The organism is Arthrobacter rhizophilus, assembly GCF_026241105.1.
GTDB lineage: Bacteria > Actinomycetota > Actinomycetes > Actinomycetales > Micrococcaceae > Arthrobacter.
Window position 1 is genome coordinate 1 of record NZ_JAPFFT010000004.1, and the last position, 114,811, is coordinate 114,811.

Consider the following 114,811-nt stretch of genomic DNA (forward strand, 5'->3'; position numbering starts at 1 on the left):
CAGAACAACCCGACCCGAAAACAGCGAGATCCCCGCCACGGCGGGGATCTCGCACGTCACGACGGACGTAACTTCGGCTTAGACGAACTGGTAAAGCAAGGCCGCCATGCCGAAGCCCACCACGGAGAGCACGGTTTCCAGCACGGTCCAGGTCTTCAAGGTGTCCTTGACGGACATGTTGAAGTACTTCGAGATGATCCAAAAGCCGCCGTCGTTCACGTGGCTGGCGATGATTGAGCCGGAAGAGATCGCCATGACGATCAGCGCCAATTGGGGCTGCGAATAGTGTCCGGCGGTGAGCGCGGGGGCCAGGATCCCGCCGGTGGTGACGATCGCCACAGTGGCTGAGCCCTGGGCAATGCGCATGCCGCAGGCGATCACGTAGGCGGACACGATGACCGGGAGCCCCGCCTTGGACAAAGTGTCAGCTACCGCGTTGCCTACTCCGGTTGCTGAGAGGACCGCGCCGAAGAATGCACCCGCTCCAACAACAAGCAAGATCATGCCCACCGGCTTCAGTGAAGCAGAGCTGAGTTCGGAGAGCTCCTTGGCACTCATGCCCCGGCGGATGCCCAACAACCACATGGACAGTCCCACGGCAACGGTCAGCGCGATGGCCGGGTTGCCAAAGAACACCAAGGTGTCGCGGAATCCGCCGGCGGGCAGGAAGACGTTGCCGAAGGTGGCACCGAGGATCAGGACCATCGGCAGGCCAATCGCGAGGGCAACAAGGCTCATGGGCGGCTCGTGGCCCACGGCTTCTTCGGCCTCCGGGATCACGCGGTCCTCCGGAACGGCGATCTGCACGCGCTTGCCGATCCACCGGCCCCAGAGGATGCCGGAGGCGAACCAAGCCGGGATGCCGCAGGCCAAGCCCATGATGATGATCCAGCCAAGTTCAACGTGGAACAGCCCGGCGGCGGCTACCGGACCCGGGTGCGGCGGCAGGAAAGCGTGAGTTACGGAGAGGCCGGCGAGGAGCGGCAGGGCGTACAAGATGAGGGACTTCCCGCCTCGCACCGCCGCGACGTACACGAGGGGCGCGAGCACGAAGATGCCGATGTCGAAGAAGACCGGGATACCCAGGACGAAGCCGGTGACACCCATCGCCACGGGGGTGCCCTTTTCACCGAAGAGCTTCACGAGCTTCCCCAGGAGGACCTCCGCGCCACCGGAACGTTCCAGGATGGCGCCGAGCACGGTACCCAGGCCGATGATCAGGGTGATGTGTCCGAGGATCCCGGCGAAGCCCTTCTCAATGAGGGCATCCCCGCTCTTGATGGGCGAGCCGACAAGGGCATCGATGCTCACTCCGCCCACCAGCGCCACGAGCACGCTGGTACCCACCAGGGCGATGAACGGTTCGACCTTGACTTTGATGATCAGAAACAGCAGGAGGGCAATGCCCAACCCTGCCAGGAGAAGCAGGCCGGCTGTATCGTGCCGCAGCCAGTTCAGGAATTCATTCATGGAGGTTACTTTCTGGGGATTCCTACGTGAGGGTGGCGGTGAAGGCGAGGGCCCTGGCGGAGATGTCTGCCCACTCACCCGAGGCCACGGCGGCAGGAGGGACAACGCTGGTTCCGCAGCAGACCGCTGCTGCACCGGCGTCGAGATAGCTCTTGGCGTTCGACGCATCGATCCCGCCGGACGGAAGCAGCCGAATGCCGGGGTAAGGTCCCTGGAGATCCTTCAAGTAGGCCGGGCCGAGCTGCCTGGCCGGGAAGATCTTGACCGCGGCGGAACCGAGATCGAGGGCCTGCGCAACTTCCGTGGGTGTCATGGCGCCCAAGCTGAAGGGAATACCGGCCGCCACAGCCACGGCGGCCACCTCCGGACGGAGGCCCGGGGTTACCAGGAACTGGGCGCCGGCGTCGATGGCTGCCTTAGCCTGCTCGGCCGTCATGACGGTTCCGATCCCGACGGCGGCGCCGTGCTGGGCGGCAGTCTCCGCCGCCCGTCGCACATGGCTTAGCACGTCCGGCGTCGTGAACGTCAGTTCGACGCTGCGGATGCCGCCGTCAGCCAGGGCGCGGCAGAGCTCGGCAGCGTCGGGGATAAATGGCGCCCGGACGACGGCGAGGGTGCGGTCGGCCTCAAGCTGCTGGACGAATTCTTCAGGAGTCATGCGATTCGATACCTTCTTCTGGAGCTATTCGGGTGCGTCCGTCGGGGCTGCGGCGCAGGGCGCGGCCGGCGCGGGCGCCGGTGGGCTTCCCGCCGTCGATCGCTACCGTCCCGTTGACGAACACGTATTGGATGCCGGTGGCGGCTTGGCGGGGATTTTCAAAAGTGGCTTCGTCACGGATGGTCTCCGGATCGAAGAGCACGACGTCGGCCGCGTAGCCTTCGCGGACCAGGCCGCGGCAGCCGAGCTTGAGCCGCCCGGCCGGGCGTCCGCTCAAGTGGTGGACCATGTCTTCCAGAGTCAGCAAGCCCAAGTCGCGGCTGTAGTGGCCCAGGTAGCGGGGAAAAGTTCCCCAGGCGCGGGGGTGCGGCTTCGCCCCGACCAAGAGGCCGTCGCTGCCGCCGGTGTGGGCGCGGTGGACCATGATGGCCTGCACGTTTTCTTCGTGGCCAACGTGCTGCAGGATGCCGGTGCCTAGGCGGTCCTCTTCGAGGATCTGCACGAACACGTTGAAGGGCTCTTGTTCCGTTTCGGCGGCGATCGCAGCGATCGTTTTGCCCACATGGCCGGCGAGCGCGGGATTCTGGACGCCGCTGATCTCGAGCGTGTGCCACTCCGCAACCACTCCGTGGCAGCCGTCGGAGCCGTAGATCTCCACGCTCTCGCGGATCTTCGCCCTGGTTTCCGGGTCGGCCAGCCGGGCCAGCGTGGCTTCGGTGCCGCCAGAGGATGCCCAGCTGGGCAGGATGGCCGAAAGGGTGGTGGCGCCGGGCAAGTAGGGGTAGGTGTCGAGCGTGATGTCGGTGCCGGCGTCGAGGGCTGAGTCGATCAGCTCCAGCAGTTCGCCCGCCCGGCCCTTGTTTTCGGCGAAGTTCATGGTGGCGTGGGACAGGTGCAGGGCGCAGCCAGTAGTCCGGCTCAGCTCAATCATCTCGGCGTAGGCTCCGAGCGCGCCCTTGCCGTAAGAGCGGTGGTGCGGGGCGTAGAACCCGCCCAGCTCCCCCACGGTGCGGCAAAGTCCTGCCAATTCCTCGGTGCGGGCGTACATGCCGGGCGTGTAGGTCAGTCCGGAGGACATCCCCACGGCGCCTTCCTCCATGGCGGTGCGGACCACGTCCTGCATCCGCTCCTGCTGCTCCGGCGTCGGGTCCCCTTCGGCGAAGCCCATCACTAGGGCCCGGACGGTTCCTTGCGGCACGAGGTAGGCGGCGTTCGTGGCGATCCGGCCTTTGTTGTCTGCGCGATCGAGGCGGTCAAGGTACTCGCCCACCGTTCGCCAGTTCCAGTCGAAATCCTGCGGATTGTCGTTCCAGCCGGCGATCTTCTCGCGGACTCCAGCGAGGGTGGCGTCGTCTACCGGGGCGTAGGACAGCCCGTCCTGGCCCAGCAGTTCAGTGGTGACGCCTTGGCTGAGCTTGGCGTGGTGGTCCTTGTTGACCAATAGCTGGAGATCCGAATGGGCATGCATGTCGATGAAGCCGGGGCTCAGGACGAGTCCCGTGGCATCGATGATGCGCTCGGCGCCTGTTCCGCTGGCGGTGAGGGATCCGGCGTCGGCGACGACGGCGATCACCTCGCCGTCCAGCAGGACGTCCGCCGGGCGACGGTCCGCTCCGGTTCCGTCCACCAGGACGGCGTTGCTGATGAGTGTCTTCATGGCGCGTGTCCTAGAAGAAGGTGTGGATGAGGTCGACGACGGTTTGGTCGCCGTCCGTGTCCGCCAGCACCGGGATGAGCGTCCACTTGTCGAAGGCGGTGCACGGATGCGAAAGGCCCAGGCGCACCACGTCGCCGGGCCGCACAGTGGTGCTGCCGGCGTCGAACGTCATGAAGCAGTGCTGATCGTTCACGGCGGTGATCTCGGCACCGTCGAGCGGCTGCATCGGCCCGCCGAGAGCGGGTCCGATCAGCTGCGGACGGGGCAGGCCTTCGTCCACGGGTAAGTCGCGTTTGCCGGCGTCGAGGATGGCCAGGCCGGGCTCGGGCTGGGACACGACGCGCGCCCAGCCGTGCATCCCGGCCTTGAACGGCTGTCCGCCGTCGCGGGAAAACGGCGAGATGCCGCGGTAGAAGCCGTCATCGTGGATGATGTACGCGCCGCTGCGGATCATGAGTTCCACGCGCGGGCCAGCCTCGGAGCCGGCCGTGACGCGCGGCGACAGGACGTCGACGACGTCGTCGAAGTAGGCGCTCCCACCCGCGGTGAGGATGACGGCGTCGGACCCGTAGAGACTCTCGCTGAGCAGCCGCTCGTGGAGCTCCCGCATCTGGCCCAAGTAGCCGCGGACGGCGGCGAGACTGCCGGCGTCGGCCGAGTGGGCCAGCGATCCTTCGTAGCCGCTGACGCCGACCAGCCGCAGGTGAGGTGAAGCGGCCACGGACCGGGCGACGTCGAGCGCCGCGTCCACGCCCCGCGCACCCGTGCGTCCGCCGATTCCGCCAAGCTCAACCAGGACATCCAGGACGGCGTGGCTTCCGGCGGCTTCCAGGGTGCGGTCGATGACATCCACGGTGACGGTGGAATCCACCCAGGACAGGATCGGCTGATCCGGGCTGGAGGTCGCGGCAACCCATTCGATGGCATGCGGATCGGTGAGGCTATTGGCCAACTGCAGCCGCCGCACGCCGAATTCGCGGGCAACGCGGAGCTGCGCGAAGTTCGCCACGGTGATCCCCCAGGCGCCGCGGTTGAGCTGTTCGGCCCACAACTGCGGCGACATGGTGGTCTTGCCGTGCGGAGCCAGCAGCACGCCGTGCTCAGCACACCATGAGGCCAAGCGATCGGCATTGCCGCGAAGCGCGCCGGCGTCGAGGGTGAGCAACGGCGTCTGGAGGTCCGCAAGGGTGGGGCCTGCCGAGAGGAACTCGCGGTGGCTGGTGCCGTTGGCCGTCGCGGGCACTGCTTTGTGCCGCCAATCGAGCCGGACATCTGCCAAACGGGCCACGGCGTCGCTTGCAATTGCCCCGGACTCTGTCCCGGCTCCGGCCTCTATCCCTGCTCCGGACGTGGAAGTGTTCACCAGTTAGATCCCTTCACGGTGCGCATTTTTCGCAAGCTCCATCGCGTTGCGTATTTTGCAACGCGGGTTGCAAAGCTGTTGATGATATGTCTAACATGGTGCAGGATGAGGAGTCAAGGCCGCGGCAAGTCCCGGCAGCCCCGATCCGGCCACGGAAATCCCTTCTTCATTGGGGGTGTCGAGTGCCGCTGGAAGCGGCAGAGGGAGTGCGGGAGTTTCATGCTTTCAGCTGTATGTGTGGGCGAAACGATGGCCATGCTCACCCCGGTGAAGGCCGTCCCACTGCACCAAGCCACCGAGCTGCACTGCGGCATCGGCGGCGCCGAATCGAACGTTGCCATGGGCCTGGCTGCCATGGGCCTCGACTCGCACTGGGTGGGCAGGGTTGGCCAGGACGGATTCGGTACGCGGATCCTGGACGAGCTCAGCAGCCACGGCGTAGGCGTCGCCGGCGTCGAAGTTGACCCGGGGCGGCCCACCGGCCTGTACGTCAAGGTCCCCGCCCAGGAATCAGCTCCCGACGGCGGCAGTTCAGTTTTGTACTACCGGCAAGGTTCCGCCGCTTCGGCCATGGGCCCGGGCACCCTGGTGAATCCCGCCGTCGAGCGCTTGTTGAACGCGGCCGCGCTCATCCATCTAAGCGGCATCACGGCCGCGCTCTCGGCGGAGTGCCTCGAGCTGATGGAAGCCATCCTCGCCGCACCGAGGCACGGCCGCGTCATCAGTTTCGACGTCAATTGGCGTGCCGCACTCTGGGCCGGGCGGGACCACTCGGTGCTGCGCCGACTGGCCAATCTTGCCGACATCGTGCTGGTGGGCAAGGACGAGGCCGAGCACGCCTTCGGCACCACGGACGAAACTGAACTTCGGCACCTCATGCCCGATCCCGCCGTCGTCGTTATCAAGAACGAAGCCATCAGCGCCATCGCCCTGGAACGGGACGGCTCTCGCTCGGAAGTGACCGCCTTGTCCGTGGACGTGCTCGAGCCGGTGGGCGCCGGTGATTCTTTTGCTGCCGGCTACCTGAGCGGCATGTTGTTCGGACTCGAGCAGAAGGCGAGCCTCCGCCGCGGCCACGTCGCTGCAGCCTGCACCCTCACCGTGCACGGCGATCGCGGCCCCCTTCCCGACTCCGCCCTGCTTTCGGCCATCCTCGATTCCACCGACGCCGAATGGGCTGCGATCCACGTTGCCAGGGGGCACTTCAGCAGCCGTAACCGGAGCGTTCAAGATCGGAGCACAGCGCCATGAGCCAGAGCCTGATTCGGGCCCTTGACCTGCTTGCGGAACTCGCGGCCAAACCGGCCACCCTCGACGAGCTCGCCTCCAAGGCGTCCGTCCACAAAACCACGGTGATGCGCCTCCTGCATGCCATGGAGGAAAAGCGCTTCGTGGTCCGCGATGAGGACCAACGATTCATGCTCGGCTCCAAGCTGTTTGAGCTGTCCTCGCTCGCCTTGGAGCAGCGGGACATCCGCAAAGTGGCGCACCCCTACCTGGCCGAGCTGAACGGAAAGACCGGGCACACCGTGCACCTTGCCGCGTTCGAAGGAAACGACGTGGTGTACATCGACAAGTTCGAATCCCACCATCCCGTGCGGATGTACTCCCGGATCGGCCTGACAGCGTCCTTGCATTCGGCCGCCGTCGCAAAAGTCCTTCTTGCCGACATGCCACGCAGCCGGCAGGAACGAATCGCCGCGGATCTGGACTACACAAGAATTACCGACACCACCCTGACCTCACCGAAGGCCCTGCTGGCCGAACTGGAGCAGGTCAGGATCCAGGGCTGGGCCCACGACAACGCCGAGCACGAAGCCTTCGTGCACTGCATCGCGACCCCCATTCGCGACGCAACTGGCGCCGTCGTGGCCGCAGCCTCTTGTTCGGTACCGGTGGTGATGCTCAGCTATGAAGGATTGCTTGAGCTGCTGCCCGACCTCAAAGCCAGCACCGAGGCCATCTCCCGCGACCTCGGCTGGATCAGCCATGAAAGGAACTCAGCATGAGTGAAAAGACTGTAGTACTGACCGAAAATGCTCCGGCCCCGGCGCATGTATTTTCCCAGGGCATCCAGAAGGGCGGCATGTTCCAGGTATCCGGGCAGGGCCCGATGGATCCGGCCACCAACCAGTACATCGGCGAGGGTGACGTCCGCGTGCAGACCCGCCGCACCTTGGAAAACGTCAAGGCGATCCTCGAGGCCGGCGGCTCCTCGGTGGAGGACGTCATCATGTTCCGCGTCTACCTCACCACGCGCGACGACTTCCCAGCCATGAACGATGTCTACGGCGAGTTCATCACCGAAAACGTCCCCAGCGGCCAACTTCCGAGCCGCACTACGGTGTTCGTCGACCTCCCGCACGAAGTCATGCTCGTGGAAATCGACGCGCTGGCGGTAACGGGCTAACTTCGGTTTACGACAGGCAAATGGACCAGGGACACCGGAATTCCGGGGTCGCTGGTCCATTTCCGTGTCGCCAGTCCGTTAGAGCGTCGCTACAGCTCCGGCTGGCGCGCCGTCACTAGTCCGTCCGCCGTGGCAACAACAATCCCGTAAACCGTTTCCACCGGAAGGCCATTCCGGGCCCAATACTCAATGCCGCCGATCATTTCGCGTACCGGGTACCCGAGCTCGGCGAAGGCCAGGGCCGCGAAGGTACTCCCGTTGCAGCCCGGGCCCCACGAATAAACCACTACTGAACTCCGTGCCGGGATCAGCGCGGCTGCTCGCATTGGGATCTCTGCGGTCGGCAGGTGAACGGCTCCGGGGATGTGCCCGTGGTCCCACGAAGACTGACGGCGCGTATCAACCAGCACAAAGCTGCCGGGAGCCGCGTCCGCGACGTCCATGATGTCAATCTCGAACCGCAGCTTGCTGCGGAAGTAGGCGGACGCCGCGCCGCCCGGCCCGGCACCGGCCGTGGCGTCGGCCGCACCCCCGGCGTCAGCTGCGCCGCCCGCCCCAACCCCGGCACCGGCGTCGTTCATTGGCTTTTCCATCCGCACCCCTAGGCCAGCTTCGCGAGTTTGGCGTTGGCCCGTCGCGATCCCAGCTTGGCCGAGATGCGGAGGCTGGTTTCGGCGGCCATGGGACCTACTTCACGGACGCGTTTGGCGGTCATCCGGGACGACAACGAGGAGACGCTGAGGGCGGCAACCACGTGGTCGTCGTGGCCGAAGATCGGTGCCGCGACGCACCGGACCTCGGGCTCGTTCTCGCGGTCATCAATTGCATAGCCCCGGCGACGGATTGCGGCGAATTCCGCCCGCAGCTGCTCGGGATCCGTAATGGTTCTGTCGGTGATCGGCACCAGCTCGCTGGCCAGGATCGACGCCACCACTTCCTCAGGACTGAACGCCAGCATGGCTTTGCCTACCGCGGTACAGTAGGCCGGCATGGTCGCGCCGACCCTCGATGCCATGCGAACCGTTGCCTCATCCTCCACCTTGTCGAGGTAGACCACGTCGTGACCGGACAGGACCACAAGGTGGCAGGTGCTTTCTGTGGCGCGCATCAGCACCCGGAGTTCGGCGTTGGCGACGCTGCGCAAATCCAACCGATCCAAATAGGCCTGCCCCAGGCGGAGGCAACCGTGACCCAATCGGAAGCGGCCGCTTTCCGCGTCGCGTTCCAGCAGGTTTTCCTCCATCAGGGGCGCGGCCAAGCGCAGCACTGTGCTCTTATTGATCCCGGAGAGCTTGGTCAGCTCCACCAGGGCAAGTCCGTCGGCGCTCACCGGATGCTCCGCCACCACCGCCAGCAAAGCAAGCGCCTTCCGCAACGAGGCCGAGGAGTTCCGGGCCTCCGTGCCTTCTGTACCCACGTGTGTCCTATCCAGCGGCGCTGCGCTGCTCGGCGTCGTAATCGCGTTTCCAGCCAACCACGCCGGGCCTCAACTGCCAGGGTTTGGGCCCTGACAGCGGCCGGAATTCCACTCCCATGGCTTCCAGCCGTTCCAGATGGGCCCCTCCGAGCCTGGTCAGGAAACCATCGTAGTCCCGGTCCTCGGGCCGGGACCAGAGCACCTCCGCGACGGCACTCAGCCGCGGAAACGCTGCGAAGTGGACCCGCCGCGGCGAATCCAGGTGTTCGGTCCAGATGTTGGCCTGCGCCCCGAGGAGCCTGCCGGAATACGCGTCATGCGCACCGGCTGGCAGCGGTTCGAATTCATAGACGTCCTTCAGCGTAATGACGAACCCTACCGGCACGGGCTCGTCGTCGCCGTCGGCCTGACGGTGGTCGAGGTACAGCTTGTGCTCTGGGCACATGACCACGTCGTAGCCACTCTCAAGCGCCTTGATGCCCCCTTCATAGCCACGCCAGGAGGCAACCAGCGCGCCGTCAGGGAGTTCGCCGTCACCTATTTCGTCCCAGACGGACGTCACGCGCCCATGCCCGGCAAGGTGCTTTGCCAGCTGCCCGACAAACCAACTGTGCAGCCCGGAAACGTCCGGCAAGCCGAGTTCGGCGGCTTTGGCTTGCGCCTGTGCACTGGATTGCCACTGGGTCGGCGGAACTTCGTCCCCGCCCAAGCTGATCCAGCGGGAGGGGAAAATCTCCACCACTTCGTCGAGCACATTGCGGTAGAACTCCAGCGAAGTGTCCGAGACTTCCAGCACGGTCTCGTTGATTCCCCAGCGGGTCCAAACCTCTGCATCCGCACCCGCGCCCAGTTCCGGGTAGGCGGCGATGGCAGCCTGGCTGTGTCCCGGAACATCGATCTCCGGAATGACGCTGATGTGCCTTTCCGCCGCGAACGCGACCACTTCGCGGAGATCGTCCTGGCTGTAGAAGCCACCATGCGGAAGACCGTCGAAAATCCCGGCCCGCCACGAGCCCAGCGAGGACTCCCGCCGCCACGCTCCGGTCTCGGTGAGCTTCGGGTAGCGGTTGATCTGGATCCGCCAGCCTTGGTCGTCCGTGAGGTGCAGGTGCAGGACATTGAGCTTGTGCATGGCCATCACCTCGATGAACCGCAGCAGATTGTCCTTGGGCATGAAATGCCGGGCCACGTCCAGCATCACGCCTCGGTAACCGAAGCGGGGCTGATCCTGGATGGACACCTTTGGAACCTGCCATGCGCCTCCAACTTCCGCAACGGGCGCTTGTCGCAAGGCTGCGGGTCCCAGCAACTGCAGGAGCGTCTGCGCGGCATAGAAGGCTCCTGCCGGGCCACCCGAGTGAATCACGACGGCGGCGCCCACCTCCAGGCGATAGGCCTCAGCGTCGAGCTCCGGGTCAAGCCGAAGGCTGATGCTCGCATGAGCCACGGCGGCCGGAAACAGGTCCCAGCCCGTGGCCGCGCCGAGGGTCCGGGCCAGCCAGCGACGCGCGCCGTAGAGCTCCGGATCGGTGGCCAAGGTGGCGGCTGAGTCCAGTTCCAGGAAACCGTCGCCGGACTCAACCGAGCACGGAACGGGAACCAGCAGATCTGCAGCGCTCATCCTTTCACCGCCCCGGCCAGGCCGGACACGAGCTTTCGCTGCACGGCGATGAAGAAGATCAGCACCGGAATGGTCATGATCACGGAACCGGCCATGATGGCACCCCAATCGTTCTGGTCGGGCTTGAAGAAGGTCAACAATGCCATGGGCAGCGTCTGGTTCTCCTGGGCGGAAATGATGAACGTCTTCGCGAACAGGAAGTCATTCCACGTTGAGATGAAGGAGAACACCGAGCACGCCACCACGCCCGGTGCCACCAGCGGGAAGAGCACCGAGCGAACAAATCGGAAGCCACTTGCCCCGTCCAGACGCGCTGCTTCCTCGAGATCCACCGGCACGGCTGCCACAAAGCCACGAAGCATCCAGATCGCGAACGGAATGCTGAACCCGACGTGCACCAACACCAGGGAGCCGAGCTGGTTCAAACCCACCAGCGGTATCGCCTCGCCCGCGTTGCGGAGCAGGAAGAACAGCGGAATCGTCAGCGCTTCCACTGGCACCATCTGGGACACCAGGACCACGATCAGCAGCTTGGTGCGCATTTTGAATTCGTAACGGGTCAGCGCCACGGACGCCAGGAAAGCCAGCACTGTCGAAATGATGACGACCACAACCGCCACAATCACGCTGTTGAGGAAGTACCTGCCGAAATTGTTCACGGAAAGCACCCGCATGAAGGAATCGAACGACGGTTCCATGGTGAACGGTGCCGCGTCGCCGGCGTCGAGTGCTGTCTTCGGCTTGAGGGCCGAAAGGACCATCCAGAACAGGGGGAACGCGACGAGGAGCGCGATGGCGAGGGCCGCAGCGTCGGCGCCCCAACGGCGTCGTCCGCCGTTGCGGAACTTTTGCGGAGCTTCCGCAGGCCGGTTCTTTCGGAGTGAAACTTCGACGGCGGTCACAGGGCTTCTCCCGTTCTCTTGAGGATGCGGAGGTACACCAGGGTGATGATCATCAGCAGGGCGGTCATGATGACACCGAGGGCCGAACCGAGGCCGTAAAGGCTGGCCGCGAATGCCTGCTGGTAGCCGTAAACGTTCAGCACGAGGTTCTGTCCGGCGATGCCGCCGCCGTTGGTCATGATGTAGATCTGCGAAAAGATCTTGAAGTTCCAGATAATCGACTGGATGGTCACCACGATCACGATTGGCCGCAGCATGGGAAGCATGATGCTGCGCGCGATCCGGGGCATGGAAGCACCGTCCAGCCGGGCCGCCTCAATCACTTCGGTGGAGATCGCCTGGATGCCGGCGTAGACCGTCACGAGCACGAACGGGAACGAGCACCACACCACTTCGCTGGCTACCAGCCCAAAGGCCGACCACTTGTCGTAGGTCCAGGAGTAGCCGTTGAACTGCGTCAAGCCCACGGAGACGAGCACCTTGTTGACGAGCCCCAGGGTGGGGTCGAAGAGGAAAAGCCACACGGCGCTGCCGGTGACGGCCGGGGTGGCCCAAGCGCCGAGCGAGACCACGAATAGCGCAGTCCGGACCCAGGGCCGCAGCCGCGTAGCCAATACCGCCAAGGATGTTCCCACCAGCAGAGTCAGGACAACGCAAGCGCCCGCGAACAGCACGGTGTTGCCCAAAACAGACCAGAACTCAGGATCGGCGACGAGCTTCTGGTAGTTCTCCAGGCCCGTGAACTGAAGTGGTGCCTTGCCACTGACTTGGGCTTGGCGGTAGTCGTACAACGAAACGTTGATCAGCTGGAAAATCGGGTATCCCAGCAGCGCGATCAGGACGATGAACGCCGGAGCCAGGTAGAGCCACGGTTCCAGGCCGCGCTTGCGTAGCGAACGACGGCGGGAACTGCCCGCCGTCGTCGGCTTGCGGTTCCGCGTTCCGCTGGTCTTCGCTTTCGCCGATGCGAGCGCCGTCATGCACTACCTCCCGGTGCGGATCCGGCTCGAGACAGGAGACGCATCATTTGGATCCGAAGACCTTGTTCATGGCCTTGGCAGCATCGGCACTGGCCGTGTTGACGTCCGCCTTGCCGGTAACGATCTTCTGGTACATGCCTGTGAAGATGCCTTGGGCGTCGATCGTGGACCAGGTTTCCGTCACTGGGACAAAGTTGGTGCCGGCGGCGAGGGTCTTGATGAAAGGCGCAACTTGCGGGTTGGAGTCCGCCACGGTCTTTTGCACATCGCTGAAGGTGGGCAGGTTGCCCATGGAATCGAACATCTTTTGCTGGTACTTCTTGCTGGCCAAAAGCTTCACAAAGTCGGCGGCCAAGGTGTGGTGCTTGCTGCTGTTGAAGACGCCGAGGTTGTTGCCGCCCGCGAAGGCCGGGGCGATCGATCCAGCGGTCTTTCCGGGGACCGGAACTACGGCGAATTTGTCCTTGACGGCACTGGCAGCCACTGCCTTGTAGTTGAAGTCGCCACCGATCGTCATGGCTGATTTTCCAGCGATGAACTGCTGGACGCTGGCGTTTCCGCCGAATTCGGCGCAAGTCTGCGGCGGGCAGATATCGTCCTTGAGGAGCCGGGCGTAGGCAGAGATGCCGTCCTTGGATTCCGTCGAGTCCAACCCGGAGACAAAGGTATCGCCCTTCTTCGTGGCAATACTGCCGCCGTTTGCCCAGAGGTAGGGCATGGCGGAGAACTGGGCAGCTCCACCGACGGAAATGCCGAGCGTGTCCGGGTTCGCCGCACGGACGGCGCGGGCCACGGTTTCGACGTCGGCGAGGGTCTTGGGAACCTCGAGGCCTGCCGCCTTCAGGAGGTCGGTGCGGTAGTAGAGGGCGCGGACACCCACGAACCAGGGCACGCCGTAGTTCTTGCCGCCAATGTCGGTGGTGGCCAGGATCTTGCCGTCAAGATCCTTGGACTCGTCCCAGCCCTTGATGTCGGCGGTCATATCGGACAATCCGCCCGATGCCACATAGTTGGCGAGGTCCGTGTTGCCGAATTCGGCGACGTCGGGAGCGCTGGAGGGATCGTTGAACGCGGCCTTGAATCGCTCCGCCCGGCTGTCGACCGGGATGTATTGGACATCAACCTTGGCGCCACTGTGGCTGGCTTCGAAATCGGATACGGCTGCTTTGACTACAGCGGACTTGGGATCCTGGTTGACTTCCGAGAAGAGCCACACGCGGATGGTGCCGGACTTGTCGTCCGAGGATGATGCGGCGTTGTTCGACGTGGGCGGGGCGCAGGCCGTCAGGGCGAGGGCGGCGAGGGCAAAGGCAGCCGCAGAGCTTGCGATTTTCAATGGATCCTCCATGAGAAAAGGGTTGGTTGCCCGGCGGTTCCCCCGCGTCGGGTATGGAAGGAAACTTTACAAACATACTTATGTGAGCGGAAGCACAAGCGTCAAAAGGTTTGCATTGCAAAACGAGAATTTGTAAAGCGACCTCCTTTCATGACCTGGCGCATACCCCTCGGGGGTACTTGATTTATACCCCCCTGGGGTATACCTTTGCAACATGAGCACGGTCGATGTGAACCCCACAGATTTGAAGTCCACAGATTTGAAGTCCGCAGAGTTGAAGTCCGCCGAGTTGAACCCGGTTGACTTGAACCCGGTTGACTTGAACATTGCGCAGCCCGGCATCGAGATCGAGGACGGGGCGCATTCCCAACACGGCTACTCCCCCAACAAAGACGCCTACCTTCGGCGCCTCAAGCGGATCGAGGGCCAAGTACGCGGTATCGCGCGCATGGTCGAAGAGGACAAATACTGCATCGACATCCTCACGCAGGTCTCGGCCGCCACTAAAGCCCTGCACGCCGTGAGCCTCGGGCTCGTGGAGGAACATATTGGGCACTGCGTAGTCGGAGCCGCATCCGAATCCGATCCCATGGTTCGCGCAGAGCAAATCGACATCAAGGTCAAGGAGGCCGCCGATGCCATCGGGCGCCTGCTGCGGTAATCCCGCAAGCACTCACCACACAATCCAATTCACCACCAAGGAGCACGCCATGGGTCACACAGCCACCATCCAAACGAACGTCAGCGTTTCCGGCATGACCTGCGGGCACTGCGTTTCAGCCGTTAGCGAGGAAATCGAGTCCTTGGCCGGCGTGGAGAGTGTCGAAATCGATCTGAATGCCGGCGGAATCTCCACGGTCACCATCACCTCCACCCAGGAGTTGTCGCCGTCTGAAATCGGCGAGGCCGTAGCCGAAGCCGGCTACCTGGTAGTCGCCAACGAGGCCTAGGGGCCAGCGTGAGCAACCAGGAGATCTTGCACCAGCCAGGTACACGCGTCATCGAACTCGATATAGAGGGCATGACGTGCGCATCCTGCGTGTCCCGCGTGGAGCGGAAACTGGGCAAGCTCGACGGTGTGGAAGCCTCCGTGAACCTCCCCCTCGAATCAGCCCAGGTAACAGTTCCGGCAAACGTTACGGACCAACAAATCGTGGACACCGTCAACGCCACGGGCTACAAAGCCTGGATCCGCGAATCGAGGGCAACGCCTCCGTACGCCCACGCCCAGCCTGAACACGCGGAACACCACGAACCCGCCATGCTCGGCCCGCTCGAGACCGACGCCGGGCACCTTGGTACAGCGGGCCAGTCTGAGCAGGATCACAGCGACGGTGCCGGTGGTATGCCGCAGCATGCGTCTAAGCTGGGCCCACGCCGGCAGGGTCCCCTGGCCGAGCTTGCGAGGTTAGGGGGCCGGTGGGGCGGCACGAGCGAGCATGCAGAGCATGGCGCCGGTGCCGGCGCGGCTGGCGACCACAAAGCGCAAGCGCAAGGCGAGCACGACTTGCGCGCCCACGAAGACCATATGCATCACGGTCCTGCGGGCCGCCAGCTGAAGCCAAGACTGATCGCCGCCGCCACACTGACGGTCCCGGTCTTCGCCATCTCGATGATTCCGGCATTGCAGTTCCCGCAATGGGGATGGGTTGCCGCCGTTCTGGCACTTCCGGTGGTGACCTGGGCTGCGTGGCCCTTCCACCGCGCCGCTGCCATCAACGCCCGCCACTTCGCCTCCACCATGGACACGCTTGTCTCCATCGGCGTCCTGGCCGCGTACCTCTTTTCGGCCTGGCAGCTTTTCGCCAACCCGATGATGACGGAACACCCCGGCATGGAATCCGCGGGGACGGGCGGTGGGCTGTACTTCGAAGTTGCCGCCGTCGTCACTACATTCCTGCTCCTTGGCCGCTACCTTGAGGCCAACGCCAAAGCTAAGGCCGGCGATGCCCTTAAAGCCCTCCTGAATCTGGGCGCCAAGGACGCAACGGTGCTGCGAGACGGCGTCGAGCACAAGATCCCGGCCGAGCAACTCGTGGCCGGGGACGTCTTCGTGGTCCGTCCGGGCGAGAAGATCGCCACCGACGGCGTGGTGACGGGCGGTGCATCCGCCGTCGACGCTTCGCTGATCACGGGCGAATCCGTGCCGGTGGAAGTCGGCCCGGGCAGTCAGGTTACTGGTGCCACCATCAACACTTCGGGACGCCTTCTGGTCCGCGCTACGAGGGTCGGGTCCGAGACAACGCTGGCGCAGATGGGGCGTCTGGTCAGCCAAGCACAGACGGGCAAGGCCCCCATTGCACGGCTCGCCGATCGCATTAGCGCCGTATTCGTTCCGGTGGTGCTCGTCATCGCCGTCGTGACTTTCGTCTTGTGGCTCGTCCTGAACGGAGACCTCAATGCCTCGTTCACGGCTGCCGTCGCGGTGCTCGTGATTGCCTGCCCGTGTGCGCTCGGGCTCGCGACACCAGTGGGCCTGTTGACCGGAACCGGTCGCGGTGCACAACTCGGCATCCTCATCAAAGGCCCGCAGGTTCTTGAAGATACCCGCACCGTGGACGCCATTCTGCTGGACAAAACCGGTACCGTTACTAGCGGCAAACTGGCCGTCGGACACACAGTGGCCCTGAATGGCCACTCCCCTGCCGACGTTCTGTCTATCGCGGGTGCTGTTGAGGCAGCTTCGGAGCACCCTATTGCCCAGGCCATCGCCGCTGCAGCCAAGTCTGCGGTGCCCGACGCCGGCAGGCTCCCCAGCGTGAAAGACTTCAGTTCCGCCCCGGGCGGGGGAGTTCGCGGGACAGTTCCGGCGAACGGAAGCGGAGCTGAGCGCATTGTTGTCGCCGGCAGGACCGGCTGGCTGGAACAAAACGGGATCTTCCCCGACGATACGCAGCGCCAGGCCCTGGCCGCTGAGGAAGCCGGTGGCGCCACCGCTATCTGGGTTGCCGTGGATGGGGAGCCTGCTGGAATCGTCACGCTCAGGGACACCGTCAAACCCGGTTCGGCCGCAGCGATAGCAAGGCTCAAGGAACTTGGAATCCGGCCCATGCTGCTGACTGGAGACAATGCCGCGGTCGCTACCCAAGTGGCTGCCGCCGTCGGGATCGCCACGGAAGATGTGTTCGCGGGCATCCTGCCGGAAGGCAAAGTGTACGCGGTAAGGAAACTACAAGCCCAGGGATCCACCGTGGCCATGGCCGGGGACGGAGTCAACGATGCGGCGGCCCTCGCGCAAGCCGACCTCGGGATTGCCATGGGTTCGGGCACGGATGTTGCAATCGAGGCTTCGGACCTGACCGTGATGGGGAGCGATCTCGGCCAACTCGTTCAAGCCATCGAGCTATCCCGGAAGACCCTCACCACCATCAAGACGAACCTGTTCTGGGCGTTCTTCTACAACGCCATAGGCATCCCGGTGGCGGCCCTCGGTTTGCTTAACCCGATGATCGCCGGCGCGGCCATGGCAGCAAGCTCGGTCCTAGTGGTCACGAACTCGCTGCGGCTCCGGTCGTTCGCAAAATAGCCCCAACGCACTCGACTAACTGCCAGGTGTTGTCGCCAACCGGCCGGTAAGCGACAACAACTGCCCCATCAGTTTGGGCCTAAGCCGTTCCGAAACGAACGGCAGCCCGGGCCCTGGCTTTGGCGGCCTCCTCGTCGCGGCTCCGCGCTGGCGCGTGGGTCACGAGGGAATCGAGCAGATGCTGGGTGATGTGCGCGATCTCGTGGACGGCCTCAGCGAAGGCCTCCTCGTTCACCTTGGACGGCTTGGTGCTGCCACTGATTTTGCGCACGTACTGAAGGGCTGCAGCTTCCACCTCCGCCGAGGTGGCTCGTGGCTCGAAATTATGAAGGGTGTGGATGTTGCGGCACATACCAACATGCTAGGCCCCGGCCCGGTCTTCCGGGGTCCCTGAAATGACATTCTGCCCCGGAGTAGCCCCCGCCTCACCAGCCCGCCTCTCCACCCGGGGCGTCCGAGCAGGATCAGGCTTCCCACTAACATGGTGAACACCGAAGGTCCGGACTCACAGCGCCCGGACCTTCTGCGATTGCAGCGATCCCCACAAACCGCCAGCGCGGTCACAACCAATCGCGAGCCCGCGCGGGGATCGGTCTAGAAGACCCTCTCGGAAGGAACCGGCTCGACGTCGTTGGCGTGGTCAAGCTCCCGGGCCACCTCATGCTTGCCGGGCTCCGCGGCATCACGTTGGTCAGCCCGCAGCTCGTCAACACGTACCAGGACCACTCCGCAGACGATGAGCGCACCACCCAAGAGCTGGATGGTTCCGGGCAGTTCGGAAAGCAGCAGCCACGCCCACACCACGGCGAACAGAACTTCAGTGAGCGAGACAAAGGACGCCACCTTGGATCCGAGACTGCGGGCCGCCATGATACCGGTGACGTAGGACAGCACGGTGGACAGGATGATCAGGCCGGCCACGGAAACCCACCACGGCGTGGTCCACGGCCCGAGTTGGGTGTCCGCGGTGGCGAAAGTCATGGATAGCATTCCGGTCCCACCGGCAATCCAAATCAGGATGGAGCCTGCCATGAGACCGCCGGAGGCCAGGACGATCGGCGGAAGCGTGTCGTTCTGCTTGGCTGTGATGAAAAAGTAAATGACCAGGCAGACGGCCGCGGCCATGCCCCACAGGACGCCGGCGAAGTCCACCTTCACGGAGCCGGTCAGGTCAAGCACCAGGACGAGTCCACCAAGGGAAAGCAGCGTTCCGGCAGCGGTGAGCGCGCGGGGACGACGTCGGCTCGCTGCCCACAGCCACAGCACGATCATGGTGGGGGCGAGGTACTCGAGCAGCAGCGCGACCCCGACGGACAGCCTGGACACTGCATTGAAATAGAAAAGCTGGCATCCCGCAACGCCAATCACACCGAACAAGAGAATGGTGAGCCAGTTGTCCTTGAGTTGGTGCCAACGGCCCCGGAGGGCGACGACGGCGGGGATCACCAAGATGAGCGCGGCACCGCTCAGCCGGATGGCAACAGCAGCACCGGGGGTCCACCCGGTTTCCAGCAGGGACTTGGCAAATGAGCCGGACAGGCCGAAGACCGCTGAGGAGAAGAGCGCGAGTCCCAGGCCCGATGCCATGAAACCTCCAGCAGCAGCCCGGGTTGTTGCAGCTGACACGGCAGCCTCCTGTCAGGAGTAAAATGGGTTACGCTGCTGACAATACTCCCGAGAGATGTAAGGAGTCAAAGTGCTTTTTGCACCTGACACTGAAGTGGCGCTGCGCAGCGTGGTCAATTTGATCAATACGTCCGCCAACGGCACCGAATCCCTCACGAGCGTCGCCGAGCTTAACGCCTTCCTGGACGCGGAAGAATTCACCGGGACAAGAGCCGGGACCGAGGCCGAGCTACTCAGCGTGAAGCGCCTGCGGAGCCAGCTCGCTTCCCTGTGGACCTCCGATGAGGATGCGGCCGCAAAGACCGTCAACCGGCTCCTTACCGACGCACGCGCGCTCCCCCAGCTGGTCAAACACGACCATTGGGATTGGCACCTACACGCCACCACTCCAGAAGCGCCCCTCGCTGAACGCATGGGGACGGAGGCTGCCATGGCACTCGTGGACGTAATCCGCAGCAAGGAAATGGACCGCTTACGGGTGTGCGGCGCGGACGATTGCGACGCGGTCGTGTTGGATTTGAGCCGCAACCGCTCCAAGCTCTATTGCGACACCGGAAATTGCGCCAACCGCACGCACGTGGCTGCCTATCGAGCCCGAAAAGCGTCAGGTACAGAGTGAGCCAACGGCGTCACGTCGGGCAACTTTTCGGAGCGGACGACGGCGGTCTGCCGCGTGTTTCCGGGGTTGCCATGGTGGCCGGGCGGCTAAAAGTTGCGTGGCGTGACGCGAACCTGACAGTAACCTAGCGCTGGTCGGCGTCGGGGTTTTCCGTCTCGCTGCCCGACTTGGAGGGCGCAGAAGCGTGGCCGTGGCCCGGCTTCCTGGAACTCAGATTAACGCCCGAGCCTTTGCCGAGATGCTCGGCGTTTTCCTTGTGGCTCATGGAAAGCATGGCTGCGATAACGAGGCTCACGATGAATGCGATGCCGGCGCCGGTAAAGGCGAGGTCAAAGCGCGGAGTGCGGGCACTGCCACCGGAGGCGAAAATCAGCACGGCGAAGAAGATCACGACGCCCCAGAACGCGGAGAACATCAGCGGTCCCTTAACCGAGGTCCGCGCCTTGCGCGGCTCTCCTGGTTTCTGGTCAGCCAAGGTCATTCCTCCAATGTGGCGTGGGTGCCGGCGCCGTGCGCGCCGTGAGAGTTCTACGCAGAGTAGAACGTACGATTACTAGTTTACGGCCTCGGCGGAGGGGGTTCGCCCATCGTGCCGCAGGCTCAGACCGGAAAGCACCCACAAGACACCCGAGATGATGGCGCCACCACCGGCAACCCCGAGCAGTGCGTGTGCGCCAAGGCTGATGAAGAACGGCAACGCCACGGCGGTCCCGATTCCTACCACCCCGGAAATCATCCAGTCGCGGGCGAGTACGTGCCGTCCGCGCTGACGGAATCCTTGGACCAGTTCAGACAACCCAAGCACCAGCAGTCCCACGAGCGCGGAAACCGCCGCCCCGGTATCGGATTGCGTGATCAGGGCGCCAACCCCGCCCAGTGCAACAACGACCGCTACGGCAGCAGGAAGGCTGGCGGCAAGGAACCCGGCGCCCGCCGTTGCCAGGAGATAGAGTCCGGCAGCCCAGGCCAGAACTTGCACGGACGGCGAGCCCCAGAAGACGGTCACGGCTCCGAACACCAGCGCAACACCGGCACGGAGAAGGACGGGCTTCCAGAGCCCGGCTGCTGTGGGCGTGGATGAAGTCGCTGAAGAGGCGGGGAGAGTCACCCGTCCAGTTTAGTGCGAACCGAGGACCATCCACTTGTCCGTGCGGGCCCGCAGCCCCAACGTGACTCCGCGGGCCAGCATGTAGCCCAGCGCAAACGCTGCCCACAGCCACACGAGCCCCGCCGCGCCGTCGGGCCTTGTCAGGTGGACTGCGGCCAGAAGGGGCAGATAAACCGCAAGGTTCACGACGCCGGCAATCGCCAGGTAGCGGGCGTCGCCTGCGCCGATCAGGACGCCGTCCAGGACGAAGACGTACCCGGCGAGAGGCTGCCCGACGGCGAGCACCCACAGTGCCGCGGTGAGCGCGGACTGAACGCCGGCGTCGGGAGTGAAGAGGAAACCCGCCCAGGGAGCCGCCACCGCGAGGAGCGCGCCGGTCACCACACCGAAGCCCACGCCCCAGCGGATCATGGTGCGCGTGAGTTCGCGAGCCCGAGCCGGATGGGAAGCTCCGAGTTCCTTCCCGATGAGGGCCTGCGCGGCAATCGCCAAGGCGTCCAGGGCGAAGGCAAGAAAGGAAAAGATGGTCATCGCGAGTTGGTGCGCGGCGAGGTTCACCGACCCCTGGGAAGTGACCACCAGGATCGTGGCCAGGATTGCTAAGCGCAGGCTGAGGGTGCGGAGCATAAGCCAAGAACCGACGGTGGTCATCGTGCGGATGCCCTGCCAGTCGGGACGGAGCGAAACGCCATGGCGACGGGCATTTCGGCCCACCATCACCAGATAGACGGCAGCCATGGCCCACTGTGCGATGCTGGTGCCGATGGCGGACCCCGCGACGGACCAATGTAACCCGTAGACCAGGACCACGTTGAGGGCGATGTTAAGGGCGAAGCCCGCCGTCGCGACCACCAAGGGGGTGCGGGTGTCCTGCAGTCCGCGCAAAACACCAGTGCCGGCGAAGATCAGGAGCATGGCCACGAGTCCCGGCATGGACCAGCGCAAATAGTCCACGGCGTATGCCCGGACCTCGCCGTTGGCCCCGAGTAGCCCGACCAGCGGTTCAGCCGCGAGGAAGCCCGCCACCGCCAGGACCGTGCCCAGCAGCAGGGCCAGCCAGACGCCGTCGCGCCCTGCGGCGAGGGCTTTGGTGAGCTTTCCGTCCCCGATGGCCCGCGCCACGGCCGGAGTTGTCGAATATGCCAAAAAGACCATAAGTCCGACGGCGGTGTGCAGCAGCGCGGAAGCCAGGCCTACGCCGGCGAGTTGCGGGACGCCGAGGTGCCCGACAATTGCAGAGTCGGCCAGCAGGAAGAGGGGTTCGGCAATGAGCGCACCAAGGGCGGGGACGGCCAGGCGCAGGATCTCGCGGGCGTTGGAGGGCGCGGTGGGACGGGTCACTGTTCGGGGCACTTTCCCAGCCTAGCGGGGCCTCGGAGGTCACAAGGGTGGAGCGTCGTCCGGGGTCGAGGGATGGTTTTCCCGTGGCTGGCGAAGTGAACCTCATAGTTCCGGAGGCGGTTCGGCCGCGTCACATTTGTTGACACCTCAAGCAAAGTTCGAAAGGCTTGAGTTGAAGCTTCAACAAACCGACTCCGGCCATGGGAGCTTCGCGACAGTCAACCGCTACCCGAAACCGGTGCAATCACATGAACCAGTCCACCCTGACCAACACAGCCCTTACCGTCCTGCGCGTCATCGTCGGCTTCATCTTCGCCGCGCATGGCTGGCAGAAATTCAATGAGTTCACCATCGCCGGGACCCAAGCCGCTTTCGGCAAGATGGGCGTTCCGGCCGCCGACGTTGTGGCCCCGATCGTTGCAACCATCGAGCTGGTCGGCGGCATCGCTCTTATCGCGGGCGTGCTGACCCGCGTCTTCGCCGCCCTCCTTGCGCTGGACATGCTCGGCGCCTTGTTCCTGGTCCACGCCCCGGCCGGCCTGTTTGCGGACAAGGGCGGCTACGAATTGGTGCTGGCACTCGCCGCCGGAGCGGCGGCCGTGGCCCTGACCGGCGCCGGGCGGATCTCCGTCGACGCCGCAGCGTTCGGCAGGAAGGGTTCCAAGCTGGGGATCCTCGCCTAAGGGCTGAATTCGGCACCAAGCGCTTCCGCGCTGGCGACACTTTAACGGGCTGGCGACACCGGAATTCGGGCGTCGCCAGCCAGATTGCGCGTCGCCAGTCCGTTTGGGCGCCGCCAGTCCGTCATACTGCGCATCGGCATCCGCGCCGTCGATACACTCACGTCATGAGCGAGCTCCCCTCCCACTCCGTCACGCTGCGATTCCTTGCTTCCCCCACCGACGTCGGACACAGCGGGTCCGTCGACGCCGGAACGGTTCTTGAGTGGGTGGACAAAGCCGCCTACGCGGCCGCCGTTGGTTGGGCGAAGTCCTACTGCGTCACGGCGTACGTGGGAAACATCCATTTCGCCGATCCCGTGAACAGCGGAGACATGGTGGAGGTGGAAGCCACCATCGTCTACACGGGACGCTCTTCAATGCACATCCGGACCATCGTTTCCTCCGGCGATCCCAAGGGCGGTCCTGCAACGATGCGCAGCCAGTGCTTGGTGATCTTCGTCGCCGTCGGCCCCGACGGCAGGCCGGTCCCGGTCCCCCAGTTCGAGCCGTCGACGCCGGGGGAGATTGAGCAGCGAAACAGCGCCCTCGCCAGGATCGCCGTGCGGGAACAGATTGTCGAAGCCATGAACGCACAGGAATATACCGACGCCGGTACGTCCGAGCGGGTTGTTCTGCGTTTCATGGCGGCCCCCACCGATGTGAACTGGGGAGGGAAGGTCCACGGCGGCATCGTCATGAAGTGGATCGACGAGGCCGCGTACGTCTGCGCTTCCCGCTATTGCGGCAAGGACACGGTAGCCGTGTTCTCCGGCGGCGTGCGCTTCTACCGCCCGCTCATGATCGGCGACGTGGTGGAGGTCGAAGCCCGTCTCGTCTACACAGGCCGCAAAGGCATGCACATTGCGGTGCACGTGCGTTCAGGGAACCCGAAGAGCCGCGAGATGAATCTGACCACGTACTGCCTCACAGTCATGGTTGCCCGGGATGAGACCGGCACGTCCGTTCCGATCCCACAGTGGGTACCGGAGACGGACGAGGACCGGCGACTTCATGCCCACGCCCGCGAGCTGCTGGAGATCCGCGGAGGGGCGCCGGGAAACCGGATGCCGGACCACCTGCTGAATGGCGGGTAGGTCCCGCAGGACCGGACTGCCGGTCGGAGCTCGCGACGTCGGCCGGAATTAGAACCCGCCGCCGGTCTCGCCCGCCATGTTCGCGAAGCGCGAGTAATGGCCCTGGAAGGCAACCACAATGTCCTTGGTGGGGCCGTTACGGTGCTTGGCGATGAGGATGTCGGCCTCTCCGGCGCGGGGGGATTCTTTGTCGTAGACGTCTTCGCGGTGAAGCAGGATGACCATGTCGGCGTCCTGCTCAATGGAGCCTGATTCACGAAGGTCCGAGACCATGGGCCGTTTGTCCTGGCGCTGTTCAGACCCACGGTTCAACTGGGAGAGCGCAATGACCGGAACCTGGAGCTCCTTGGCCAGCAGCTTGAGGGCTCGCGAGAATTCTGAGACTTCCTGCTGGCGTGACTCCACCTTCTTGCCGGAGCTCATGAGCTGGAGGTAGTCGAGGATCACCAGTTTGAGGTCATGCTGCTGCTTCAGGCGGCGGCACTTCGCCCTGATTTCCATGAGGGACATATTGGGGCTGTCGTCAATGAAAAGGGGTGCGTCGTTCATGCGGCCCATGGTGGTGGCGATCTTGGACCACTGTTCGTCCTTGATGGTGCCCTTGCGGAGGTCCTGAAGGCCAATGGTGGCCTCCGCGGACAGCAGTCGCATGGCGATTTCATTCCGTCCCATTTCCAGGGAGAACATGACGGTGGCGAGGTTGTGCTTGATGGCAGCGGAACGGGCGAAGTCCAGCGCGAACGTTGACTTACCGACGGCCGGGCGCGCGGCGATGACGATCATCTGGCCCGGGTGCAGACCATGGGTGAGCTCATCAAGTTCGTAGAACCCGGTGGGGACGCCCGTCATGCCTTCCCCGCGGTGGCCGGATGCCTCGATCTCGTCAACGGTGGATTCCATGACGTCCTTGAGCGCCACGTAGTCTTCCGCGGTGCGGCGTTCGGCCACGGCATAGATCTCGGCCTGGGCCTGGTTGACGAGGTCTTCCACCTCGCCGTCCTGGCCGTAGCCCATCTGGACGATCTTGGTGCCGGCGTTGACGAGGCGGCGCAAGACGGCCCGTTCAGCCACGATTTCGGCGTAGTAACCGGCGTTTGCCGCCGTGGGCACGGTCTGGATGAGCTCGTGCAGGTAGGCGGGGCCACCGATCCGGTTGATCTCACCGCGCTTGGTCAGCTCATCCGACACCGTGACAGCGTCTGCGGGTTCGCCGCGGCCGTAGAGGTCGATGATGGACTCATAGATGGTCTCGTGGGCCGGGCGGTAGAAGTCATGGCCGCGGACAAGTTCCACGACGTCGGCGATAGCGTCTTTGGAGAGCATCATGCCGCCAAGAACTGACTGCTCAGCGGGGATGTCCTGGGGAGGTTTGCGGCTGGCGTCCGATGTCCGGCCGCCCTCGATCGAATCCAAGTGCGTAACTGACAAGCCGTCCTCCATTGTGTACCGCGGCAGATAACTGTTCCCGGCGGTGCGGTAGGCCAATGCCCCGGTGTGGGTTGTTCCGACCGCCCGATTTCTGCCGGCTGGTCCAAACTGTTCCGTAGGGCACTGACAATTTTGGATTCCCCGATTTCCACAGCTTTTCCACAGACCGGCCGCGGGCACGCTGGTTACCGACGGCGCCATGGCGCCGCACACGAGAAATAGGGGTTTTCCAAGTACCTAAAGCAGGTACTCAGCCACGTTAGCCCTGCTTTTCCGAGGCACCAAGCCGGGCTTGTGGATAAAGTGTTGAAAACATGCCCCTACTTGTGCACAGTCTGTGCAGTACCCTGTGGAAAGAGAAATTCTTTTTCCGGAAAATGGCCCTTGAACTGGGGAAACGTTCTCCATGCCATGTGGATCAAAAGTATTTTGGTCCACCGCTCATCCACAGGCCAATTCGCCCAATCCACACTCCCGAGCCCACTCAACGGCCCCAAGAGGGATAAATATGCCAAAAATGTGATGCTCCCCACAATCACCTTCCGAATTTGACAGCAGGCTCTCAGAAGCTATGCCGAAACAGGAATGTGCTGTGGATAACTGCGTTCTGACATAAGCTCTAAGTATGGGTTTCACCGTTGGGGATGTACTGCTGGTCGCAATGCCCGTTGTCATCCTTGTGGCGGTGATCTGGGCCCTGACGGCGGCATTCAAGCCCCGCGACACTGGGTTGTCCGACGCCGAACGCTATCAGCGGGAGTTGGCTGCCCGTTCGGCAGCCCACCAGGCCGCCCAGGTGCAAGCGGCAACGGCGGCGAGGGCACGCATCGATGCGTCCACAAGGCCAAGCCAGAACGCACAGCAACAGTCCCAGCAGGACAGCCAGTCGCGCGCGGCGCTGAAGGCGCAAGTCGGGGCCAGCCCTGGGGTCGGCCAGGCGGGCTACAACGGCCCCATCCTGCCCAACGGGCAGTTGAATCCACAGTTTGCGCTGCAGTTGCAGGGCATGGTCCGCAGTGGACAGAAGATCCAGGCCATCAAGCTTCTCCGCCACGAAACGCACTCGGACTTGTTGACCGCCAAGAACTACATAGATCGGCTTTAGCGCATGGAATCCCTACTCGTTCCGGTCGTGATCCTAGTGGCCGTCGCAGTCGGCGTGCTCCTGATCAGCCGCGCGCTCTCCCGCAGCGCAGCAGAACGTCGCGGCAATGCGGCCGCAGGCAAGACGGCCGAGGACCCTGTGGAGCTGGCCCGCGAGGCCGCCGCAAAGCTCAGCGAGGATCAACACCGGCAGCTATATTCCCTGATCGCCCAAGGCCAGGCCATGGCGGCCATCAAGCTGTACCTCAGCGCCACTGGAGAAGGCCTGCGCGCCTCACGGGACGCCGTCGGCGCCCTTGCAGCGCACCCGCAGCCCTTCCGCAAGCCCGAACCCGCTCCGCAGGACCTCATGCCCGACGACGACGAGCCGGAGCGCTTCCCGTACCGCTACCGGGCGATCGCCAGCAAGGGGGACGTCACGCGTGAGGTGAGCAGCAACATGCTCAATGATGAGATCTACGGACGGATCCGCACCCTGGCCCGGAGCGGCGACGTCGAAGCCGCAGCGTTGGCCCTGACCAAGCATTCCGACATCAGCATGAAGCAGGCCCGCGAGTTCATCGAGCTGCTGGACGACTGATTCCTGTTGCGGGTAGCCCAGCCGCGCCTAGCGTCCGGCCGTGATCCCCGCGAGGAGCTGTTCGAAAGGCAAGGATTCCATCGCCTCCGCCTTGCGGTGCGGCTGTTCCCCATTCAGGAGCTGGGTAAGCTCGCCCGCCGCCCGGTCCACGCGGACTGATAGCGGGGACGCGCCGTCGTCGCTGTTTCCCCAATCCTGGGGGCCGGCGAAAACGGATGTCTGGGTCATCCTGGTGCGAAGGTAGGTGAAGAGCGGACGCATGGCGTAATCGAGGACCATTTGGTGCCGGTCGGTGCCGCCCGTGGCGCCGAGAAGGACTGCCTTGCCGTCGAGGGATTTCGGGTCCAGGACGTCAATGAAGGACTTGAACAGCCCACTGTAGGAGGCGCTGAAGATGGGCGTCACTGCGATGATGCCATCGGAGTCCTCGACGCCGGCGATCACCTCTGCCAGGCGCGGCGCGGCATAGCCCGTCACGAAGTTGTTGGCGATATCCACGGCCAGGTCCCGGAGTTCAATGACATCCACCCGCACCTCGTACCCGGCGTCGCCCAACTGGCGCTTGGCGGACGCGGCGAGCTGGTCTGCAAGGAGCCGGCTCGACGACGGGACACCAAGTCCGGCGGAAAGGACGGTTATGCGGCGGGTTTCCATGGCGATCTCCTGTTGCTCGGCGGTTCGATGGCTCAAACCAGAGTACATGCGTTTGCATCTATACTCCCAAACTGTGCCCCTACCCCTTTTATTCCCTCGCTACACCCCCACGGTTCCCTGGATGCAGGTAACGACACTGCCGCCTACCCAGACGTCGCCATCCGCCTCCTTGACGTGGATGCGGCCCGCCCGGCCCACACAGTGCCCTGCGGGGCGACGTACTCTTCTGGCGCCCGGCCGCTCCCCAGGACTTGCTCGGCAGATTCGAGCAGCACACCGATCCACTGCGGGCCGTTGACCAGCCATGAGGCATCCAGGAGCGCGGTTATCGGCGGCGACGACGACTGCGAGCTACCACCGGCGGTGCGCGCGCAACGCAAAAGACCCCCGCCTCCGGAAACCGGAAACGGGGGTCCTTCGAGCTACGTCAGGAATTACCGCTGCGTGATGCCCGCTCGAAGCTTCGCAAGTCCCCACCGACTCCCAGCCTTCGCAAGCTCAGGCCGGGACCCTCGTCGGTGTGGCCCCACAGCTTCCAGTGAACCCTGCATTACTTGCTTGCAACGACCTCAAGGTCGATCACAGCGGAAACGTCCTCGTGCAGGCGGACGTTGGCCTGGTACGAACCAACAGACTTGATGTGGTTCGGCAGTTCAACGTTGCGCTTGTCGATGGAGCCGAGGCCAGCGGCCTCAACTGCAGCAGCGACATCTGCCGGCTTGACGGTGCCGAAGAGACGACCGGTCTCGCCGGCCTTCACTACGAGCTTGACCTTCTTGGAAGAAAGCGCAGAAGCCTGGGCCTGTGCAGCTTCAACCGAAGCATGGGCACGAGCAGCGCGGGCAGCCTTGATGGACTCAACCTGCTTCTCGCCACCCTTGGTCCAGGTCAGAGCGAAGCCGCGGGGCAGCAGGTAGTTACGTGCGTAACCATCCTTGACCTCGACAACATCGCCAGCAGCACCGACACCGGTTACTTCGTGGGTCAGAATGAGCTTTGCCATGTTAGTTAATCCCTTCCTTAGCCGCGGCCAGCGCCGGAGTAAGGCAGCAGAGCAACTTCGCGGGCGTTCTTGATTGCCTGGGCGATTTTGCGCTGTTCCTGCACCGTGACGCCAGTGACGCGACGGGCGCGGATCTTTCCGCGGTCGGAGATGAACTTGCGCAGCAATGCTACGTCCTTGTAGTCGATGACAGTGATGTCAGCGGCCTTCAAGGGGTTGGACTTTGGTTTGGGCTTACGGAGTTCAGCCTTAGCCATCGTGGAGCTCCTTTTCTATGGAGCCCGTGGAATGGATCCACGGGATGGTGGTGCTCGACGGCCGTTGCCACCCGGGTGCCTCGCGGCACTTCCGGCAGGTTCCGGCGTCGAACTTTTGAATGTTTAGAAGGGAGGTTCGGAATCCGGGCCGTTGCCCCATCCACCCGCGTTGCTGACACCCGGGGTAGCCCAGGGGTCTTCCTGCGGTGCGGATTGGCCGCCGCCCCATGTTCCGCCGGAGTTGCCGCCCTGGCTTGCACCAGCGCCGCCACCCCCGAAGCCGCCGCTGTTGTTGCCGCCACCAAAGCCGCCCTGGCCACCCTGACCGCCGGAGCGCTGGGTGCGGTTGACCTTGGCGTTGGCGTAACGCAGGCTCGGGCCGATTTCATCGACTTCGAGCTCGATAACGGTGCGCTTCTCGCCTTCCTTGGTTTCGTAGGAACGGCTCTTCAGGCGGCCGGAAACGATCACGCGCATGCCCTTGGTCAGGGATTCGGCGACGTTTTCAGCTGCTTCACGCCATACCGATGCGCGGAGGAACAGGGTTTCCCCGTCCTTCCACTCATTGGACTGGCGATCGAAGGTCCGGGGAGTAGAAGCGATGGTGAAGTTCGCTACCGCCGAGCCTGACGGTGTGAACCGCAGTTCGGGGTCATTGGTGAGATTACCGATGACCGTAATAGTGGTTTCGCCTGCCATCTACTGCCTCCTTGTTCGTTCCTGCGGGGTAAAGAATGAAAGCCGGGAGCTGAAATTACTCAGCAACGACCTTCTGCTCTTCGGGGCGGGTGATCTTGGTGCGCATGATGGTCTCGTTGAGACTCAGCTGGCGGTCAAGTTCCTTGGCGGTTTCCGGCTTGGCGGTGAAGTTCACCACGGCGTAGATACCTTCGGACTTCTTCTTGATGTCGTAAGCGAGGCGACGACGGCCCCAGATGTCAACCTTTTCGATGGTTCCACCATCGGTGGTGATGACACTGAGGAACTTCTGAAGCGTCGGCTCTACCGTACGCTCTTCGACCTCGGGGTCGATGATTACCATCAATTCGTAAGGACGCATATGTGAACCCACCTCCTTTGGGCTAAGCGGTTACGGCATTTCCGTAACAGGAGGTTCATTTGCGATGAACCGTGCGCACGACCCGTTCCAGAAGCGGAAGCAGGGCGCAGCACAGACTTCAATATCTTAGTCCATTTCCCGTGTCTAAGCCTATTCGGCGTGTCGGCGGAGTGGAACGGACGGCTTCGCGTATGTGGATAACTCAAGAAGCGCGGATCAGCCGCCGGCCAGGGGCGGCAAGGCTCGGGCAGACTGAATCCATGACGATCCTCAAATCCACCGCCCTCTTTGTCCTCGCGGCCTTGGCCGAGATCGGCGGGGCTTGGCTCGTGTGGCAATCGGTCAGGGAGGCCAAGCCCTGGTGGTGGGCAGGCCTTGGGATCGTGGCCTTGGGCATCTACGGTTTCGTCGCGGCGTTCCAACCGGACGCGCACTTCGGGAGAGTCCTTGCCGCTTACGGCGGCGTGTTCATCGCCGGATCCTTGGCCTGGGGAATGCTCCTGGACGGCTTCCGGCCGGACCGCTGGGACATTATCGGAGCCGTGATTTGCCTCATGGGCGTCGCAATTATTATGTTCGCGCCGCGTCCGGGAAATTGACAGCACGCCCGCTAGCACCCGTGACATGATCTGACTATGAATGCTGCCGCAGCAAAGAACCAAGGGCCAAAGTCCACCCGGGCGAAGCGGTCCCAATTGCGATTTCTGCTGATGATCGTCACTGGCATCGCTGGCGCGGTTGCGACGGGAATATGGGGTCAATGGATCTACGCGCCCGCCGCTGGCTGGGCAGTGGCCGCGGCGGTCTACAACGTTTTCGTGTGGACAGTCATCACCCCGATGAAAGCCGATCAAACCGCAAGCCACGCCACTGAAGAAGACCCCCGGCGGACCACTTCCGACCTCCTCATCCTGTGTGCAGCCATCGGTTCGCTCGCCGCCGTCGTGCTGGTGATGATCGGCGCCAAGGACGCGCATGGATTCGACAAATTCATGCTCGCCCTGCTTGCCCTCGGCGGCGCAGTAGCGTCGTGGCTCCTGGTGCACACCCTCTTCACCTTGCGCTACGCGGAGGTGTACTACACGTCCGATCCGCCCCGCGGCATCGAATTCAACCAAAAGGAACCGCCGCAATACACGGATTTCGCCTACATGGCGTTCAGCCTCGGGATGACCTACCAGGTCTCGGACACATCGATCACCACCAGGCAGATGCGATCCGCCGCCTTACGGCACAGCTTGCTCGCCTATGTTTTCGGCGTCGGGATCCTGGCCACCACCATCAACCTCGTGGTGAGCCTCGCATCCTGAGCCTCGCCGCCTGAATGCTAGATCGCGGTGCGGAAGAACAACTCCGCCACTGCGGCCAGATGACGCGGGTCCTCAACACCGCACAGTTCGCGTGCCGAGTGCATCGACAAAAGGGGCACGCCGACGTCGACCGTCCGGATCCCCAGGCGGGTAGCCGTCAGCGGGCCGATAGTAGAGCCACACGGGACGTCGTTGTTGGAGACGAACTCCTGGTACGGGACGCCCGCCTCGCCGCAGAGCCGGGCCCAGAAGGCCGCGCCGGCGGCGTCCGTCGCGTAGCGCTGGTTGGCGTTGATCTTGAGGAGCGGTCCGCCGTTGAGGATGGGCCGGTTGGCGGGATCGTGCCGCTCGGAGTAGTTGGGGTGGACGGCGTGGCCAGCGTCCGCGGAAACACAGAACGACGCCGACAACGCCTGGCGCTGTTCGCTCACCGTGGCGCCGAGGCCGTCGGAGATCCGGGTGAGGATGTCTTCGAGGATCGGTCCGCAGGCACCGGAGCGCGAGGCGGAGCCGATTTCTTCGTGGTCGAAGGCCGCCAGGACGGCGATGGGGCCGCCGGCGGGCGCACCCGCGGCTGCGTGCGCGATGAGTGCTGCAAGTCCGGCATGGGTCGAAGACAGATTGTCGAGCCGTCCCGAAGCGAAGAATTCACCCTGGGCTCCAAACACCTCCGGCGCCTGCGTGTCCGCGACGACGATGTCGTAGCCGCCGATCTGGGCGGGATCCACCGAAGCCCCGGCCACGGAATCAGCCAGGATTGCCAAGACGTCCGCGGAGTTGGGATCGCCGAGCCCGAACACCGGATTCATGTGCTGCTGCTTATCCAGCGTGAGGCCGTCATTGACGGTCCGGTCCAGGTGGATGGCCAACTGCGGAAAGCGCAGGAGCGGTCCAGTTGCCGTGAGGTGCTGGGTACCGTCCAGCATGACGAGCCTCCCGGCCAGCCGGAGTTCACGGTCCAGCCAAGAGTTCAACAGAGGGCCGCCGTAGACCTCAACGCCAGCCTGGAGCCAGCCGAACTTGCCTGTTGTTGGCTTGGGCTTGAGCTTGAAGGAGGGAGAATCCGTGTGGGCCCCGAGGATGTTGAATGCCGTGGTGGGAGCCGCGCCTTCCAGTGTCACCCAGGCGATGAGGGCCCCATCCCGGATGACGTAGAAACGGCCAGCGCCGCCTTCCCATCGCTGAAGTTCATCGAGGGCCGTGAAACCGGCGTCGTCGAGCCGGCGCGCGGCCTCGTAGACAGCATGGAAGCTCGACGGCGATGCGCTCACATACGCGCCAAGGTCCTGGATGTGGTCAGCAGCGGAGTTCGAAGGCATGGCTCCGAGTCTAGCTGTGTCCCCGGCGACGCCGTCCCGGATCAGCGATGCGGTATTTCCCTGACGATGCGGTATCCCCTCCGCGTCGTCAGGGAATCACCGCGTCCTCAGGGTATCTCCGGGTCGTCAGGGTATCCCCGCGTCGCGAGGCGGCGCCGACAGTCCAAACAGTCCTAGTAGTCCGGGTTACTCGGGATCACGAGTCCTGTTTCGTACGCGTAGACCACCACTTGGACCCGGTCCCGCAGGTGCAGCTTGGTGAGGATCCGGCGAACGTGGGTCTTGACCGTGGCCTCGGACAGGAAGAACTTGTGGGCGATTTCCGCGTTGGATAGCCCTCCCGCGATGGCCTCCAGCATTTCAGTTTCGCGTGGCGTGAGTTCTTCGAGCAGGGGATCGCGGGGCTGGGCCGGCGCCTGCCCGGGCACCCGGCCCCCGCGGACGTAGGTCTCCAGCAGCCGCTGGGTGACCCTCGGAGCCACTACGGCGTCGCCGCTGGCTACGAGCCGGACGCCCTGGACCAACTCGGCGGGCGCAACATCTTTGAGCAGGAAAGCGGATGCTCCGGCCTGCAGCCCGGAGAAGGCATATTCATCGAGGTCGAAGGTAGTCAGGATGATAATCCTCGCGTTGGACGCCGAGGCCGTGATCCGCCGTGTGGCTTCGATTCCATCCATGGCAGGCATCCGGACGTCCATGAGGACCACGTCCGGCTCCAGTTCCTCCACTTTTCTCACCGCTTCGGCGCCGTCGGAGGCTTCGCCGACCACCTCGAGGTCCTCTTCGCCTTCCAGGATGAGCCGAAATCCCATGCGCAGCAGGGGCTGGTCGTCCACCAGCAGAACCTTGATGGGAGCGTTGTCAGTCATGATTTCCCCTTGTCTCCATTCCAATTCAGCTCCGCATGGACCCTCCACCCGCCGTTCATGCCAGGACCGGCATCTACGGTGCCAGCATAAATTCCCGCACGTTCACGCATCCCCGCGATGCCCTGGCCTGTTCCCAAGGCAACCTCTTCGGTCCCCGGGTCCCGGGCGCCCCGGCCGTCGTCGCGCACTTCAATGGTGACCGAGTCACCGTCCCGCACGATCTGCACATCCACCTGGCTCAACGAGCGGCCATACCGGAGCACGTTAGTGAGGGATTCCTGCACGATCCGGTAGACGGTGAGCTGGAAGGCCGGGTCTTCGGGAAGGGCAGGGCCCGTATGCGAATAGTGCAACGGCAGCCCTGCTGTCCGGAATCCATCGAGCAGCTTGCTCAGGTTGTGGCCACTGACCAGGGGCGCCAAAGGCGCCGGGCCGCCGGAGTCGTCCCGTAGCACGCCAAGGACTCGGCGCATGTCGGCCAACGCCGTCCTGCCGGTGCGCGAGAGCTCACCGAGCACCTCACCTGCGCGCTCCGGATCCTTCTTGACCACGACGGCGGCACCGTCCGAGAGACTGATCATGACCGTCAGGGAGTGGGCCACGACGTCGTGCATCTCGCGGGCGATCCGGTTGCGTTCGGTGACCGAACCCAAGCGGGCCGTGCGCGCCGCCCAGGCCCTGATTTCGTTCTCGTGCTCACGCCGCTGCCGCACCGAAATACCGATGCCGGTGGCGATCAAATTCGACAACACAATGCTGACCGCGGCGGTGATGTTGCTGATGAGGTGGAAGTTCTCCGGAAGGGCCTCGGCGTTGGACGGCGTAGCCGGGCTGATCCACATAAACAGGTACACCAAGGTCAGCGGCAGGCTCGCCGCGCCAAACACCGCCAACGTGAAGGTCCGGGTCCGCGCCACTGCCACCGCGTAGAGCGCAAACCACAGCCCTGCGGAGACGTTGGATCCCCAAGGGTTCAGTAGCGTCACGGCCACTTCGAGGACCGCCACGGCCGCGGTGACACTGAGGGGGTAGCGGCGCCGCAGGAACAAGATGGCCGCAATGGCAATGAGCAGCGCGGCGGCCAACCACTTGCCGTCCACGATGGAACCAATGAAGGTGGGCAGTGCCAAGAGCGAATAGCAAAGCACCACCACCGCGTCCATGACACGTGGGTGTTCGAAAAGGTAGCGGCGGATCCTGCCGCGGCGGCGCAGGGTGATTTCAGCAAAGGACGCATCGGCCACGTGGGCCGACGCGTCCTGTGCTGGCAACTGTTCACTCATGGCTTGAGCCTAGTGTGGCATTGCCTGGAGTGACTGTTCCTGGATTTCGGTTCAAGCGGTTCCAGATCAGACGTCGCGCCTCTTGAGCGCTATGAGGGCCGGAACCATGAACAGGATGACGTAGCCGAGGAACACGAGTCCGCCCGCCCACGGGTCCAGGATGCCGTCCGCGTGGCCGATCGACAAGAACCGGCCACCTGCTTCACTCGGCAGGTACTGGGGAACGTACTTCCAAAAATCGCCCGGCGCGAACGTGAGGAACTGGCCGGCGAACGGAAGCACGAACATGATGGCCACCAGGACGGTAATGCCACCGGCCGGGTTCTTGAGCAGAGTTCCGAGCGAGAGCCCGATCAGGGCAACTCCGGAGACGTACAGCCCTCCGGTGAGGACGCTGTACAGGACTCCATCCGTGCTCCAGCCAAGGTCAACCCCGAAGTTGGCGAACATGGGAGACGCCAACAGGAAAGTCACGACGCCGGCCACGATCGACAGGACATAGGAAACAACAATCAAGACGACGGCCTTGGCACCGAAAGTGGAGAGCCGGCCCGGGGCCGCGTTCATTGTTGAGCGGATCATGCCCGTGGCGTACTCGGAAGCAATGAAAAGTACGGCCAGGGATCCCATGATCAGGATGCCGATATTCAGGCCTGCGTTCGGAAGGTTGTAGAGATCGAAACCCTGCCCCGGAGGGAATGACTGAATGGCCTGCTTCGCCGTCATCGTGTGGCCCTGGCGGCCAACCGTGACCAACTGGTTGACGACGTTCCAGCGGACCAGGGCGGACAGGAGGCCGATGCCGACAATCGCCACGAAGGTCAAGACCAACAAAAGCTTGGTGCTCATGAGGGTCCGGAACTTGATGGATTCTGAGTTAAGCACCCGGAGGAAATTGACGCCGCCGGTCCCGGCTGACGGGATCGCATGCTTCTTGCTGATGGTCGTGGTGCTCATGACTGGATCCCTTCCATGGTGGCAGCGGAAGTGGCTCCGACGCCGGCGGGACTGGCGTCCAGCGGCCCGCCTGGGGCTCCCGGCCCGCCGGTAATGTGCGAGTGGTACTCCACCTCGTCCTTGGTGAGCTGGAAGTAGGCCTCTTCCAAGGAGGAGGTGAGCGGTGTGAGCTCGTAAACCAGGACCCGATTGTCCAAAGCGAGCTGTCCGATGCGGAGCGGCTCCACACCGTACACTTCCAAGGTCTCGCGCTCGTTCTGCTCAACCCGGACGCCGTCGCGGGCCAGCAACTCGGACAAGCGCGTGGTCTCCGAGGTACGTACCAAGGTGCGCTTGCGGGACTGGCTCTCGATCAGCGCATCCACCGAGGTGTCGGCGATGATCTTGCCGCGGCCAATCACGATCAGGTGATCAGCGGTCTGGGCCATCTCGGACATGAGGTGGCTGGAAATGAAGATCGTTTTGCCTTGGCTTGCCAGGTAGCGTGCAAGGTTCCTGACCCACTGGACGCCCTCGGGGTCCAGTCCGTTGACCGGTTCGTCGAGGATGAGCGTCTGGGGATCACCCAGGAGCGCGTTCGCGATGCCGAGCCGTTGGCCCATGCCGAGGGAGAATCCGCCGGCTTTCTTCTTGGCGACTGCGGTGAGGCCCGTCATTTCGATGACTTCCTCAACGCGGGAGTTCGGAATCCCGTGCGTCGCAGCCATGGCCCGCAAGTGGTTGTAGGCGCTGCGGCTCGTGTGCACCGCCTTGGCATCAAGCAAGGCCCCCACTTGGTGCAATGGCGCTTTGTGCTGGGAGTAGTGCCGACCGTTGACGGTGACGTCGCCCGACGTCGGACGGTCGAGACCCATGATCATGCGCATGGTGGTGGACTTGCCGGCGCCGTTCGGGCCAAGGAAGCCCGTGACTTTCCCGGGTTGTACGGTAAAGCTGATTCCGTCGACGGCTGTCTTTGCGCCGTAGACCTTCCTCAAGCCTGTTGCCTCAATCATGGAAGCGTTCCCTCCGCTTGCTGCAGCTATGTGTTGACTGTAAGTACAACGCTAGCCACCTGCGCAGCGGAATTCGCCGGTCTCAGGGATGATTCAGGGTCTGGCCAGGGTAGTCCCTATTGATGATGCCGGCCGGGTCCGGGGGAGCCTCCGGGTCCGGGACAGCTCTGCGAGAGCCCCGGCAAAGGCCTAGGAAAGCGGTGAATAGACCCGCAGCGCGCGACGCCGGACCGTGAACTTTGCGGTCCGCACACCAGGCAACGGCTCGCCGTCGACCGCTATCACGAGCGGTTCCCCGACCGCTTCGATGCTGATCTCTGAGGCCTCACTCAGATGCGTCACTTTCGACGTGGCCACAGTTCCCGTGAGGACTGCCCACAGCAGCCGCAGCCGCGCAAAGGGCTCGTCGGCCGTCACCATGCGGATGTCCAGCACGCCATCGTCCAGCACGGGCCGCGTCAGTGGCGCCAAATCCCGCGGGTAATAGCGGCCGCGGCCCAAGTAAAGGATCCACAACTTGTGGTGCACCCCGTTGATAAGGAGGGTGGTGGGGGTTGCCGCGCCAAAGGTGCGCATCCCGGCAACGAGCCCCGCAAGGGGCTTCCCCAAGGCAGGCTGCAGCCGCTCGCGGCGCCGCACCAAGTTCGGGTACACGCCAATGCTGGCTGTATTCAGCATCATGAGCTCGGTGACCTCATCCTTGCCATCGACGCCCCGGCCCGCCGTCACGTGGCCCAGGTCCGTCCACGCCGCGGCTCCCGTCATGGCAGCCTCCAGGGCACCTTCCAGCGACCGGGCGTCGACGTCGCGCGCGAAATGGTTGAGCGTACCGCCGGGCAGCACCAGCAGCGGGAAGGAATGCTCGACGGCGGCATCCGCGGCGGTGCCGACAGTTCCGTCCCCGCCCCACACGCTCAAGGCCTTCGTCCCGGGCTTCTCCGCGGCGGCCCGGATTTCATCCGCGATGTCCCCGCCTTCAGTAATCAAGTGAATATACGCCTTAGGGAATATTTCTTGAAGCTGTGTTTCAGTGTCCGGCGAGTAGGAACCTCCGAGGGCGTTGACCGCGATACTCAGCCCCTCGCCGTCGTCGATTGCTGGAGCTTCGGCCGGCGAGCGCTCTGTGTCCGGAACTGGTGGCCGCAGAGGCCACCATTTTCGTGTCAGGAGGGCCGCTCCGGCGCCAATCGTCGAGCCGAGCAGGACGTCAGAGGGCCAATGGGCTCCCGTATGCACGCGGGAATACGCCACCCCCGCAGCCACCGGGGCCAGCGCCGCCCCCAGTCGGGGATACACCAACGCAACACCAAGGGTGAAGGCGACCGCCGACGCCGAATGGCCTGAGGGCATCGAGGAACTGGTGGGCTGTGGGTTCACAAAGCGGAAAGCCGGAAGGTGCTCGGGCAGCGGCCGCGCCCGGGGAAGGAGGGACTTGAAGCCGAGATTGGTGACGGCCGAGGCGACTCCAAGAGCCAAGAGCCCGTGGATTGCCGCATTTCGAGGCTTGCCGGGAACGGCCCCCAGAACGCCGGCCAGGGCAAACCACAGCTTGCCCTTCGTGGCTGCCTCCGAGAGGCTCTTCAGGATGGCGTCGTGCCGGCCTTCCGGCAAGCGCGAAACGGCACGGACCGCAGCCCGATCGAGTCGCGCAATGCTCCTTGTGCCCCAAAGGCCCCTTCGCACCATGCTACGCATCCCACCAGAATAACGGCGGGCTGGCTAGGGGGACCAGCACGTCACATAAGGTAAACCTTCAGGTAGCACTCGGCATGTTCCAAGCGAGCAACCATAGTCTTCGGGCATGCTCTCAAAGCCTCAACTCATCAACAGCGGCATCGGGGTGGCCGTAGTCGGCATTGCCGCCGGTGCCTTCTTCGTGCTGAACGGCGTGCCGCAAACAGCCGCCGACACCACAGCCCGCACGGTTGCGGTCAGCGCCGCGGACCTCGCCGCCGTGTCCACGGCGAGCGGTAACGTCTCGCCCGCAAGCACCACCGTCATCAACGCGCAGAACTGCACCGGGCCAATCGCCACGGTCTCCGCGGTGACGGGCCAGCAAGTCACGGCGGGGCAGGTGCTGGTCACCATTGATCCGACCAACGCCCAGAACGCCCTGGCCGTTGCCCAAGCCCAATTGGATTCGGCCGCGGCACAGGCAAATCAACAGCAGGCTTCTGCCAGCAACCAGGTAGCTTCGGCAAACCAAAACCTGGCCAACGCCCAACAGACGGCCAATCTTGACGCGAGCCAGCAGGCCAGTGCCGTGGCCGCGGCGCAGACGGCCGTGAACAATGACACGGCAACCGTCGCGTCTGCGCAAACCGCTGCCAGCGCCTCGCCCTCCAGCCAGCCGGCCCAGACCGCGCTCAACGCTGCCCAGGCCCAGTTGGCGAAGGACAATCAAGCCCTGACCCAGGCAGTCAACCAGCAAGCCAGCTCGGCCCTCAAGGACAAAGAGCAGCTAGCCTCGGCTGCGACGGCCCTCAACTCCGCCCAAAGCGGCGGCGGCGCCACGTCCAACACCACGTCTGCCCAGATCGCCGTGGACACCGCAACCAAGAACCTCGCGTCCTGCTCCCTCGCCGCCCCGGTTTCAGGCACAATCACCGCCGTCAACGCAGTGGTAGGAGGCAACGCCGGTAGCAGCTCCGGCTCATCCGGTTCCAGCTCATCCGGCGCATCCGGTGCATCCGGCGCCTCGGGCAGCTCCTCCACGAGCGCGGCGAGCACATCCTCTTCCGGACTCATCACGATCAGCGACACCGCGCATCTTCAGGTGATCGCCAACTTCGCCGAATCGGACATCGCCGCCATGAAGACTGGCGACTCCGCGACCTTCACCTTCCCGGCCCTCAAGGCCGACCCCTCCGCTGCACCCGTCACCGGTACCATCACGGCGATCGCGCAGAACGCCACCACAACCAACAACGTGGTCAGCTACCCGGTCACCATCTCCATCAAGAATCCCCCGGCAGCACTCCGGCTCGGCCAGAGCGCAAACATCTCCGTGACGACAGCGACAGCCAAGAACGCGCTGACGGTGCCTTCGCTGGCAATCACCACCGCCGGAACCCGGCAAACAGTCAGCGTCCTCAAGAACGGAACCTCGACGGCCGTGACCATCACCACCGGGATCACGGACAACGGACGCACCCAAGTGCTTACCGGGCTCAGCGCGGGCGATCAGATTGAACTCCCGGCCATCTCCTCCACCTTGGACACCAGCACCACCACCGGACGGACCGGGACGGGCGGCCTCGGCGGTACCGGTGGATTTGGCGGAACGGGAGGCACCGGCGGCGCCGGAGGCACCGGCGGTACCCGCGGAAACGGTGGGTAAACAGCCGTGAACGACGCTGTCATCCAACTGGACTCCGTAAGCAAGATCTATGGCAAGGGGGAGGCCGAGGTCCGCGCGCTGGACTCCGTCAGCATTTCCATCGACCGCGGCGACTTCGTGGCCATCATCGGCGCCTCGGGCTCCGGAAAGTCCACCATGATGAACATCATCGGTTGCCTCGATGGAGCCACCCAGGGTACCTACCACCTGGACGGCATCGACACCGGGACCCTGGACGAATTCCAGCTGGCGCAGATCCGCAACCGGAAAATCGGCTTCGTCTTCCAGAACTTCAACCTGATACCGCGAACCCGGGCCGTGGACAACGTCTCCATGCCCCTCGCCTACGCAAAAGTACACCGGAAGGAACGGCGGGAGCGGGCCTTGGAGGTGCTCGATTCAGTGGGCTTGGCGGAACGTGCAGACCACAAGCCTTCACAGCTCTCCGGTGGACAGCAGCAACGCGTTGCCATCGCCAGGGCCCTGGTAACCAATCCGGTACTGCTGCTGGCCGACGAACCGACAGGCGCCTTGGACACCAAGTCCTCCCACGAGATCCTGGACCTCTTCGAGTCCTTGCACGCCAACGGAAGGACCATCGTGATGATTACCCACGAGGCCGACGTAGCGGCACGGGCTAACCGGGTAGTGCGATTCCAGGACGGCCACATCATTGAGGACCACCGGGTCCGCGGCGTCCACGGACATCCTCTGGCGACGGCGGTGCCACTATGATGATCGCCGAATCGGTACGCTTCGCCCTGACGGGGGTGATGGCCAACAAGATGCGCTCCATACTCACCACCCTCGGCATCCTGATCGGCATCGCATCCGTCATCATCCTGCTGGCAGTGGGCGCCGGAACCTCCAACGCCATCAAGGCCCAAATCGGCAAACTGGGAACCAACGTACTCACGGTCAGCCGCCAGACGACGGCGGGCGGGCGCGCCGCAGGCGGCGGACAAACCGTCACCGGTCCGCGCTCCCGCGGCACCAACCTGACCCTCCAGGACATGGCCTCGCTGACTGACCCCGTCATGGCCCCCGACGTCGCCGCGACGGCGCCCGTAGTCACCGCCCAGAACGTCACGGGAACCTATAAAGACGCAACCCATGCGGTCGCAACGTTTGTGGGGACCACGCCGTCGTACTTTGGCATTTCGAACGACACGCTCGCAGCGGGCTCGTACTTCAGCGAGGGAGACGCGAGCAACGGCACTGCGGTGGCAGTCATCGGCAACACCGTGGCCCAAGATCTGGTGGGCAACTCAGTGGCCTCCGCCGTGGGGCAGACGATCGCCCTCAACGGCCAGAACTTCGTGGTCTCCGGGATTCTGGCTCAAAAGGGCTCGTCCGGCCTGAACGATCCGGATGACATTGTGGTGATCCCCTACAGTGCCGCCCAGGACAAGTTCACCGGATACTCGCCTTCCCTTGCCTCCATCAGCGTCCAGGCGAAGTCGGCGGACGTGATGAACCAGGCCCAGAACGAGGTCCAAATGATCCTCGATGCCAGGCACAACGTCACGTCTGCCAACCGTGACTACCAAGTGCGGAACCAAGCGCAGATCCTCACCACGGCCACGACGACCACCGCTACGCTGACCATCCTCTTGGGGGCCGTGGCCGGAATTTCGCTCCTGGTAGGCGGGATCGGCGTCATGAACATCATGCTCGTCACGGTCACCGAACGCACGCGCGAAATCGGCATCCGCAAGGCGATCGGGGCCTCGCGGGGGAGCATCGTGAGCCAGTTCCTGATCGAATCGCTCATCATTTCGCTGATCGGCGGCGTGCTGGGCATTGCCGCGGGATACATCGGGAGTGCCTTCCCCGTGTTGGGAACCCAGCCCGAAGTCCAGTGGTGGACCGTGTGGCTGTCGTTCCTGGTTTCCGCGGCGATCGGCTTGATCTTCGGCATCTATCCGGCCAACAAGGCGGCGAAGCTACGGCCGATCGACGCCCTGCGGTACGAATAGCCCGGACCATTTCCAGCCCAGCAACTAAACGAAGAAACACCCAAACAGGAGATCCACAAATGTCCTATTCAGCACCGGAGCCCGGTCCCTCGAACCAGCCGGAGCCTCAACAGCCCTACTCCCAGCAGCCCTATGCCGGCCAGCCAACCGCAGTCCTGCAGGCCACCGGACAGGAACCCACCGGGCAACCCTTCGCCCAAGCTCCGGAGCCGTTCGTTCCCAAGAAGCGCTTCCAGATGGGACGCCTGACGCAGATCCTCCTCGCCGTGCTGCTGGTTGCCGTCGGCTTCTTCGGAGGCGTCGGCGTCACCAAGCTCATGGACGCCGGACAGGCCCGTCCCGGCCGCGGCCAGTTCCAGAACTTGAACGGCGGTCAAAACGGTCAGGGTGGTCAAGGCCGGAACCGGCAAAGCGGTGCTCCGACCAACGGTGCATCGCCGAGCGCTGTTCCGTCGGCGCCTGCAACCTCGGCGCCGTAGCCACCCACCCCGCAGCCACCCAACTGACTCGCAGTTGTTGTCGTTTTGACGCGTGAAAACGACAACAACGGCGAGTTAGTTGTCTTTAACCAGAGGCTTCGCGGCGCCGGCCAGCCACAGGGCAATCAGGATCGGCGCCCCGATGGCAAGCAGGGCCATGTGGATGCCGGTGTGGTCGCCCAGGTATCCCAGAAGCGGCGGGCCGGCAAGAAACGCCACATAACCGATTGTCGAGACCACTGAGACGCGCGCGGCTGCGTGTTTCGGATCATCGGCAGCAGCGGACATGCCCATGGGGAAGGCCAAGGCTGCGCCGATGCCCCAGAGGGCCGCGCCCGCCCCGGCAAAAAAGAGGTTGTCCGCAAAGACGAACAACGCCAGGCCCATTGCGGCGGCGGCCATGCTCGCCCGAAGCACCGCAACTCGTCCGAACCTGTCGATCGCCCGGCCTCCGAGGAAACGCATCAGGGTCATCGCGGCCACGAAGAGCGCAAACAAAAGAGCGCCTGTCGATTCCGTCGTATTCAGGCCATCCACCGAAGCCTTGGCGATCCAGTCGTTTCCGGCGCCTTCCGTGAGGGTCGCTCCGAGTACCACCACACCGATCAACAGGGTGCGGGAGTCCCGCCACGCCGAGGGACCCTTGACGGCCGGCACGCCGGCGTCGGAGGCCGTTCCTGTGGTTTCGTGGGGCATGAAGTGGCGGGGCGCCGTCAAGGTGAGAAGCACCACGACGCCGGCAATCACCAGCAGATGCTCCGGAAGTCGAACCCCCATCTGGGAAAGCCACGCCCCAATCAGTGCCCCCACAAAGGCACCCCCGCTAAAGGCGGCGTGGAACTGCGGCATGACCGTGCGCCCGAGCCGGTGTTCGACGTCGGCCCCTTCGATATTCTGCGAAACGTCCCACAGGCCTACCCCCGCACCGAAGAAAACCAGCGCCACCGCGGTGGCGGCCACGGAGCCGGCCATCAAGGAGAAGGCGATGGCCGCTCCGGCAGAGGCGGCTAGCAGCCCGGCGGCGCGGACTGTGTTGGCCGTACCGATCCTGCCGACCACCCATCCCGCGGATGGCAGTGCCACAAGGGACCCGACGGCGGTGCACAGCAACAACGTGCCCATCTGTCCGGAGGTGAGATTCAAGGTCTGGGTGACGGCAGGTATGCGGGCCGCCCAGCTGGCAAAAACGAAGCCATTCATGCCGAAGACCAGGAAAGTGGCGATTGCCGCGGCTTTGACGTCGGGGGCGGTTCTGGTGCTGGTGGTCATACGGTCACAACTTCCACGGAGAGATTTTCACTTCGGGTTTCGGTGCTAGGGGTGCGCTAATGGGCGGTCCGAGCAGGACGGTGATACGGGGTGGTGATGCGGGCGACCGCCTCTACAGTGGTGGCCCGGTGGTGCGGTTCGGTGTCGAGCGCAGCGTGGATGAAAAGGCCTTCAATCAGTGCATCCAACATCCTGCAGGTTTCCGGGTCGAAATGCAGTCCGAGGGCACGCCTGTTCCGGGCCATCCAGTCCCGGGTGATCTGGCGGAATACCGGCTTCCTGGCGGCGAGCGTGTAGAGCTCGTGCGTCAGGACGAGGTCCCGCTGTGAGTCCAGCAGGTCGAGATGGATCAAGTCCACCACAGCCAGCCGCGCGCCGTCGACGTCTGTAGCTTCTCCCAACTCCTGATCAAAGCGGTCGGCGATCGAATTCCCGAAGCGCCTGAACGCCTCGGTGAGAAGTTCATCCATGTTGGCGAAGTGATAGGTCATGGACCCCAGGGGCACTCCGGCTTGCTCGGCAATCTTGCGATGCGAAGCGCCGGCAACACCCTGGGCGGCGATCACATCCAAGGCGGCGGCGATTATCCTGTCCCGGCGGTCCGGATCGAAGCGGCGGGAGGCCACGGTTTCAGATCTCCCGAATGACCCGGGCCGGGTTGCCGACTGCGAGCGAGTTGGCGGGGATGTCCTTGGTGACCACCGCGCCCGCGCCGATCACGGAGTTGTCGCCGATGCTCACGCCGGGAAGGACGATTGCGCCGCCCCCGAGCCACACATTGTCTCCGATCGTGATCGGCTGCGCCGCCTCGAGTCGGTCGCGGCGCGGTTGCGGCTCCACGGGGTGGGTCGGTGTCAGGAGCTGGACATTAGGCCCAATCTGGCAGTCTTCGCCGATGGTGATTCGTGCGACGTCCAGGGCAGTCAGGTTGTAGTTGATGAAGGTGCGGGCTCCGACCGTGATGAACGTGCCGTAGTCCACGAAGATCGGTGGTTTGATGTGGGCGTCTTCACCCAGGGAGCCCAGGAGCTCCGCGAGGATGGGCCGTGCAGCATCCGGGTCTTCCACGTAGGCCGCAGCGTACTTGGTCTGCAGCAAGACCGCCCGCTGTGATTCACGCGCACTCTCGGGATCGTCGGAGATATAGAGGTCCCCGGCGAACATCCGTTCCCGGTTGGTGCGGGGGTCGTCAGCGAAGTAATCGGCCATGCGTACGATCGTACACATCGGTGAGGCGAAGGGGAAGCCGGAGCGCGTTTAGGACACCTTCACCGGGCAGTTTGCGTCTGGTATCTGGTCAGGACCACGCCGCCGGGAAACGTCAGCGTCTCCACCAGGTTCAGGTTCACCCAGCTGTCCAGCGAGGTGAAGAACGGAGTGCCGCCGCCCACCAGGACCGGATGGGTGGCTAGCGCGTATTCGTCGATCAGCCCGGCCCGCATGGCAGCCCCGGCGAGCGTTGCGCCGCCGACGCTCATCGGGCCGCCGTCCCCGGCCTTGAGCCGGGTGATCTCGGCGATCGCGTCGCCGGTGACCAGCCTGGTGTTCCAGTCGACCTTGTCAATCGTCGAGGAGAACACCACCTTCGGCGTGTCCCGCCAGTTCCTCGCGAACTCGATCTCCGCCGCGGTGGCGTTGGGTCGCTGGTCGCCGGTTGGCCAGTAGGAGCTCATGGTCTCCCAGAGCTTCCGGCCGTACAGCGACAGGCTGCTAACCCGCTCCTGGTCGAGCCACCACTGGAACAGTTCGTCGCTCGGTCCGCTCCAGCCGATGTCGTCACCAGCCGCAGCGATGTAGCCGTCCAGGGTCAGATTCATGCCGTAGATCAGTTTTCGCACGGCGCCAGCCTTCCGTCTCGAAGTGGTCGAGGGCGTCACTGAACGCTGTCGTCCCGCACATAATCGGCAGCATCCTGTCCCTCACGGAGCCACGGTAACTGCCCAGGATCTGGATGCCATAGCCTTCGGCCCGCGTTTCAACTGACCTGCGGCTACCAGCTCGTCGCAGAGACCACTTTGGACCAGACCTTCAGCCGGAACGAGGACGTGGTGCAACGTACGGGGTCGAGATGATGCCGTCCAACCGTTCGGTGCTACTCACCCGGCTGGGCTTGCGAGTCCAGCCGCTCGGTTTGGTTGTCAGCGTAAGGGCTACCGCAGCCGGACTACCCGAGTGCCGGGCCAGGGTTCAGGTCGGCTGTCCCGTAGGCAACGTTCGTCCGCGAGTCCATGATCGTAACGCTTCGGATCGTAAAAGGCGGGTACGGTGGCAATTCGAAAGTCTGGGAACCGGGCCCGGGTTTCAAATGGCCACCGATGTCCAAGAACTTCGGGTCTTGGACCACAATGTCCCCTGATGTGTCTTTGGACAGGGCTCCTTCGTTGAGGATGATCTTCAAGGCCGGATTCGGCGTCGTCGAAACGCCGTCCAACGTGAGGGTGGCGCCCGTGGCGGTTCCCGCTATGCGCGCGACGCCGACAGTCCGGGTGCCCTGGCTGATGAACAGGCCGGACAGTGGGGCACCCCACGAGGCGGCGACCGACGTCGGGCTCGGATAGGGAGTCGACGCTCCGGACACCGCCATGGTTGGACTGTCGGGTTGGGCTGGGCGTGCGACATGGGTGCAGCCCGCTGCCGTGAGGGCAACAGCGGCGGCCGTGAGAATCCGCCCGATGAGTTGCACGATGTCTGATCGGTTGGCCCGTGCGACCATCTGCTCCCCTTAGAACCGCGCGGCGGGGACGACGGCGGGCCGCGGCCGGATACGCAGCGCCGAGACGGCCCGCATGAGCATGAGCAAGTTCACCGTGAGACTGCCGTATTGCGGTGCATGGTTCCCGGCAGGTGACGTCACCAGCCCCAGCAGCAGAAGGACCGCGGCAATCCCGGCGACCGTCGCCGCGGCAATCAGCGGGGCCTTCAACGTCGTCTTCCGGGTGAGGAGCACCCAGATGCCGATTCCGAGGTAGCAAGCGGCGGCGACAGCGTAGCCCGCAGCGGACGTAGCGAAGACCATGCCCGTGGCGCCGCCGAAGCGATCTAGCAAAGACAGGTCAAGGCCCGTGTAGAACCCGGCCCCGGCGGTGAGGATCAGGCACGAGACCCCGACCGTGGTCCGCAGCGAGCGTAGGCGCTTCATCTCCGGAGAAGAGAGCGACACCATTGGCCCGTACGATTGCGGCAGGTTGTTGTTCTGCGGGTAGTAACCACTCATCAGGGAAGTCCGTTTCAGCGCGCGGGAGCACCCACCGCGCCCCCAATGCCGACAACCTACCAGTTATTAGACCGAAAGACCCACGCAATCGGATACCTCATCATGATCACGCACATGACGCCCCCATAGCTGTCAATTGCTGGCAAGCAGCCATTGATATGTGCCCATTCCTTGACCCGGCGAGAAAAGGACACACACCGACAATGGATCTCACGGCCAATTCCGCAGGGTCAGGGCCAACACCTGGGCAAGTAATGGCTGAGCGAGCAGGCGGGCCTCCCCAATGTTTTATGCGATCCCAAGGAAGACCAGCAGCGCGCGTTCCACATCCACCAGCTGGCCCGCTGTCAGACGCCCCACACGTGACTGTACGTTGGACCGCCGAACAGTGGTGATCTTATCAATCATGATGTGGCTTTCGCGGACCAGCCCTGACAGGTCAGAGGGTGTGACCGGGATCCGCAACAAGGGGGCGTCCCGGAGAGTTGATGTCATCGGCAGCACGGTCAGGGACTCCGAATCGCTGAAGCGGTCGTCTTGGATGACGAGCGCCGGGCGCGGTTTGGAGGCGAAGACGCCGCCGGCGACTGTCCAGATCTCGCCGCGGATCACTCCTCGTCGTCCCAGAACACTGACACGGCGTCGACGAAGTCCTGGTCATCCGAGTGCCGGTCCGATTCGGCCACGATCGCGCTCTGCCGTCTCGCTTCCTCCGCGAACGTCTTGGCGCGGGTGTCCGGCACCCAGACCTGAATCGGCCGGAAACCCCGCTCCCGCATCCGGCGCCTGTACTCACTGACTCGATCCTTCACACTCATACCCCTATTGTTTCATGTAACAAGGCCGGGTGCCAGAAGAGCGACCGCGCCCGGGAGTTGCCTTCCTACAGACCGGCCAATCTGCAGCTACACCAAGAACGCATCCTTCTTCTCCTCGGCAAATCCCGGCACACAGTCAGGCGGCCCGGTGAGTTCTCAAGTTCCCGGAGGTGTACGAGTCAGTCTGTAGGCAAACATAGCCGGTGTGCTCGAGATGCCATCCGACCGATTCGACCTCCCCGAGGATGCCTCCAAGGCCACCCCCGAGTCGGATTTTCCCTGCCTGGAACTGATTCACCGGAAACTCGTGCTGAAAGAAACCATCGCCGTTGCGGTATGCCGTCTCAGCTCTTCCCACCGGGCTGGCTGCGTACGCTGCCTGAGCGTCGCAAAAGATCCGCCACTTATCGGCGCAAGTCACACAGAAATTGTGCGGGGCCGTGTCAGGAGTCACCGCAGCACGGTGAGGGGCCGGCTTACGGGCGGCGCTAGCATCGACTAATGGATGCCGAGCAAATACTCGAAGGCGGCAATGTCAGCGATGCTGTCGTACGCATTGGATCAATGGTCCGCAAGCCGTGGATGGACTCGACACCGAGCGTCTTCGAATTCATGACAGCTGTGAGGAAAGCTGGCGTCGATGTGCCAGCAGTCCTAGGCCAGGATGAGCAGGGCCGACAAATCACCGAGTTCATTCCAGGGCGACTCGCGCTCGACTCAGATCCACTCACGCATACGGAACTTCACCGTGTCGGAGCGATGGTCCGCGCGATCCACGACGCGAGCGCGTCATTCGTTCCCCCGCGCGACGCGCGGTGGACCGTAGCGATCCCATCACCGGGCGAAGAGTTGATCTGCCATAACGACCTGGCGCCATGGAATCTCATCATCGGCGATCGTTGGACCTTCATCGATTGGGACGCCGCCGCACCCAGCACACGACTATGGGACCTGTCCTACGCCGCTCAAGCCTTCACGCTCTCGGACACGAACCAAGCGCCAGAGGAAGCCGCACAGAATTTGACGGCCTTCATTGGTGGGTACGATGCGGATCGACGTATGCGCCAACAACTACCGGAAGCGATGTCTCAACGCGCCGCCGCGATGTATCACCTCCTAAAGTCTTCCCATGACTCAGGGCATGAACCGTGGGGCTCGATGTACATCGAAGGCCATGGCGACCACTGGCGGGCCGCAACCCAATACGCACAGCGTCATCAGGATCTCTGGTCGAAAGCGCTTCTCACATACCCACGCTGAGGATCCCGGACAGCGCCCCTGCACGTCGGCCGGCATCTTCCTCGGCCCAAGGTTTTGTCCCGTCAATCAATCTAGATAAGTGAGGACTGCATGCCACGCATTCCCACCCACACCGTTGCTACCGCCCCGGAAGCCTCCCAACCGATCGTCCGGAAAATGGGTTAACTGCTCAACATCCACGCCGGCATGGCCCACTCACCTGCCGTGATCGCCTCCTACGAGGGGATCTCCGACGCCATCGCGCGCACGGCAGCTTCGACGCCCGCACCCGCAAAGCGATAGCCCTGGCCGCGGGAAACCAGAACGGATGTGACTACTGCCAGGCCACCCACACCCTCTCGGCACGCCGGGCTGGCCTGAACGATGAGCAGATCCTCGCGATCCGCGCCGGCTAAGTGGATTTCGATGACAAACTCGAAGCCATCTCTTGGGTGGCCCGTGAAGCCGGATCGAGTGCCGAAGAACTGTCCGAAGCGTCCGCCCACATCGCAGCCAACCTGTACACCAACTACTTCAACCACTATGCCGGAACGGAACTGGACTTACCCGCTGTCCCGGACCTGACCGCCTAAGACCCCAGCCGGGCGTAAGGGGCGGCCGCCCCCTTTGCGCCCAGTCCGCGGTTTAACCTTTCAAACCAGCAGGCGGGTTATTGCGCTGCTGCCAGGGCCGCAGGAAGTTCGGTCAGGGCTGTGACGATGAATTCAGGAGCCTCAAAGTGGCCCGGGTAGCTGCCCCCGGCCCTGTTCAGCCATGCCGTATGCAGCCCGGCACGGGCGGCGCCGTGGATGTCCCACGGATGCACGGCCACCAACAGCATGCCGGACGGGTCGGCTCCGGAAGCTGCGGCGGCATATTCATAGGAGGCCCGGGCGGGCTTCCAGGCGGGCGCGTCTTCGACCGAGAGCAGCGACTCAAACTCATCCCGGATCCCGGCGTCGCTGAACAGCTTCCCGGCGATCCGGGCCGAGCCGTTGCTAAGCGTGATCAGCCGGAACCCTGCAGCGGCGAGTGCCCTGATCCCCTCCGGGACATCCGGGTGTACCCCGAGGCCGTTCATGCCGCCCATGACATGGTCGACTGCCGTATCGAGAGGTCGGTTAAGCTCCAAGCCTGTCAGAAGTCCGCGGAGTGCGCCGGCCCCGATGGCGGCGAAGGACCCGTTGTCTCCGCTGGCCGTCAGCGCGAAGCCGTCACGCAACAGAGTGGCGAACCAGAGCTTGGCCAGCTCAGTCGGCGCACCGACCTCTCCGAAGCGTTCCCCCATAGGCGACATATCTGACAGCGTTTCGTTGACATCAAAGACAACGACTGAGATGGCGGTGGTCATGGATTTTCCTTGCGGTCGCGTGTACGTCCCCAGTGCAAGTCTGTCGCCGTCCCGGATAGAGAGGGAAATACAACGGGGGTACGGTCAGCGTGCGGCTGTGCCGGGAGTGGTTTTTTCGTGGATGAGGGGTGCTGCGAGTCCGGTGAGCAGGATGCTGATGCCCTGGTCCAGTTCGGCCGCGCCGTCGTAGTCCGCGAGCACCGGGCCGAGGGCGCGGAGGCGGGGAAATTCCTTTGCGGGCAGGCGGTGCAGGCCAAGGCGGAGCAGCGCCTCGTTTTCGTCTGGATCAACGATGAATTCCTGCAGTTCATTGAGGATGTGGCCGTACAGGAAGCCGTAGTAGGCCCGGTAGACGTGCAGCGCGTCGGCCGGGGCGAACCCGGCGTCGATCAGCAACGAGAGAATCTGCTCAAGCGGGCGCAGCGTGCCCAGCGGGCGCAGGCCCAGGGGCGTGGACAGCGGGCGGGTCACGAGTAATGGCACGACGTTCGGGTGCCGCAGCGCCAACAGGCGCAGGTCATGGGCTATCTGCCGGAGCTGTGCCTGCCAATCCGGGCGGTCCGGGAAGATGGAAAGCTCCTTCAGGACAAGTTCCGTCACTCCGTCCAGGAGCGCAGCACGGTTGGCGGCGTACCGGTAGAGACTCATCGGATCCCGGCCCAGTTCCTGCCCCAGGCGGCGCATGGTGAGCGCGTCGAGGCCTTCCTCGTCCACCAGTGCCAGGGCGGTGGACAGGACGAGGTCCCGGCTAAGCCTGGGTTTATCCCCGGCGGCCTTCTCGCCGGCAGTTGAAGAATTCATCGGAGGATTTGTGGGCGGCACGAGGATTCCATCCTGATCTGATCACGTCGCTGGTTTCTGCAGGGGAAAGAAGCTTGCTTACTTTGTAGTCTACGCGTAAAGTCTACATCGTAGACAGTTTCTACGCAGGTGTGACGAGGCGGACCTCAGCGCACGGCCACGGGCCGTGCGCTCCACTTCAGAAGCCCGTGACTGCGCACAACGCACGGACCGCCCGAACCGCAGAGTTCCACAGAACCGGGTGACCGCTTCAGTGCCGCGTGCACGCATTGGGGCTCAGCTGCTATAGCCAAATGGCAGCCTATACAACGCACCCGCGAAAAAGGGCCCACCATGGCTAGTACGGCTAATATCCACTTCGACCAATTCCTTGAAGAAGCCACCATCCACGTCTACGACCGGTCCGACTCGGCTCTCGGACGGGACTGCTTTTACGGCCTGTACACGAGCTGGTGTTTGCTGCGCCGCTCCGCGCCGCGGCCCGAGAGTGCTTTTTGGGCGGCAATGAAGACCAAAGGCATCCACCCCGGGGGCAACGGGCTGGCCATGACAGGCCCGGCCGCCGCCGACTACATTCTGGCAAGCTGCCCGGGACTGGCCTGATCCGTTGAGCACCATCTTGAACACTTACCTCCCCCTGGAAGCCCACCAGCCCCGGGGCAAGCAGCCCTGGTGCGCGACGTGCGACACCGACGCACACCTGGTCGTGGACTCTATCGCCATCATGGACCACCGAAGAGAAACCCTCGCCGTTGCCTTCAACTGCGCCAAATGCGGCGATGCCCGTGTCCTGTCCACCACCGCGGGCTTCGTTGCTGCAGTCCAGGCCCGATCGACCCCGAGTGATGAGGTCCTCCATCTGGGCGCCGACTCCGTCCACTGCAGTGTCGGTGCGGTTCCAAATGGAAAAACCGCACTGAACCACCCACTTACCCTCATTAGTAAGTATACTTACTAATGAATGCCTAAGCCGCCGGCCTGGGCACACAAACAAACAAGGGAGACTTACATGTTGCTTTGGATAGCCATCATTATCGCCGTTCTCTGGCTTCTCGGCTTGCTCGGCAGCGTCGGCGCCGGGTTCATTCACCTGCTTCTGGTTGTTGCCGTCATCGTTCTGATTATCCACTTCGTCCGCGGCAGGTCGCGGGTGTAGGACTCCATGCCCAATTCGGGGATGGCGCCGTTGAAGGTCAACCGATCAATGATCGCGGCTTTGGTACGTCCCCGCTTGAAGCCATAAGGCGAGTCACGAGCCGCCCGTTTCGCAGTCCGCCGGCATATGCCGGCAGGCTGTGTACGGGCGGCTTTCGCGTTGTGGGTTGCCCGTCCTCGGCTCATTCGGACTCACAACCCTGTAGGGACGGTTGTGACTTGCCTTTTGGCGAACGGACCGTACACTCGGCCCATGTCGGGTCGTGGGGGAACGGGAACGGGACCAGTCCGCGGTGCAGCGGCGGCGGTGCTGGGCATGCTGCTGGCAATTGTCCTGGCAGCCTGCACCTATGAGGATGCCGGCAATCCGACGCAGACAGCCTCCGCCGAGCACAGCAGTCACCCTGCGCCAGCTGCCCCGACGAAGAGCCCGGAGATACTGGGAGCCGAAACGCGTAACTTCGCCGAATTGAAGAATCGCCTTGCAACGGCCCAAGGGGTTGTGATCCTTGACGACTCCGGCCCCGCCGACGGACCCGGGGTCGGTTTCAGCAAAACAGTAAAAGTGCAGACCGCCGGCCGGTATACCGTCACGGTGGCTTGTGTGGGCATCCCGGCCGCGCACGTGTTCCTCTCCGCCCAGGGTCGAAGGATCTGTTGTCGCTCGATCTTGATTGCTCAGGCGTTTTGTCGCAGGTTGTCGAGCCGCAGGAGGGATACGTCGCCGCACTGCTGATTCGACACGACCCGAATGGTCCTTGGACAGGCGCCGTCGCCGGAATAAGAATCACCGCCGAATAAAAGACGACGATTTTCGCCGCGGCCGACGGCGGCGCCGCCTCTTGGCTTCCGCAATGTGCACCCCGAGGAATCCCACACCGGGACAGCTGCACCCAGCAAGGAAGCCGCAAGGCCATCGAACCAGCCTGGAGCGCGCCCGACTACTTCAGATAAAGGTAAAACCTGATGCGCGCGTTACAAGCACCGAATCCGCGATCTGCTGTGCGGCTTGGTCCGCTGTGATGTGTGTGGTGTCGATGACCTCGGCTTCATGGTGCAGCCAGGTATGAGCCGCTTCGGCGTATGGCTCCAAGTACGCAAAGCGGAACGTCGAGGGGCCGAGGTCCTTGTCGTTCTGTATGCGGTCGCGGAGCGTGGCCTGGTCGGCGTGGAGCACGAAATGCTGGATCGGTATGCCGTACTCGGAAAGACCACCACTGATCTCCCGCCAGTAGCTCTCGACCAAGACAGTCATCGGCATCACGAGTGTGCCTCCGGTGAACTCGAGCACGCGCCGAGCGGTTTCGACAACGAGCCTTCGCCACGGCTCCCAGTGCTGGAAGTTGTCCGTTGCAGGAAGTCCGGGCTTGATGTCCATGAGCACCTCACCGACCTTCTCGGCGTCCAGGACACGCGCGTGGGGGAGCAATTGCTGCAGGAGCGCGCTCGTCGTCGTCTTTCCCGCTCCGTGGGTGCCGTTGAGCCAAACGATCATGGATCGAACTCTAGTGCCAAGAAGTGTCCACCAAAGTTGTTTCCCATGCCCTTCCACCAGAAGCCGATCCAAGCTGGCAAAAGCAGGAACAGTGACGCCGTGACGGCTTGCGTTAAGCGGTCACACAGCTGCAATACCGCATGCTCGGTTCGTGGTCGAAGCTCCCCTCGGCGAGATCGTGTGCAGAACGAAACCCCGTCCCTGCTTCGGCGGGTCCGGGGCTGCTTCAGAGCCGAGGTCATAGAGTCGTCACATGACTGAGCGTCCGAGCAAGTCCAGAGCGCCCGCCCTCCGACTCGTCCTCCTGGCGACTATGGCAGTGCTGTTCACCGCCCGGTTCTTCATCGGTGCCCGCTCGAGGGGCGCCGAAACTCTCTGGGATCTGTTCCTCGCGCTGGCAATTCTGGGCGTCCTGATGTTCCTCTTCCTGACCGTTCCGGCCAGCAGGGCCCGGAAAGCTGCCGGGGCACTCCGTGTCGCACGGCCCGATGCAGTAATCGTCGAAACCTACTGGGGCGCCGGATACACCGACTTCTTTCTTCGTCCCGGCCCGCTCATGAAGCATGCCCGAGGCCGCGGCGGCCGCATCCTCCTCGTCGCCGACAGGCGAGGAATCGAGCTTGTCCGGCCTCAGGGGAAGTTTTCCTTCGGGCTCATCCCTTGGAATCTTGTGAAAGAGATACGGCTAGAGGAGCTGAATTCCCCGTTCGCCTCCCGGCCCAAGCTCGTCTTCGAGATCCATGGAATCACCACACCGTTCCAGGACCGCTTCGAACTTCTCCCCACAGGCAAGGAGGAGCGGGCCCGCGCGGCCCAATCCCTGAATGCTATCCTCGCCACACAGCCCGCAACGCACCCATAAGGAGCCTGGAGGCCTCAGTCGGCAGCATCCAGTCTCAGGCTCAGACCCGTCCGGTAAGGATCCCTCCACCGGACGGTTCGGACCCGTTACAGCGGATACCTCTCGGAGTTAGATTTGGAGAATGAAAGAGAGGTTCGCTGATCGGGTGACGGTGCCTGATGTTGTCGGGCTGCCATTTCATGTCGGCCGTGATGTGGCACACGATGCCGGCGTGACCCTGGCGAATCCTGATCCGGACGGGCCGCCAATCGGAGCCCTCGCTTGGCCCGGACTGTTCTACATCACAGCGCAACGTCCGGCCGCCGGTACCATCGCCTACCGCTGGGACTCCGTAGCTGTGGAGATTGTCGCGCACGGCGATTCGGAATCCAACGCCTGGCTGAAGCGCCCTGGAGATCCACCCGCTGATTCGGCCCATGCGACGGCTCCGAAACCCGAGCAACGCGTCGATCTCACAGAGACAGAACCTCCATCCGAGTGACCTCGAGGTCGCCACACATCGGTTCACTGGCGGACTTTTTCGCAGTGCCTCCAGGAGACAGGGAAAGGGCCGGATGCCGTTTCCGGCACCCGACCCCAGGGGCGGCCCTAGCCGCCGATGATGCCCGTGTTCTGGCCGTTAGTGTTGTTGTGGACAGTGCCGGCAACCCCGGCGTTCGCACCCACATTCACACCCAGGTTCGAGGCCGAAGCGACAGACCCGCGGTCAGTACCGTTGGTGCCGTTGGTGACGTTCCGCTTCGCGTACTTGGAGCCATACGCCGAGGCAGCTCGCACCTGGCTCCACGATGAAGCCGAGGTCATCGACACCACACACATCACACCGGACCAAGCCGCACAGCAGATCGCAGATTCGGTGCTTGGCCGCTGAGATCTGTCGGTCCGGCACAGCTGTCGGTCCGCGTAGCTGTCGGTCTGGGAGCTGGCCGCTCGGCAACTAACTGGACGTCAGCGCGCCCGCTCTACCCGGGACTCGTCCCAGATGGGCTCGGCGGATTCGTAGACCTTGCCATCGGATCCGAAGACGAGGAACCGGTCGAAGGACTTCGCGAACCAGCGGTCGTGCGTGACAGCCAGGACGGTGCCCTCGAACGCATCGATCGCGCGTTCCAAGGCTTCGCCCGAGTGCAAATCAAGGTTGTCCGTAGGCTCGTCAAGGAGCAAGAGCGTGGCGCCGGAGAGCTGGAGCAACAGGATCTGGAAGCGTGCCTGCTGCCCTCCGGAGAGCGATTCGTACTTCTGCTCAGCCGAGCCCACCAGTCCGTAGGAATCGAGCGCGCCGGAAGCAGCTTCGCGGCCCAGCCCGGAGCGGTGTTCGTCGCCGCGGTGGAGGATATCGAGGAGTGTCCGGCCCAAGAGGTCGGGGCGGGAATGGGTCTGCGCGAAGAATCCGGGGCGGATCCTGGCACCCAGTTTCACGGTGCCCTCGTGCGGGACTTCAGCGATTTCGACGTCGGAAACCGGCAAGTGCTCGCGCTCCGGATCGGTGCCGCCGGCGGCCAGAAGCCGCAGGAAGTGGCTCTTGCCCGAGCCGTTGGAACCCAGGACGCCCACGCGGTCCCCGAACCAGATCTCCGTGGAGAATGGCTTCATCAAGCCCGTGAGTTCAAGCTTTTCAGCCACCACGGCGCGCTTGGCCGTTCTGCCTCCCTTGAGCCGCATGTGTACGTTCTGCTCCAGCGGCAAGGCTTCGGGCGGACCGGCTTCCAGGAACTTGGCGAGACGGGTCTGCGCGGCCTGGTATTTGTTGGCCATGTCCGAGCGGAACGCGGCTTTGGTCTTGTACATGATGACGAGTTCCTTGAGCTTCAGGTGCTCCTCGTCCCAGCGCTTGCGCAGCTCCTCGAAGCGCGCGTTGCGGTCAATACGCGCGTCCACGTACGTCCCGAAACCGCCGCCGTGCACCCAAGCGCCAGCCCCGTTGATACCCGGTTCAAGGGTCACGATGCGTCCCGCGGCATTGTTGAGCAGCTCGCGGTCGTGGCTGATGAAGAAAACCGTCTTCTTGGATTCGTTGAGTTTGCTTTCGAGCCAACGCTTGCCCGGAACGTCGAGGTAGTTGTCCGGCTCGTCGAGGAGCAGCAGCTGATCCGGTCCCGAGAACAGCGCCTCGAGCACCAACCGCTTTTGCTCGCCCCCGGAAAGGCTCGACGCCGGGCGGTGCTGGGCACGGTCAAAGGGGATGCCCAGCGCGGCCATGCAGACCTCGTCCCAGACGGTCTCGACGTCGTACCCACCGGCATCTCCCCAGTCCACGATCGCTTGGGCGTACTGCATTTGGGTGGGCTCGTCGTCGTGCTCCATCATGGCGAGCTCGGCGTCTTCGACTGCCTTGGCGGCCGCGGCAAGGGCCGGCGGCGCCGCGGAGACAAGAAGGTCGCGCACGGTGGACTCATCGCGGACCTGGCCGACAAATTGGCGCATGATTCCCATGGTCCCGGAGCGTCCCACTACCCCTTCGTCCGGTGTGAGATCGCCGGCGATGATCTTGAAAAGCGTGGTCTTGCCCGTTCCGTTGGGGCCAATCAGGGCGGTTTTGCTGCCGTCCGGGACCTTGAAGGTCACTCCGTTGAGCAGCTGGGTGCCGTCGGAGAGGAAGTAGTCGATGCCTGAAACGTCAATATGGGCCACACGTTCAATCTTCCCACGGACCGCGGGGGACTCCTTAGTCGCCGGCTTGGCTCATCCAGTCCGACGGTCCACCGCTTACTGCGCCGGTCAGGTACCGCTGAATTGTTGGCCCTAGCGCTTGGACGACGACGGCGTGGGGGGCCGACGCGATCGGCTCCAGTTTGATCAGGTAGCGGGTCAGGATTAGTCCGGAAAGCTGCGATGCCACCAGGCTTCCGCGCCACGAAGCCTCTTCAGCGGGGACACCAAGGCCAGCCAGCAGCGGTTTGATAGCCCGGTTGAGGATGAACTCGCGCACCAATGCCGCACTCCATTCGTGTTGCATGGCCGTCCGCAGCACCGCGACTCCGGACGCCCCCGCCGGCGAGTCCCAAACAGTCAGGAAGCGGGATACCAGCCGCTCCCCGACACCGTCCCGCGGCCCGTCAAGGACAGCCGTCAGGTGTTCCTTGGGGTCCACAGGAGACTCAAGCGCAGCCATGAACAACTGTTCTTTGGTGCCGAAATGGTGGTTGATCATGGACGGGTCCACTCCAGCCTCGGCTGCGATGGCCCGCACTGTTGCGGCGTCATATCCCCTGCGGCTGAATTGTTCGCGGGCCGCGCGGAGAACAGCGTCGCGGCTGCTCACTTGTCCCGGGCGGCGACCCCTGCTCACGCCGCATCCCGGCTCGCTGCGGCCTTCCGGCGCGCGAAGTCCGGGGCGTGCTCCGGCCGGGGCCCGAAGGCGATCATGAGCGCTGGGAGTTTTCCGAACCACGGAAAGTGGCGTGCGACAAAGACAAGCGGACTCGGCGGACCCGCCAGTTGCCCGGACAGTGCGGGGCCGAAGACCGCTTTCTGGATGAGGAGCTGCACATTCTGGATCACCACGGTGGGGAACCAGCGGCGCTTCTGCACCGAAACGAGATCGGCCTCCTCCAAGGTGCCCTGAAGCAATGGGCGGGCGATACGCTGGGCCGCGGCAACGGCGTCCTGGATGGCCAGGTTGATGCCCACGCCTCCAGCAGGAGACATCGCATGGGCCGCGTCGCCGATCAGGAGGAGCCCGGGTCTGTGCCATTGCTTGATCCGGTTGAGCTTCACGTCCAGCATGTGGAGATCGTCCATGGACCTGATTTCGTCCACGCGGTCCGCCAGGTCCGGGCGGAGGCGGGCAACGCGCGCGCGGAACCTCTCTACCCCTTCGGCACGCAACTGGGCATCCTTGCCTTTCTCCGCGATGTAGGCGATCTGGTAGAAGTCCTTGCGGGTCAGGCTGAGGAGCACATCCGTGCCGGAGAAACGCGGCATGATGGAGGCCAGCTGCTCCTGTTCGTCTGCACGCCGGGAGAGCCTGAACCACCACGTGTCGAACGGCACCGGGAATTCGTGGGGGACAAGTCCAGCCTTCTGGCGCAGTACCGAACTGCGGCCATCGCAGGCAACCGTCAAGGTTGCGCGCAGCTCGCCTGTGCCGATTTCCGCTCCCGACGCCGCGTCGCGGGTACGGTACGCCACCCCGGCGACCTTCCCGCCGTCGTCGTACACCAAATCCGTGGCTTCAGTGTTCATCCTGAGCGTGAAGTGCGGCTCTTGCTGCGCGGCGTCCACCAGGAACTTCAGGAGGTCCCACTGCGGAACCATGGCTACGTAATCGTAGGGTGGCCTGAGGCGATCAAAGGCGGCCAGGGTCACGTCTCCGCCACCCGTAGGGAGCTTGAAATTGCCGAGCTTGCTTTGTGGCAGGGCCCGGAATCCTTCGCCCAGCCCGAGCTCATCCAAGAGCCGGATGGTGGAGGGATGGACGGTGTCGCCGCGGAAGTCGCGCAGGAAGTCGGCATGCTTTTCGAGGACGGTGACCTCGACTCCGGCCCGGGCCAGCAGGAGTCCGAGCATCACACCAGCGGGGCCGCCCCCCACAACGACACATGTGGTGCTTTCGAACTGGTCCATGGCCACTCCCACCGTCGCGACTAATTCAACAAGCGTTGAATTAAGTGTGCACCCGCAGGCAGGGCGTGTCTAGGGCCGCCAGCGTCATCGGGACGTGAGATCTCAGCCCTTTCGCGAACTCAAAGAGCCGAGATCTCACCCCTCAGCCAGGGCAATTCGGCGGGCGAAGGCACAGTTCTGGCCGGCGTCCAGCCCAAGGAAGCAAGGCCTCCACCGCCGCACCCACCCTGAAAACCGTGGCATCGTCAAAGGGCTGGCCAACAATCTGCACGCCGCTCGGGATGCCGCAGTCCGCCATGCCGCTCGGCACCGCGAGCACCGGGCAGCGGTTGGCGATGTTGAAGGGTGCTGTCATGTGGCCCTGCCAGTAATGCTCGAGGTGCCTTGCACCGGCGTCGATCCCGTCGAGGTAGTCGCCATCCGCTTCCAAGGCCGGAACCGCCGACGCCGGGCAGAGCAGCGCGTCGAAACCGACCATGGCGTCCGCCAACTGGGTCTGGATCAGGGTCTCGGCACGGATTCCGTCCACAAAACGGTTCCGCTCCGCAGCCCGGCGCGCATCGGCCATGAAACGGCGGGTGTACGCGGCTAGTTGTTCCTCGGTGCCCGCAGTCTCGTCTTCCATGGCGGGGCCCAAAAGGTAGCCAAGGTGCGTGAACACGGTGCGGTTGATCTCCTCAACAGTCCAGGGCAACTCGATTTCCTCGACGACAGCGCCGGCCCCCCGCAATGCGGAGGCAACCCGCCGGGTGTTGGCCTCGATGTCGGGCGCCACGGGGTAGTTCCCGAGCCGGATACACAAGGCGATCCTCATTCCGGCCACGGAGGCGGATCCCCATGACAACGCCGGCGCGTCCACCAGGGAAGTATGGTCGCCGGGGTGCCGTCCCGCCATAACGTTGGCCAGGAGCGCTGTATCGGCCACGGTCCGTGCCATGGGGCCGTCCCCGCGGTAGTGGTCTGCGGACAGTGGCGCCAACCCGGGAATCCGGCCGTAAGGGGCTTTGAAGCCGACTGTTCCCGTGAACGACGCCGGCAGCCGGGTTGAGCCGGCGATGTCGGAGGCCGTCGCCAAAGGAGTCAGCCCGGCAGCCAGGGCTGCCCCGGCCCCGCCGGATGACCCGCCCGGTGAGTACCGCTGGTTCCACGGGTTGCGGGTCACCCCCCAGAGGGGGCTATGGGTGATGGTCGCGCAACTGAATTCGGGAGTGGTGGTCCGGGCATGGACGATGCCTCCGGCGCGGCGGATACGCTCAATGACCGGATGATCGTGGCGGGCGATATCGGATTTTTTCGCCATGAGCCCCTGCGAGAGGGTGCGTCCTTTGAGCCCGTGTTTCTCTTTGGCCGCCACGGGCAACCCCAGCAACGGAGTCAGGTCACGTCCGCGGGCGTAGGCCGTTGCGGCCCGTCGGGCCTCCAGCCGGGCTTCCTCAAAGAGCGTCTCCGTCAGGGCATTAATGCTGCCGTTGACGGCCTCGGTCCGGTATATCAGTGATTCCAGCAGCTCCACCGGGGATAGCTCCCGGCTGCGGAACAACGTCAGTGCGGACGTGGCGTCGAGGTAATGCAGCTCAGTCATGCGGCGCAGCCCCTGTCCGTGTTTGCGGCGGGAACGGCGCCGCCCACCATTTCGCGCGCTACTCCGGTGAGCATGTCCACTCCTGCCACCATGTCCTCGTCGGTGGTGAATTCGCGTTCGCAGTGCGAAACCCCGTCCACGCTCGGAATGAACATCATGACTGAGGGAACCATGGTGTTCAGGGCGACGGAATCGTGCCCGGCCATCGTCTGGATGCGGCGTGAGGAGAGGCCAAGATTTGCTGCTACTTTCGCGGAAAGTTCCAGGCCGTTCTCCGGGAATCTCCGGATGGGACGGATGTCGAAGTCCTTCACATTTACCTTGATATCGTGCTCGCGGGCCAGGACATCAATGTCCGCGAGCAGCTTGGAGCGGGCAGAGCGAACGATCTCCGGATCACCGGAACGCAGGTCCGCCACCAAATGCACCCGGCGCGCGACGACGATGGGCGAGTTGGGCTCGAGAGTCAACTGACCCACTGAGGAAACAAGTTCCTCCTCGGCAAAATCCTTGGTGACATCGTGCACCATCAGGATGATCTTGGAGGCCGCGACGAGAGCGTCGTGCCGATCCGCCATTGCCGTGGCGCCGGTGTGCGATTGCTCGCCGAGGACTTCGATGTCCAGCTTCTGCGTGTACCAACTGCTGTCGACCAATCCGATGGTGATCCCTTCGCGTTCCAGGATGCGGCCCTGCTCGATGTGGATTTCTGCATAGCCGGCGGCTTCCGGGCCAGCGTCCGTGCCAAGGTAGCCGATGCCGTCGAGGGCTTCCCGGACCGAAACGCCCTTCAGATCCGTGACGGAAAGCATCTGTTGGCGATCGAAAAGTCCCGCGAAAACGGAGCTGCCCATCACGCTGGGGGCAAAACGGCCGCCCTCCTCATTGAACCAATTCACCACGGCAAGGTTGAAGCGTGGCACCTTCCCGGTTTCACGCATTTCCAGGTCGATGCTCCGGGCCGCATGCAGCGCAGCGACGACGCCGTAGGCGCCATCGAAGCGGCCGCCCAGGGGCTGGCTGTCCAGGTGCGAGCCAATCAGGATGTAAGGCGCTCCTGGCGTCCACTCCAGCAGCCCGAACATGTTGCCGATGCCGTCAACTTGAAGCTGCCATCCGGCGTCGTGCACCCACTGCTGAAACCACGCGCGGGTCTGCGCGTCTTCAGGGGTGGCGGCTTGGCGGTCGACGCCTTTGTTTGCTGTGGCACCGATACCGGCCACCTGGTGGAAGTCCTGAAGGAAAGCTGCTGCGCTCATGTGAAGTCCTTGATAGATAGAAGAAAGAGGGAGTCAGCCCATGCGTCCGCGGGTTTCGGGCACCTTGGTGAAGATCACCAGCAGGAGTACGACGGCGGCAGCGGCAGCCATGTAGATGCCCGGCGCGTGCGGTACACCGCTTGCCCCTACCAAGGCAGTGCCGATGAACGGGGCTGTGCCGCCGAAGATGGCGTAGGCCCCGTTGTAGCTGACGGCCGCGGAAGTGAATCGGGTCCTGGTAGTGAAGATTTCAACGAAGAAGGTGTAGCAGCCGCCGCCGTAGATGCAGAGGGCCACCACGAACAGCGCCTGCCCAAGCAGGGCAAGCGGAAGGGCGCCACTCGTGACCAGCATGAAGCTCGGGACGGAGACCACGGCCAAGGCGGCGGCACCCGCGATGAGCATCGGCTTGCGGCCAAAGCGGTCGCTGAGCCGCCCGCCGATGGGCAAGAGCACGGCATAGAGGGCAAGGGCGCCGGCGTTGATCAAGAGCGACTGTTCGCGGCTCAAGTGGCCGGTCGTCTGGACGTAGGAAACGAAGTAGGCAGACAGGAAGTAGAACCCCATGGCCGTCAAACCCATGACGAAGATGACTTGGACCATGCGGAGTTTGTTCTCGCGGAAGGCCTCGCGGACGGGGCTGAATTCCTTGCTCTGGTTGGCTTTGGCGTCCTTGAACGCAGCGCTCTCTTCGGTACGGCTCCGGATCCAGACGCCAAAGAGGGCTAGGGGGAGGGCCAAGATGAACGGCAGGCGCCATCCCCAGGCCGTGAAGGCCTCGTTCGGCATGGACTGGCTGAGGATCAGGATCATCGAACCCGCCACCACAGAAGGCAGCGCTGTTGCGGCAATGGTGATGTTCAGCCAGAATCCGCGCTTGTCGACGGGCGCGTGCTCAAAGACGAACGACGGCGCGCCCACGGATTCGCCCCCGGCCGAGAAACCTTGGATAAGGCGGCAAAGGACCAAAAGCACGGGCGCCCAGGCACCGATCTGGCCGTAACCGGGCAGGATACCCATGAGGGCGGTGGCCCCGCCGATCGCTATGAGCGTGACGGTCAAGACGCGGCGCCGGCCGATCCGATCGCCGAGGGCTCCGAAGAACAGTCCGCCAAGCGGACGCACCACAAAGGCGACGCCGAAGGTGGCGAAAGTGGCCAACATCGCAGCGAGGGGGCTGCTGCCTGGGAAGAAGAGTTGGGAAAAGATTACCGCGGTGAGGCCGTACAGGGTGAAGTCGTAGAACTCGATGAACTGGCCGACGCTGCCGCCCGCCAGGACCCGCCCCTGCATTTTGGTTATCTTGGGGACCCGCCCGATCTTCGGGTCGGCCGAGTCTACGGAAGTCGCGTCTTGTATTGGCTGGGGTTGCTCGGAGAGCTCGTTGATGGTCATGGCAGCCACGCTAGGCGGACAGTATTTCCGGCGGCGGCTGCACTGTTTCGGCCATAAGAAATGATTTCGGTGGTTATTACTTCCATATTGCGATAGGGCCGCTTGGGGGAAACCCCGCGGACACCTTCGGCGAAATTCATCACCATCAAATCTCCTTTGATCAGGATGGAATTCTGGTGTCCGGTTCGGTTTGGTGAGCTGCGTTTGCGGCCTTCTTGAAGCTTGAGCGCCTCCGCGGGCTACCGGACTTGTTCAACCTTCGGTGGCCCAGATCACATCTGTCCAATTGATTGTTTTTGAAATTGCCATAGATCTAATCGATGGCAATCGCCGTTTACGTCGCCGGCCTAGGTTCGTTCCGCGCCGTACAACTTCAGGCACGTCTCTTCAAAGGCAAGAACCCGCTTGGTCGCCTGCACCCCTTCGGGCCGCACCAGCATGACTTCGATTGGCGGGAAATTGTCCGTCAGCGTCAGCGGCACCACCTTGCCGCCGGAGTACGTGACATCGCTGTGAAGTCGCTGATTGAGGAGGGCGTAGCCATGCCCCTTAGCCACAAAGGAGCGGACGGTCTCGTAGCCCGCAAAGCGGTGCCTGACGTTCTGGACCACTCCGGCCATGGCGTAGAGCTGCTCGAAGTACTCCCGGGTGTGGGGGAGATCCAGTACAACGGAGGGCTCGCCGTCGAGCTCCTTAAGGGCAATCTCCCTTTCCGGACGAATGGCGGCAGGGTGTCCCTCATGGACCAGGACGTGCGGCGGAACTCGTTCCACCACTTTGTAAATGAAACCGCGGCCCAACCCCAACCCATATGTAAGCGCGACGTCGCAGCGGCCATCCATCAGCGCCTCCTGAAGTGTGGCAAGGTCTGTCTCAAGGAATGACACATCGACGCCTGGATGCCGGGCTTCGAAGGTCTGCAGGATCGCCGGGAGCCGGAAAGGTGCAAGCGGAGTGAAGACCCCCACCTTGAGTTCGCCGACAAGGGTGGTGGACAGGCCGCGAGCGGATTCGTAGAGGGAATCTGCGTGCTCCAGAAAAGATTTGATGTCTTGCGCGAACTGCCTGCCGCTCTGGGTGAGACGGAGGCCCCGGGAACGATGACGTACGAAGAGCTGGGTGCCCAGGCTGACCTCCAGCTGCCCCATTGCGGTTGAAAGCGCCGACTGGGTGACCAGCAGTCGCGCCGCGGCCGCCGTCATGTTCTCCAGCTCAGCCACTACCGCAAAATACCGCAACTGGGTGAGAGTAAAGGGCTTCGCCATTTGTCCATAATGACACCCCCCGACGCGCTCCCTCGCTACTACCCGCGCAGCCGGTGCAGCATGAAGGCCACATGCAATGAGGTCCGCGACTCCGCGTCGTCCAGATCCACTGCCAGCAGGTCCTCGAGCTTGGCCAGCCGGGCATAAAGGGTTGGCCGGCTCAGGTAGCCGCCGCGTGCCATGGCTGCCTTGTTGCCGCCGGATTCCAGATACCTCCCAAGCAGTTCCAGGTAGCCGGCCTTGCCTTCTGCCTCCGCCTGCAACACCGGCGCAAGCTCCGATTCCACGAACTGCTGCACCCGGGGATCGTTGCGGATCAGGGCCAGCAGCCCGCGGAGCCGGATGTCCGTGGCGCGGTAGTACGGTTTGCCTGGCTCGCGGAGGGTGGCAGCCGTCTCGGCAACGTGCGCGGCCTCGTCGATTCCTGCCGCCGCTTCCAGCAACGAGGAGCGGTAGCGCCCGACGCCGATGGTCCACTGAGGGGCAAAGTCGCCGCCGTGGGCGTGCAGTCTGTCGGCGAGGCGCTGCAGCATGGGGTCTTCGAGCTGCCGTGCCGGGAGAGCAAGGATCATCCCCACCGAACCGGATTGGATGCTGGCCGTCAATCCGCTGCTGGCCATGGATTTCAGTACCCCGGCCAGGATTTCCAACAGCACGCGCTCCTCCTGCTGACCTGCCAAGGGATCGCCGGAAAGCGAGGCCGTGGCAGGAAGCGCCGCCCGGAACACCAAGGGAACGTAGTAGGGCGATCGTTTCAAGCCCAGCGAACCGGCGCGTGCGAGAGCCTCTGCCTCGCTGAGTCCGCGGGGCTGGCGGAGGGCGTTGAGCAGGCCGGCCTGCGCTTGTTGGGAAAGCTCGCGCTGGTCCCGTTCAGCCAGGCGGTTGATGGCAAGGGTTTGCGCGGCCCGTTCAAGGACCATGACCGCCATATCATCGTCGGCTCCCGCACTCCGGGGCGCCGGAACCACCAAGCGTCCCCACAGTTGCCGCTGAACACCGACCGGGACCTGCAGCCACCCCTCGGGACCGGTCCGCTTGGCCGAGCCATCGGCCTGCGCCGGCGAAGGAGTGGTCCGCGATCTCCGCTCCCAGTCGTCCAACAACTCCGTGGTTGCCAGATGACGGGCGGAATAGGCCAGGACCAGGTGGTGCAAGTCCTCCAGCACCACCGGCGCGCCGATCATCGCGGCCGCCGTCTCCACCACTTGCTGCGTCCCAGCGCTCTCGAGGCTCAGGACCGTGAAAGCCTCATGGACGTCCCGCGCCCGCTCCACCCGTTCGAGCTGCTCGGCAACGATCAACCGGTGCACGATCTCGGTGACTTCCACGAAACGCACGCGACGCCGGACGATCACTACCGGCATCGAAGCCGAGCGGGCCACGGACCGCAGTGCCGCCGTCGTACGCTCCCGGGGTGCGGTGAGTTCCACGACCAGGCCCGCTGCCCCGGCGCGTTCCAGCGAACGGATGTACGACGCCGCGCGGCCGGGTTCTTTGTCCAGCTCCAAGCCGGTGGTCAGCACTAGTTCGCCGCCGGACAGCAGGCCCGTCAAGTCCAGGACCTCGCTGACGTGAACCCAGCGCACGGGATCATCCAGCTTGTCCTCCCCGCCCAGGACCTCCGGGTTGGCGTCGCGCACCACGGGGAGGTCAAGGATCGAGCGAAGAGAAGGGAGCATTTACACATTGTAAATAGCGCGCGGCCTTTCTTTACATATTGCCTCTTACAGGGCTTCCGTGGTGCGGACAAACTGAACGCAAACGCAGAAGCGAACGCCCCTTTGCGAACTAACACAGGAGAACCCTTGAACACGATCGAGCACTGGATCAATGGCAGCTACGTCCCGGCCGGGGAACGCACCGCCCCCGTGAGTAACCCCGCCACGGGCAAGGTCACGGCGCAGGTCGCCTTGGCCAGCACGGAAGACGGCAACGCCGCCGTCGCCGCCGCCAAAGCCGCTTTCCCCTCGTGGCGCGATACTTCCCTCGCCCGCCGCACCCAGATCCTGTTTTCTTTCCGAGAGCTGCTGAACTCCCGCAAGGAAGAACTCGCCGCGATCATCACCTCGGAGCACGGCAAGGTCCTGGACGACGCCCTGGGCGAAGTCACACGTGGCCAGGAAGTCGTGGAGTTCGCCTGCGGCATTCCGCATCTCCTCAAGGGCAGCTACACGGAGAATGCCTCCACCAAGGTGGACATCCACTCCATCCGCCAGGCCCTCGGTCCGGTGGCCATCATCAGCCCCTTTAACTTCCCCGCCATGGTGCCCATGTGGTTCTTCCCTATCGCCATCGCCGCCGGAAACACGGTGATCATCAAGCCCAGCGAAAAGGTCCCCACGGCAGCCGTCTGGATGGCCGAACTCTGGAAGGAAGCGGGTCTGCCGGATGGCGTCTTCAACGTCCTGCAGGGCGACAAAGTGGCCGTTGACACGCTCCTGACCCACCCCGACGTCAAGGCTGTCTCCTTCGTCGGCTCCACCCCGATCGCCAAGTACGTCTACGAAACCGCTACGGCCAATGGCAAGCGCGTCCAGGCCCTGGGCGGCGCGAAGAACCACATGATCGTGCTGCCCGACGCCGATTTGGACCTCGCCGCCGACGCCGCGATCAACGCCGGCTTCGGCTCCGCGGGCGAGCGTTGCATGGCCATTTCGGCGTTGCTGGCCGTGGGCGACATCGCCGATTCCCTGGTGGCCAAGATCGCCGAACGCTCCCGGAGCCTTCGGACCGGCGACGGACTCCGCGGCTGCGACATGGGTCCGTTGGTCACGGCCCAGCACCGGGACAAGGTGGCTGGCTACGTCGACGCCGGTGAAGCGGCAGGTGCCACGCTCGTCGTCGACGGCCGCTCGGTGTTGCCCGACGCCGAGGGCGAGGGCTTCTTTGTCGGCCCCACCCTGTTCGACAACGTCACCACCGACATGTCCATCTATCGCGACGAAATCTTCGGCCCGGTGCTCTCCGTGGTCCGGGTGGACAGCTATGACGAAGCCCTCGCCACGATCAACGCCAACCCCTACGGCAACGGCACCGCGATCTTCACGAACGACGGCGGCGCGGCCCGCCGCTTCGAGAACGAAGTGGAAGTGGGCATGGTGGGCATCAACGTGCCCGTACCCGTCCCCATGGCCTACTACTCCTTCGGCGGCTGGAAGAACTCGCTTTTCGGCGATACCCACGCGCACGGCACGGAGGGCGTCGGATTCTTCACCCGCGGCAAGGCCGTCACCACCCGTTGGCTGGATCCGAGCCACGGCGGCATCAACCTCGGCTTCCCCCAGAACAACTGATTCTCGCCACCCGAAAGGATTTCCGTTCATGACTTCCACGATTGAAAACGGCCGGTTTCCCTACAGCACCGAGCCGCGCACCGCCGTCGACGCCGCCGCCGCTGCTGCCGCGGCCCGGCGGGCGTACGAACTGGACCGCAAGCACGTGTTCCACTCCTGGTCCGCCCAGGATCTGCTGGACCCCATGGTCATCTCCGCCGCCGAGGGCTCGTACGTGTGGGACGGCGAGGGCAACAAGTACCTCGACTTCTCTTCCCAGCTGGTCAACACCAACATCGGACACCAGCACCCCGCCGTCGTCGCCGCCATCGCGGCCCAGGCCGCGAAGCTGTGCACCATCGCACCCAGCTACGTCAACGAGGCCCGCTCCGAGGCAGCACGCCTCATCGCCGGACGGACCCCTGGCGAACTCAACAAGATCTTCTTCACCAACGGCGGCGCGGATGCCAATGAGCACGCCGTCCGCATGGCCCGGCTGCACACCGGAAAGCAGAAGGTCCTCTCCGCGTACCGCTCCTACCATGGGGGCACCCAGCTGGCCATCAACATCACGGGCGACCCCCGCCGTTGGCCCAACGACACCGGCTCCACTGGCACCGTCCACTTCTTCCCGCCCTATCTCTACCGCACGGCCTTCCACTCCACCACGGAAGAGGAAGAGAGCCAGCGCGCCCTGGAGCACCTCGAGCAGCTCATAGCCTTCGAGGGGGCATCCACCATCGCGGCACTCATCCTGGAATCGATCCCCGGAACGGCCGGAATCTATGTGCCGCCGGCAGGGTACATGCAGGGCGTCCGCGAACTCTGCACCAAATATGGCATCGTGTTCATCGCCGACGAGGTCATGGCCGGCTTCGGCCGCACCGGCAAGTGGTTCGCCGTCGAGCACTTCGACGTCGTCCCGGACCTGCTCACCTTCGCCAAGGGCGTGAACTCCGGCTACGTGCCGCTGGGCGGGGTGGCCATCAGCCCGGAGATCGCGGCGACATTCGGCAAGCGCGCGTACCCCGGCGGGCTGACCTACTCCGGCCACCCCCTGGCTACCGCGGCAGCCGTCGCCACCATCAACGCCATGGAACGCGAAGGCATCGTGGAACACGCCGCCTTGTTAGGCAAGACGGTAATCGGGCCGGCGCTGGCCGGCTTCGCCGCACGGCACAAGTCGGTGGGCGAGGTCCGCGGCAAGGGCGTCTTCTGGGCCATCGAGTTGGTTCGCGACCGTGAAACCCGCGAACCTTTGGCCGCTTACGGTTCCTCAAGCCCGGAAATGAACCAACTCGTGGCCGCCTGCAAGTCCCGCGGACTCATCCCCTTCGCCAATTTCAACCGCATCCACGTGGTTCCCCCGTGCAACATCAGCGTGGAGGACCTCAAGGCCGGCCTGGCAATCCTGGACGACGTGCTGGACATCGCCGACGGCCTGGTTCCCTAGCGGCTGTGGTTCCCTAGTGATCCTCGCTCACATATAGGCCCCTTTCCGGCGACGCTCGCTCACATATCGCGTCAAAATACCCGATCCTCCTGCACACATGGGGCATAAGACGGAATCCCTCCTGCACTACATGTGCACGAGGGATTCCGTTTTGCAACTCAAAAGTGAGCGAGCGTCAGGCGGGCGCGGGCGCTAGCCTGCCGCCGTCAAGAACGACTTGAGCAACGGGCCACTGGTGGTAGCCCCGAGGCCGCCGTCCTCGACGAACACTGCCACTGCCAGATCGCCGTGGACCGCAACGATCCAGGCGTGCGTCTTGGGCGGGTTGTCCTTTCCGAATTCCGCCGTCCCGGTCTTAGCGCCCACCGGTGCGCCAGGCACTGAGGCTAGGAATCCGGCATGGCCGGAGGTCACCACTGCACGCATCATGTCGCCCAGGGCGGCAGCCTCTGCCGGAGTAACCGGCTTGTCGGAAGCCGCCGACGCGGTGGGAGTAGCCGACGACGACGCCGAGCCGGGGGCCGTCGTCGTGGCACCGGCGGAGGGCGAACCTGAGCCGGGGTTCAGGACGAGTTGCGGCGACACCGGCGCGCCGCGGGCGACCGAGGCGGCCATGATGGCTGCGGCAAGCGGGGAAAGCAGCACTTTACCCTGGCCAATCATCGAAGCAGCGTGTTCGGTGCCGTCAGCGCTTCCCGGGACCGAGCCCAGGAAGGCATCGGCCCCCAGCTTCGGCGCCTGGACGGCCAGCCCAAGGGAGGTTGCCGCGGATTCGAGCTGGGCCTGGCTGACCTTGTCTCGGGCATTGATGAAGGCTGTGTTGCATGAATGCGCAAAAGCGTCCCGCAAGGCGACTGAACCCAAAGACGACGCTGGATAACCTTCGGCGTTCTTGAAGGTCCGGCCATCCACCGTAATAGTTGGCGTGCACTCAACCTTGGAATCCGGTGTCATTCCATTGCGGATCATGGCAAGGGAATCCACGATCTTGAACGTCGAGCCCGGCGCGTACTGGCCCAGCATTGCCGTGTTGTATCCGTTGCTTCCAGGCCCGGAAGCGGCCGCAAGGACTGCGCCGGTGGACGGGCGGAGCGCCACGATGGCCGAGGCGGGGCCAACTCCTGACAAGGTGTCCTCCGCGAGTTGCTGCAAGCGCGGATCCAGGGTGGTTTTCACCGGCTCGCCGGGCTTCGCGTCAACGGCAAAGAGCACTCGACGGGGATCGGGCTTCGCGGCCTTGATCTGGTCGTCGGTCATGCCTTGAGGCCGGGCCTTGATGGAAACTCCATCGTGGCCTCGGAGTTGGGTGTCGTATTGTTCCTCCAGGCCGCCAGTCCCGACGATGTCTCCCAGTTTGAGGGCACCCCCGGCCTTTTGGATCTGTTCGGCGCTGGCCTCTGCCGCGGTACCCAACACAGCGCGGGCGAAGGTGCGGGTCGGCGCCAAAGGCAGGGAATCAGGGACGGCACGGGCACCCGGAATTGACGCAAGCTGCTGGTCGGTGATCGTCCGGCCGTCCTGACGGAGGGTGATGGCACTGGCGAAGGCTTGCGGGCCGGACGCCTGGACCTGTTTCACGTACGCGGCTTCGTCCACACCGACCAGTTGGGCGAGCTTCGCCGCCGAAACAGCAGGATCCGCCGATCCGATCATGGTCTTGTCGATGCCGACGTAGACCACGGGACGGTAGCTGATCAATTTGGCGTCCCCGGCACCAAGGAGCTCGGCCCTTGATGGCGCTGTCACCGTCTTGTCCAGGACTTCACCGTCCTTGATGTCGGGCTCCAGAAGTGCCGAAGTCCATTGGACGGCCCATTTGTCGCCCGATTTCTTCAGCGCAGCCTGGGAGGTGTACTTCCACTCTGCGGTTCCGATCTTCCACGTGTAGTTGAGCGGGAAGGTGGCTTTGTCGCCGTCGAGCTTCACCGCTCCGCTTTCGACGGAAGGTTTGGCTGGGTCGAGGGCTGCGAACACAGCCTTGAGCTGCTCATTCGCCGCGGCGGCGTCCTTGCCGTCAACGGCGAGCGAGCCGACGTCGAGGGCTGCCAAGGAGGAAGCGAGCTGCTTGGCCGCGCCTTCTGCCCCGGAACGGCCGTCATCGCACGCGGACAGCGAGCCAGCAATCATCAGGGCTGCAAGCCCTAGGACAAGATTTTTGGTTTTCCCCACTTGCGACATTATGCCTTCCACGCTTGGCTCTCGACATTTGTGGCGCGAAAACCTGCCCGACCAGCCCGAATCACCGTGCGAGCTATTGGCCCCGGATGATCCTGCGCTGTGTTGCCACCGCGATGGCCGCCGTCCGGTTGTCCACGCCCAGCTTGGCGTAGATGTGCACCAAGTGCGTCTTCACCGTGGCCTCGGAAATGAAGAGCTGCTTGGCCATCGCACGGTTGCTCATGCCGGTGGCGAGGAGCTCCACAAGTTGGACCTCACGGGTGCTCAGGGCGGCCGCTGGGTTTCGGATCCGTCCCATGAGGCGCGCCGCAATCTCGGGCGCGAGTGCTGTCTGGCCCGCCGCTGCAGACACTACGGCTTGCCGGATTTGTTCTGGCGGTGCGTCCTTCAGCATATATCCGCTCGCACCGGCCTCCACCGCGGCGAGGATGTCGGCGTCGTTGTCGTAGGTGGTCAGGATCAGGACCGGTGGCGGGGGAGTCCCGGCCTCACCGGCCTTGATCTTGCCGGTGGCCGTGACGCCGTCCATCCCCGAGCCCATTTGCAGATCCATGAGGACCACGTCCACGGGCTCGCCGAGGGTATGGAGCTTCGAAAGTTCTGCCAACGCGGCGCCGCCGTCGGAGGCTTCGGCCACAACGCTGACGCCCTCGAAGTCGGCAAGCATAGCCCGGAGCCCCGCCCGGACCACGGGATGGTCATCCACCAGCAACACCCTGATGTTGTCGGTCAGTGGGATGCCTCCTCAGCTCGGTCCCTGGCACCCAGCGGCAGCCGGATAGCCACCACGGTCCCCTCCCCGGGAGCAGACTCGACGCCGAGCGTTCCGCCCAGGGCTCCAAGACGCTCGCGCAGGCTCTTGAGCCCGACGCCGGTTCCGTCACCACGCGCTTCCGCGGCAGCTGCCGCGACGGGATCGAAACCCGCACCGTCGTCGAACACGTCCATGGTCACCTCGGCGTCCAGAAAAGACAGGGTAACGACGGCGGTGTTCGCGTGCGCGTGCGCCCACACGTTCGCCAGCGAAGACTGTGCGGCGCGCAACAAAGTGGTTTGGTATGGATTGGGCAACGGCACCGGCGTGCCCTGAAGCTCGAAGCGGCAGCGCAGCATGGCTCCACGCGCAGCGGCCTCGGCCTCGGTCTTCGTGCAGAGACGCCGCAAGGTATCGGCCAGGCCAGACTCCTCCAGCTCCGGCGGCCGCAGCCCCCGGACAAAATTGCGCGCCTCCGCCAGGTTGCTGGCCGCAGTTTCGCGGACGGTCCTAAGGCGATCACGGGCCGCAGCGTCGTCACCAGCGTCGAGGGCTTTCTCCGCCGAACGTCCCATCAGGACGATGCTCGAGAATCCCTGGGCCAGGGTGTCGTGGATTTCGCGGGCGAGCCGTTCGCGCTCAGCCAGCACACCGGCGTCGTGCTGGCTGCGTGCCAGTTCGGCCCGGGTGCGGCGCAATTCCTCCGCGGCGAGGCGTTGGTTCTCCCCCTCGACGTAGAGCGCCCGATACGCCAGCCCGGTGACCACCGCGAACGCGGCACCCAAAACCGGACCAAGGACCATGGGAAGTTGCAAGGCATCCGCACCGGCGCCGCGATTGTGGAACCACATGGCTGCGATCAGGAGCGCAGTGCTGGCAGCTATTGCCGGCAGGGCCAATCGCCGCGGCAAAACGTGCAGTTGCAGGAAGAACAACGGGAAGGCCATCCACGCAAAGTCTGGACTGATGAGCATCAGCAGCAGCCACAGGAAACAAACGACGGCGAGCCACCACCACGCGTAGGGCTTCGGATCGAGGCGCTTGGGATTGAGGGCGTGCCTCTTCTCAAGGAACGTCCCCACGAGGTAGACGGCCGCCAGCAACAGGGCAAGTACCAGGCCTGCCGCGGTAGCCAGTGGCGAAAGGCCCGCGGCCACAAGCCTCAGGACGGCGACCAACAAAAGCACGGCAAAGCCAACGTGCAGGCTGACGCGCAGGACCCGCAAAATCACGGCAGCGCCACTGGGCTGTGCCGTGACACTCGGCTGTGCCGTGACACCGGGCCGCGCCGCGGCTTGAGTTAAATCGGCTCCCTGCATGCCCTCCAGAGTAGCCCCGCCCGCCGACACTTTTGCCCCGATTCCCCGGTGTTCGGGCCCAATCAACCAAACGGTTGATCCGCGGGTCAACCAAGGCGATCGAACGGATCCATCAGCTTCCCGATGCCTTGCGCTCGGTCCCGTCGGAGAGTTGAAACAGGACCAGAAGATCGCCTCAACGGCACCGAACAAAGGAATCAAATGTTTCTCGCCTTGCGCGACATCCGCTTCGCCAAGGGCCGCTTCGCCCTGATGGGAAGCGTCGTCGCCCTCATCACGCTCCTCCTCGTCATGCTCTCCGGACTCACCGCGGGCCTCGGCAACCAGTCAACCTCGGCAATCGCGGCCCTCCCGGCGCAGCAAATCGTGTTCGGCGCGCCCGCCGGCGGCGAGGCCAAGGCGTCCTACACGGAATCGGAAGTCTCCGGCAAACAGCTTGAGGCATGGCGAAACCGGGCTGGTGTTGCCGCTGCCGAGGCCCTTGGCGTCACGCAGACGCGATTCCAGTCCCTCGATTCGTCCAACAATGCTGCCGGCACAGCCAACGTTGCGGTCTTCGGGGCCGACGCCGGTATCTCACCCGTTCCGGTCAAGGACGGCGAAGTGGTGGTCGGGAACTCGTTGGCGAAGGAACTCTCGCTGAGTCCCGGGAGCCGGGTCACGGTCGGCGGTACCGGCCTGACGGTCTCCGCGATCACGCAGGATGAGTGGTATTCCCACACGGGCGTCGTCTGGACCGCCCGCTCCACGTGGCAGAAGCTCGCACATATTCCTTCCGGGGCAACCATCGGAACAGTTCTCGCCGTGACGTACGACGCCGGGGCCTCCGTGGACGTCGATGCCGCCAATGCGGCGGCCGGCACGGTCAGCGCCGGCCCCAATGGCTCGTTCCAGGCCCTCGGTTCCTACAAAAGCGAAAACGGCTCCCTCATGTTGATGCAAGCATTCCTGTACGGCATCTCGGCACTCGTCATCGTGGCGTTCCTGACTGTCTGGACGGTCCAGCGCACGCGCGACATTGCTGTGCTCAAGGCGATGGGTGCCTCGTCCGGCTACGTGGTGCGGGACGCACTGGTCCAGGCGGGAATCGTCTTGCTCGCAGGCGCGGGCCTGGGTGGTGGGCTTGGCGTGCTGGGTGGATTCTTCGCAGCTCAAGCCGCCCCGTTCCTGGTGACTCCGCTAACCACGCTCCTGCCCATCGCCGGGATTGTCCTCCTGGGCTTGGCGGGCGCTGCCCTTGCCGTCCGGAGCATCACCACAGTGGATCCACTCATCGCCCTCGGCGGCAACTAGAGCCAACCCATCCCTTCAGCATATATTCTGCGAAAGGTATATTCATGAATCCCGTACTCAACCTAGTCAACGTCACCCTGGAGTACCCGGACGGAGACTCCACCCTCAAAGCCCTGGACGCTGCGGATCTCAGCGTGGACGCAGGCGAATTCTTCTCCCTCGTGGGACCGTCCGGCTCCGGAAAATCCTCTCTTCTGGCGGTGGCAGCTACACTGGTCCGGCCAAGCTCAGGGCTCGTCGTCATCGACGGCGTGGATGCCACCGAACTCAAGGACGCCGAACTCACTTCCTTGCGCCGGGAGAAGGTGGGCATCATCTTCCAGCAGCCCAACCTCCTGCCTTCCCTGACCGCCGTCGAGCAGCTGATCATCGGCCACCACCTCCGGGGGAAGCCGACCAAAGCGGCACGCACGCGCGCCACGGAACTGCTCGACGTCGTCGGCCTCGGCGCTTCACTCAACAAACGGCCGCACCAGCTCTCTGGCGGACAGCGGCAGCGCGTGAACATTGCGAGAGCGCTCATGGGCCACCCCAGAATATTGCTCGTCGACGAACCCACAGCAGCGCTGGATCACGAGCGCAGCGAATCGATCGTGCGGTTGCTGCGTCAGGTCACGGACGAGTTCGCCACGGCAACGGTCATGGTGACGCACGATACCGAGTTCCTGCCGTTCACCGACTCAGTTGCAACCATGCGGGACGGGCGCCTTGGCTCTGGTGCACCCGTTGGCGCACCCAACTAACTCGCAGTTGTTGTCGTTATAGGCCGTCAAAACGACACCTAATGCGAGCCAGTTAGGGAAAGAGCGTCCGGGTCAGCCCCCGAGGACGGCCTCGTCCTTGGCATCGTCATAGGCGTCGCGGGCCTCAAGGATGCTGGGTACGTGGTCCTCCGCCCAGAGGCGCAGGAGGGTCAGTGGTTCCAATAAGGACGTTCCGAGTTCTGTCAGTTCGTAGTCGACGCGTGGCGGCACCTGGGCGTGGACGGTCCGCGTGATGAGGCCGTCGCGTTCGAGGGTACGAAGGGTCTGGGTCAGTACCTTGGGCGTCACCACGTGGACCATTTTGCGAAGCTCGGAGAAGCGGATGGGACCGTCTGCGAGGACCTGGACAACCAGCGAGGCCCATTTGTCGCCGATGCGTTGGAAGATCACACGGGACGGGCAATCAGGGTCCAAGACGTTTGCCGGCAGTTCATTGGTATCCATGAGGTAACTAAGTTCCTTTGAAACTATCAGTATCAAATAGATACTCTTTTCGTATTGCAAGGATAGCAACCCAAGGAGAGTCATGAAAATCGCAGTGTACGGCGCAACAGGCATGGTCGGAAGCCAGATCGTCAACGAGTCACTCACCCGTGGCCACGAAGTCACCGCCATCTCCCGCAAGGGCTCGGAGGTCCCTGGAGCGAAGTCCCTCGCCGCCGATCAAGCTGATGGCCAGAGTTTCGCGGAGATCGCCAAAGAGCACGACGCCGTCATCCTCGCCACCGGGCCGAGCCGCACCGGCGGAGACCACGGAGAGTGGCTTGCAGCGATGGACACCGCCTACACCAATGCCGAAGGCACGCGCCTCATGATCGTCGGCGGCGCCGGTACCCTTGTGATCGACGGCGTCCGCCTCCTCGATTCGCCTGACTTCCCGGAGGCCTACAAAGCCGAGGCCACCACCGCGGCCGCAGCCTTCGCCGCCGTCAAGGAAGCCCCGGAGAGCCTGGACTGGACCGTGCTGGCACCGGCACCCGTCATCCAGCCCGGCGAACGCACGGGCAACTACTCCACCGCCGAGGATTCCCCTGCGGGCAACAGCATCTCAACCCAGGACTACGCCGTCGCCATGCTGGACGAGATCGAGACCCCGGCCCACCGCCGCGCACGTTTCACGGCAGCCAACTAACCTCACGCTCGCTCACGTCTGTCGGCCTCCAACCCGACGCTCCTGCAGATATAGGGGCCTCCAACCCGACGCTCCTTCAGATATGACGGCCTCCAACCAGACCCTCCTGCACATGATCTGCAGCAGCGTTCCGTCGTTTGGGCTCATACCTGAGCGAGCGTCGGCCGGGAGGGCCACACATGTGAGCGAGCGTCGGGGCGTCGTCATGCAGCTAGGCCCAGCCCGGGTACCCGCAGGTCGAATATGTCTTTCAAGGCATGTTTGGCTGCGTGGTAACCGGGCATTCCTGTCACTCCAGGCCCCGGCGGCGTGGACGATGAGCACAGGTACACGCCAGGCAGCGGCGTCCGCCACGGCACCGGTGAAAGCACGGGACGCTGGAGCAGTCCCCGAATGTCCATCAGTCCCGCGCTGAAGTCTCCGCCCACATAGTTCGCGTTGTACTCGGCCAAGCTTGCCGCCGTCGTCGTTTTCCAGCCGACCACCACATCCCGGAAGCCTGGTGCGAATTCCTCGATCCTTGCCATGACGGCCTCGGCCATGTCCACGGTTGACCCTTTGGGCACGTGGCAATAGGACCAGAGAATGTGCCGCCCAGCAGGAGCGCGCCCGGGATCCACGATCGATGGCTGGGCCACAAGCACATACGGTTTCCCGGGGTGCCGGCCAGCAGTTACCAAGTTCTCGGCCTCAGCCATGGCGGCTCGTGTGCCACCAACGTGCACGGTCCCGGCGCCAGCAAGCCCCGGCGCGGCCCACGGAACCGGGCCGGACAGGATGAAGTCAACCTTGCACGCCGCATTCCCGAAGCGGAATGTTTCCAGCGCGCGCCGGTAGCGTCCCGGAAGTGCCGAACCGGCCATGCGCAGCAGGCCCGTGGGTGCAACGTCCAACAAAATGGCCTTAGCAGGCCGCAACTCCTCCAAGGAATCGATCTCCACGCCGGTCTCAATCACCCCGCCGTGGGCCTCGATGTCGCGGGCCATCGAGTCCGCTATCGCCGCCGAGCCGCCAACCGGGATGGGCCAGCCACCGGCATGCGCCAGCGCTCCCAACAAGAGTCCCGCCCCCGCTGCGGCGAACGAGGGCAACGGCGCCACAGCATGGGCCGCGACACCGCTCAAGAGTGCGGGAGCCGCATCCCCCGTGAAACGCCGGTTCCACCACGGCGAACCCTGCTCGAGGGTCGCCAACGCAAATCGCAGTGCGGCCACGGGATTCGCCGGTACTCTCAGCAGTTGGTTCTGAGTTACGTCCAGCACCCCGCCTAGGTGCTCCACCAACGGCCCCATCAGGCGGGCAAAAGCGGCTCCGTCGGCCCCGAGTTCAGAAGCCGTCCGCTCCAGCGAGCGGTAGGCGAGAGCTGCACGGCCGCCGTCGAGCGGGGTGCCGTACTGAACCTCCGGCAAACGTAGCTCCACGCGCCGATCGAGTTCAAAATCCCGGAAGAATCGCGAAGCCAGCGCCATCGGGTGGACCGCGGAACAGACGTCGTAGACATGGCCCGGTTCCAACAGTTCGGCAGTGCGGGTCCCGCCCCCGATCGTCCCCGCAGCCTCGTAGACCCGGACAGCCAGGCCAGCGCGCGCCATGACCACCGCTGCAGCCAAGCCATTCGGTCCGGAGCCGACGACGGCGACCTCAGCCATCGCGTTCGGCCTCGCCTTTCGCGGAAGTGATTGAGTCCTGGTTGGGCTGCCGCCGTTCAGGGAACGAGGCAACGTGGCGCCAAGGCAGAACCGATACGGCAGGGTTCTTGAGGTCCACCCGGAACCAATCCTTGGCACCGTTGAACACCCCTCCATGGGGATCGTCCTCGCCTTGGATCCGAAGGGGGTCCAGATTTGGTTCCCAAATGTCCCACGCAATCCTCAACATCAAATATGCCGTCGCGGCCATATGCAGCATCACGGCCATGACGTAGTACGGCATGTCGATGTTGTTCTGCACGGGGCCGCCGCTGCTGGTCTGGCCCAAATACATCCAGGTGGCGGTCCAATGCAGAGCCTCGGCAGCCTGCCAGAGCAGAAAGTCGCGCCAACGTGGCCGAGCCAAAGCCAGCAACGGCACGAGCCACAGCACAAACTGGGGCGAATAGACCTTGTTGCTCAAGATGAATGCAGCCACTATCAGGAAGGTCAGTTGGGCAAGCCGGGGGCGCCGCGCCGCCGTCAAAACCAATCCCGCAATCAAGACGCACGCAAGGAGGAACACGTTGAATGCCAAGGCGTTGGTGGCTTCCGGACCAAGTTGGACAAGGTGCAGGCGGTCTGCCACTAGGTTGTAGGCGAACCACAACGAGCTGTATCCGGCCGGACGGTCCTGGGTGAAGTCGAAAAAGTACCGCCAGCCGGCTGGGTTGACGGCGGCGATCGGGATATTAACCGCAAGCCAGGCCGCTGCCGCCGAAACGCTCGTGGCAAAGAAGACCTTAAACCGGCCGCTGCGTAGCGCCAGCAGAAAGACTGCGCCCAGGATGAGCACCGGGTAAAGCTTGGTGGCGGTGCCCAGACCGATGAACACGCCGGCCAGGAAGGGACGTTCCTTCGCGAAGAAATACATCCCCACTGCGAGCATGGCTACGGCCCACATGTCCCAGTTGATGAAGCCGGCCAGCACGATCCCAGGGGCCAGGGCCACCATGGTTGCGTCCCAGGGCCGGCGTCGGTTGATGCGCGCGGTAGCCAGGACAGCCACGATCCACAGGGCCACAATCAAGGTGGCATTCACATCGAAGTAGCCCAAGATCCGTTCCGGGCTGGCACCATGACCAGGTACCAACCATTCAGTAGCACCGGCTATCAGCCCGGCGATCACGGGATACTCGAAGAGGCTTTTCTGATCGAAGAACGGAAAGACGCCATCGGCGAGGCCTCGGCTGCGGAAGAGTTCGGGGAAATCCGAGTAGCACGTGGCGTAGAACTGCTGGGGTGCCTGCCAACCGTTGACCCTGCAATAGCCCTTGATCAGGATCGCCAGCAATGCGGCAACGATCGTGAGGATGATCAGGACGCGTTCAACGGTGAAGAATCCGGGGGAGATGGCTCCAGGAGAGGAACGCCGGCCGAGGGGTCCTCCGATTAGTTCGGTGAAGTTCCTCAGCAAGGAGTCGCTACGGCTGGGAACCACAAAGCTCGCAGGCTTTTGCTGGATGTGCGGCTTGGTCTCCTGCATGCAATCGAGCTTACCTTCAGCCGCGCCGGACGGCGTCGAGTCCGGCTCGCCCCGAGCCCCGCCCCAGCCGAGCTCCGCCGAGCCTCACCCCAAGTCCGCCCCGAGCCCGCTCGCCCCAACTGCCCGCCCCGAGCCCGCCCGATGAAGTCCTTAAAAGGCGGAAGCCCACGCATAGCCGCGTGGGCTTCCGAGGCGAACGGTCCGATGTGTGCCATCAGTCCCTCCTGAATTGCAGTGGTGGGGACACTCAGCGGATGATTCCCATTTGGTGCAGGACGACGTAGACGTCTTCCCTGCGCTGATCCAGCAGTTGTCCGTTGAAGAGAGTCCTGTCTTTGACGACAGGTTTGCCGTTGAAGACCATCAGGTCCTTTAGGCGCTTGGCCATGGTGGTGTCACCTCCTTTCGTTGTGGAAGAGAATTGCCCGAATTCGGACATGACAATTAAGTCCCCTGAATTCGAAAGAAAACAGGGGAGGAAATAGGCACGTGAATGCCGGCAATGATGGGCCGGATTAAGCGGATTGTTAGAATGACCGTGGATAGTACCGGAGCATGGAGTTCCGTTACGTGGTATCCAGGGGGCAGCCGTCCCCAACAAGAAGCTGGTTCCGAACTATGAGGAAACTGCGCACCACGTCAATCGCGTGATACCGCTCAATGGCAGGCCCAACTCGGATCCTGATTGCACCTTGAAGCGCCCCAATAATCAGGGGCGGAAGTGCATCAGGAGAGGTTAGGCCGCAAAACGGCGTCGAGCAGCGAAGGCCGGGGTGCCAGCAACGGTCATCTTCCATCCGCTAGTCAAAGTAATCATTTTCCCAACCTCCTTTTCTGCTTTGGCACCACCGCAGCTGACTTGCTGGGTAGTGCACGCCTTAATCCCGGCGGATCGCTCTGGGATCAAAAATAAAGTTACACCATGAATCGTGCTGTTGACCAGCCAATTACAAACAATTTATAAATTAATTCCTCTTACAGTCCCCAGCGAAGAATTGCCGGCGTCCGCTTGTCCCATCCCAAGGTACAAACTTTGGCTGTTCCCAGGACAAAGTGGCGCCCTTCCCTGGCATCCAATTCAAGCCAACGGGCCGTGAGGATGCGGGAGAAATGGCCATGGGCAACAATCAGGACGTTGTCCATCCCGGACTCCAGGACGCGGGCGATGATCTTGTCGGCACGGGCCGCCACGGAGTCGAGCGTCTCTCCGTTGGGGACGCCATCGAACCAGATGAGGTAGTCCGGGTTGTCCTTGCGGATGAGGTCCGAGCTGATCCCTTCGTAATCTCCGTAATTCCACTCCACGGCCAGCGGCTCGTGGACAGCGTCGGGGAAACCGGCCAGCTCCGCGGTACGACGGGCTCGGCGCAGCGGGGAAGTCAGGACGAGGTCGAAGTCGATGCCTTCCAGGATCTTGCGCGCTTCCACGGCCTGCTGCTCGCCTTCCACCGTCAACGGGAGATCGGTCAATCCCGTGTACTGGCCACTCTTGGACCATTCGGTCTCCCCGTGGCGCATGATCCAGAGCTGTGGCCGGGCGGGCTTGGCTGCTTCGTTCACTTAGGACTCCTCTGGTTCGGCAATGCCGGCATGGGCATCGACGGATGGTTCCGATGAAAGTTCGACGGCGGACTCGGGCTGCTCTGCCCACCACGCCAAAAGCTTGGATTCGGCGTCCTCCGGGGACGACGGACCGTTTTCCATGCGCTCTTCCAGCAGGAACTTGTAGGCCCGTCCAACCGCGGGCCCGGGCCTGAGTCCCAGCAAAGCCATGATGCGCGCTCCATCCAAGTCCGGGCGGATGGCATTGAGCGATTCCTGTTCGGCCAGGACGTCAATCCGTTGCTCAAGGTCATCGTAGGCAAAGGAGAGCCGCTCTGCCTTGCGTTGGTTACGCGTAGTGACATCTGAGCGGGTCAGTCGATGCAGGCGCTCCAGCAGGGGTCCTGCATCTGCCACGTAGCGGCGGACGGCGGAATCGGTCCAGCCCGCATCCCCGTATCCGTAGAAGCGCATGTGCAGCTCGACGAGCCGCGCCACGGCCTTGATCGTGTCGTTGTCGAAGCGCAAGGCTTTCATGCGCTTCGCGGTCAGCTTCGAACCGACCATGTCGTGGTGGCGGAAGCTCACCGCGCCGCCCGGTTCGAACCGGCGCGTAGCCGGCTTCCCGACGTCGTGCATTAACGCGGCGAAGCGCAATACAAAGTCCGGCCCAGGTACCGGGCCATCCGAACCGGTCTCAAGCGACGCGGCCTGCTCCAGGACTTGCAGGGAATGCTGGTAGACGTCTTTGTGCCGGTGGTGCTCATCGGCTTCAAGGCGCAACGCAGAGACCTCGGGCAGGACGAACTCCGCCAGGCCGGTGTCGACTAGGAGGTCGATTCCCGCCCGCGGATTCGCGCCATTGATGAGCTTGACGAGTTCCTCGCGCACGCGTTCGGCGGAAATGATCTTGATCCGCTCAGCCATTCCGGACATGGCGAGGCGGACGTCGTCGTGCACTGCAACGCCAAGCTGCGCCGCGAAGCGGGCGGCCCGCATCATGCGCAGCGGATCATCGGAGAACGACGATTCGGGGGATCCCGGGGTAGCAAGCACCGAGGCGTGGAGATCGCGCACCCCGCCGAACGGATCCACGAGCTCGAGGGAGGGCAGCCTGAGCGCCATGGCATTGATGGTGAAGTCGCGGCGGAGGAGATCGTCCAGCAGCGACGAGCCGAAGGCCACCACCGGCTTGCGGGAGGCCGCATCGTAGGCCTCGGCGCGGTACGTGGTGATCTCAATCTGGAAGCCGGACTTCTTCATTCCGATCGTTCCGAAGGCTCGGCCAATCTCCCAGAAATTGTCCGCCCACCTCTTGATGATGGAAAGCGTCTGGTCCGGAGTGGCGTCAGTGGTGAAATCCAGGTCCGGGGAGACGCGTCCCAGGAAGAGGTCCCGCACCGGCCCGCCCACCAGCGACAGTTCGAATCCAGCGTCCACGAACCGCTGACCGAGGTCCAGGACCACTGGATCCATCTGGAAATTGACTGAAGAACTGTCCAATACTTGCGCCATAGTTCCTTAAGCTTGTCAGATTTCACGGCGCCATCACACCGATCGTCGTCATTACAGGGAGACACAGCGCGATTGCGCGATTACAGCACCGGGATCACGGCCGAACGCCATCCGCACGTCACCGTGAGTCCATGTCCCGGTCATCACCAACGGGCAAGAGTCGTTAGAGTGGACTTCATGGCCAACCCGATCCCGAGTGCTCCTGGCAGGAGGACGAATGCACCATTGCCGTCGGCAATTGGTGCTCACGTCGCGCCCGCTCCGCACACGGCCCAGGCCGCCCTTCCGACCGTGGAGGAGGTCTCTGCCGGCGGCGTCGTAGTGGACACGTCCGACGGCGAACTGAGGGTTGCGATCATCGCCCGCCTTAATAGGGGTGGCCGGCTTGAGTGGTGCCTGCCGAAGGGACATCCGGAAGGCAAGGAAAACAACGAGGAAGCCGCAGTCCGCGAGATCGCCGAAGAGACCGGAATCGAAGGCAACGTCCTGGCTCCACTCGGAAGCATCGACTACTGGTTCACCGTGAGCGGGCACCGTGTACACAAAACCGTGCACCATTTCCTGCTCCGCGCCACGGGCGGCGAGCTGACCATCGAGAACGATCCCGATCAAGAGGCCATAGACGCAGCTTGGGTTCCCCTCCAGGATCTGGCACGCAAGTTGTCCTTCCCCAATGAGCGGCGCATCGCGGATCTGGCCCGGGAAGTCCTGCCCGAACACCTCTAACGCGGCGTTTCACACCGCCTAACGCCGGTTTGACGCAACAGGCAGCCCGGCTCATGGGACGATAATGACAATGTCTGCCGCCAAATCAACCCAGTCAGTCCAGTCCGGAGAAACCCGTTCCAGCGCCGTCATGGCCGCCGGCACGCTCGTTTCACGGTTTCTCGGCTTCGCCAAAACGTGGATGCTTGGCGCCGCGCTCGGCCTGGGATCGACGGTCAATGACACCTTCATCAATGCCAACAACCTGCCCAACCTGATCTTCCTTCTGGTGGCCGGTGGCGTTTTCAATGCGGTGCTGGTGCCGCAGATCATCAAAGCCAGCAAGGGACCGGACCGGGGCGCGGACTACATCAGCCGGCTGCTGACTCTGGCTGTGTTGGTTCTCCTGACACTGACAGCATTGGTCACGCTAGCCGCACCGATCGTCATCGACCTCACCACCCAGGGCTATTCGCCACAGCAAAAATCGATCGCGGTGACCTTCGCCTTCTATTGCCTGCCGCAGATCTTCTTCTACGGTTTGTACGCGCTCCTGACCCAGATACTCAACGCCAACGGCGCCTTCGGTCCCGCCATGTGGGCGCCGATCCTGAACAATGTGGTGGCCATCGCAGGACTGGGCATGTTCATCTGGATCCTCGGTGCCAACAACACCAACCCCCACACCCTGGACAACTGGGGGCCCTTCCAAACCTTCCTGATTGCGGGTTTCTCCACCGTGGGTGTGCTCGCCCAGACGGCCATACTGCTCATCCCGGTGATCCGCTTGCGGCTCGGTCTCCGGCCCCGCTTCGGCTGGCGGGGCGTGGGCCTGGGCCAGGCAGCAAAGCTGAGCGTCTGGACGCTCCTGACCGCCGCCGTCGGGCAGCTCGCTTTCCTCTATGTCATGAGGATCGCCACCATTCCCGGATCCGAGCGCCTCCGCCTCGAGCACGCGCAAGACCCGGCCGCAGCCACGCTTCCCGGTAACGCGGTCCTGGAAGTCGCCAGCCAGCTTTACCTGCTGCCGCACTCGATCATCGCGTTGTCGCTCGCTACCGTGTTGTTCAACCGCATGACCCGTGCCTCCCAAGCCGGCAACAAAGCCGAGTTGCGTGAAGCGCTTTCCCACGGACTGCGGACCATGGCCGTCGCCACCGTTTTCGGGGCGCTGGCACTCTTTGCCCTCGCCGGCCCGCTGGGCATGTTCTTCTCCGGCGGGAAGCCCCAGGACGGTGTCATGCTGGCACAGACGCTCACGATCCTCGCGTTGAGCACACCGTTCATGAGTGCCAACTTCATGATGTCCCGCGTGTTCTACGCCAATGAGGACGCCAGAACCCCGTTCTACATCCAACTCATGTTGGCGCTACTGAACGTTGTAGGCGCGTTCATCATCCAGTTCCTGCCGGTCGCCCAGATCATCTTCGCGATCGCCGTCCTGTACACCCTCGGCAACATCCTTTCCGTGGTCATCAGCGTCTGGTTCCTGAGGCGCCTCCTCGGCCATGTGGACGGCCCCCGGATTGCCAACTCCTACATCCGCATGGGCTACGCGGCCCTAGGCTCGGCGGTCGCCGGCGCTTTGGCCCTGTGGTTACTCGGCAGCTACCATGCCGATGGTTTCGCCTGGAGCAGCAGGCCTGCCGCCTTGGTGACGGTGATCGTCGTCGGGCCCGTCATGCTGCTTGCTTACCTCTTCCTGCTGCGCCTCTTCCATGTCAGCGAACTGCGCGACCTGCTCCTGCCCGTGCTTGGCCGCCTCGGACGGGGCGTTCCGGTGGCACCAGAGCCGTCCGCCAGCGAAACGCCAACCCCGACGCCGGTTCGCGCCACAGTGTCCGACGATACCGGGCTCATTCCGCGCATCTCGGGCGAATTCGACGCAGCGTCGTTCCGCGCCGGTCCCGCCTTGGAAACCCTCCCGTCCAAGCACGGGAGGGATGCGGGCCATGATTCCGACGGCATTGCCGATGCGGCCATTGCGGAGGGGCAAGGCAAGGTGGATGCCTGGTCCGATGTCGAGAAGTCCTACCTGCCGGACGAGGACCTCCCCAGCACCGCCCAAGGAGGCGCGGGCCGCCCGGGCATTCCGCTACCTGGCCGCCGCACCTATCAGGGCCCGCTGGGAAACAACCCCTATTTCCGCGGTGGACCTCAGCGCAAACAGTGACGCATCGGCGCAAACCGGGGGCCAGAACGGCCCAATCCGCTAGGATCAGAAACTAATACAGGTAGTTGCAGACCACGGGTCACCCGGCTGGCCGGATCCCGTATTCAGGACCCGCAGCTTCCGGACAGTCTAGGAGGAACCCGTGTCCCACCCGATCGATGTCGGATCAGTGCTTGGCGGCCGCTACAAAGTCACAGCCACCGTGTTGACTTCGCACGACCAAGATCTGGTGCTCGACGGCGTCGACCAGGTCCTTAACAGGCCCGTCAGTATTCTCGTGGCCGGCCCCGGAAACGCCGATCAAGTTGCCAAGAGCGCCCGGGAAGTAGCCACCGGTGAACGGCCCGGGCACGTCCAGATCCTCGATCTCGGCGTCAGCGACAGCACCACGTACCTCATCACGAACCACAGCAGTGCTCCTGATCTGTTGGACCTCGTGGTGGCCACCAACCCGCCGTACGTCGAGCCGTTCTTCACGGACACGCTCGGAAGCGAGATCTTCGGCCAAGCCCGGTCCCGCGAGCCCGAAACCTACGACGGACTGTACGACGACGAAGAGCACGACGCCGAGTACATCAATTACGACGACGACGAGCCCAATCCGGCCGGTGCATCGCAAGCAGCAGCAGCACCCGCCGAAGACAAGCGCCGCCCGGTGGTTCCTCCCTTGCCTGCCAGCCGGCCCGCTTCGGCCCCAGGTGGCATTGGTTCCCGCATCGCCGCTGCGGCAGCTGGAGCAGGGGCAGCGGCCGCTGCTGCTGTGAAGGGTTCCGGCACCGGCAAGCCAAACAGCGACGACGGCCAGCGCACGCGTGCAGCCACCGCCTCCACCGAGGCGTCTTCGACCGTACAGCCGAACCAGACCGCCCCCCAGCAAATCCAGAAGGGGCCCGCAACACAGGCCGTTCCAGCGTCGACTCCTCCTGCGCCGGCGTCTGCGAGCCCTTCCCAGGACGCCAAGGTCTCGCTCTGGTCCGAGGACGACTACGGTTTCGTCAACGACGACGCCGCCACCTCCCGTGGTGCCGCCGGCGCTGCTGCAGGCGGCGCTTCGGGCGGGTACAACCGGGGCGCGTCGAGTTTCCCGGCCACGGCCCGGGAGCAAGCGGATCCGCTTGACGAGGACGAATACTACGACGACGAGCCCGTACGCGAGCCCCGTTCCTTCCGGTGGCTGGTGGGTGGCGTCCTCGCCGCCGTCCTGATCGTCGGATTGATACTTGCGGTCACCAACCTCGGTAGTCTCATCCCGGGCGGCACTCCCGCGGCCAAGCAGTCCACCCCGGCGTCTCAAACAGGATCCGGACAGCCGAGCAGCACCGAGTCGGCCACAGCCGTTGCGGCACCGCCAGTCATTGATGGTGTCACCCGCATGGGCGATTTCGAGTTTGCGGCGAGCTATGACAAAGACTTGGTCAAGGCCTTCGACGGCAACGCCGCGAGCTACTGGTCAGACATGGAGTTCGCCACGGCAGACTGGGGTGGACTCGCACCTGACGGAGTTTCCCTGCTGGTCAAGCTCAAGGCGCCCGCGCAGGTCAAGTCCGTCACACTGAGCCAGTTGGGTGCTTCCGGTGGAAACATCAGCGTTTACACCAACGATCGTCCGGCGATGGACGGCGCCAAGCTGGTAGGCACCAACAGCTTCACCTCTCCGGAACTCACCATGCCGCTCAGTACCCCCGCAACAGCCCAGTACGTGATCATCTCCATCAAATCGCTGCCTAAGCTGACCGCGCCCAAGACCCGCTACGGTTTCGGCCTACGCCTCGCCGAGATCAAGGTCCAGTAAATCCACGGTCCAGTAGTTGACGGCAAGGGCCGTCAACTCAGGTAACGGAGCCTGCGTCCTTCCATGACCCGCGCCACCAGACGGTACCCTGAATGGTGGTGGATATCAGGGTCCCCGGAAACGCCGGAATATTCGACGCCGCCATGGGGTTGTGCCATGTGGCCGGCCGCGATAATCCGGTGCATCGACTAAGGAAGAGGTTCACCCAACAGTGAGCAACGCAGAAAACACCGCGTCCCAAGTACGTGATGTCATCATCGTAGGCTCCGGGCCTGCCGGATACACGGCGGCCGTCTACACGGCACGCGCCAACATGAACCCGCTGCTCATCGCCGGTTCTGTGACTGCCGGTGGCGAACTGATGAACACAACAGACGTCGAAAACTACCCAGGATTCCCTGACGGCGTCATGGGACCCGATCTCATGGAGAACTTCGAGAAGCAGGCGGCGCGCTTCGGGACCGAGATCCAGTTCGAGGATGTCACCGAACTAGATCTCGACGGCGACATCAAGACCGTGACCATCGGCACGGGGGAGACCTTCAAGGCTCGGGCGGTCATTCTGTCGACCGGTTCCGCCTACCGGGAACTCGGCCTGGCGAACGAAAAGCGTCTCTCCGGCCACGGCGTGAGCTGGTGTGCAACCTGTGACGGTTTCTTCTTCAAGGACCAGGACATTGCAGTGATCGGTGGCGGTGACTCGGCCATGGAGGAGGCACTCTTCCTCACCAAGTTCGCCAAGTCCGTCACCGTGGTGCACCGCCGAGACACGCTGAAGGCTTCCAAGATCATGGGCGATCGTGCCCAGGCACACGAGAAGATCAACTTCGTGTGGAACACCGCCGTGGAGGACGTCATCGGCGGTGACAAGGTGACCGGCTTGAAGCTGAAGAACCTCGTGGACGGTACCGAGTCCGAACTCTCCGTCACTGGCGTTTTCGTGGCCATCGGTAATGACCCCCGCACGGGACTGGTGAAGGGCACACTTGAGCTGTCCCCAGAAGGCACCATCGCCGTCGAGGGCCGCAGTTCCAAGACGAGCATCAAGGGCGTCTTCGCTGCCGGCGACGTCGTCGACCCCACCTACCGGCAGGCCATTACGGCCGCGGGTTCCGGGTGTGTCGCGGCCTTGGACGTCGAACACTATCTTGCAGACCTGCACGCCTAATCGGCACAGCAGCCATCCATTCGAAGGGAAAAAATTATGAGCAACGCTAAAGACGTTACCGACGCCAGTTTCAGCACCGACGTCCTGGCCGCTGAAAAGCCGGTCATCGTGGACTTCTGGGCAGAGTGGTGCGGCCCGTGCCGTAAGTTGGGTCCGATCCTCGACGAGATCTCGGTTGAATACGGAGACAAGGTTGACGTCGTCAAGCTGAACGTCGACGACAACCCGGCCATCGCCGCAGAGTACGGCATCACGTCAATTCCTGCCGTGTACCTCTTCAGTGGGGGAGAAGTGAAGAGCACGGTTATCGGTGCCAAGCCGAAGCAGTTCTTCGAAAAGGAATTTGAGTCCGTCCTGTCCTAAGGCTCGAGCGCCGCACTTTGGTGGCGCTTCCGGACTCAGCCGGTGGTTCCCGCTTATGAGCAGGATCCACCGGTTTTTTCGTGCCCGCGTCTTCTGGTTGCGGAGTCTTTTCGTGCCCTCCGATCCAGGTATCCCTTAATCGCGTTGCCGATCCCGTTGTTGGTGTATTGGCTTGATGTTCGAGCGATGGCAAGGAGGTCCACTACTCGCGTTGATCGCTAAGTTCACGCCGAGAACCCTATTTCGATTTCTAAACCTAGGAATTTTGAGCGGGAAGTGCCCAGCCGCAAGATGGCGTTCCGCCTATCTGGGGTAGGGCAGCGATGGGCTGTAATGCGGTAGCGTCTGTGGTTTGCCGCCCAGAATTGATCGTCTCCCTGGTTTCCAGGGCTCTTGCGAAGCCTCTAGCCAAATCCTTATGTCCGTCCAGGGATGGATTCCCCTTGCTTTCGTGCAAATGGCCTTTTGGATTGAGGAGCCGGTTTCACATGAAACAGTGCAGGGCGCTGCCGATGTATCTAGACGCACCTCGGCCCTTAGGTTTGTACGACAAATTGGTGCGGAACCTGTTTATGCACTGTTTCACGTGAAACGTCCATGTTCGCTGCAGTCGCCGTTCTCCAAGTTCATCGATCCAAGGGCCGGCCAGGGGGCGGCGCTGCTCCCGGGCTCTCCAAGCGCGATGCTCCAGATGTTGTCCTCGTATCCAGTGGTGAACGGGGAGTGACGCACAGATCCCTGGCTGGTGTGGACAGTTGTGCCCGGCTGTGTCTACGCCCATCTCTACGCCCATAATCATGCGAACGCATCGAAGACTAGGTGATTCATCTCGTAGCCAGGTTAGGTAGACGAACTACCCAAGGCTCGTCCATGCGTACCCGCCGTAACTACGCACCACCTTCTCCTACTTGTTTCACGTGAAACAACGCATGCGTGTGGCGCGGGAGCGGCGCCGGGGACAGAGACAGCGTCACGCACCTAGTAGCCTCTCATGATCGAAGCTTCCGTCTGACCTAGCCAGTCAATTGCCGGAAAGGGGTGCCGTTGTGAGCTTGATGCAACAGGACAGCGGGAATGGATGTTGACGTAAGCCAAAGAAGGAGACGCCCTCGCAGCCTTGAGCGGCTCCCACTCCACACAACCGCAATGCCTGTAGAGGACTACCCTGAGGCTCGGGTGACAGACTGGTGACCGTCCGAGCCGAAAATCCGCCAGCCACACACGTATTTCGAACATTCACGGGCGAAGCTAAACAGGCCTCCAAACCACTCCACCCCTTCGGCTTAGAACAGCCGCCAGCGCTCCCAGCTCCTATTCCGCGCGTCCACGACTTCTGCGGACTGTAGAACGCATGCCTTGCACTGACCAAGGAGCGAGCCCCAATAGCCCACTGAATTGGTCCAAAATAAGGCCTGGTTTCAGAGGGATATGAAAATGAATACAAAATAGCCTGTTTCTTGAATGCGAAAGCAAATCTGAGTGCTTCGATCCGTCCGCACTCTACTGGGGAGGCATCGCCAGTTCCTGCGGACCCCTATTGACCTTCATGGGAATGCATCGTGGTCTTCAGAGACCAGTGATGGACTAGAGTGGCTAATTCAACATCGCCATTCTTTGCTCGCAGCGTAGTGTCCGCAGCGTAGTGTCCGCAGCGTAGTGTCCGCAGCGTAGTGTCCGCAGCGTAGTGTCCGCAGCGGCCCGCCGTCCGTCGCGGCCCGATGTTCATCGTGCCCTGGCGTTTGTTAACCGCAGGAGGCGGGGATACCAAATCATGAGACTCGCACTGACCCTAGGTCCTGAAAGCCAGCACCTTTCGCGCAAATGAGCCCTACATCTCGACAAATCCAAAGGAGCAGTGGCAGCATTCCAAGGAGCTCTGGCCCCAGAACGCGGTAGACCGCCGCCGGCTTCTGACGGTTCTGCCGGCACCGCGATGGCCATCGTTAGAGCTGGAAGAAGAACAGGCCTGCGCCCCAGGCGAGCACTGCCGCGATCGCCTCGAGAACGAGTACGTGATTCCGCGCCCGTCACTAACATCCACCGGTGTTCCTTTTGCACCCGCACCCGACAGTACGTGTATGTCCGCGCGATCAGAGTGGCGTCCGTTGGACATCCCTGACATTGAGCGCGAGTCGATCACATCGTTCGCGAGGCTTCCTGTGGGTGGCCGGGAACAGTCGTACCCTCCTGAGCTGGGAGACACTCGACGCGTCCAATACTCAGATCACCTCCGCGATCCGGCGATAGCGGGGGCCGGATACCGTCCCGATCCAGCAGACCGGAATCCCCCGGCCTAGCTACCGGGGCCACGCAGAGCCCGTACACCTCGCAGACTCACAAAGCTCGAACCCGATCCATCCGCGGTCTGAGGGGCAGTAGCTCGCCGATCAATCAGGCTCATTGTCAGCACGAAATTCGGAGTCTCCGGGACCTACGCTGGCGCGAACGCCCCGTCCACATCTAACGGCATCCATGTGGAGGCTCGGGACAACCGATGTTCCGCCTTGAGCAGCTGAGTGACCGTAACGTTGGGCAAACCGACGGCACCGGCCACTCGGTGTCGGCCCAAGGAAGCAGTCCGAAACTTCTCGCCCCATGCTTTGGGGCCATCCAGGGATGAGTCGCTCATGAGTGCACGGTCGAGCTCTGATTCCGCCAAGAGTGCGCAGCATCAAACGCCGGCTGCTGGCTGGCAGAGCTCACTGAACCAATGTCGCCGTGAGTCGCCCCCCGGGAATGAACGACCCCGGACCGGAACCTTACGGGATGAGACTTGGCCAAGTCTGTGGGATCACGGCTCTCACGGCGGGCCGTCTTCCGTGCGATCTACTCCCTCGAACACGGCTCGGTATCAGAGTCGACCGGCACGCTCTGGGCCTACCGGTCTCAGCCAACACAGAGATGATCCCGAGGAAGATCTACCCAGAGTCGACAGACCGCATCCATGTCAGCAACCGAACACTCGGCCGGGTGAGCGTCGCGGCGGCTTGCGCAGCCACAAGAGTTGCGGATGGACTCCACATCTGGCAGACACACCGGCGCCTCCTGCGGGCACTGAGGGTCCTCGCTTCTTGTTTTCGATACGGAAGTCCCCGGCGCATAATGTCATCAGCGTGGTCACCGTTTCACGTGAAACATCGGCGGATCGCGGTGCTGGCAGTCCTTCAGCACCAACCTCGCCACTTCCTCACTCCCAGCTGCCGACCAGACTCGCCGCCTCATGGTCCAACAGAGGATGTGCGCTGGTGCCAACTACATTCACATCTGAGGAAGATATCCACCGATCGACCTAAAGTTATTCACATAGTTATCCACAGCGATATCCACCGGGCAGAAGGATGTGGATAGCCGTCCATCCGCCTGGGCAAAACCCGCGGCGTCCGAGGGCGGGTGTACGACTGCAAGTGCAATACAAGATCAATCCTCCGATTAGGCCGAAGCTGCGTTCAGAAGCGCGAAAATTGGGCAAAAAGCGATTCAAAACGGACAATTTTGCCGAGTTCAGGTTCTGCAGTCTTGTTTCACGTGAAACATGACGCCAAGGTGTTCAAGTTGGCCGAAACTCGAGGCGCGGACCAAACGGAAGGTGACAGATCTGAGACCCCGATATTCAAGCAACAGACAAGCTATCAACAAAGTTATCCACAGCGATATCCACCGGGCTGCTCATGCTTTTCAACAGCCAGCCAGCAGGCCCACTGGGCCACACGAACGGCTACATTAGATCTAACCCGTTGCTGTACTTCCGATGCTCATTTACAATTCTTGCCGCACTGGGAGAACGTCTGTGCCCCTAAGACTGGCAATAGCAGCCTCGAACAAACCGCGGATGGGGTCCTCGCAAAGTCCCGGACCGGAGCCGGGATGACTTCGAAGGAATCTCCGCTCGAACCTCATAGCGCTCAATGATGGAAGCCCAGCGCGCACTGACAGCTCGCCGCTAACGCGCCGTCCTGGCCAAGAAGCCCAACGGAACGGAGCACCACCAACTGGTGTAGGCATGGGGACAACAGACAGTGTCCTAATCCGCAAGCATCCGAGATCGATCGCAAGGGACTGGGCCGGGCGCTGCGGGCGGCCTACCTCTCCGGCCCCACAGGCCGCTCTTCTTGCCGAGCTCAAACAGGTGTGGGGGAGTGAACGATCTCTGGGCGAAGGACTCGATCTCGCAAAACCAAGGCGGCGAGCACACAAATGCTTGCCGTCGCCGCTCGAGACGATCAACTTCACCCCACTACTACCCGCGACCATTACGCGCGGGTCACGTGCCCAACCTTGGCTGCTCCAAGAACGCCTAGCCCAAATCCCTTGGAGGAGCCGCCATCGTTGTGCCAGGTTGGGACAACACGACCGAGCCTTGGCTGGACCCCGTCTGAGCCCAAGGAACCTGACAGGTACCACAAGCACCAACGCATCAAGGACAAGGTGGCGCCGTGGAGTCGGACGCTCCATAGGGCGCACCAACTCTCGGCTCTGGCGAAGAGAATTTGGCTACAGTCGGCCTAGCCAGGCAACGTCGAACAGCAAACACCCAGCGGGTTCGACGTGCAGCCAATCCATGGTCGGGTGGGAGTGCTTGGCCGGAGGACCACCAGAATCTGGAACCCGAGGAACGGAACGAGCACTCCGAGCAGATGAAGCCGGCGGGAGGCTGACCAGGGTCACCGACGCCCAACTCGCGCCCTCAGCCTGCCGGCACAGCCCTCAAGAACCCCTGTTCCAAACATCACGGTTGTCGTCCCACAATCGCATCTGGTAAGGCGCACATGACCGCGCCGCGGAGGTCCGCAGGCGGTCGCGCACAGAAGCGCAACGAGCAGAAGCAACGAGCGCCGAGTGTCCGACATCGGCTGGCAAACAGGGGCGGCCAGGCACAGGCGACCAGGCACAGGCGGTCGGGGACGGGGACGCCGAGTCCATTCTCGACTCCGGCGCAGTTCTGGCAAAGGGAAATTGTAGCGAGGCATAGTTCTGGATTTGAGTCCCGAAGCCTTCGCTTCCCATGATTCAAAAGGAAGTTTCTAACCCACCAGGAATCCAAGGGAGTCGGATCCCGGGAGTGTTGGCGTCAGGAACGGGAACAGTGGACAAAGCAGTCGGACTCAACGCTGCGGTGGTGGGCTGTCCAGAAAAGGCAGGGCCAACAGAATCAGGGCCGGCGCAGAGTCTTTTTGAAGATGGAAAGTCCAGGGCCTCCAGAAACGCGGAAGCTCTCATCCCATCGAGGATGAGTACATGAACTAGATCGAACGCTAAGTCGTCCATCCAGTCACCTCTTGGCGGACCAGCCCATAACGGCCGTCGCTATACTGCGAGCGAACTCCCAGTTCCGCACAGGGGAATCTTCATGGGTCAGTGTTGTAAACCTTCAACGTGACTGCTTCACGTGAAACATAGATCCGGACCATCAACTTCCGAACGACGACTCCCAGGGGATGCCTCCGGCTTGTGAAGCAACCGCCCGCAGCCAATAGCATCCTAGTTGAGAGGCACGACGCAGACGGGTCTCAGGTGGGGGAGAAGCATCGGAACCGGCTTCCTCCGCCAGCAGCTTTCGTAGTCCAATGAGCAGTCGGGGCATGCGGGGAATATTCTTTTCAGCGGTCGTCGGAATCTGCCCCCAACAAACAACTCATGGAACGCCGGCCAAAGGGATAAGGCTACTTGGGATTCCTCGACCGCGATACCCGGGGGGAGTCCCCGAAAGTGTTTCACGTGAAACGCAAGAGCGCGGTCTGACCGATTGTGGCCATTTTGGCATGGAACCCCAGGTTGGCTTCGGCGACCTGCATCCTGGACATCCACTGGGCACGGCGAGAATCCGCGCGCAATCCGCCGCGGTAAATAGTCCTGCAGAGAATGATCGCGTCACCAGCACCCTCGCAGACACACCAGAACATCAATAACGCGCCCACACCTCAACTCACCGCAAGTTTGAAAGTAGCGGCCACCCACCCGGGAGACCCCGAAATGGGACGCGCGTGCCTACCGTCTATCCCACGCTCCCACACCCTGATCGCCGAAAGCCAAGGGCACCGATGGAAGAGTACCTCCACCAATCGCAACGCCACAGTACAACCACCGTTTCACGTGAAACACCTGCCACCGCCCCGAGGCGTAACGGGGCCGCTCGCAGAAACGAACGCGCGCGACCTGCTCCGAGGCCGCCATCAACGAGGTAACGCACGCACCGATAGATCTCAGCACGCGAACGCCCCAGAGTGCCCCAAAAAACCATACTGGGCCCTTTGCCCCCAACAATCCTGACAAAGAAAATGAGGCCTGCTTCCTCAGAAGCAAACCCCATTCCATAGAGACCAGACAGACTAGCCTTCGGCGTCGGGCGACAACACATCCATGATGCGGTTGAGGTCCTCGACACTCGCAAATTCGATGCTGACCCGTCCCTTGCGTGCACCCAACGTGATCTTCACGTTGGTGTCTAAACGATCCGAGAGAGACGAAGCAAGGTAATCCAGGCGCTCGTGGCGTGCATTGGGCCGCGGGATGCTGTTCTTAGGCGGAACCGTAGGATCCTGGTACAGTGCCACGGCTTCTTCAGTAGCGCGAACAGACATCCCTTCGGCGACGATCTTCTGTGCGAGTCGTTCCATGGCAGCGGCGTCCGGCAATGCGAGCAATGCGCGGGCATGACCCGCCGACAGCACACTGGCTGCAACGCGACGTTGAACCAAAGGAGGAAGCTTGAGAAGACGAATGGTGTTGGACACCTGCGGACGCGACCGTCCAATACGATCAGCCAACTGCTCGTGGGTAGTACCGAAATCCTCAAGCAACTGCTGGTACGCAGCTGCCTCTTCCAGGGGGTTCAGTTGACTACGGTGGAGGTTCTCCAGCAGAGCATCGCGAAGCAGGTCATCGTCATTCGTGTCACGGACGATCGCCGGGATCGTTTCGAGGCCGGCGGCCTGAACTGCCCTCCATCGTCGCTCACCCATGACCAGTTCATACGGTTCTCCACCCTTTTCGGTTGAAGTACGTACAACAATTGGCTGGAGGACGCCGATTTCCTTGACGGAGTGAACCAGCTCCGCCATGTCGTCCTCATCGAAGACGCTGCGCGGCTGTTTGCGGTTGGGGTGGATGTCACCGACGGGAATTTCGGCGAAACGCGCACCTGGAACCTCGACCAGCTCAACCTTCGGCGCGTCCACAGGAAGAGTTTCGGAAACGGCGTCTCCCGCAGCATCGGAACTCGCTGCCTCCGCTGCGGCTGGTTTTGACGTGACGGAGATCTCCGCTGACAGCGACTTCGCCGCGGGAGTCTTTGCCGCCGTCGAACTCTTAGACGAAGATCCTCGTGAGGGAGAGCTCTTCGCTACCTCCGTCTCAAGCACCTGCGGACTATCCACCGTCTCTGGTGCCTTGCGCGCCTCGGGAAAGAAGAGGTCCACAGGGCGCGATGCCGGAACGCCATTGCCCGATGCACCAGCCGAAGCGGAGCTGGGAATGAGAGCCCCAAGACCCCTACCCAGGCCTCGTCGCTTTTCGCTCATTAGTATGTCCCTCCGGTGGAATGGCAAGAATGGAGCCCGCCAAGGATGTTGCAGTGATTCAGAAAGTCTAGCGCTCGGCGATTTCCGTGGCGGCTTCCATGTAGGACAACGCGCCGCTGGATGACGGATCGTAAGTCATCACCGTCTGTTGGTAGCTCGGGGCCTCTGAGATTCGCACAGAGCGCGGAACCACAGCGCCGAGAACCTGCTCCGGGAAATGCTGGCGAACTTCCGACGCTACCTGCGCGGCAAGATTCGTGCGTCCGTCATACATCGTCAGCAGAATGGTGGAAACGACCAGATCCGCATTGAGGTGCTTCTGGATCATTTCAATGTTCTTGAGGAGCTGGCTAAGGCCCTCCAAGGCGTAGTACTCGCACTGGATGGGAATGAGTACCTCGCTGGCCGCGCAGAAGGCGTTGACGGTTAGCAGGCCGAGGCTCGGCGGGCAGTCGATGAAGATGAAGTCCAAGCGGCCTTCACCATTCTTCGCGCGTTCCTTCGAGTACACATCGATTGCACGGCGCAGACGCTGTTCACGTGCAACAAGGGAGACCAACTCAATTTCGGCGCCGGCCAAGTGAATCGTAGCCGGTGCACAGATGAGATTGGGAATGTCGGGGCAAGGAGCCACCACGTCGCGCAGGGGCAGGTCATTGATCAGCACATCGTAGATGCTGTCGACATCGGCGTGGTGCTCAATGCCAAGAGCGGTGGATGCATTGCCCTGTGGGTCAATGTCGATCACCAGGACATTGAGTCCTGCGGAAGCCAGAGCGGCGGCGATGTTGACCGTAGTGGTGGTCTTTCCCACCCCACCTTTTTGATTGGAGACCGTGAAAATACGGGTGTTCTCCGGCTTGGGAAGTTCGCGCCCCAACAGCCGTTCCCGGCGTCGGGTCTCGTTCGCGAGCTGGCGCGCAATCGGGCTGGAGTCGTCGATAGAGTCCATGACGTTGTCGCTTCCAACAATCAATGTTTCACGTGAAACAGCGGCATTTGCAACCAAATTCGTGCGTATAAGCGCAGATTCAAACGACGCCGAGGGCGCAGCCATTGCCCTCGCGGACCCCAGGGAAATAAACGGCGGGATCCGCTGCGTGGAGGTTTCGCTACTGCCCACTGTCACACTCTCACTCTCATTCGGCTCTAGCTGCCGTTCTCTAGCTTAACCGCTCAGCTGCGGACACGCGGGACACAGCGCCGAAAGCTAAGCGATCTTCCGCTGTTTGTTGACGACGATCCTCACCACTGTGGTGGGTTCCTCCAAAAGTTCCTGTCCACAAATCACAACGGATGTTTCCACGCCTCCGAGCTTGCGGATAACCTTGGCTGCTTGCTCAATCTCTTCGGCCGCGCTGCGGCCCTTGATCGCGACCACTTCACCCTTGCCGTTGAGCAAGGGAATGGTGAGTCCAGCCAGCTTGGACAAAGCAGAGACTGCCCTCGCAGTGACAACGTCCGCGTTGACCATTCCCACCGCGAGCTCAGCCCGCGTTCGCATGACGGTGACGTTGCCCAGCCCCAGATCATCCACAATTTCCTGGAGCCAGATAACCCGGCGTTCCAGGGGTTCGATCAGTGTGAGTTCAAGGTCGGGACGTGCAATCGCCAAACACAAGCCGGGAAGCCCGGCGCCTGAACCAACGTCCACAACATGGCTGCCGTGGGATATAGCCGACTCGATGACGGCACAGTTGAGGACATGCCGGCTCCAGAGGCGGGGAACTTCACGCGGGCCGATCAGCCCGCGCTCGGTTCCCGATGTCGCCAAATGTTCTACGTACCGTTGGGCGAGCCCCAAACGGTCACCGAAAATCTTCTCTGCCGCCTGCAGCTCGGCCGCCGTAATTTCAACCATGATCCGTTAGTCGACCGAAACCACGATATGGCGACCAGCGCCTTCACCCTCGGACTCTGAAACAAAGCCGAGGTCCGCAACGGCATCGTGCACAATTTTCCGTTCGTAGGCGCTCATCGGTTCAAGGGCCACTGAAGCGCCAGTTTCCTTGACTTTGGCGACGGCGTCTTCGGCAATCTGCTGCAGATCGCCGGCACGTTCTTTACGGTAGCCGTTGATGTCGAGCACGAGGCGCGAGCGGTTCTCGGTTGCAGACAGTACAGAGAGGCGCGCAAGCTCCTGAAGGGCCTCGAGCACTTCACCGTCGCGGCCTACAAGGCTCTCAAGACCCGCGGAATCGTCTTCAGCTGCGATGGAGATGTAGGTACGGCCATTGCGGATCTCGATGTCGATGTCGCCGTCGATGTCGGCAATGTCCAGGAGTTCCTCGAGGTAGTCTGCGGCGACGTCGCCCTCTTCCTCAAGACGGCTCACGGAAGAGCTCTTTCCGGTGGACTCGTCCTCAGCGTCAGTTTCTACCGTCGCCTCTCCCAGTTCCTCGGTGGCCCCAGCGGCCGTTGCCTCTTCGGTGCTTTCAACAGACATTACTTCTTCTTCCTGTTCTTACGTTGTGGCTGGATGCGCTGTGCCCTGAGTTCGACGGCGGCCACTTCGGCAGCAACGTCGGCGTCCTTCTTACCGCCCAGGAGGGGGTGGGACGGCAAGCCCTTGGCAGCACGACGCTCAGCAAGTGCCTTCGCTGCGGGGGATCCCGGCGTCGGCATGCGGCGGATGACAAAGAACTGCTGGCCCATGGTCCACAGGTTGGTGGTGGTCCAATAGATGAGCACACCAATCGGGAAGTTGATGCCACCCACACCGAAGACGAGCGGCAGGATGTAGAGCATCATCTTCTGCTGGCGCATGAATGGGCTGGCCATGGCCTCTTCGGACATGTTTTTGGCCATGATCTGCTTCTGCGTGATGAACTGCGACGCCGTCATGGCGAGGATCATCACGATGGACAGGACCCACACAATCGTCTGGTCGGCACCGGGGAGACCGCCGCCGTGAAGCAAGGAAGCCGAGAGCGGTGCGCCGAAGATGCTGGATTCGTCGAACTGCACCACCTGGTCGTGGCTCAGGGCGCCGATGCCGATGCCGCTCTGGCGGGCCTGGGTGATACCGGAAAGCACTTGGAACAGCGCGAAGAAGAACGGCATCTGGATCAGCATGGGCAAACAGGCGGAGAACGGGTTGGTTCCGTGCTTCTTGTACAGCGCCATCTGTTCCTGCGCCATTGCCTGGCGGGAGAGCTGGTCCGTCTTGCCCTTGTACTTCGCCTGCATCTTCTTCAGATCAGGCTGGAGCAGCTGCATGCCTCGCTGTGCCTTGATTTGCTTGACGAAGACAGGGATCAGGGCGGCGCGGATCACCAGCACCAAGCCGATGATGGACAGCGTCCAGGTCCAGCCGTTCTCCGGCGGCAGGCCAATGAAACTCAGCCCGTCGTGGAACCCCAGCATGATCGCGGACACAAGCCACTTGAACGGGGCCAGAATTGTTCCAAAGATGTCCATACGTTTTCCCTATTTCCTCAGGCCGCTGTGCGGCGACCGTCTTCATCAGACCGCACAGCCAGGAACTGGTCCGGGTTGTTCAGTACAACAATTGTGGGCGTCTGGCCTTCGGGCCAGTGACGATGTCCAGCGGGGACGTGGTCCACGCCGCCGGCGTTCCAGGGGTGGCAACGCGCAAGGCGTCGCGCTGCGAGCCAACTCCCCTTGACGGCACCATGTACCGTCACCGCTTCGAGGGCATAAGCCGAGCAGGATGGGAAGAATCGGCACACCTGGCCGTATAAGGGAGAAATGATCCGGCGATACGTCTTCAGCAAGATGATGAGGACGTTGCGCGGCAGCTCCCACAGAAATGTTCCAAGGATCCTCGGAGAGACTCTAAAGAAGCGGACGACGGCGGAGCTCAGCTCATGCACGCGGTGTCCCTTCCGTTGTGGTGCCCTGGGTGGGCGAAACAACTCGCGGAGAGGATCCGCCGAGCCGTTTCGTGGTTGCCGCCAAGGCGGCATTGTAATCCGTCAGCAGCTGGTCCCAGCTCGCCGTCGCAGCCGCGGGCAGCGCCCGGACAACAACAGCAAGACCCGTGCCATGCCTATTCAAGGACAAAGCACCTGCTTCTCTCAGTCTCCTCTTAACGAGGTTCCTGGTCACAGCGTTCCCGACAGCTTTGGAAACGATGAAGCCGATGCGGCTCGGTTCTCCGGCGCCAATAGGTGCCGTATATAACACTAAGTTCCGGCGTCCATTGCGGACGCCGGAACGTACAGTTGTTGAAAAGTCGGTTGAAGTCCGTAGACGGTTACGGGTGGCTAGCACCTATTGACTCGCTTGGGAGACTGACCGACGAGTCAGTTATTTAGGCCGACAGTTCGACGCGGCCCTTGCCACGACGGGCGGCCAAGATGGCGCGGCCGGCACGGGTGCGCATACGAAGGCGGAAGCCATGCTTCTTGGCCCGACGGCGGTTATTCGGCTGAAAAGTCCGCTTGCTCACGTTAGTTACTCCAGTGGATCAAAGGTGCGCCCACCCGATCAAAAGGGGAAGAACTGGCCGACGCTAAGTTTATTTGTGTATCCGCCGCCGCCCAACGCCGGATTTACCGGAGGTGCGGGTGGTCGAAAAGCGGACACATAGGACTTCACAACGTTAGGGCAAAAAGACCCCCCAGGTCAAACCGGGAGCCGCGTGGCCCGTTATCCCCAACTGTGGCTAAGTAGACCCAACAGCCTGTGGATGAAGTGGCTCACAGGACCCGTTTCAGAACCACAACCGTGTAATTATCCACAAGCATCTTCCCAGCTATCTTCTGGGGTTTCCATCCCCTAGAGTGGCTCAGTAGCCGATTATCCACGGACTGTGTATAACCCTGTGGATTCGGTTCGAAATCCACTCATGGTTTGGACCTTTCGGCTGCCGCAATCCAGGCAAGCAAGCACTCGAGGGAACCAATTGATGACGGTAGACGACGCCAACCACGCCAACACGGTCGGAAGTTCCTGGCGGCGGGTGCTGAGCCTTCTGGAACAAGACGATCGCGTCACGCCCCGGCAACGTGGTTTCGTCATCCTCGCCCAGGCGCAAGGCCTGATCGGCTCCACCCTCTTGGTGGCCGTGCCCAATGAGCTGACCCGCGAGGTTCTCCAGACGCAAGTCAAGGACGCCCTCGACGACGCGCTCCGCAATGTCTTTTCCGATGACATCCGGTGCGCAATCGACGTCGACACAGACTTGGTGCCCATCCACCAAGAGCCGGCCCCCGCCGTCGAACTCTCTTCCGCGAACGACTTGGCCGTGGAACTGAAGCCGCAGCCCACCCCGCCGAGTACTTCGCACGAATTTGGCCGCCTGAACCCGAAGTACGTCTTTGACACCTTCGTGATCGGTTCGTCCAACCGCTTTGCCCACGCTGCGGCCGTCGCGGTCGCAGAAGCACCCGCCAAGGCCTACAACCCACTGTTCATCTACGGTGATTCCGGGCTGGGAAAGACGCACCTGCTGCACGCGATCGGCCACTATGCCCGCCGGCTCTACAGCGGCATCCGTGTGCGCTACGTGAATTCCGAGGAGTTCACCAACGACTTCATCAACTCCATCCGAGACGACGAAGGTGCCAGCTTCAAGACCACCTACCGCAACGTCGATGTGCTTCTGATTGACGACATCCAGTTCCTTGCAGGGAAGGACCGGACGCTTGAAGAGTTCTTCCACACCTTCAACGCCTTGCACAACAACAACAAGCAAGTGGTCATCACCTCGGACCTTCCGCCCAAGCAGCTGGCGGGCTTCGAAGACCGCATGAAGTCCCGTTTCGAGTGGGGCCTGCTGACTGATATCCAGCCTCCGGAACTCGAAACCCGCATCGCCATCCTCCGCAAAAAGGCGCAGAGCGAGGGTTTGTCCGCCCCCGACGACGCCCTGGAATACATCGCTTCCAAGATCTCCAGCAACATCCGCGAGCTCGAAGGCGCGCTGATCCGCGTCACTGCGTTCGCCAGCCTCAACCGTCAGGCCGTGGATGTAGCCCTCGCCGAGATGGTCCTGAAGGACTTGATCACCGACGACGGAGCCCAGGAGATCACGGCTGACCAGATCCTGAAGCAGACGGCCGAGTACTTCAAGCTCAGCATGGAAGAGCTTTGCAGCAAGTCCCGTACGCGCACCTTGGTTACCGCGCGGCAGATCGCCATGTACCTGTGCCGTGAGCTCACGGATATGTCCCTGCCCAAGATCGGTCAGGAGCTTGGCGGCCGCGACCACACCACGGTGATCCACGCCGACCGCAAGATCCGCGAACTCATGGCCGAGCGTCGTGTGATCTACAACCAGGTGACAGAGCTGACCAACCGCATCAAACAGCAACAGCGCGATTCGTAAGCCACCACTACATACCTTATTAACAGGCACATGTGGATAAGCCTGTGGATACTTAAGGGGACAAGCGCGGTTAATGGGCTTAAAACCCTTAAGGCATCTGTGGATCGTCAAAAACGGGCCTGGGGGTTATCCACGTCCACACCCTGTTTAAAACCCAGTCACCCACACATCGTGAACAGGCCTTAACCGCGGAACTGCGGGTCCAGAAGCAGTTATCCACAGTTTCCACAGGGGTTATTAACACTACTAATCCCAAAAAAATGAATTCCCTCAAATAACAATCTCCTTCCGCCCACTCACCGACGCAGCCCGTGGCTGCCTGAACCACAAGCCAGCAGGCCTGGGATGGGTTAATGCCCGAACTTCCGGCTAAGCTGTCTGCATCGCGTCCATCCTTGGCGCTGCTTTGTAGTTCGCTTACTGCGGACCGTGCAGTTTTCGGGTTCCGGGCGCTGGTTTTCGGGGCTCCTGGGGAGTTTCCGGTGGAACACTGGCAGCAGCAATGAAAGGCGGCACCCTTCCGTGAAGTTCAGAGTCGAGCGGGATGTCCTGGCAGAAGCCGTCACGTGGACAGCCCGGTCGTTGTCTCCGCGGCCGCCCGTTCCGGTACTTTCAGGTCTCCTGCTCAAGGCAGAAGCCGGAACAGTGAGCCTCTCAAGCTTTGACTACGAGACCTCTGCCCGCCTTGAGATTCCCGCCGACATCACCACCGAGGGAACAATCCTGGTTTCCGGGCGCCTCTTGGCCGACATCTGCCGCAGCCTTCCATCGGCGCCCGTCGAAATCGAGACCGATGGCAGCAGGGTCACCCTCACGTGCCGTCGAAGCAGCTTCCATCTCGCCACGATGCCGGAATCCGAATACCCGCCGCTTCCCGCACTTCCCGCCATCAGCGGAACCTTGCCCGGCGACGCCTTCGCCCAGGCCGTCTCCCAGGTCATCATCGCGGCCAGCAGAGACGACACCTTGCCGATCCTCACCGGTGTCCGGATGGAGATCGAGGATGACATGATCACCCTCCTCGCCACGGACCGTTACCGCCTGGCCATGCGGGAGGTACCGTGGAAGCCCGTGACTCCGGGAATTTCCACCAGTGCCTTGGTGAAGTCCAAGACCCTAAATGAAGTGGCGAAGACCCTCGGTGGCAGCGGTGACATCCACCTCGCCCTTGCGGAAGACGACAGCCGCTTGATTGGCTTCGAAAGCGGCGGGCGCACCACCACATCCTTGCTCGTGGACGGCGACTACCCCAAGATCCGCTCGTTGTTCCCGGATTCCACGCCGATCCACGCAACTGTCCAGACCCAGGAGCTTGTCGAAGCTGTTCGCCGCGTTTCCTTGGTCGCCGAACGAAACACCCCGGTCCGTCTGGCGTTCACCCAAGGCCAGTTGAGCCTCGACGCCGGCACTGGCGAAGACGCCCAGGCATCCGAGGAACTGGAAGCCCAGCTCAGCGGCGAAGACATAACGGTAGCCTTCAACCCGCACTATCTGGTGGAAGGCCTGGGTGTCATAGAAACCAAGTTCGTGCGTTTCTCCTTCACCACGGCGCCCAAGCCGGCCATGATCACTGCTCAAGTTGACGCCGACGGCGATGACAAGGGCGACTACCGCTACCTCGTGATGCCCGTCCGCCTGCCCAACTAGCGCGCAGTTGTTGTCGTTCTGGGCGCCCAAAACGACAACAACTGCGAGCCAGTCGGGATACCACAATCACCAACGCAGAAAAGAGTTCACACCGTGCACATCGGACTGATCGGCCTTGGAAAAATGGGTTTCAACATGCGCGAACGCATGCGGAAAGGCGGGATCGAAGTCACTGGCTTTGACCGCAATCCCGACATCGCCGACGTCGCTTCCATCGATGAACTCGTCGCCGCGCTTCCGGCGCCGCGGCTGGTCTGGGTTATGGTTCCTTCCGGCGACATCACCGATGCCGTGATCAGCGAACTTGGCGAGAAGCTCTCTCCCGGAGACATGGTGATCGACGGCGGCAACTCACGCTTTACCGAAGACCAGAAGCATGCGGCTTTCCTGGCCTCCAAGGACATCCGGTTTGCCGATTGCGGGGTTTCCGGCGGGGTCTGGGGCCTGCAAAACGGCTACGGACTCATGGCAGGTGGTGCAGATGAAGACATCGAACTCGCTATGCCGGTATTCGATGCGCTCCGCCCTGAAGGCGAACGTGCCGACAGCTTCGTCCACGTGGGCGGCGTGGGCGCCGGCCACTACGCCAAGATGGTGCACAACGGCGTTGAATACGGTCTGATGCAGGCCTACGCCGAAGGCTACGAATTGCTGGCGGCCAAGGACATCATCAAAGATCTTCCCGGCACCTTCCGCGCCTGGCAAAAGGGCACGGTTGTCCGTTCGTGGCTGTTGGACCTCATGGTCAAGGCTTTGGATGAAGACCCGGGCCTGGCCTCCATCGGCGACTACGTCGAGGATTCAGGCGAGGGACGCTGGACTGTCGAAGAGGCCATCGCCAACGCGGTTCCGGCCCCGGCCATTACCGCTGCGCTTTTTGCCCGCTTCTCCTCCCGGGAGGACAGCTCACCGGCCATGAAGATGGTTTCGGCGCTGCGCAATCAGTTCGGCGGACACGCCACCCGTCCGGCCAATTAGGCCCCGGGCAACCAGCCGTACGCGTGTACCTCGAACATCTTTCCCTCACTGATTTCCGCAGTTACGCGCAAGTTGACCTCAAGCTCGGCCCCGGCGTCACTGTCCTGGTGGGGTCCAATGGGATCGGCAAGACGAACCTCATGGAAGCCATTGGATACCTGGCCACACTGAGCTCGCATCGGGTCAGCACGGATGCGCCCCTTTTGCGGTTCGGCACCGAACGGGCTTTGATCCGTGCGAAACTTGTCAGCGGCGAACAGTCGACGGTGGTCGAACTCGAAATCAACGCCGGACGGGCCAATCGTGGCCGGATCAATCGTGGGAATCCGGTGCGCGCCCGCGACATCCTGGGCATTTGTCACACGGTGCTGTTCGCCCCTGAGGACCTTGCCTTGGTCAAGGGTGATCCGTCCAACCGCCGACGCTTCCTCGACGAACTGCTGGTCAGCCTCATGCCAGTGCACGCGGCGACCCGCAGCGACTACGACCGCGTGCTCAAACAGCGCAACGCCCTCCTGAAATCGGCCCGTGCCGGAAAGTTCACCTCGGCCCACGAAGCAACCCTCGATGTCTGGGACCAGCACATGGCCCGGGCCGGCGCGGAACTCCTGCACGCTCGTCTGGAACTCGTGGAGCGGCTCCGTCCCCACCTCAGGAGCGCTTACGCGCAACTGACGGATGGCACCAAGGAAGCCGGCGCGGTTTACCGCTCCACCATCCAGGGGGTGTTGGACGACGACGGCGGTCCCGCCGAGCGCTTTGACGAAGGTTCGGATGGGGTTGAGGACCTTCGCTCGCTTTCCGTGGAACAGCTCACCGAGCGCTATGTCCAGGCCTTCGCCGCATCGCGCCGCAAGGAGTTGGAACGCGGAATCTCCTTGGTTGGACCGCACCGCGACGAACTCGAATTGGTTCTTGGGCCAGCTCCGGCCAAGGGCTATGCCTCCCATGGAGAAACATGGTCGATGTGCCTTTCCCTGCGCCTCGCCTCCTACTACGTCATGCTCGATGACACGCGCACGGGCGGTTCCGCCCCGATCCTCATTCTGGACGATGTGTTCGCCGAACTGGACGTGCAGCGCAGGCGTAAACTGGCTGCAATAGTGGCCGGCGCGGAACAGGTGTTGGTGACGGCCGCCGTCGACGCCGACATTCCCGAGGAACTGGCCGGGCGGCGCGTGAAGGTAGTGCCCGGAGGCATTGATGGAGAAGGATAGCCCCGGCGGGCGCCAGCCGGGCAGGGACCCCGACGAGATTGACGCTGCCCAATCGGCCCTGAACCGGATGCGCGAAGCGGCCGCCGCGCGGGGCGAAATCCGGCGTGCTGCACCGCGCACCGGTGCCGCTCCGAAACGGAAAGGCGTCCGGGATACCCGCGGATTCAGCCAATTCCACGGCAGTGGCCGGGACCCCCTTGGTTTGGGGAAGGTCGTGGGGAGGCTGGTCGCTGAACGGGGTTGGACGTCCCCCGTGGCTGTCGGTTCCGTGATGGCGGAATGGGACGCCCTGGTAGGTCCGGAAATTTCGGCGCATTGCACCCCGGAGAGCTTCACCGACACCACGCTTCACGTCCGCTGTGATTCCACGGCCTGGGCGACGCAACTCCGGCTCCTGAGTACCAGCCTTCTGGAGATGTTCCGGAGGGAGCTCGGCGACGGTGTGGTGACGTCCATTCAGGTGCTCGCGCCAACCGCACCGAACTGGCGAAAGGGCGGCCGGAGCGTCAATGGACGAGGCCCGCGGGATACCTACGGGTAACCTCCCGGGCACCCGCGTCAGCCGGTTTCCTTGAACGGCGCACAGGGGCGAGAAACCTCCCCGGACCGTATAGCTCCCTAGAGGGTGCTCTTTTGATGGCTTGAAGATGGGGCCAGCGGCCTCCCACAGGTACATTCATCAGCATTAGGGCCGGGTTTTGCAAGGAACGACGCTAGGTCACGATAGAATCGGCATAGACAACTGGGCGCCGGTGAACGTTGATTGGTTTCGCTGAACAGCAATGTAAAAGCGGATCCGCCAGTCACGAAGTAACCGGCGTTAGCAGTGACGTCCCTGTTGGCGGCTGCCGTATCCCTGTGGTGTGTCCTGACGGACGTGCTTCCTTGGTGCGGTGACGGCTAGCGACCATCGAACACGGAGGAGTCGAAAGCGCCTGTGGCTAACGACAATGCAGAGACCTTGGCAGTAGAGCCCGCGAAGGAGAACGCCCATAAGCCTGACACGCCCTCGGGGTCCAGGGAGTACGGTGCAAGCGACATTACCGTGCTGGAAGGTCTCGAAGCGGTGCGCAAGCGCCCCGGTATGTATATCGGATCCACAGGCCCGCGCGGCCTCCATCACTTGGTGTACGAAGTGGTGGACAACTCGGTGGACGAGGCCCTTGCCGGGTACTGCAGCCACATTGAAGTGACCCTCCAGGCCGACGGCGGCGTGAAGGTCGTGGACGACGGCCGTGGCATCCCGGTGGATATGCACCCCACGGAGAAGAAGCCGACCGTTGAGGTTGTCATGACCATCCTGCACGCGGGCGGTAAGTTCGGCGGCAGTGGCTATGCCGTGTCCGGTGGCCTCCACGGCGTCGGTATTTCCGTTGTCAACGCGCTTTCGCGCAGGGTAGACACCGAGGTGCGTCGCCAGGGCCACGTTTGGCGGATGACTTTCGCCGATGGCGGCAAGCCACAGGGCGGTCTCGTCCAGGGCGAAGCAACCGACGAGACCGGAACGTCCCAGACGTTCTACCCGGACGGCACCATCTTCGAGAGCACCGATTTCGATTTCGAGACTCTCCGTGCGCGCTTCCAGCAGATGGCCTTCCTCAACAAGGGCCTGCGCATCACCCTCACGGATGAGCGTCCTGTGGCAGTGGCAGGCGACGATGACCTGGATCTTGACGCAGTTGCTACTGACGGCGAAGTGGCAGCAGAACACCGGACGGTCGTTTACCAGTACAACGACGGTCTGCTCGACTACGTGAAGCACCTGAACTCGAGCAAGAAAGTCGACATCGTCCACGAGGACGTTATCGCCTTCGAAACCGAAGACACTGAGCGGCACATCGCCGTCGAAGTCGCGATGCAGTGGACCACGGCCTATTCCGAGAGCGTCCACACCTACGCGAACACCATCAACACACACGAGGGCGGCACCCACGAAGAAGGTTTCCGCGCCGCGATGACCTCGCTCATCAACCGCTACGCGCGCGAGAAGACCATCATCAAGGAAAAGGAAGACAACCTCACTGGCGACGACATCCGTGAGGGTCTCACAGCAGTCATCTCGGTGAAGCTGTCCGAGCCCCAGTTCGAAGGTCAGACAAAGACCAAGCTGGGCAACTCCGAGGTCAAGGGCTTCGTCCAACGCGTGGTCACCGACCAGCTTGGCGACTGGTTGGAACGAAACCCCGGCCCGGCCCGCGACGTCATCCGCAAGGCTGTCCAGGCCGCCCAAGCGCGCATGGCTGCCCGCAAGGCCCGCGACAACGCACGTCGGAAGAGCCCGCTGGAATCCTTCGGCATGCCGGGCAAACTGTCCGACTGCTCCTCCAAGGACCCCGCGCGCTGCGAGGTCTACCTCGTGGAGGGTGACTCCGCCGGCGGTTCGGCCAAGCGTGGACGCAACCCCGAAACCCAGGCCATCCTGCCACTGCGTGGGAAGATCCTGAACGTGGAACGCGCACGCCTGGACAAGGCCCTCGGCAACAATGAAGTCCAGTCCATGATCACGGCCTTCGGCACGGGTATCGGCGAGGACTTCGACATCTCCAAGCTGCGGTATCACAAGATCGTCCTCATGGCCGATGCAGACGTGGACGGCCAGCACATCACTACGCTGCTCATGACCTTGCTCTTCCGCTACATGCGGCCGCTGATTGAGAACGGCTACGTCTACCTCGCCCAGCCGCCGTTGTACCGCATCAAGTGGTCGAACGCCCCTCACGACTATGTCTATAGCGACCGCGAACGTGACGCCAAGCTGGTCTCCGGGCAGGCCGCTGGTCGCCGAATCCCGAAGGACAACGGCATCCAGCGTTACAAGGGCCTCGGTGAAATGGACTACACCGAGCTCTGGGATACCACCATGGATCCGGACCACCGCACGCTCCTGCAAGTCACCATGGACGATGCCCTGGCAGCGGACCAGACCTTCTCCGTGCTGATGGGTGAGGACGTGGAATCGCGCCGGAATTTCATTCAGCAGAACGCCAAGGATGTCAGGTTTCTGGATATCTAGAGACTTCAAGGCCCTAGGAATATTCCAGAACTGACATATACCTGAAACGGAAATCATAGATTATGAGTGAAGAAACACCCGAGGTTCCCGCTGAGTCGGCCAGCATTCCGGAACCCGTACTTGAGGGCGATGTGCTGACCGACCGTATAGACCAGGTAGACCTGCAGACGGAAATGCAGCGTTCCTACTTGGACTATGCCATGGCCGTTATCGTTGGCCGTGCGCTTCCGGACGTCCGCGACGGCTTGAAGCCGGTCCACCGCCGAGTGCTTTACGCGATGTTCGACGGCGGCTACCGTCCGGACCGCTCCTTCAACAAGTGCGCCCGCGTAGTGGGCGAGGTCATGGGCCAGTACCACCCGCACGGTGACACCGCGATCTACGATGCCCTGGTCCGCCTCATCCAGGACTGGACCATGCGCTATCCGCTGGCGCTGGGCCAGGGCAACTTCGGTTCCCCCGGCAATGACGGTGCCGCAGCTCCGCGATACACGGAAACCAAGATGGCCCAGCTGGCCATGGAAATGGTCCGTGACATCGACGAGGAAACCGTCGACTTCCAGGACAACTACGACGGCAAGAACCAGGAACCCACCATCCTGCCGGCGCGTTTCCCGAACCTGCTGGTCAACGGCTCCTCCGGCATCGCCGTGGGCATGGCCACCAACATCCCGCCCCACAACCTCCGCGAAGTCGCCGAGGGTGTGCAGTGGTATCTGGCCAACCCAACGGCCAGCCGTGAAGAGCTCCTTGAGGCGTTGCTCGTGCGCATCAAGGGTCCGGACTTCCCGACCGGTGCAACCATCCTCGGCCACAAGGGCATCGAGGACGCATACCGGACGGGCCGCGGCTCCATCACCATGCGCGCAGTGGTGAACGTGGAGGAACTCCAGGGCCGCACATGCCTGGTGGTCACGGAACTGCCATATCAGGCAAACCCGGACAACCTGGCCATCAAGATCGCCGAACTTGTCAAAGACGGCAAGATCCAGGGCATCGCGGACCTGCGCGACGAGACGTCCGGCCGCACCGGACAGCGACTGGTGATTGTTCTCAAGCGCGACGCCGTTGCCAAGGTTGTGCTCAACAACCTCTACAAGCACACCCAGCTGCAGGACAATTTCGGCGCCAACATGCTGGCGATCGTCGACGGCGTACCCCGCACGCTGAGCCTGGACGCCTTCATCCGGCACTGGGTGATCCACCAGATGAATGTCATTGTCCGGCGGACTCGCTACCGGCTGCGCAAGGCCGAGGAAGAGGCGCACATCCTGCGCGCTCTTCTCAAGGCGCTGGACATGCTGGATGAGGTTATCGCGCTCATCCGAGCGTCCAACACCACCGAGGCTGCCCGCGATGGCTTGATGGGGCTGCTGGAGATCGACGAGCTTCAGGCCCGCGCCATCCTCGACATGCAGCTCCGCCGCCTCGCCGCGTTGGAACGGCAGAAGATCCAAGACAGGCACTCCGAGCTTGAGGCCATGATCACGGAGTTCAACTCGATCCTGGCCTCCGAGCAGCGCCAACGCGACATCATCAGCCAGGAACTGGCCGAGATCGTGGCCAAGCACGGTGATGATCGCCGGACCCATATCCTCATGGGGTTCGACGGAGACATGTCCATGGAAGACCTCATTCCCGAGGAAGAAGTGGTGGTCACCATCACCCGCGGCGGATACGTCAAGCGCACCCGGAGCGACAACTATCGTTCGCAGCAGCGCGGCGGCAAGGGCGTCAAAGGTGCCCAGCTTCGCGGCGACGACGTTGTGGAGCACTTCTTCGTCACAACCACGCACCACTGGTTGCTGTTCTTCACCAACCTGGGTCGCGTGTACCGGGCCAAGGCGTACGAACTTACCGAGGCCGGCCGCGACGCAAAGGGTCAGCATGTGGCAAACCTGTTGGCCTTCCAGCCGGACGAGCACATCGCCCAGGTTCTTGACCTGCGCGACTACGAGCAAGCCCCGTACCTGGTGCTCGCCACCAAGAACGGCCTCGTGAAGAAGACGCGCCTGGAAGACTACGACACCAATCGCACCGCCGGCGTCATCGCTATCAACCTCCGGGATGAGGACGAGCTCGTCTCGGCGCAGCTCGTGTCCGAGACCGACGATCTCCTCCTGGTTTCCCGCAAGGGTCAGTCCATCCGCTTCACGGCTACCGACGAGGCACTGCGCCCCATGGGGCGCGCGACCTCCGGTGTGACAGGCATGAAGTTCCGCGAAGACGACGAACTCCTCGCGGCCGACGTCGTCCAGGACGGCTCGTTCGTGTTCGTGGTGACCGAAGGCGGCTACGCGAAGCGCACTGCGGTCGAGGAGTACCGGCTCCAGGGCCGTGGCGGCCTGGGCATCAAGGTGGCCAAGCTTCAGGAAGAGCGCGGCGACCTTGTCGGTGCCTTGATCGTCAACGAAGAAGACGAAGTCCTGGTGGTCATGGAGGGCGGCAAGATTGTCCGCTCTGCTGTGGCCGGTGTTCCTGCCAAGGGCCGTGACACCATGGGCGTCATCTTCGCGAAGCCTGACAAGAACGATCGCATCATCGAGGTGGCCCGCAACAGCGAACGCGGCCTTGATGGCGAGGAAACCGATGACGAACAGGGCGAGGGCGCTGACAACGACTTAGCCGCCAATAGTGTCGAAAATCCTCTTGGAGGACAGTCCGGGCTGGCCGATGACGTAACGTTGGCTGCAAACGACGGCGCCGATGGGGCGACCGCAACGGCCGAATCGGGATCGGCCGCAGGATCCGGTAATGGGTCCGGCGTCGAGCTGAACGAAGACAACACCGGAGGTAACGAGTGAGCAATTCGGACTCATATCCCAAGCCGAGTACGGGTGTCCCTGGAGGATTCCGGCAGCCGTCGGCTGCTCCGCGGGTAGACGCACCGGCCCGTCCCCAGCAGCGCCCGGCGGCGGCTGCTTCGAGCCCGGCAGGAACTGGCGCGGAACGGGTACCGGGCCAACGCCCGGCCGTTCCCGGCCAGCGGCCTGCACAGGGTCAGCAGCGCCCGGCAGGGCAGCGTCCCGCCGTTCCCGGCCAGCGTCCTGCGCCCGGCCAGCGGCCCGCGCAGGCCCAGCAGCGTCCGGCCGCAGGGAATCCGGGGCTTGTGAAGCCGGCACCGAAGGCAAAGGTTCGCCGCGCCCGCCTGCTGGTCAGCAAAGTTGATCCGTGGTCGGTGCTGAAGATGGCATTCCTGCTGTCCGTTGCCCTGGGCATTGTGACCGTGATTGCCGCGATCGTTCTCTGGACCGTTCTGGACCTCACTGGCATTTTCAACCAGGTGGACAGCCTTCTGGGCACGCTGGCAGGTTCGGAAAGCGGCGGCTTTGAACTCAAGAAGGTCGCGTCGCTCGGACAGGTTGCCTCATTCGCCACCATCATTGCCGTGGTGAACGTGGTCCTGCTGACCGCCCTCTCCATGCTCAGTGCCGTGCTGTATAACATTTCGGCAACACTCGTGGGTGGCATTGGAGTGACCCTCACCGACGACTAGCCCAAACGGTCGCAAAAAGAGGGAAACTGCTGGAAAACAGTGGTGGAAATACCTCGATTTGAGATCGGGCCGGGATGTGCTGTAAAGTCATGTCTCGGCCCGAAGAGGTATCGGGGCGTATAGCTCAGGCGGTTAGAGCGCTTCGCTGATAACGAAGAGGTCCCAGGTTCAAGTCCTGGTACGCCCACGGAACCTGCACAGGTTTTGCTAAAGATTCAGGAAACTGAATCGGAACGGGGTGCATGTGAAGAAGTTGCTCATAGTTGCAGCTGCGGTCGCAGGCGTCCTGCTCTACAAAAAGGTGCAGGAATCCGAGGCCCGGAAAACGGTCTGGAGCAAGGCAACCGACACGGTTGACTAGCGAGGACGCCCGGTCCGGACATGGTGAAAACCATCGAAGGATCTAGGGTAGTATGGATGGGTTGCTTCTTATGGGGGCATGGCGCAATTGGTAGCGCACCTGCTTTGCAAGCAGGGGGTTCGGGGTTCGAGTCCCCGTGCCTCCACCATAAGAAAGAGTCCCGGTCAGAAATGACCGGGACTCTTTGCGTTAATCACTTCACTAAGGTTGAACTGTGAACTTCATTGTTGCCGCTTTGGGCGTACTCGGTGTCGCATCATCCGGACCCCTCATCGCTGGAACGCTCGGCGCCACGTCTGTCACGGCACTGGCTATCGCCTTCTGGCGGAACGCAATCGCCGCCGTCGTCATGGCTTCCCCGGTCCTGATCCGCGAACCACGGCAGTTCCGGAAGATTACGCGTCACGAGTTCACCTGGTCCGCCGTCGCGGCAGCCGCGCTGGCCTTCCATTTCGCGTGCTTCATCACCGCGCTTCAGTTGACGTCTGTCGCTGCCGCCACCGCTTTGGTGTGCCTGCAGTCGGCATGGATCGCTGTCTTCCAGCTCCTTCGCGGCACCCGGCACCGCTGGCCGGTCCTGGTGGGTCTGGGCATCGCACTGGGCGGTGTCGCGGCAATCACGGGCTTCGATATGGGAACCTCACCGAAAGCCTTCCTTGGTGACGTCCTGGCCCTCGCCGGAGGCGCACTGGCCGGGCTCTACACGTTGGCCGGAGGCAAGGCGCGCCAGAGCATGGGAATCGGGACCTACACCACCCTTTGCTACGGGATTTGCGCGGCCATTGTTGCGGTATTGGCCCTCGTGAGCGGCCAGCCGCTTGTAGGGTTCGACGCCGGCGGCTGGCTGGGGATTGTGGCGATCACTGTGTGCGCGCAACTAGTGGGCCACACCGCCTTCAATCACCTTCTGGCCACGATGAGCCCGCTGTTGGTCTCCATGATCATCCTGCTG

General features: G+C 63.1%; 110 protein-coding genes and 2 tRNA genes (1 of these 112 cut by a window edge). 48 read left to right on the forward strand and 64 right to left on the reverse strand.

From position 1 onward, the window contains the following. Positions 1–78: 78 nt before the first annotated feature. From OOZ51_RS05060 to OOZ51_RS05075, 4 genes are read right to left on the reverse strand one after another with little or no spacing between them, the layout of a single operon-like run. Complete coding sequence (locus tag OOZ51_RS05060) at positions 79–1,470, reverse strand: GntP family permease (RefSeq protein WP_265978048.1); 1,392 nt, start codon at positions 1,468–1,470, stop codon at positions 79–81. Between the two features lie 22 nt (positions 1,471–1,492). Continuing rightward, positions 1,493–2,128 (reverse strand): bifunctional 4-hydroxy-2-oxoglutarate aldolase/2-dehydro-3-deoxy-phosphogluconate aldolase, encoded by a 636-nt coding sequence (locus tag OOZ51_RS05065; RefSeq protein WP_265978049.1) that lies wholly within the window; start codon positions 2,126–2,128, stop codon positions 1,493–1,495. Then, a complete protein-coding gene (locus tag OOZ51_RS05070) occupies positions 2,118–3,785 on the reverse strand; it encodes an N-acyl-D-amino-acid deacylase family protein (protein WP_265978050.1) in 1,668 nt (555 codons plus the stop codon). Before OOZ51_RS05070 ends, OOZ51_RS05065 begins: the two co-directional genes overlap by 11 nt. 10 nt (positions 3,786–3,795) lie before the next feature. Then, on the reverse strand, positions 3,796–5,148 hold the full coding sequence (locus OOZ51_RS05075; RefSeq protein ID WP_265978051.1) for a type III PLP-dependent enzyme domain-containing protein: 1,353 nt from the start codon (positions 5,146–5,148) through the stop codon (positions 3,796–3,798). A gap of 219 nt (positions 5,149–5,367) precedes the next feature. Between OOZ51_RS05075 and OOZ51_RS05080 the strand changes: the two genes are divergently transcribed. From OOZ51_RS05080 to OOZ51_RS05090, 3 genes are read left to right on the forward strand one after another with little or no spacing between them, the layout of a single operon-like run. After that, positions 5,368–6,399, forward strand: a complete 1,032-nt coding sequence (locus tag OOZ51_RS05080) for a sugar kinase (protein ID WP_265978053.1) — start codon at positions 5,368–5,370, stop codon at positions 6,397–6,399. Next, the gene (locus OOZ51_RS05085) at positions 6,396–7,157 is read left to right on the forward strand and encodes an IclR family transcriptional regulator (protein WP_265978055.1); all 762 of its coding nucleotides are present in this window, start codon (positions 6,396–6,398) and stop codon (positions 7,155–7,157) included. Before OOZ51_RS05080 ends, OOZ51_RS05085 begins: the two co-directional genes overlap by 4 nt. Then, positions 7,154–7,558: a RidA family protein gene (locus OOZ51_RS05090; protein ID WP_265978056.1), complete on the forward strand. Its 405-nt coding sequence runs from the start codon at positions 7,154–7,156 to the stop codon at positions 7,556–7,558. The genes OOZ51_RS05085 and OOZ51_RS05090 overlap by 4 nt, the downstream gene beginning before the upstream one ends. Positions 7,559–7,647: 89 nt before the next feature. On the opposite strand, the gene OOZ51_RS05095 is transcribed toward OOZ51_RS05090, so the two are convergent. The 6 genes from OOZ51_RS05095 to OOZ51_RS05120 all read right to left on the reverse strand — a co-directional run bounded on the left by OOZ51_RS05095 (position 7,648) and on the right by OOZ51_RS05120 (position 13,814). Continuing rightward, entirely contained in the window at positions 7,648–8,001 is a 354-nt protein-coding gene (locus tag OOZ51_RS05095) for a rhodanese-like domain-containing protein (RefSeq protein WP_265978282.1), read from the reverse strand. 158 nt (positions 8,002–8,159) lie between these two features. Continuing rightward, entirely contained in the window at positions 8,160–8,975 is an 816-nt protein-coding gene (locus tag OOZ51_RS05100; RefSeq protein ID WP_265978058.1) for an IclR family transcriptional regulator, read from the reverse strand. 7 nt (positions 8,976–8,982) lie between these two features. After that, a complete protein-coding gene (locus tag OOZ51_RS05105; protein ID WP_265978059.1) occupies positions 8,983–10,596 on the reverse strand; it encodes a beta-N-acetylhexosaminidase in 1,614 nt (537 codons plus the stop codon). Beyond that, entirely contained in the window at positions 10,593–11,498 is a 906-nt protein-coding gene (locus OOZ51_RS05110) for a carbohydrate ABC transporter permease (RefSeq protein WP_265978061.1), read from the reverse strand. Before OOZ51_RS05110 ends, OOZ51_RS05105 begins: the two co-directional genes overlap by 4 nt. After that, positions 11,495–12,478, reverse strand: a complete 984-nt coding sequence (locus tag OOZ51_RS05115) for a carbohydrate ABC transporter permease (RefSeq protein ID WP_265978062.1) — start codon at positions 12,476–12,478, stop codon at positions 11,495–11,497. Before OOZ51_RS05115 ends, OOZ51_RS05110 begins: the two co-directional genes overlap by 4 nt. A gap of 43 nt (positions 12,479–12,521) precedes the next feature. Beyond that, positions 12,522–13,814: an extracellular solute-binding protein gene (locus OOZ51_RS05120; RefSeq protein WP_265978068.1), complete on the reverse strand. Its 1,293-nt coding sequence runs from the start codon at positions 13,812–13,814 to the stop codon at positions 12,522–12,524. A 319-nt stretch (positions 13,815–14,133) separates the two neighbouring features. Here OOZ51_RS05120 and OOZ51_RS05125 point away from each other — a divergent pair, with 319 nt between their 5' ends. From OOZ51_RS05125 to OOZ51_RS05135, 3 genes are read left to right on the forward strand one after another with little or no spacing between them, the layout of a single operon-like run. Further along, on the forward strand, positions 14,134–14,475 hold the full coding sequence (locus tag OOZ51_RS05125) for a metal-sensitive transcriptional regulator (protein ID WP_323054686.1): 342 nt from the start codon (positions 14,134–14,136) through the stop codon (positions 14,473–14,475). Between the two features lie 49 nt (positions 14,476–14,524). After that, positions 14,525–14,764 carry a heavy-metal-associated domain-containing protein gene (locus tag OOZ51_RS05130; protein ID WP_265978069.1) on the forward strand — a complete coding sequence of 80 codons (240 nt, stop codon included), beginning with the start codon at positions 14,525–14,527 and terminating at the stop codon, positions 14,762–14,764. An 8-nt stretch (positions 14,765–14,772) separates the two neighbouring features. After that, positions 14,773–17,340: a heavy metal translocating P-type ATPase gene (locus OOZ51_RS05135; protein ID WP_265978070.1), complete on the forward strand. Its 2,568-nt coding sequence runs from the start codon at positions 14,773–14,775 to the stop codon at positions 17,338–17,340. Between the two features lie 79 nt (positions 17,341–17,419). Here the strand turns inward: OOZ51_RS05135 and OOZ51_RS05140 are convergent, their stop codons facing one another. Together OOZ51_RS05140 and OOZ51_RS05145 are read right to left on the reverse strand one after the other, a co-directional pair. Next, positions 17,420–17,692 (reverse strand): DUF2277 domain-containing protein, encoded by a 273-nt coding sequence (locus OOZ51_RS05140; RefSeq protein WP_265978072.1) that lies wholly within the window; start codon positions 17,690–17,692, stop codon positions 17,420–17,422. A gap of 242 nt (positions 17,693–17,934) precedes the next feature. Further along, positions 17,935–18,966, reverse strand: coding sequence for an EamA family transporter (locus OOZ51_RS05145; RefSeq protein WP_265978073.1), 1,032 nt, complete (start codon positions 18,964–18,966; stop codon positions 17,935–17,937). A gap of 70 nt (positions 18,967–19,036) precedes the next feature. Between OOZ51_RS05145 and OOZ51_RS05150 the strand changes: the two genes are divergently transcribed. Continuing rightward, entirely contained in the window at positions 19,037–19,585 is a 549-nt protein-coding gene (locus tag OOZ51_RS05150) for a CGNR zinc finger domain-containing protein (RefSeq protein WP_265978074.1), read from the forward strand. A 124-nt stretch (positions 19,586–19,709) separates the two neighbouring features. On the opposite strand, the gene OOZ51_RS05155 is transcribed toward OOZ51_RS05150, so the two are convergent. The 3 genes from OOZ51_RS05155 to OOZ51_RS05165 all read right to left on the reverse strand — a co-directional run bounded on the left by OOZ51_RS05155 (position 19,710) and on the right by OOZ51_RS05165 (position 22,046). After that, positions 19,710–20,066, reverse strand: coding sequence for a hypothetical protein (locus OOZ51_RS05155; RefSeq protein WP_265978076.1), 357 nt, complete (start codon positions 20,064–20,066; stop codon positions 19,710–19,712). 72 nt (positions 20,067–20,138) lie between these two features. Continuing rightward, entirely contained in the window at positions 20,139–20,693 is a 555-nt protein-coding gene (locus OOZ51_RS05160; RefSeq protein ID WP_265978077.1) for a DUF308 domain-containing protein, read from the reverse strand. Positions 20,694–20,702: 9 nt separating this feature from the next. Beyond that, positions 20,703–22,046: an MATE family efflux transporter gene (locus OOZ51_RS05165; RefSeq protein WP_265978078.1), complete on the reverse strand. Its 1,344-nt coding sequence runs from the start codon at positions 22,044–22,046 to the stop codon at positions 20,703–20,705. Positions 22,047–22,282: 236 nt separating this feature from the next. Here OOZ51_RS05165 and OOZ51_RS05170 point away from each other — a divergent pair, with 236 nt between their 5' ends. Both OOZ51_RS05170 and OOZ51_RS05175 read left to right on the forward strand, forming a co-directional pair. Next, a complete protein-coding gene (locus OOZ51_RS05170) occupies positions 22,283–22,717 on the forward strand; it encodes a DoxX family protein (protein ID WP_265978079.1) in 435 nt (144 codons plus the stop codon). A 164-nt stretch (positions 22,718–22,881) separates the two neighbouring features. Then, positions 22,882–23,850, forward strand: coding sequence for an acyl-CoA thioesterase (locus OOZ51_RS05175; RefSeq protein ID WP_265978080.1), 969 nt, complete (start codon positions 22,882–22,884; stop codon positions 23,848–23,850). 48 nt (positions 23,851–23,898) lie between these two features. On the opposite strand, the gene dnaB is transcribed toward OOZ51_RS05175, so the two are convergent. Beyond that, on the reverse strand, positions 23,899–25,278 hold the full coding sequence (dnaB, locus tag OOZ51_RS05180) for a replicative DNA helicase (RefSeq protein WP_265978081.1): 1,380 nt from the start codon (positions 25,276–25,278) through the stop codon (positions 23,899–23,901). A 625-nt stretch (positions 25,279–25,903) separates the two neighbouring features. On the opposite strand from dnaB, the gene OOZ51_RS05185 reads away from it, so the two are divergent. Together OOZ51_RS05185 and OOZ51_RS05190 are read left to right on the forward strand one after the other, a co-directional pair. Next, positions 25,904–26,383: a hypothetical protein gene (locus OOZ51_RS05185; RefSeq protein WP_265978082.1), complete on the forward strand. Its 480-nt coding sequence runs from the start codon at positions 25,904–25,906 to the stop codon at positions 26,381–26,383. 3 nt (positions 26,384–26,386) lie between these two features. After that, complete coding sequence (locus OOZ51_RS05190) at positions 26,387–26,962, forward strand: hypothetical protein (RefSeq protein ID WP_265978083.1); 576 nt, start codon at positions 26,387–26,389, stop codon at positions 26,960–26,962. A 27-nt stretch (positions 26,963–26,989) separates the two neighbouring features. Here OOZ51_RS05190 and OOZ51_RS05195 read toward each other — a convergent pair whose 3' ends face one another. The 5 genes from OOZ51_RS05195 to rpsF form a co-directional block, all read right to left on the reverse strand. Beyond that, entirely contained in the window at positions 26,990–27,616 is a 627-nt protein-coding gene (locus OOZ51_RS05195) for an FMN reductase (RefSeq protein WP_265978084.1), read from the reverse strand. A 550-nt stretch (positions 27,617–28,166) separates the two neighbouring features. Further along, complete coding sequence (rplI, locus tag OOZ51_RS05205) at positions 28,167–28,619, reverse strand: 50S ribosomal protein L9 (protein WP_265978085.1); 453 nt, start codon at positions 28,617–28,619, stop codon at positions 28,167–28,169. A 17-nt stretch (positions 28,620–28,636) separates the two neighbouring features. Continuing rightward, positions 28,637–28,876, reverse strand: coding sequence for a 30S ribosomal protein S18 (gene rpsR, locus OOZ51_RS05210; protein WP_003800144.1), 240 nt, complete (start codon positions 28,874–28,876; stop codon positions 28,637–28,639). 123 nt (positions 28,877–28,999) lie between these two features. Then, complete coding sequence (locus OOZ51_RS05215) at positions 29,000–29,575, reverse strand: single-stranded DNA-binding protein (RefSeq protein ID WP_265978099.1); 576 nt, start codon at positions 29,573–29,575, stop codon at positions 29,000–29,002. 55 nt (positions 29,576–29,630) lie between these two features. Then, positions 29,631–29,936, reverse strand: a complete 306-nt coding sequence (gene rpsF, locus OOZ51_RS05220; protein WP_265978101.1) for a 30S ribosomal protein S6 — start codon at positions 29,934–29,936, stop codon at positions 29,631–29,633. A gap of 260 nt (positions 29,937–30,196) precedes the next feature. Here rpsF and OOZ51_RS05225 point away from each other — a divergent pair, with 260 nt between their 5' ends. Together OOZ51_RS05225 and OOZ51_RS05230 are read left to right on the forward strand one after the other, a co-directional pair. Then, positions 30,197–30,535: a YnfA family protein gene (locus tag OOZ51_RS05225; RefSeq protein ID WP_265978103.1), complete on the forward strand. Its 339-nt coding sequence runs from the start codon at positions 30,197–30,199 to the stop codon at positions 30,533–30,535. 36 nt (positions 30,536–30,571) lie between these two features. Further along, entirely contained in the window at positions 30,572–31,246 is a 675-nt protein-coding gene (locus tag OOZ51_RS05230) for a DUF1345 domain-containing protein (protein ID WP_265978104.1), read from the forward strand. A gap of 17 nt (positions 31,247–31,263) precedes the next feature. Here the strand turns inward: OOZ51_RS05230 and OOZ51_RS05235 are convergent, their stop codons facing one another. The 6 genes from OOZ51_RS05235 to OOZ51_RS05260 all read right to left on the reverse strand — a co-directional run bounded on the left by OOZ51_RS05235 (position 31,264) and on the right by OOZ51_RS05260 (position 38,364). Next, positions 31,264–32,565, reverse strand: a complete 1,302-nt coding sequence (locus OOZ51_RS05235) for a M18 family aminopeptidase (protein ID WP_265978105.1) — start codon at positions 32,563–32,565, stop codon at positions 31,264–31,266. A 173-nt stretch (positions 32,566–32,738) separates the two neighbouring features. Then, complete coding sequence (locus OOZ51_RS05240) at positions 32,739–33,434, reverse strand: response regulator (RefSeq protein ID WP_265978106.1); 696 nt, start codon at positions 33,432–33,434, stop codon at positions 32,739–32,741. After that, positions 33,431–34,717, reverse strand: coding sequence for a sensor histidine kinase (locus OOZ51_RS05245; RefSeq protein ID WP_265978107.1), 1,287 nt, complete (start codon positions 34,715–34,717; stop codon positions 33,431–33,433). The genes OOZ51_RS05240 and OOZ51_RS05245 overlap by 4 nt, the downstream gene beginning before the upstream one ends. A gap of 66 nt (positions 34,718–34,783) precedes the next feature. Beyond that, the gene (locus tag OOZ51_RS05250; RefSeq protein WP_265978108.1) at positions 34,784–35,674 is read right to left on the reverse strand and encodes an ABC transporter permease; all 891 of its coding nucleotides are present in this window, start codon (positions 35,672–35,674) and stop codon (positions 34,784–34,786) included. Continuing rightward, entirely contained in the window at positions 35,671–36,669 is a 999-nt protein-coding gene (locus OOZ51_RS05255) for an ABC transporter ATP-binding protein (protein ID WP_265978109.1), read from the reverse strand. The genes OOZ51_RS05250 and OOZ51_RS05255 overlap by 4 nt, the downstream gene beginning before the upstream one ends. Before the next feature lie 189 nt (positions 36,670–36,858). Continuing rightward, entirely contained in the window at positions 36,859–38,364 is a 1,506-nt protein-coding gene (locus OOZ51_RS05260) for a bifunctional phosphatase PAP2/diacylglycerol kinase family protein (protein ID WP_265978110.1), read from the reverse strand. Positions 38,365–38,470: 106 nt separating this feature from the next. Between OOZ51_RS05260 and OOZ51_RS05265 the strand changes: the two genes are divergently transcribed. From OOZ51_RS05265 to OOZ51_RS05280, 4 genes are read left to right on the forward strand one after another with little or no spacing between them, the layout of a single operon-like run. Continuing rightward, positions 38,471–40,009 carry an efflux RND transporter periplasmic adaptor subunit gene (locus OOZ51_RS05265; protein WP_265978111.1) on the forward strand — a complete coding sequence of 513 codons (1,539 nt, stop codon included), beginning with the start codon at positions 38,471–38,473 and terminating at the stop codon, positions 40,007–40,009. 6 nt (positions 40,010–40,015) lie between these two features. Then, a complete protein-coding gene (locus OOZ51_RS05270; RefSeq protein WP_265978112.1) occupies positions 40,016–40,744 on the forward strand; it encodes an ABC transporter ATP-binding protein in 729 nt (242 codons plus the stop codon). Further along, complete coding sequence (locus OOZ51_RS05275) at positions 40,741–41,988, forward strand: ABC transporter permease (RefSeq protein WP_265978113.1); 1,248 nt, start codon at positions 40,741–40,743, stop codon at positions 41,986–41,988. The genes OOZ51_RS05270 and OOZ51_RS05275 overlap by 4 nt, the downstream gene beginning before the upstream one ends. 59 nt (positions 41,989–42,047) lie before the next feature. Beyond that, on the forward strand, positions 42,048–42,467 hold the full coding sequence (locus OOZ51_RS05280; protein WP_265978114.1) for a hypothetical protein: 420 nt from the start codon (positions 42,048–42,050) through the stop codon (positions 42,465–42,467). 75 nt (positions 42,468–42,542) lie between these two features. Here OOZ51_RS05280 and OOZ51_RS05285 read toward each other — a convergent pair whose 3' ends face one another. The 8 genes from OOZ51_RS05285 to OOZ51_RS05320 all read right to left on the reverse strand — a co-directional run bounded on the left by OOZ51_RS05285 (position 42,543) and on the right by OOZ51_RS05320 (position 47,768). Further along, positions 42,543–43,736 carry an MFS transporter gene (locus OOZ51_RS05285; RefSeq protein WP_265978115.1) on the reverse strand — a complete coding sequence of 398 codons (1,194 nt, stop codon included), beginning with the start codon at positions 43,734–43,736 and terminating at the stop codon, positions 42,543–42,545. Positions 43,737–43,792: 56 nt separating this feature from the next. Continuing rightward, positions 43,793–44,362, reverse strand: a complete 570-nt coding sequence (locus OOZ51_RS05290) for a TetR/AcrR family transcriptional regulator (RefSeq protein WP_265978116.1) — start codon at positions 44,360–44,362, stop codon at positions 43,793–43,795. 4 nt (positions 44,363–44,366) lie between these two features. After that, on the reverse strand, positions 44,367–44,945 hold the full coding sequence (locus tag OOZ51_RS05295) for a sugar O-acetyltransferase (RefSeq protein WP_265978117.1): 579 nt from the start codon (positions 44,943–44,945) through the stop codon (positions 44,367–44,369). A gap of 59 nt (positions 44,946–45,004) precedes the next feature. Next, positions 45,005–45,574, reverse strand: coding sequence for a dihydrofolate reductase family protein (locus OOZ51_RS05300; protein ID WP_265978118.1), 570 nt, complete (start codon positions 45,572–45,574; stop codon positions 45,005–45,007). 326 nt (positions 45,575–45,900) lie between these two features. Further along, a complete protein-coding gene (locus OOZ51_RS05305; protein ID WP_265978120.1) occupies positions 45,901–46,449 on the reverse strand; it encodes a hypothetical protein in 549 nt (182 codons plus the stop codon). Between the two features lie 9 nt (positions 46,450–46,458). Then, on the reverse strand, positions 46,459–46,950 hold the full coding sequence (locus OOZ51_RS05310; RefSeq protein WP_265978121.1) for a hypothetical protein: 492 nt from the start codon (positions 46,948–46,950) through the stop codon (positions 46,459–46,461). Between the two features lie 288 nt (positions 46,951–47,238). Then, positions 47,239–47,562: a type II toxin-antitoxin system PemK/MazF family toxin gene (locus tag OOZ51_RS05315; RefSeq protein WP_265978122.1), complete on the reverse strand. Its 324-nt coding sequence runs from the start codon at positions 47,560–47,562 to the stop codon at positions 47,239–47,241. Continuing rightward, positions 47,559–47,768: an antitoxin MazE-like protein gene (locus OOZ51_RS05320; protein WP_265978123.1), complete on the reverse strand. Its 210-nt coding sequence runs from the start codon at positions 47,766–47,768 to the stop codon at positions 47,559–47,561. The genes OOZ51_RS05315 and OOZ51_RS05320 overlap by 4 nt, the downstream gene beginning before the upstream one ends. 501 nt (positions 47,769–48,269) lie before the next feature. Here OOZ51_RS05320 and OOZ51_RS05325 point away from each other — a divergent pair. The 3 genes from OOZ51_RS05325 (at position 48,270) to OOZ51_RS05330 (ending at position 49,600) form a co-directional block, all read left to right on the forward strand. Further along, positions 48,270–49,028: a phosphotransferase gene (locus OOZ51_RS05325; protein ID WP_265978124.1), complete on the forward strand. Its 759-nt coding sequence runs from the start codon at positions 48,270–48,272 to the stop codon at positions 49,026–49,028. A gap of 284 nt (positions 49,029–49,312) precedes the next feature. Continuing rightward, a complete protein-coding gene (locus tag OOZ51_RS22490; RefSeq protein WP_416346350.1) occupies positions 49,313–49,423 on the forward strand; it encodes a carboxymuconolactone decarboxylase family protein in 111 nt (36 codons plus the stop codon). Then, the gene (locus tag OOZ51_RS05330; protein ID WP_265978125.1) at positions 49,424–49,600 is read left to right on the forward strand and encodes a hypothetical protein; all 177 of its coding nucleotides are present in this window, start codon (positions 49,424–49,426) and stop codon (positions 49,598–49,600) included. A 77-nt stretch (positions 49,601–49,677) separates the two neighbouring features. Here the strand turns inward: OOZ51_RS05330 and OOZ51_RS05335 are convergent, their stop codons facing one another. Together OOZ51_RS05335 and OOZ51_RS05340 are read right to left on the reverse strand one after the other, a co-directional pair. Next, entirely contained in the window at positions 49,678–50,358 is a 681-nt protein-coding gene (locus tag OOZ51_RS05335; protein ID WP_265978127.1) for a haloacid dehalogenase type II, read from the reverse strand. Positions 50,359–50,442: 84 nt separating this feature from the next. Beyond that, positions 50,443–51,159: a TetR/AcrR family transcriptional regulator C-terminal domain-containing protein gene (locus OOZ51_RS05340; RefSeq protein ID WP_265978128.1), complete on the reverse strand. Its 717-nt coding sequence runs from the start codon at positions 51,157–51,159 to the stop codon at positions 50,443–50,445. A 333-nt stretch (positions 51,160–51,492) separates the two neighbouring features. Between OOZ51_RS05340 and OOZ51_RS05345 the strand changes: the two genes are divergently transcribed. From OOZ51_RS05345 to OOZ51_RS05360, 4 genes are all read left to right on the forward strand, one after another. After that, positions 51,493–51,762 carry a hypothetical protein gene (locus OOZ51_RS05345; RefSeq protein ID WP_265978130.1) on the forward strand — a complete coding sequence of 90 codons (270 nt, stop codon included), beginning with the start codon at positions 51,493–51,495 and terminating at the stop codon, positions 51,760–51,762. Between the two features lie 16 nt (positions 51,763–51,778). After that, positions 51,779–52,117 (forward strand): hypothetical protein, encoded by a 339-nt coding sequence (locus OOZ51_RS05350; protein WP_265978131.1) that lies wholly within the window; start codon positions 51,779–51,781, stop codon positions 52,115–52,117. A 51-nt stretch (positions 52,118–52,168) separates the two neighbouring features. Next, positions 52,169–52,315, forward strand: coding sequence for a lmo0937 family membrane protein (locus OOZ51_RS05355; RefSeq protein WP_265978132.1), 147 nt, complete (start codon positions 52,169–52,171; stop codon positions 52,313–52,315). A gap of 315 nt (positions 52,316–52,630) precedes the next feature. Next, positions 52,631–53,050, forward strand: a complete 420-nt coding sequence (locus OOZ51_RS05360; protein ID WP_265978133.1) for a hypothetical protein — start codon at positions 52,631–52,633, stop codon at positions 53,048–53,050. Between the two features lie 210 nt (positions 53,051–53,260). On the opposite strand, the gene OOZ51_RS05365 is transcribed toward OOZ51_RS05360, so the two are convergent. Continuing rightward, on the reverse strand, positions 53,261–53,809 hold the full coding sequence (locus tag OOZ51_RS05365) for a P-loop nucleotide/nucleoside kinase family protein (protein WP_265978134.1): 549 nt from the start codon (positions 53,807–53,809) through the stop codon (positions 53,261–53,263). 253 nt (positions 53,810–54,062) lie between these two features. Between OOZ51_RS05365 and OOZ51_RS05370 the strand changes: the two genes are divergently transcribed. After that, the gene (locus OOZ51_RS05370) at positions 54,063–54,671 is read left to right on the forward strand and encodes a hypothetical protein (RefSeq protein ID WP_265978135.1); all 609 of its coding nucleotides are present in this window, start codon (positions 54,063–54,065) and stop codon (positions 54,669–54,671) included. A gap of 121 nt (positions 54,672–54,792) precedes the next feature. Then, entirely contained in the window at positions 54,793–55,152 is a 360-nt protein-coding gene (locus tag OOZ51_RS05375) for a hypothetical protein (protein WP_265978136.1), read from the forward strand. Positions 55,153–55,259: 107 nt separating this feature from the next. Here the strand turns inward: OOZ51_RS05375 and OOZ51_RS05380 are convergent, their stop codons facing one another. The 9 genes from OOZ51_RS05380 to OOZ51_RS05420 all read right to left on the reverse strand — a co-directional run bounded on the left by OOZ51_RS05380 (position 55,260) and on the right by OOZ51_RS05420 (position 66,417). Next, the gene (locus OOZ51_RS05380) at positions 55,260–55,475 is read right to left on the reverse strand and encodes a hypothetical protein (RefSeq protein WP_265978137.1); all 216 of its coding nucleotides are present in this window, start codon (positions 55,473–55,475) and stop codon (positions 55,260–55,262) included. A 144-nt stretch (positions 55,476–55,619) separates the two neighbouring features. Beyond that, complete coding sequence (locus OOZ51_RS05385) at positions 55,620–57,302, reverse strand: ABC-F family ATP-binding cassette domain-containing protein (RefSeq protein ID WP_265978139.1); 1,683 nt, start codon at positions 57,300–57,302, stop codon at positions 55,620–55,622. Between the two features lie 34 nt (positions 57,303–57,336). Next, the gene (locus OOZ51_RS05390) at positions 57,337–57,960 is read right to left on the reverse strand and encodes a TetR/AcrR family transcriptional regulator (protein ID WP_265978140.1); all 624 of its coding nucleotides are present in this window, start codon (positions 57,958–57,960) and stop codon (positions 57,337–57,339) included. After that, positions 57,957–59,237, reverse strand: coding sequence for an FAD-dependent oxidoreductase (locus tag OOZ51_RS05395; RefSeq protein ID WP_265978141.1), 1,281 nt, complete (start codon positions 59,235–59,237; stop codon positions 57,957–57,959). Before OOZ51_RS05395 ends, OOZ51_RS05390 begins: the two co-directional genes overlap by 4 nt. A 142-nt stretch (positions 59,238–59,379) precedes the next feature. Beyond that, a complete protein-coding gene (locus OOZ51_RS05400) occupies positions 59,380–60,819 on the reverse strand; it encodes an amidase (protein WP_265978143.1) in 1,440 nt (479 codons plus the stop codon). After that, positions 60,816–62,078: a M20 family metallo-hydrolase gene (locus OOZ51_RS05405; protein WP_265978144.1), complete on the reverse strand. Its 1,263-nt coding sequence runs from the start codon at positions 62,076–62,078 to the stop codon at positions 60,816–60,818. Before OOZ51_RS05405 ends, OOZ51_RS05400 begins: the two co-directional genes overlap by 4 nt. 33 nt (positions 62,079–62,111) lie before the next feature. After that, positions 62,112–63,473 carry an MFS transporter gene (locus OOZ51_RS05410; RefSeq protein ID WP_265978145.1) on the reverse strand — a complete coding sequence of 454 codons (1,362 nt, stop codon included), beginning with the start codon at positions 63,471–63,473 and terminating at the stop codon, positions 62,112–62,114. 347 nt (positions 63,474–63,820) lie between these two features. Next, positions 63,821–64,738 carry a LysR family transcriptional regulator gene (locus OOZ51_RS05415; RefSeq protein WP_265978147.1) on the reverse strand — a complete coding sequence of 306 codons (918 nt, stop codon included), beginning with the start codon at positions 64,736–64,738 and terminating at the stop codon, positions 63,821–63,823. Between the two features lie 38 nt (positions 64,739–64,776). Then, complete coding sequence (locus OOZ51_RS05420) at positions 64,777–66,417, reverse strand: PucR family transcriptional regulator (RefSeq protein WP_265978148.1); 1,641 nt, start codon at positions 66,415–66,417, stop codon at positions 64,777–64,779. Positions 66,418–66,543: 126 nt separating this feature from the next. Here OOZ51_RS05420 and OOZ51_RS05425 point away from each other — a divergent pair, with 126 nt between their 5' ends. Together OOZ51_RS05425 and OOZ51_RS05430 are read left to right on the forward strand one after the other, a co-directional pair. Further along, on the forward strand, positions 66,544–68,031 hold the full coding sequence (locus OOZ51_RS05425; protein ID WP_265978150.1) for a CoA-acylating methylmalonate-semialdehyde dehydrogenase: 1,488 nt from the start codon (positions 66,544–66,546) through the stop codon (positions 68,029–68,031). Between the two features lie 28 nt (positions 68,032–68,059). Then, the gene (locus OOZ51_RS05430; protein WP_265978151.1) at positions 68,060–69,463 is read left to right on the forward strand and encodes an aspartate aminotransferase family protein; all 1,404 of its coding nucleotides are present in this window, start codon (positions 68,060–68,062) and stop codon (positions 69,461–69,463) included. A gap of 192 nt (positions 69,464–69,655) precedes the next feature. Here OOZ51_RS05430 and OOZ51_RS05435 read toward each other — a convergent pair whose 3' ends face one another. The 3 genes from OOZ51_RS05435 to OOZ51_RS05445 form a co-directional block, all read right to left on the reverse strand. Continuing rightward, positions 69,656–71,641 (reverse strand): penicillin-binding transpeptidase domain-containing protein, encoded by a 1,986-nt coding sequence (locus tag OOZ51_RS05435; protein ID WP_416346346.1) that lies wholly within the window; start codon positions 71,639–71,641, stop codon positions 69,656–69,658. Between the two features lie 73 nt (positions 71,642–71,714). Continuing rightward, a complete protein-coding gene (locus OOZ51_RS05440; RefSeq protein ID WP_265978286.1) occupies positions 71,715–72,374 on the reverse strand; it encodes a response regulator in 660 nt (219 codons plus the stop codon). After that, the gene (locus tag OOZ51_RS05445) at positions 72,371–73,714 is read right to left on the reverse strand and encodes a sensor histidine kinase (RefSeq protein ID WP_265978154.1); all 1,344 of its coding nucleotides are present in this window, start codon (positions 73,712–73,714) and stop codon (positions 72,371–72,373) included. The genes OOZ51_RS05440 and OOZ51_RS05445 overlap by 4 nt, the downstream gene beginning before the upstream one ends. 201 nt (positions 73,715–73,915) lie before the next feature. Here OOZ51_RS05445 and OOZ51_RS05450 point away from each other — a divergent pair, with 201 nt between their 5' ends. After that, positions 73,916–75,007: an ABC transporter permease gene (locus tag OOZ51_RS05450; protein WP_265978156.1), complete on the forward strand. Its 1,092-nt coding sequence runs from the start codon at positions 73,916–73,918 to the stop codon at positions 75,005–75,007. Positions 75,008–75,051: 44 nt separating this feature from the next. Next, positions 75,052–75,750, forward strand: coding sequence for an ABC transporter ATP-binding protein (locus tag OOZ51_RS05455; RefSeq protein ID WP_265978157.1), 699 nt, complete (start codon positions 75,052–75,054; stop codon positions 75,748–75,750). A 72-nt stretch (positions 75,751–75,822) separates the two neighbouring features. On the opposite strand, the gene OOZ51_RS05460 is transcribed toward OOZ51_RS05455, so the two are convergent. Next, positions 75,823–76,215 (reverse strand): winged helix-turn-helix transcriptional regulator, encoded by a 393-nt coding sequence (locus tag OOZ51_RS05460; protein WP_265978158.1) that lies wholly within the window; start codon positions 76,213–76,215, stop codon positions 75,823–75,825. A gap of 82 nt (positions 76,216–76,297) precedes the next feature. Here OOZ51_RS05460 and OOZ51_RS05465 point away from each other — a divergent pair, with 82 nt between their 5' ends. Next, positions 76,298–76,903 (forward strand): NAD(P)-dependent oxidoreductase, encoded by a 606-nt coding sequence (locus OOZ51_RS05465; RefSeq protein ID WP_265978159.1) that lies wholly within the window; start codon positions 76,298–76,300, stop codon positions 76,901–76,903. Between the two features lie 203 nt (positions 76,904–77,106). Here OOZ51_RS05465 and OOZ51_RS05470 read toward each other — a convergent pair whose 3' ends face one another. The 5 genes from OOZ51_RS05470 to OOZ51_RS05490 all read right to left on the reverse strand — a co-directional run bounded on the left by OOZ51_RS05470 (position 77,107) and on the right by OOZ51_RS05490 (position 83,134). Further along, on the reverse strand, positions 77,107–78,552 hold the full coding sequence (locus OOZ51_RS05470) for a phytoene desaturase family protein (protein ID WP_265978160.1): 1,446 nt from the start codon (positions 78,550–78,552) through the stop codon (positions 77,107–77,109). Continuing rightward, positions 78,545–80,077, reverse strand: coding sequence for a glycosyltransferase family 87 protein (locus tag OOZ51_RS05475; protein WP_265978162.1), 1,533 nt, complete (start codon positions 80,075–80,077; stop codon positions 78,545–78,547). Before OOZ51_RS05475 ends, OOZ51_RS05470 begins: the two co-directional genes overlap by 8 nt. A gap of 247 nt (positions 80,078–80,324) precedes the next feature. Beyond that, positions 80,325–80,465 (reverse strand): hypothetical protein, encoded by a 141-nt coding sequence (locus OOZ51_RS05480; RefSeq protein ID WP_265978164.1) that lies wholly within the window; start codon positions 80,463–80,465, stop codon positions 80,325–80,327. 587 nt (positions 80,466–81,052) lie between these two features. Beyond that, positions 81,053–81,637, reverse strand: coding sequence for a histidine phosphatase family protein (locus OOZ51_RS05485; protein WP_265978165.1), 585 nt, complete (start codon positions 81,635–81,637; stop codon positions 81,053–81,055). Next, positions 81,638–83,134 (reverse strand): CCA tRNA nucleotidyltransferase, encoded by a 1,497-nt coding sequence (locus OOZ51_RS05490; protein ID WP_265978166.1) that lies wholly within the window; start codon positions 83,132–83,134, stop codon positions 81,638–81,640. It lies immediately after the preceding gene. Between the two features lie 225 nt (positions 83,135–83,359). Between OOZ51_RS05490 and OOZ51_RS05495 the strand changes: the two genes are divergently transcribed. The 5 genes from OOZ51_RS05495 (at position 83,360) to trxA (ending at position 89,335) form a co-directional block, all read left to right on the forward strand. Continuing rightward, positions 83,360–83,860: an NUDIX hydrolase gene (locus OOZ51_RS05495; protein ID WP_265978167.1), complete on the forward strand. Its 501-nt coding sequence runs from the start codon at positions 83,360–83,362 to the stop codon at positions 83,858–83,860. Positions 83,861–83,930: 70 nt separating this feature from the next. Then, complete coding sequence (gene murJ, locus OOZ51_RS05500) at positions 83,931–86,012, forward strand: murein biosynthesis integral membrane protein MurJ (RefSeq protein WP_265978287.1); 2,082 nt, start codon at positions 83,931–83,933, stop codon at positions 86,010–86,012. Between the two features lie 142 nt (positions 86,013–86,154). Then, positions 86,155–87,804 carry an ABC transporter substrate-binding protein gene (locus OOZ51_RS05505; protein ID WP_265978168.1) on the forward strand — a complete coding sequence of 550 codons (1,650 nt, stop codon included), beginning with the start codon at positions 86,155–86,157 and terminating at the stop codon, positions 87,802–87,804. 211 nt (positions 87,805–88,015) lie between these two features. Next, on the forward strand, positions 88,016–88,972 hold the full coding sequence (gene trxB, locus OOZ51_RS05510; RefSeq protein ID WP_265978169.1) for a thioredoxin-disulfide reductase: 957 nt from the start codon (positions 88,016–88,018) through the stop codon (positions 88,970–88,972). Positions 88,973–89,008: 36 nt separating this feature from the next. Beyond that, complete coding sequence (trxA, locus tag OOZ51_RS05515; protein ID WP_133203770.1) at positions 89,009–89,335, forward strand: thioredoxin; 327 nt, start codon at positions 89,009–89,011, stop codon at positions 89,333–89,335. Between the two features lie 6,326 nt (positions 89,336–95,661). Here the strand turns inward: trxA and OOZ51_RS05520 are convergent. The 8 genes from OOZ51_RS05520 to rpmH all read right to left on the reverse strand — a co-directional run bounded on the left by OOZ51_RS05520 (position 95,662) and on the right by rpmH (position 101,266). Then, the gene (locus tag OOZ51_RS05520) at positions 95,662–96,852 is read right to left on the reverse strand and encodes a ParB/RepB/Spo0J family partition protein (protein WP_265978172.1); all 1,191 of its coding nucleotides are present in this window, start codon (positions 96,850–96,852) and stop codon (positions 95,662–95,664) included. A 67-nt stretch (positions 96,853–96,919) separates the two neighbouring features. After that, positions 96,920–97,975, reverse strand: coding sequence for a ParA family protein (locus OOZ51_RS05525; RefSeq protein WP_265978173.1), 1,056 nt, complete (start codon positions 97,973–97,975; stop codon positions 96,920–96,922). Between the two features lie 87 nt (positions 97,976–98,062). Further along, complete coding sequence (rsmG, locus tag OOZ51_RS05530; RefSeq protein ID WP_265978174.1) at positions 98,063–98,713, reverse strand: 16S rRNA (guanine(527)-N(7))-methyltransferase RsmG; 651 nt, start codon at positions 98,711–98,713, stop codon at positions 98,063–98,065. Between the two features lie 6 nt (positions 98,714–98,719). Then, positions 98,720–99,298: a Jag family protein gene (locus OOZ51_RS05535; protein WP_265978175.1), complete on the reverse strand. Its 579-nt coding sequence runs from the start codon at positions 99,296–99,298 to the stop codon at positions 98,720–98,722. After that, positions 99,298–100,272, reverse strand: a complete 975-nt coding sequence (yidC, locus tag OOZ51_RS05540; RefSeq protein WP_265978176.1) for a membrane protein insertase YidC — start codon at positions 100,270–100,272, stop codon at positions 99,298–99,300. The genes OOZ51_RS05535 and yidC overlap by 1 nt, the downstream gene beginning before the upstream one ends. A gap of 17 nt (positions 100,273–100,289) precedes the next feature. Beyond that, positions 100,290–100,688, reverse strand: coding sequence for a membrane protein insertion efficiency factor YidD (gene yidD / locus OOZ51_RS05545; RefSeq protein WP_395800055.1), 399 nt, complete (start codon positions 100,686–100,688; stop codon positions 100,290–100,292). Next, a complete protein-coding gene (rnpA, locus tag OOZ51_RS05550) occupies positions 100,681–101,088 on the reverse strand; it encodes a ribonuclease P protein component (RefSeq protein ID WP_078107069.1) in 408 nt (135 codons plus the stop codon). Before rnpA ends, yidD begins: the two co-directional genes overlap by 8 nt. A gap of 40 nt (positions 101,089–101,128) precedes the next feature. Beyond that, a complete protein-coding gene (gene rpmH, locus OOZ51_RS05555; RefSeq protein ID WP_011776797.1) occupies positions 101,129–101,266 on the reverse strand; it encodes a 50S ribosomal protein L34 in 138 nt (45 codons plus the stop codon). Positions 101,267–101,725: 459 nt separating this feature from the next. On the opposite strand from rpmH, the gene dnaA reads away from it, so the two are divergent. The 12 genes from dnaA to OOZ51_RS05615 all read left to right on the forward strand — a co-directional run. Next, positions 101,726–103,147: a chromosomal replication initiator protein DnaA gene (gene dnaA / locus OOZ51_RS05560; RefSeq protein ID WP_265978181.1), complete on the forward strand. Its 1,422-nt coding sequence runs from the start codon at positions 101,726–101,728 to the stop codon at positions 103,145–103,147. A gap of 522 nt (positions 103,148–103,669) precedes the next feature. Continuing rightward, positions 103,670–104,794: a DNA polymerase III subunit beta gene (gene dnaN / locus OOZ51_RS05565; protein WP_265978182.1), complete on the forward strand. Its 1,125-nt coding sequence runs from the start codon at positions 103,670–103,672 to the stop codon at positions 104,792–104,794. Positions 104,795–104,851: 57 nt separating this feature from the next. Next, positions 104,852–105,772: a phosphogluconate dehydrogenase (NAD(+)-dependent, decarboxylating) gene (gnd, locus tag OOZ51_RS05570; RefSeq protein WP_265978289.1), complete on the forward strand. Its 921-nt coding sequence runs from the start codon at positions 104,852–104,854 to the stop codon at positions 105,770–105,772. A 23-nt stretch (positions 105,773–105,795) separates the two neighbouring features. Further along, entirely contained in the window at positions 105,796–106,989 is a 1,194-nt protein-coding gene (recF, locus tag OOZ51_RS05575; protein ID WP_265978183.1) for a DNA replication/repair protein RecF, read from the forward strand. Next, the gene (locus tag OOZ51_RS05580) at positions 106,976–107,530 is read left to right on the forward strand and encodes a DciA family protein (protein ID WP_265978184.1); all 555 of its coding nucleotides are present in this window, start codon (positions 106,976–106,978) and stop codon (positions 107,528–107,530) included. The genes recF and OOZ51_RS05580 overlap by 14 nt, the downstream gene beginning before the upstream one ends. A 396-nt stretch (positions 107,531–107,926) precedes the next feature. Continuing rightward, entirely contained in the window at positions 107,927–110,002 is a 2,076-nt protein-coding gene (gyrB, locus tag OOZ51_RS05585; RefSeq protein WP_265978185.1) for a DNA topoisomerase (ATP-hydrolyzing) subunit B, read from the forward strand. Between the two features lie 62 nt (positions 110,003–110,064). After that, the gene (gene gyrA, locus OOZ51_RS05590; protein ID WP_265978187.1) at positions 110,065–112,806 is read left to right on the forward strand and encodes a DNA gyrase subunit A; all 2,742 of its coding nucleotides are present in this window, start codon (positions 110,065–110,067) and stop codon (positions 112,804–112,806) included. Then, positions 112,803–113,498, forward strand: a complete 696-nt coding sequence (locus OOZ51_RS05595; protein ID WP_265978189.1) for a DUF3566 domain-containing protein — start codon at positions 112,803–112,805, stop codon at positions 113,496–113,498. Before gyrA ends, OOZ51_RS05595 begins: the two co-directional genes overlap by 4 nt. A gap of 113 nt (positions 113,499–113,611) precedes the next feature. Then, positions 113,612–113,685, forward strand: a tRNA-Ile gene (locus OOZ51_RS05600). A 57-nt stretch (positions 113,686–113,742) separates the two neighbouring features. Continuing rightward, a complete protein-coding gene (locus OOZ51_RS05605; RefSeq protein ID WP_265978190.1) occupies positions 113,743–113,859 on the forward strand; it encodes a DLW-39 family protein in 117 nt (38 codons plus the stop codon). A 72-nt stretch (positions 113,860–113,931) separates the two neighbouring features. Beyond that, a tRNA-Ala gene (locus OOZ51_RS05610) sits at positions 113,932–114,007 on the forward strand. 66 nt (positions 114,008–114,073) lie between these two features. Continuing rightward, on the forward strand, positions 114,074–114,811 hold the 5' portion of the coding sequence (locus OOZ51_RS05615) for a DMT family transporter (RefSeq protein WP_265978191.1). Its footprint extends 171 nt past the window's final position; the window shows 738 of its 909 coding nt (coding positions 1–738); the start codon lies at positions 114,074–114,076; its stop codon lies beyond the right edge, outside the window.

Bases quoted from the DNA above. Each gene is read 5' to 3' on its own strand.
- OOZ51_RS05060 (WP_265978048.1), bottom strand. From the start codon at position 1,470: ATGAATGAATTCCTGAACTGGCTGCGGCACGATACAGCCGGCCTGCTT.
- OOZ51_RS05065 (WP_265978049.1), bottom strand. From the start codon at position 2,128: ATGACTCCTGAAGAATTCGTCCAGCAGCTTGAGGCCGACCGCACCCTC.
- OOZ51_RS05070 (WP_265978050.1), bottom strand. From the start codon at position 3,785: ATGAAGACACTCATCAGCAACGCCGTCCTGGTGGACGGAACCGGAGCG.
- OOZ51_RS05080 (WP_265978053.1), top strand. From the start codon at position 5,368: ATGCTTTCAGCTGTATGTGTGGGCGAAACGATGGCCATGCTCACCCCG.
- OOZ51_RS05085 (WP_265978055.1), top strand. From the start codon at position 6,396: ATGAGCCAGAGCCTGATTCGGGCCCTTGACCTGCTTGCGGAACTCGCG.
- OOZ51_RS05090 (WP_265978056.1), top strand. From the start codon at position 7,154: ATGAGTGAAAAGACTGTAGTACTGACCGAAAATGCTCCGGCCCCGGCG.
- OOZ51_RS05095 (WP_265978282.1), bottom strand. From the start codon at position 8,001: ATGGACGTCGCGGACGCGGCTCCCGGCAGCTTTGTGCTGGTTGATACG.
- OOZ51_RS05105 (WP_265978059.1), bottom strand. From the start codon at position 10,596: ATGAGCGCTGCAGATCTGCTGGTTCCCGTTCCGTGCTCGGTTGAGTCC.
- OOZ51_RS05115 (WP_265978062.1), bottom strand. From the start codon at position 12,478: ATGACGGCGCTCGCATCGGCGAAAGCGAAGACCAGCGGAACGCGGAAC.
- OOZ51_RS05130 (WP_265978069.1), top strand. From the start codon at position 14,525: ATGGGTCACACAGCCACCATCCAAACGAACGTCAGCGTTTCCGGCATG.
- OOZ51_RS05140 (WP_265978072.1), bottom strand. From the start codon at position 17,692: ATGTGCCGCAACATCCACACCCTTCATAATTTCGAGCCACGAGCCACC.
- OOZ51_RS05155 (WP_265978076.1), bottom strand. From the start codon at position 20,066: ATGACCTTGGCTGACCAGAAACCAGGAGAGCCGCGCAAGGCGCGGACC.
- OOZ51_RS05170 (WP_265978079.1), top strand. From the start codon at position 22,283: ATGAACCAGTCCACCCTGACCAACACAGCCCTTACCGTCCTGCGCGTC.
- OOZ51_RS05175 (WP_265978080.1), top strand. From the start codon at position 22,882: ATGAGCGAGCTCCCCTCCCACTCCGTCACGCTGCGATTCCTTGCTTCC.
- OOZ51_RS05185 (WP_265978082.1), top strand. From the start codon at position 25,904: ATGGGTTTCACCGTTGGGGATGTACTGCTGGTCGCAATGCCCGTTGTC.
- OOZ51_RS05190 (WP_265978083.1), top strand. From the start codon at position 26,387: ATGGAATCCCTACTCGTTCCGGTCGTGATCCTAGTGGCCGTCGCAGTC.
- OOZ51_RS05195 (WP_265978084.1), bottom strand. From the start codon at position 27,616: ATGGAAACCCGCCGCATAACCGTCCTTTCCGCCGGACTTGGTGTCCCG.
- rplI (WP_265978085.1), bottom strand. From the start codon at position 28,619: ATGGCAAAGCTCATTCTGACCCACGAAGTAACCGGTGTCGGTGCTGCT.
- rpsR (WP_003800144.1), bottom strand. From the start codon at position 28,876: ATGGCTAAGGCTGAACTCCGTAAGCCCAAACCAAAGTCCAACCCCTTG.
- OOZ51_RS05215 (WP_265978099.1), bottom strand. From the start codon at position 29,575: ATGGCAGGCGAAACCACTATTACGGTCATCGGTAATCTCACCAATGAC.
- rpsF (WP_265978101.1), bottom strand. From the start codon at position 29,936: ATGCGTCCTTACGAATTGATGGTAATCATCGACCCCGAGGTCGAAGAG.
- OOZ51_RS05225 (WP_265978103.1), top strand. From the start codon at position 30,197: ATGACGATCCTCAAATCCACCGCCCTCTTTGTCCTCGCGGCCTTGGCC.
- OOZ51_RS05230 (WP_265978104.1), top strand. From the start codon at position 30,572: ATGAATGCTGCCGCAGCAAAGAACCAAGGGCCAAAGTCCACCCGGGCG.
- OOZ51_RS05235 (WP_265978105.1), bottom strand. From the start codon at position 32,565: ATGCCTTCGAACTCCGCTGCTGACCACATCCAGGACCTTGGCGCGTAT.
- OOZ51_RS05240 (WP_265978106.1), bottom strand. From the start codon at position 33,434: ATGACTGACAACGCTCCCATCAAGGTTCTGCTGGTGGACGACCAGCCC.
- OOZ51_RS05245 (WP_265978107.1), bottom strand. From the start codon at position 34,717: ATGAGTGAACAGTTGCCAGCACAGGACGCGTCGGCCCACGTGGCCGAT.
- OOZ51_RS05250 (WP_265978108.1), bottom strand. From the start codon at position 35,674: ATGAGCACCACGACCATCAGCAAGAAGCATGCGATCCCGTCAGCCGGG.
- OOZ51_RS05255 (WP_265978109.1), bottom strand. From the start codon at position 36,669: ATGATTGAGGCAACAGGCTTGAGGAAGGTCTACGGCGCAAAGACAGCC.
- OOZ51_RS05260 (WP_265978110.1), bottom strand. From the start codon at position 38,364: ATGCGTAGCATGGTGCGAAGGGGCCTTTGGGGCACAAGGAGCATTGCG.
- OOZ51_RS05265 (WP_265978111.1), top strand. From the start codon at position 38,471: ATGCTCTCAAAGCCTCAACTCATCAACAGCGGCATCGGGGTGGCCGTA.
- OOZ51_RS05275 (WP_265978113.1), top strand. From the start codon at position 40,741: ATGATGATCGCCGAATCGGTACGCTTCGCCCTGACGGGGGTGATGGCC.
- OOZ51_RS05280 (WP_265978114.1), top strand. From the start codon at position 42,048: ATGTCCTATTCAGCACCGGAGCCCGGTCCCTCGAACCAGCCGGAGCCT.
- OOZ51_RS05285 (WP_265978115.1), bottom strand. From the start codon at position 43,736: ATGACCACCAGCACCAGAACCGCCCCCGACGTCAAAGCCGCGGCAATC.
- OOZ51_RS05295 (WP_265978117.1), bottom strand. From the start codon at position 44,945: ATGGCCGATTACTTCGCTGACGACCCCCGCACCAACCGGGAACGGATG.
- OOZ51_RS05305 (WP_265978120.1), bottom strand. From the start codon at position 46,449: ATGGTCGCACGGGCCAACCGATCAGACATCGTGCAACTCATCGGGCGG.
- OOZ51_RS05310 (WP_265978121.1), bottom strand. From the start codon at position 46,950: ATGAGTGGTTACTACCCGCAGAACAACAACCTGCCGCAATCGTACGGG.
- OOZ51_RS05320 (WP_265978123.1), bottom strand. From the start codon at position 47,768: ATGAGTGTGAAGGATCGAGTCAGTGAGTACAGGCGCCGGATGCGGGAG.
- OOZ51_RS05325 (WP_265978124.1), top strand. From the start codon at position 48,270: ATGGATGCCGAGCAAATACTCGAAGGCGGCAATGTCAGCGATGCTGTC.
- OOZ51_RS05335 (WP_265978127.1), bottom strand. From the start codon at position 50,358: ATGACCACCGCCATCTCAGTCGTTGTCTTTGATGTCAACGAAACGCTG.
- OOZ51_RS05340 (WP_265978128.1), bottom strand. From the start codon at position 51,159: ATGAATTCTTCAACTGCCGGCGAGAAGGCCGCCGGGGATAAACCCAGG.
- OOZ51_RS05345 (WP_265978130.1), top strand. From the start codon at position 51,493: ATGGCTAGTACGGCTAATATCCACTTCGACCAATTCCTTGAAGAAGCC.
- OOZ51_RS05355 (WP_265978132.1), top strand. From the start codon at position 52,169: ATGTTGCTTTGGATAGCCATCATTATCGCCGTTCTCTGGCTTCTCGGC.
- OOZ51_RS05360 (WP_265978133.1), top strand. From the start codon at position 52,631: ATGCTGCTGGCAATTGTCCTGGCAGCCTGCACCTATGAGGATGCCGGC.
- OOZ51_RS05365 (WP_265978134.1), bottom strand. From the start codon at position 53,809: ATGATCGTTTGGCTCAACGGCACCCACGGAGCGGGAAAGACGACGACG.
- OOZ51_RS05370 (WP_265978135.1), top strand. From the start codon at position 54,063: ATGACTGAGCGTCCGAGCAAGTCCAGAGCGCCCGCCCTCCGACTCGTC.
- OOZ51_RS05375 (WP_265978136.1), top strand. From the start codon at position 54,793: ATGAAAGAGAGGTTCGCTGATCGGGTGACGGTGCCTGATGTTGTCGGG.
- OOZ51_RS05380 (WP_265978137.1), bottom strand. From the start codon at position 55,475: ATGACCTCGGCTTCATCGTGGAGCCAGGTGCGAGCTGCCTCGGCGTAT.
- OOZ51_RS05395 (WP_265978141.1), bottom strand. From the start codon at position 59,237: ATGGACCAGTTCGAAAGCACCACATGTGTCGTTGTGGGGGGCGGCCCC.
- OOZ51_RS05400 (WP_265978143.1), bottom strand. From the start codon at position 60,819: ATGACTGAGCTGCATTACCTCGACGCCACGTCCGCACTGACGTTGTTC.
- OOZ51_RS05405 (WP_265978144.1), bottom strand. From the start codon at position 62,078: ATGAGCGCAGCAGCTTTCCTTCAGGACTTCCACCAGGTGGCCGGTATC.
- OOZ51_RS05410 (WP_265978145.1), bottom strand. From the start codon at position 63,473: ATGACCATCAACGAGCTCTCCGAGCAACCCCAGCCAATACAAGACGCG.
- OOZ51_RS05415 (WP_265978147.1), bottom strand. From the start codon at position 64,738: ATGGCGAAGCCCTTTACTCTCACCCAGTTGCGGTATTTTGCGGTAGTG.
- OOZ51_RS05420 (WP_265978148.1), bottom strand. From the start codon at position 66,417: ATGCTCCCTTCTCTTCGCTCGATCCTTGACCTCCCCGTGGTGCGCGAC.
- OOZ51_RS05430 (WP_265978151.1), top strand. From the start codon at position 68,060: ATGACTTCCACGATTGAAAACGGCCGGTTTCCCTACAGCACCGAGCCG.
- OOZ51_RS05435 (WP_416346346.1), bottom strand. From the start codon at position 71,641: ATGTCGCAAGTGGGGAAAACCAAAAATCTTGTCCTAGGGCTTGCAGCC.
- OOZ51_RS05445 (WP_265978154.1), bottom strand. From the start codon at position 73,714: ATGCAGGGAGCCGATTTAACTCAAGCCGCGGCGCGGCCCGGTGTCACG.
- OOZ51_RS05450 (WP_265978156.1), top strand. From the start codon at position 73,916: ATGTTTCTCGCCTTGCGCGACATCCGCTTCGCCAAGGGCCGCTTCGCC.
- OOZ51_RS05455 (WP_265978157.1), top strand. From the start codon at position 75,052: ATGAATCCCGTACTCAACCTAGTCAACGTCACCCTGGAGTACCCGGAC.
- OOZ51_RS05460 (WP_265978158.1), bottom strand. From the start codon at position 76,215: ATGGATACCAATGAACTGCCGGCAAACGTCTTGGACCCTGATTGCCCG.
- OOZ51_RS05465 (WP_265978159.1), top strand. From the start codon at position 76,298: ATGAAAATCGCAGTGTACGGCGCAACAGGCATGGTCGGAAGCCAGATC.
- OOZ51_RS05470 (WP_265978160.1), bottom strand. From the start codon at position 78,552: ATGGCTGAGGTCGCCGTCGTCGGCTCCGGACCGAATGGCTTGGCTGCA.
- OOZ51_RS05475 (WP_265978162.1), bottom strand. From the start codon at position 80,077: ATGCAGGAGACCAAGCCGCACATCCAGCAAAAGCCTGCGAGCTTTGTG.
- OOZ51_RS05480 (WP_265978164.1), bottom strand. From the start codon at position 80,465: ATGGCCAAGCGCCTAAAGGACCTGATGGTCTTCAACGGCAAACCTGTC.
- OOZ51_RS05490 (WP_265978166.1), bottom strand. From the start codon at position 83,134: ATGGCGCAAGTATTGGACAGTTCTTCAGTCAATTTCCAGATGGATCCA.
- murJ (WP_265978287.1), top strand. From the start codon at position 83,931: ATGTCTGCCGCCAAATCAACCCAGTCAGTCCAGTCCGGAGAAACCCGT.
- trxA (WP_133203770.1), top strand. From the start codon at position 89,009: ATGAGCAACGCTAAAGACGTTACCGACGCCAGTTTCAGCACCGACGTC.
- OOZ51_RS05520 (WP_265978172.1), bottom strand. From the start codon at position 96,852: ATGAGCGAAAAGCGACGAGGCCTGGGTAGGGGTCTTGGGGCTCTCATT.
- rsmG (WP_265978174.1), bottom strand. From the start codon at position 98,713: ATGGTTGAAATTACGGCGGCCGAGCTGCAGGCGGCAGAGAAGATTTTC.
- OOZ51_RS05535 (WP_265978175.1), bottom strand. From the start codon at position 99,298: ATGTCTGTTGAAAGCACCGAAGAGGCAACGGCCGCTGGGGCCACCGAG.
- yidC (WP_265978176.1), bottom strand. From the start codon at position 100,272: ATGGACATCTTTGGAACAATTCTGGCCCCGTTCAAGTGGCTTGTGTCC.
- dnaA (WP_265978181.1), top strand. From the start codon at position 101,726: ATGACGGTAGACGACGCCAACCACGCCAACACGGTCGGAAGTTCCTGG.
- OOZ51_RS05580 (WP_265978184.1), top strand. From the start codon at position 106,976: ATGGAGAAGGATAGCCCCGGCGGGCGCCAGCCGGGCAGGGACCCCGAC.
- gyrA (WP_265978187.1), top strand. From the start codon at position 110,065: ATGAGTGAAGAAACACCCGAGGTTCCCGCTGAGTCGGCCAGCATTCCG.